The organism is Bradyrhizobium sp. 159, from assembly GCF_023073795.1.
In the GTDB taxonomy this organism is placed as follows: domain Bacteria; phylum Pseudomonadota; class Alphaproteobacteria; order Rhizobiales; family Xanthobacteraceae; genus Bradyrhizobium.
The window spans coordinates 110,134-222,490 of the sequence record NZ_JADPKE010000088.1 but is presented as its reverse complement, the minus strand read 5'-3'; the positions used below and the strand labels follow the sequence as shown (position 1 = coordinate 222,490).

The window sequence follows — 112,357 nt, the reverse complement described above, 5'->3', positions numbered from 1 at the left end:
CAGGGAGAAATGACCATGACCGCCAGCATCGTCGGATGGGCGCATACGCCGTTCGGCAAGTTCGATACCGAAACCGTTGAAAGCCTCGTCACCCGCGTCGCCAACGAGGCGCTGGCGGATGCCGGCATTTCGGCTGGCGATGTCGACGAGATCGTGCTCGGCCATTTCAACGCCGGCTTCTCGCCGCAGGATTTCACCGCCTCGCTGGTGCTCCAGGCCGACCCGAAGCTGCGCTTCAAGCCGGCGACCCGCGTCGAGAACGCCTGCGCAACCGGCTCGGCCGCCGTGCACCAGGGCCTGCGCGCGATTGCCGCAGGCGCCGCCAAGATCGTGCTGGTCGTCGGCGTCGAGCAGATGACGCGCACGCCGGGGCCCGAGATTGGCAAGAACCTGCTCAAGGCGTCTTACCTGCCCGAGGACGGCGACACGGTCGGCGGCTTCGCCGGCGTGTTCGGCAAGATCGCGAGCTCCTATTTCCAGAAATACGGCGACCAGTCGGATGCGCTGGCGCTGATCGCGGCCAAGAACCACAAGAACGGCGTCGCCAATCCCTTCGCCCAGATGCGCAAGGATTTTGGCTTCGACTTCTGCCGCGCCGAGAGCGAGAAGAACCCCTATGTCGCCGGTCCCCTGAAGCGCACAGACTGCTCGCTGGTCTCCGACGGCGCCGCGGCGCTGGTGCTGGCCGATGCCGAGACCGCCAAGAGCATGAGCAAGTCGATCGGCTTCCGCGCCACCGCTCACGCCCAGGACTTCCTGCCGATGAGCAAGCGCGACATCCTCCAGTTCGAGGGCTGCACCGTCGCCTGGCAGCGCGCGTTGGAAAAGGCGGGCGTGACGCTCTCCGATCTCTCCTTCGTCGAGACCCATGACTGTTTCACGGTCGCCGAGCTGATCGAGTACGAAGCGATGGGCCTGACGCCGAAGGGGCAGGGTGCTCGCGCGATCAAGGAGGGCTGGACGCTGAAGGACGGCAAGCTGCCGGTCAATCCGTCCGGCGGCCTGAAGGCCAAGGGCCATCCGATCGGGGCCACCGGCGTCTCCATGCATGTAATGACCGCGATGCAGCTCGCGGGACAGGCGCCCGAGGGCATGCAGCTCAAAAACGCAAAACTCGGCGGGATCTTCAACATGGGCGGTGCGGCGGTCGCCAATTACGTTTCCGTGCTGGAGCCGTTGAAGTAAGCTCAGTCCTGAAGGTGGGCAAAGGCGCCTACGCCCACCTGCTTTCTTGCGCTAGATGATGGTGGGCATGCTACGCTTTGCCCACCCTACGGCTCCTGATTGACTTTGCAGGAAATGCATCATGAGCAATGACTACGAAGACTCGCTGTCGATGGACGCACTGAACCATCGCATCGCGATCCTCGAGGACAATATCCGCCAGCTCATCGAGCAGGCCGCTGCCGCCTCGGGTGAGCAGAACGAGTCGCGGATCGCCGACCGCATCAATCAGCAGAACGACGAACTCGACCGTCTCATCAAGATCCGCGAATCCCGCCAGAAGAAATAGCGGGCGATATCGCCGCGGATGCATGCCGCCATACGCCGGTTGCCCTTGCGCGAGCGACGGCGCTGCCGTTAGCTGAACCGACATCGCAGGGCGTTTGAGCCCTGGGCAATGGGGAGCAAGCGATGGGGCCGCTGAAGGGCATCAAGGTCATCGACATGACCACCGTGCTGATGGGGCCTTATGCAACCCAGATGCTCGGCGACTACGGCGCCGACGTCGTCAAGGTGGAATCGCTCGACGGGGACGTCACCCGGCTGATCGGCCCGATGCGGCACGCCGGCATGGGCCCGGTGTTCCTCAACACCAACCGCAGCAAGCGCTCGATCTGCCTCGATCTGAAGAAGCCTGCGGGGCGCGATGCCGTGCTGCGGTTGCTTCGGGGCGCCGACGTTCTCGTCTACAATGTCCGGCCGCAGGCGATGGCGCGGCTTCAGCTCGGCTACGATGTCGTTTCCGAGATCAATCCACGTCTCGTCTATGCCGGCGTTTTCGGCTTCGGCCAGGACGGGCCCTATGCCGCAAAACCCGCCTATGACGATCTGATTCAGGGAGCGACCGGGCTGCCGGCGCTGATGGCGCAGACCGGCGACGGCGTCCCGCGCTACGTGCCCAACGCGCTGGTCGATCGCATCGTCGGCCTCACCGCGGTGGGCGCGATCTGCGCCAGCCTCGTGCATCGCGACCGCACCGGCAGCGGCCAGCGCGTTGACATCCCGATGTTTGAAACCATGGCCGGGTTCGTCATGGGCGATCACATGGGCGGGCTCACCTATGAGCCGCCGCTCGACAAGGGCGGCTACGCCCGCCATCTCTCGCGCGACCGTAGGCCTTACAAGACTTCAGACGGCTATCTCAGCGTCATCGTCTACAACGACAAGCAGTGGGAGAACTTCTTTGAGGCGACGGGGCGCGACGATCTACGCGCCGATCCCAAATTCGCAACCTTCGCCGGCCGCGCTGCCAATATCGACGTCGTCTATGCCGAGCTCGCGCGCATTTTTGAGACGCGCACCACGGCCGAATGGATCGACCTGTTGACCAAGGCCGACGTGCCGGTGATGCCGATGCACGACCTCGCATCGATCCTGCACGATCCACACCTGGAAGCGACGAATTTCTTCCCGGTCGTGAACCATCCGACCGAGGGGCCGATCCGCAGCATGAAGGTGACGGCCACCTGGTCGGAGACCGAGGCGGTGCCGGTTCGGCTCGCGCCGCGGCTCAACGAGCATGGCGCGGAAATTTTGCGCGAGATCGGTTATTCCGCCGACGAGATCGCTGCCATGATCCGCGATGGCGTCACCGGATCGGCGCCGGAGTAGGGAAACGACGATGACCACGGCTCTCTCATCCGTCATTCCGGGGCTCGCGAAGCGAGAACCCGGATCCTCGAGCTTCCGGGTTCGGCCCTTCGGACCGCCCCGGAATAACGAAGAGGATAAGTGAGACCCATGAGCTTCATCACCGGCGTCGGCCTCACACCTTACGGCAAGCACGAAGGTTCATCCTCGCTCGACTTGATGAGCAAGGCTGCGCAAGCTGCGCTCGACGATGCCGGGCTCAAGCGCGCCGAGATCGACGGCATCCTCTGCGGCTACTCCACCGTCTCGCCGCACATCATGCTAGCGACCGTCTTCGCCGAGCATTTTGGCATCCGCCCCGCTTACGCCCACGCCGTTCAGGTTGGCGGCGCCACGGGTCTCGCGATGACGATGCTCGCACATCACCTCGTCGAGGCAGGCCTCGCGCGCCACGTGCTCGTGGTCGCCGGCGAGAACCGCCTTACGGGCCAGAGCCGCGACGCCTCGATTCAGGCGCTGGCGCAGGTCGGCCATCCCGATTACGAGGTGCCGCTTGGCCCGACCATTCCCGCCTATTATGGGCTGGTCGCCACCCGCTATATGCACGAATACAGCGTGACCGAAGAGGATCTCGCCGAGTTCGCGGTGCTGATGCGTAAGCATGCGTGCACCCATCCTAGCGCGCAATTCCATGATCCCATCACGGTCGCCGACGTCATGGCCTCGAAACCGGTGGCGATGCCGCTGAAGCTGCTCGACTGCTGTCCGGTGTCCGACGGCGGCGCTGCATTCATCGTTAGCGGCGAGCGGACCGGGGAGGCGGGCGCGCGCATCCGTGGCTGCGCGCAGGCCCACACCCATCAGCATGTCACGGCCGCACCCGGCCTCAGCGAACTCGGCGCGGAAATATCGATCGCGCGCGCCAAGGAGGCGACGGGCATTGCGATCTCGGACGTGCGCTACGCCGCCATCTACGACAGCTTTACGATCACGCTCGCGATGCTGCTGGAGGACCTCGGCCTCGCCGGCCGCGGCGAGGCTGCAGCCCGTGTACGATCGGGCCATTTCAACCGCGACGGCGCGATGCCGCTGAACACCCATGGCGGCCTGCTCAGCTACGGCCATTGCGGCGTCGGCGGCGCCATGGCGCATCTGGTCGAGACGCATCTGCAGATGACGGGACGGGCGGCGAATCGGCAGGTGCGCGATGCCTCGATCGCGCTCTTGCACGGCGACGGCGGCGTGCTGTCGTCCCATGTGAGCATGTTCCTGGAGCGGGTGCGATGAGCGAGCGTCTGGGCGACTGGACCAGGGGCGAACAGGCTATCACCTATCAAACCTGCGCCGCCTGCGGCCATGTGCAGTATTTCCAACGCGCCTTCTGCGCCGCCTGCGGCGTGTCCAACGCGCACGAGGAGCGCGCCAGCGGCAAGGGCAGGGTCTATGCGACCTCGCTGGTCTGCCGCGCTGCGACGCCCGAGACGCGCGCGCACGTGCCCTACAACATCCTGCTGGTCGATTGCGATGAGGGTTTTCGCCTGATGGCGCATGGCGAGACCGGGCTTGCCATCGGCGATTCCGTCACTGCGAGCTTCAGGCTCTTTGCAGGCAAGCTCGTGCCGTTCTTCACCAAAGAGGTGTGAGAGAGTAGCGGGATTCGTCATTCGGGGGCGGTCCAAAGGACCGGGCCTGGAACGGGATTCTGGGCCTGGCGCTGTGCGAGGCGCCACCCCGGAATGACGAAAACTCTAAACCTCCGACTAAAGCGCGATGAGATTAGGATAAATCGTCATCGCGCTTTAGGTTATTGTTCGAGCATGATCTCCGCGCAAACGCGTTCCGCGTTTGTCGCGACGAAAAAGCGCTACACACTTTTCCGGATCATGCTCTAACGCCCGTAGAACAAGATGCTGGCGATGACGAGCATGGCCGTCACCGCCAGCATATGCGCGAGCGCTCCCGAGGCTGCCCCCTTGGTGGCTTCCTTCATGCCTTTTTCTCCCTAGACTTGGGCGTGACTCATCGTTGTGCGGCTAGCGCACCCGACGGCCAATTGTTTTACTCGGAACACCCCACTTACGAGTATCCGCCGCGATCTGTCCCCACGCGGCGAATATCGACTGTGTCAAGGTCGATCAGCAATGCGGCGGCAATTTGACTCGATGATGTTGCTCCTGCGTCAGCGCAAGAATAGAGTTTCGGGGAGCTCTCGCCGGCAACGACAAAAAGCATCAAAATCTCCGAGAAGACTTCAGGAAAATCATGGCCCGCATCAATTACAGCGACCCGTCCAAGGCCTCCGACCGCACCCGCGAAATCCTCGACAAGAATCGCAACGCCAACATTTTCCGCATGATGGCGCACTCGCCGAGCTATTTCGAGCAGTATTGCCGCTTGGGAGGCGCCATCCGCCACAAAGGTGAGCTCGATCCGGTGGTGCGCGAGCTTGCAATCACACGCACCGGCATTCTGTGCGAGGCGCCCTACGAGATCGTAGCGCACAAGCGCATCGGCAAGAATGTCGGGGTCACCGACGAGCAGAACGAGGCGCTTGAGAATTGGCAGGCCGCGAGTTGCTTCAACGAGGTGCAGCGCGCCGCGCTCGCGTTCACCGACGAGATCGTGAAATCGAACAAACCGACGGACGCGACCTTCAAGGCGATCGCGTCGAAGCTGACACCGGCCGCGCTGATCGAGCTCCAGCTCTCGGTCGGCTTCTACATCATGACATCAAAGTTTTTGGAAACCTTCGAGATCGATCTTCAGCCGGTCACGGAAGTGGTGGGCTGATCCTTAGGAGCGGCGAGGGATGCCGATGACGATCGATGAATATGCGGCCTGGGCCGCGCGCATTGGGAAAGTCGAAGAGCATCCGTCCAACGAGCGGCTGTCCTATCTCGGCCTCGGCCTTGCCGGCGAAGCCGGCGAGGTCGCCGATCACATCAAGAAGCTGCTCCGCGACGGCTGGCTGGATCAGGCGGGTCTCGTCGATGAACTCGGCGATGTCGTCTACTACTGGGCTTGCCTGTGTGCGGCCACAGGCCAGCAGCCATCCGACGTGCTCAAGGCGAGCGCAGCCAGGATCAACCGGCGCCTAAGCGAGGCCGCGAGCCGCTGAGCCGGTTCGGATCACCTCTCCCCGTCGCGGAGAGGTGAAGAACCGCGCCCAGCGCTACGTCGACGTCAAAATATCCACCTTCGCGTTCGCCACGATCAGGCGGTCGGCCAATAGCTGCGCCAGATTGCGCATGATGCGCTCGCTGGCGTGCGGGTGCTGCTCGCGGAAGCGCTCGAAATCCTTCAAGGCCACCTCGAACGCGGTCGCCGCCATGTCGGCGAATACGTCGGCGGACCGCGTTGGTTCCAGCAGCGCCATCTCGCCAAAGGCCATGCCTGCGGTGAGCGTTGCCAGCCTGACGCCATCGGGCAGCGTGACGTGGACCGCGCCGCTGCGGAGGAAGAACACGGCATCGGCGGGATCGCCGGTCGTGACGATTTTGGCGCCGGACGGATAAGTCCTGACGGTGCAGATTGCGGCGAGATCGCTCAGCTCGTCCTCGCTCAGCCCCGCGAGCAGCGGCTGCTCGGTAAGCTCGGTGGTCTCGTGGAAGTCGATCGAGCCGCCATAGCGGTAGACGATCTGGTCTTCGGCCCATTCGATCGCGGTGTCGAGCAGGTAGAAGTCGCGGACGTTCTTCAGCTCCGCCGTCCATTCCCGTAAGCTGTCCCATTCCTTGGAAGCGCGCCTGACGCCCGACAGCACCACGGTGACGTTGAGTGCGGCGAGCTCTTCGAACGCTTCGGCGATTAGCCGCGCTCCGGCGCGCGTGGTGGAGGTGACGCGGTGCAGATCGAAGACCACGAATTGCGGCCGCGGACGGCCTGCGAGCCGGCGCGAGACGTAGTCGACGGCCGACAGCGACAGTGTTCCGACCAGCTCGATGACCCGCACCTCCTGCTCATGCGCGGAAAGAATCTCGCGCTCCTGGGGCCGGCGCACGCGTCGCGACGGGCTCCTGCCGATGTCGTAATCGGCGATGACGGCGTTGCGCGCGTCGTCGCTGCGGTTGAGCATGTGCAGATCGTAATGCGAGGACAGCGCCTCGCAAACCTTGATGCCGCGCACGCTGTTGCCGTGCTTGTCGAGCTTGGGCGAATAGCTGCCGAGGCCGAGCCGGGCAGGGAGCGCGGCGAGGATGCCGCCGCCGACACCGCTTTTGGCGGGAATGCCGATCCGGTAGATCCATTCGCCGGCATAATCGTACATGCCCGAGGAGGTCATCACGGAGAGCGTGCGCGAGATCGCGTAGGGCGTCAGCACCTGCTCGCCGGTGACCGGATTGATGCCGCGATTGGCGAGCGTGGCCGCCATCACCGCGATATCGCGCGCCGTGACCAGCACGGCGCATTGCCGGAAATAGACGTCGAGCACGGCCGCGACGTTGTCGGAGATCACGGCGTTGGTCTTGAGGAGATAGCCGATGGCCCGGTTGCGGTCGCCGGTCTGGCTTTCCGAAGCATAGACGGCCTCATCGACAGCGAGATCGCGTCCGGCGAAACGGCTGAGCGCAAGGCGGATCTGCTCGAAAGCGCCCGCGCCCCTGCTGTCGTGGATCAGCCCTGTGCAGGCGATTGCGCCGGCATTGACCATCGGGTTGAACGGATGGTTCTCCGAATTGAGCCGGATCGAGTTGAAGGGATCGCCGGAGGGCTCGACGCCGATCGCGCTCTCGACCTTGCCTGCTCCCAAAAGATCCAGCGCCAGTGCGAACACGAACGGTTTGGACATCGACTGGATGGTGAAGGGCACCCGGCTGTTGCCGACTTCGTAGACATGCCCGTCCAGCGTCGCAAGGCTGATGCCGAAATGGGCAGGGTCGGCCTTGCTCAGCTCGGGGATGTAGTCGGCAACGCTGCCTGAGGTCTCGGCAGAGAATTCGTTGAGGCAATTGTTCAGAAACCGCAGCAGGGGCGGTTTCGAGCGGGTCCAGGCGGAGGCGGCGGGCGAGTGCGGCTTCATCGCCTCACTTGTGCAACGCAATCAGGGCGCGCGCAACCCGTCCGGCACGATGGTGTCCCGGCGAACCAGGAGAAGCGCGAGCAAAGTCGTGGGCACGAGGATCGCAAGGCCAAGCAGCGTCACCTGCATCTGCGACAGCGGCATGATCCCGCCGCCGGGCGTCGCGACCACGAAGCCGCCGATCACCAGCAGGACACGGATCGGCCATTCCAGCGCGCCGGCGCCGCGAAGGTCGCCGACGAAGGGCTGGTAGCCCTGGATGCCGCCGCAGATGAACAGCGTGCCGAACGCGGCAAGCCCCATCAGGCCGAGGCCGGCGAGGTATGGGCTTGGCCCTTGCAGCACCAGCGCCGGATTGAGCACGAAGAAGAAGGGGATGAAGTAAATGATGCTGCCGACCCACATCGATTCCCAGCCTGTCTTCATCGCCGGGGAGCCGGCGATGCCTGCGGCCGCGAACGAGGCGATGGCGACCGGCGGCGTGATCGACGACAGCATGCCCCAATAGAAGATGAACATGTGTACAGCCATGCGATTGAGCCCGAGCTTCTCCAGCGCGGGCGCGACCAGGATGGCGAGGAAAATGTAGCAGGCTGTCGTCGTCAGGCCGAGGCCGAGGATCAGGCTGGTCAGCGCGCACATGCCGAGCAGCAGGAAGGCATTGTCGCCGGCAATGTGCAGGAGGTCGTTGGCGAGGCTCGACACCACGCCGGTCATCGAGAACGCGCCGATCAGCAGGCCGCAGCCGGCGAGAATGCCGACCAACTCGACGAAGGTGCGGCCGTTGATCTCGAGGAATTTGCCGATGGTCGCAAACGTCCAGCGTGTGTCCTTCGAGAAGAATTGGTTGAGCACCAGCAGTAGCGCGGTGGCGTAAAACGGCGCGTGGCTCTCGCGCTTGAAGTAGAGCAGCATCACGATCAAAAGTGCGATGACGAAGACGTAGTACCAGCCCTCCCTGATCGTATCCATGATGCGGGGCAGCTCGGCGCGCGGAATCCCCTTCAGCCCGTGGCGCGCGGCGTAGGCGTCGACCTGCATGAACAGGCCGATGTAGTAGAGCGTCGCCGGAATGATCGCGGCGATCGCGACATCGGCGTAGCTGATATTAAGGAACTGCGCGATCACGAAGGCGGTCGCGCCCATTACCGGCGGCGCCAGCACCGCGCCGGTCGAGGCGCAGGCCTCGATCGCACCGGCATAGGACGCGCGAAAACCGCTCTTCTTCATGACAGGAATGGTCATGGTGCCGGCGGTGAGCACGTTGGAGATGATGGAGCCCGACATCATGCCGAGGAGGCCGCTGGCAAAGATGCAGACTTTCGCCGCCCCGCCGCGGAAGGTGCCGCACAGTGCGAAGGCGAGATTGATGAAGAACTTTCCGGCCCCCGTCATCATCAGCGCCGTGCCGAACACCAGGAAGCCGATCACGGTGTCGGCGAAAGCCTGAATGGGAATGCCGAGCAGGCTCTCGCCGGAGAGCACGTGGTAGGCGGTTGCTTGCTCGAGCGTCGATTGTGTGCCGCGGAACGGGCCGAGCCAGCCGGCCTCGGCGAACAGCGGATAGACGGTGAAGGGCAGGACGCTCAGCAGCAGGCTCCAGCCGCCGGTGCGGCGCAGCGCCTCCATCAGCATCACCCACATCACGAGGCCCGCCGCGATCACGCCGTTAGGCGCGCCGCCGAACTCCCAGCCGGCCTCAGCCGCCTTGCGTACGTTCGACATTAGCATCAGCGCCGCCGCGAAGGTCGCGACGAACAAGACGAGATCGTACCAGGGAATCCGGTCGAGCGGCGCGCGTTCAGTCCCAGGGAAGATCAAGAAGGTGAACGGCAGCATCAACGCTATCAGGAGATAGAAATATTCGGTGTTGAGCTGGGTGTAGCCGACGAAGAAGCGCAGCGAGAATTGCTGGTTGATGCAGAGCAGGATGGTTGCCGCCGTCGCGACCACCAACGTCCAGCGCCAGGCGCCGCGCAACGTGCGCACGCGCGTGACCTCCGCCTCCTGCATGTTGCCGGCGGCGCCGTGCGGATCGTCGAACACGATCCGCTTGGCCTCGTCCTGCGGGCCGGTGGAGACTGAGGTAGAAGACATGATCCTGTTCTAATCCTCGAAGCCGTTCGGCATGTCGGCCTTGGCGAGCGCAGCGGCGCGGGCCTTCATCCAGCCGTCGAGGAACGCCTTGTCATCCGATGGCGGATTGGATTTGCCGTACTCCGCCCACGCTGCGCCAAGTACCTCTTGCCGCTTGATCAGCTTGTTGTTGTGCGCTTCCTGCGCGTCGGTCCATTGTCCGGCTTCCTTCAGCGCCTTCACGGCGCCGGGATGCACCGGCACCACCCAGTTCTTGGTTTGCCGGTCGGCGGCAAGCCCGCCGGCGCCGGGCGCGGAATCCTTGTAGGCGTCGTAGTTCACGATCATCGCCTTCGTGATCGCATAGACCTGATCGGCCGGTTGCGAGGCATAGGCGACGAAGATCGGATAGGGATAGTTGCCGAGCTCGACCGGCTTGTCCGGCGAGATGCCGGCGCCGCAGGTCGCAAGCTGCGGGAAGAAGAACGAGCCGACCTTCTGCATCCGCGCCCAGCCCTCCTTGTCCTTGGCGGGGAGCGGCGGCCAGATCAGCCCGCGCGGCGAAGTCTCGGCTTCCTTGGCAGGACCGGTGATGGTGGTGCCGAAGGCAGCATCGACGTCGTTGTTGATCAGGCCTTTCCACATCGCGCCGTAGCTGGCGAACTCGACCACCTTGACATCCTTCTGCGTCAGCCCCGCGAAGGCGAGCACTGCGAGCGAGTTCTGGTTCAGCGCCGGCGAGCCGACGACGAAGCCGACACGCTTGCCCCTGAGATCTTTCAGCTCCTTCACGCCGGTGTCGGCGGCGACGGCGAGCGAGCCGCAATTGCAGTCGACGGTTGAGAGCAGGATCTGGAGCGGCTGCGGTCCCCATTCCTTCGATCCGAACTCGAATACGCCTTCCTGCGCGAAATAGGTGCCAGATCCCATCGCCGCGGAGGCCGCACGCTTGGCGCGGAGCGGCGCGAGGCGGGCGACGTCGTTGCCGGCGGGGAGCACGCGCACGTCGGTGCCGTATTTGTCCTTCATCATCTTGCCGACGCCGACTGCTATGTTGAAGCCGGCAGTGCCGGTGTCATAGGCGGTGAACGTCAATGTCGCCGGCAGCTTGATGTCCTCGGCGAACGCATAGCGTGTAGACGCAAAAGAAATGCCCGCCACCAAGGCAGGCGCGAGCACGAGCAGCCCACGAAGCATGTTTCCCTCCTTCATCCTCGCGTTTGCCGCGAAGAAACTTTTTGCTTGAATCGGATCATGTCACCGGGATCAGGCGATGGCAACGCCGTCTCGCGAATGCCGCAATGAGACTGACAGATTGTCGCGGAAGTGACGGATTATGCAGTCAGCTCGCGACAATCGCGATCGCCTGTCCCTCGGCAACGACGTCGTCGAGCTTCACCAGCAGCGATGTGATCGTGCCGCTCGCGGGCGATGGCACCGGTATCTCCATCTTCATGGCTTCGACCACCACAACGTCATCGCCATCCGCGACGGTTCCTCCAACTTGCACGGGAGTCGCGCAGACACGGCCCGCGACTTCGGTAACGATTTTAATTTCTGGCATGCCATCGCCTTTTTGTTGTCGTCGCAAAATGCCTGAGGTAGCGTCGTCTGCAAGTGGAATTTAATTCCGCAGAGCGGAACAAACGGTAGGGATCATGGGACGACGTTCGGAGCGGTTGAGTAGGCAAGGGGCGCTCGCCGGCGATGCCGGTGAGGGTGATGTCATCCAGGTGGTATCGCGCGCGTTCGACGTGCTGCGATGCTTCGAGGGCCACGATAGCAGGCTTGGCAATCTCGAAATTTCAAATCGCTGTGGCCTGCCGCGCTCGACGGTGTCGCGGCTCACGCACACGCTGACCCGCATGGGCCAGCTTGTGTATCTGCCGCGCGACCAGAAATATCGCATCGGCCCGAGCGCGGTGGCGATGAGCGCTTCGATGATGAAGGGCGCGCAGCTGCGCAGCATGATCCGCCAGCGGCTTCAGGAAGTCGCCGAGCAGGTTCCGGGCACGGTCGGCTTCGTCGTTCCCGATCGTTTCCATCTCGTCTATCTCCAGTTCGCGCGCTCAGCGACCGCACTCGGCCTGCACGAGGGCACCGGCAGCCGCATCTCGATGGCTTCGACCGCCGCGGGCGCGGCCTACACTGCGGCGCTGGCGCCCGAGATGGGCGACGCCTTCATTGCGGACATGGAGCGGGAAGCGCCCGAGGCTGCGAAGATTCTCAAACCCCGCATCGAGGCCAACCGGCAATCGCTGCGCGAGCGCGGCTATGTCGTGGCCTGCGGCCTCTGGAGCCCGCACATCAACGGACTCGCTGTGCCGATCTGGTCGCCGCAGTATCAGACCTTCGTGGTCGTCACGATCGGTCTTTTGGCCGCAATGTATGACGAGCAACGGCTGCATGACGAAGTCGCCCCGTTGATGCTCGCGCTCGGCCGCTCGCTCGGCAGCCTGATGGAAGGCGCGGAGGGCGATGCCTTCAACAACCGTATCTCGCGTAGACCGGTCGCCATAGCCGTGCATAACAAGAACAAGCCGATCAACTCGGAGGGAGTGAATGAACTGGAAGCCGGAACTCGACGAGCTAGCCCGGCGCGAAGCCTTCGCGCGGGAGATGGGCGGCGTTGACAAGGTCAAGCGACAGCATGACCAGGGCCGGCTGACTGTTCGGGAGCGAATCGGCGGACTGATCGACAAAGGCAGCTTTCACGAAATCGGTGCGGTCTCCGGCATCGGTGAGTACGATTCCAGCGGCGAGTTGCAGAAGCTGACGCCGGCGAACTGCGTGTTCGGTCGCGCACGCGTCGACGGCCGCACCGTGGTCGTGGTCGGCGACGATTTCACGGTGCGCGGCGGCTCGGCGGACGCGTCGATCTCGGCCAAGCCGCTGATGGCGGAGGAAATGGCGCACGACTTCCGGCTGCCCATTATCCGCATCATCGAAGGCTCCGGCGGCGGCGGCTCGGTCAAGACCATCGAGACCAAGGGCGCGGCCAATCTGCCGGGCGGCATCGGTGGCACGCGGTGGTATCGCTTCACGACGGAGAATTTGTCGCGCGTACCGGTCGTCGCGCTCGGCCTCGGGTCGGTCGCGGGGCTCGGTGCTGCGCGTCTCGCCGCCAGCCACTATTCCATCATGACCCGAAAGTCCGCGATGTTCGTTGCGGGCCCACCGGTGGTGAAGGCGCTGGGGCAGGACCTCTCGAAGGAAGAACTTGGCGGCGCCGACATCCAGACTCGCGCCGGTGCGGTCGATCATGCGGTCGAGACCGAGGAGGAGGCGTTTGCCTGCGCGCGGCGCTTCCTGTCCTATCTGCCGTCCTCGGTGTACGAGCTGCCGCCGACCTTGCCGTGCACCGACGATCCGGAACGCGCCGAGGAAGCGCTGCTGAACGCGGTGCCGCGCAACCGCAAGCAGGTCTATAAGATGCGCCCGATCATCGACGCCGTCGTCGACACGGGCTCGTTCTTCGAGGTCGCAAAGAACTTCGGTAAGCCTGTTATCGTCGGTCTTGCCCGGCTCGAGGGCAGGGCGGTGCTGCTGCTCGCCAGCGACAGTTTTCACTATGGCGGCTCCTGGACGGCGGATGCCTGCCAGAAGGTGGTGCGCTGGGTCGACTTCGCCGAGACCTTCCACCTGCCGATCGTCTATCTCATGGACTGCCCGGGCTTCATGATCGGCCTCGACGCCGAGAAGGCGGCCACCATCCGCCACGGCGTCCGCGCCATGGCCGCAGTCAACCAGACCACCGTGCCCTGGTGCACAATGATCCTGCGCAACGCCTTCGGCGTGGCCGGCGTCGTGCATCAGCCCGCCGATCGTTTCTCGATCCGCTACGCCTGGCCGTCCGCCTATTGGGGTTCGCTCCCGCTCGAGGGCGGCATCGAAGCCGCCTACCGCGCCGATATCGACGCGGCCGAGGACAAGGCCGCGAAGCTGAAAGCGATCGAGGAGCGCCTCAACAAACTGCGTTCGCCGTTCCGCTCTGCCGAAAAATTCTGGGTCGAGGAGATCATCGATCCCAGAAAGACGCGGTCGCTGCTGTGCGAGTTCGCGCGCCTCGCCGAGCCGCTGCGCAAGCCAGGGCCGCCGGAGAACTTTTCGATCAGGCCGTGAGTTTCAGCCATCGTCGCGACTGCGCGACAATCTTGTCGCGGCAGCCATGGCGTGACCTCAAAACAAGAACGCGCTACGCTTCCCCGGCAAAAACGAGAGGACGCGCCAATCGTGTATGACTTCATTATCGTGGGCGGCGGCTCGGCGGGGTCCGTGCTGGCCCACCGGCTCTCCGCAAGGAGCGCCAGCAAGGTCCTGCTGTGCGAAGCCGGACAGGACACACCACCCGGCAACGAGCCGGCCGAGATCAGGGACAGCTATCCGGGCACTGCCTATTTCGATCCGCGCTTCCACTGGACCGAACTCAAGGTCACGACGCAAGTTGTCAGCCACAACAATCCGAACGAGGAACGTCCTCCTTTACGCAAATACGAGCAGGCGCGCGTGCTCGGCGGCGGCTCGTCGATCAATGGTCAGATGGCCAATCGCGGCGCGCCGACCGATTACGACGAATGGCAGGCGCGGGGCGCCGAGGGCTGGAGCTGGAACGACGTGCTGCCCTTCTTCAAGAAAGTCGAGCGGGACCTCGATTTCGACGGACCGTACCACGGCAAGGACGGCAGGATCCCGGTCCGCCGTATCCCGAGGGAGCACTGGACGCGGCATTCACAGGCCTTCGCCGCGGCCTTCCAGCAGGCCGGCCATCAGTTCGTGCCGGACCAGAACGGCGAGTTCGTCGACGGCTATTTCCCGGTGACGCATTCGAACCAAACCGAGCAGCGCGTTTCGGCCGCGATGGGCTATCTCGATCGCGACACCCGTAAACGCGCCAACCTCACGATCTCCACCAACACGCAGGTTCGGGAGCTGCTGTTCGAGGGCACGCAATGCGTCGGCGTGAAAGCTGTGATCGATGGACGGGAGCAGGAATTTCGCGGTCGCGAGATCATTCTCTCCAGCGGCGCCATCCATTCGCCGGCGCATCTCTTGCGCGCCGGCATCGGCCCGGTCGGTCACCTCAAGGATCTGGGCATTCCCGTGCTGATGGGGCTGCAAGGCGTCGGCCAGCGCCTGATGGATCATCCCTCGATCTCGCTGTCGTCCTTCGTTCGCCGCGGCGCGCGCATGAACGAGCACACCAGGCGCCACATGCAGCTTGGGCTGCGATATTCCTCCGGGCTGCCGGGCGTGCCGAAAGGCGACATGTTCGTCGTCGTCATCAGCAAATCGGCCTGGCACGCGGTCGGCGCGCAGATCGGCTCGCTCCTAACCTTCGTCAACAAGACCTATTCCGAGACCGGGCAGGTCAAGCTTGCCTCGCGCGATCCCTCAGCGGAGCCGATCGTCGAGTTCAATTTGTTGTCCGACCGGCGCGACCTCGATCGCCTCATAAGCGGTTTCCGCAAGATGGCGGCGGTGCAGATGAGCGAAGTCGTCAGGAAGGTGACTGACAAGCCGTTCCCGGCCGCCTATACCGACCGCGTCCGCAAGATCGGCGTGGTCAATACCAAGAACAGGATTCTCACCACGATCGCCGCGGCTCTGATGGACGGCCCGGCGGCGCTGCGTCACTACATGATCGACAATTTCGTGGTCGAGGGTTTTACCTTCGATCAGGTGATGAACGACGACGAGGCGCTGGAAGCTTTCGTGCGCAAGGCGACCATCGGCGTGTGGCATGCCTCGTGCTCATGCCGCATGGGCCGGGACGACGATCCGATGGCAGTGGTCGACAATCAGGGCCGCGTCAAGGGCGTGCAGGGCCTGCGCGTCGTCGACGCGTCGATCTTCCCGGTGGTGCCATGCGCCAACACCAATTTTCCGGTATTAATGACCGCGGAGAAGATCGCGGCGGCGATGATGCAGTGAGCGGCAGGGTGCGCACCGGACGTTGGCCAATCAAGTGCCTCCGCAACGCTCCAGTTGCGGACGGGACTCGGTTGCATGCCGCAAGCTTGACTTGCTGGGCGGCATTCGTGCGCTGCGAGTTAATCATCTCAGCCGCTACGTGTAGGCGACAGCGATTGCAGGTTGTGTCGCGCGATCCCGCCATTTTTAGCCGCTCTTTAGGCCCATTTCAGCCAAACTGTTATTGGTTTCTCGTTGTCCGGGGCAGGGTCTCTCATTTGGAGTCCTGCAATGTTCAAGCGAGTATTTTCTGCGTGCGTCTTCGTTGTTCTAGGTTCTGTCGCTTCGGAAGCCCGGCCTTATCGCATTCATCAAGCCGCTGAATGCAATGTCACCATGCCCTGCGACTTCTCGTATTCGAGAACGCGAAACGAGCGGACTTCCAGGTCCTCACTGATTTCCAGATCTTCACTCAATTCCAGGTCTTCTCTACAAGCCTACCGCTCGACGCAACTGACAGTGACTGATGCAGGGGGAGCCGCCACGCCGGCGACCGTCTCCGGTGTATCCGGCGCGCGCGTTATCGGTGGCCGTCCGGCCGGTTGCCCTTCGTCCTTCTGCGGCTGCGGCGCGGCTCTGCGCGTGTTCGGCCGTATCGTGCCGGAATTGAATCTTGCGGCCAATTGGCTGCGCTTTCCGCGGACATCACCCGCACCAGGAATGGTTGCTGCACGACGAGGACACGTTTTCGTCCTGGAGCAGCACCTCGGGGGCGACGTCTGGATGGCCTATGACGCCAACTCGGGCGGGCGCGCGACGCGAATCCATGCGCGTTCATTGCGAGGGTATACGATCGTCAACCCGCGCGGCGGTTCGATGGCTTGAGGACGGCGGACACTATACTCTCGACAAGACCATGGACAGGTCGCGCCACCTTTGCGACCCGCCCATGCTGGACCATTGATTGGCGCCGGGCGCAGCGTCGATCACAGCCGCAGCACCTTGCCGGGATTCATGATGTTCTGCGGATCGAGCGCGCGCTTGATGGTGCGCATGATGTCGAGCTCGGTCTTCGAGCGATAGTGACTGAGCTCGTCGAGCTTGTCGATGCCTATGCCGTGCTCCGCCGAGATCGAGCCCCCCATGGAGGTGATGAGATCGTTCACGGCCCGCGTGATGACGCCCTTGTATTGGGTCAGCGTCTGCTGATCCATGCCGAGCGGCCCCATGAATGAAAAATGCAGATTGCCGTCGCCGATATGTCCGAGCGGATAGGGGCGGATGGTGGGGAGAATGCCGAGCACGGCCTTGAGTCCCAGATCGATGAACTCGGGAATCCTGGAGATCGCAACGGATACGTCGTAGCTCAGTCCCGGTCCCTCGGCCCGGGAGGCCTCGGCGACACCCTCGCGGATGCGCCACATTTTGCGCGACTGGCTGACCGTGTGTGCGATCGCTGCATCGCGCACGCGACCGGCCTCGAGCTGATCGGCGAGAAACTGCTCCATCTTCTCGGACATGCCCTCGGTGCCGTCCCGGCGTGGGCGTGCGGATGACCATTCGAGCAGGAGGTACCATGACGTATCTGCCTTGAGCGGATCCTGAGTGCCGGGGATATGGCGCAGCACCATGTCTATGGCGGAGCGGCTCATCAGCTCGCAGGAGCCGACATTGTCTTCGGAGGCGCTGTGGGCTTCGGACAGGATTTCCAGAGCCGCGCGCGGATCGCGCACCGCCAGCCAGGCGGTGCAGACGTCCTTCGGGGCAGGCCATAGCTTGAGAACGGCCTTGGTGATGATCCCCAGCGTGCCTTCGGCACCCATGAACAGGTGCTTGAGATCGTAGCCGGTGTTGTCCTTCTTGAGCGCGCGCAATCCGTCCCAGACCTCGCCATTGGGCAGCACGACTTCGAGCCCCAGCACGAGGTTGCGGGCATTGCCATAGCGCAGCACCTGGACGCCGCCGGCATTGGTCGAGAGGTTGCCGCCGATCATGCACGAGCCCTGGGCACCGAGGCTGAGCGGCAGGAACCTGTCGTGTGCGCTTGCTGTCTCCTGAAGCGTCTGCAGCACGCATCCGGCCTCGACCGTCATCGAATAGCCGACCGGATCGACCTCCAGAATGCGGTTCATGCGGCCGAGCGACAACACGATGCCGGTGTGCGCAGGCCAGGGCGTCGCCCCGCCCATCAGACCGGTGTTGCCGCCCTGCGGCACGATCGCGACGCCGTGCTCGTGGCAAAGCCGGACCACCCTGGAGACTTCCTCGGTGCTGCCGGGACGAACGATGGCACCGGCGCCGCCGACCAGCAATCCGCGCCAATCGGTCACGAACGGTTGCTTGCCGTGCTCGTCCTCGATGAGACCTTTTTGGCCCACGATCGCGCGCAACGCATCGCGCATTTCGGTGGTCAAAGGAGTGGCTGGAATGTCGGGTGGGGACGACGGGAAGGCAGCCGGCATGTGTTTCCTCTGGTGCATCTTTGGTGTGCACTGTGCACGTGACGTGCTGGGGTATTGTCCACGTTTGTGCCCGGGAGTCTAATGGGAATATAGCTCAAATTCCGCGGGAGCTCGGCGTCACCGCCAGCGCCGCGAAGCCGCGAGATCGCCTTTTACCGCGCGGCGTCTCGCCTCGGCAATGCCGCGGTGTTCGGCTTCATCACGATGAGGTATTAGGCCGTCGCCGCTTGCGGCTTCGGCTTGGGTTGCCGCGACAATGCCAGCACGATGAGCGAAGCGAACACACACAGCGCGCCAGCGACGAAGAAGGCGGGCAGGTAGCTCTCATAGACGGTGCGCGACAGGCCAGCGCCGAAGGCGGCGGTGCCGGCGCCGAGTTGATGGCCGGCAAAGATCCAGCCGAACACGAGGTTGGCGCGCTCGGGCCCGAACTTCTGCGCCGTGAGCCGTACGGTCGGCGGAACCGTGGCGATCCAGTCGAGCCCGTAGAACATCGCGAACATCGATAAGCCGTAGAACGAGAAATCGCTGAAGGGCAGGAAGATCAGCGACAGCCCGCGCAGGCCGTAATACCAGAACAAGAGCCAGCGATTGTCGTAGCGGTCCGACAGCCAGCCCGACATGATGGTGCCGAAGAAATCGAAGATGCCCATTGCCGCAAGCAGGCTTGCCGCCTGCACCTGCGGGATGCCGAAATCGAGGCACATCGGGATCAGGTGCACCTGGACGAGACCATTGGTTGAGGCGCCGCAGACGAAGAAGGTCGCAAACAGGATCCAGAACGCAGTCGACTTCGAGGCGTCGCGCAGCGTGCCGAGCGCAACGCCGGTGATCGAGCCGTGACTGGCCGGCGGAGCGGGCAGCGGCGCGGTCCCTGCGTCGCCGAATGGGCGCAGGCCGACATCGCTCGGCCGGTCCCGCATCGCGAGCAGGACTGCCAGCGCCGAGACACCGAGCATGGTGCAGACGAAGCCGAGTGCGAGGCGCCAGCCGAACCGTTCGGTGAGGCTTGCGAGCAGCGGCAGGAATACGAGTTGACCCGTGGCGACGCTCGCCGTCATGATGCCGACGACGAGGCCGCGTCTTGCTGCGAACCAGCGCGTGGCGATGGTGGCGCCCAAAACCAAGGCGGTCATGCCGGTGCCGATGCCGATCATCACGCCCCAGAGGGCGACGAGCTGCCAGACCTCGGTCATGCCGAGCGAGAGCACGAGCGCCGAGACGACGATCAGCTGGGCGGCGAGCGTGACGTTGCGCAGGCCGTAGCGGTTGAGCAGGGCAGCGGCGAATGGTGCCATCAGCCCGAACAGGATGAAGCGGATCGACAGCGCGGAGGAGATCTCGGCCGTGCTCCAACCGAACTCCTTTTGCAGGGGAAGGATGAAAACGCCGGGCGCACCGACCGTGCCGGCGCTGATCAGCGCGGCGAGGAAGGTTACGCCGACCATCACCCAGCCGTAGTGAATGTTGCGGCGGGAAAGTGCTGCCGCGAGCCAGTTCGAGATCATTGGGCCTCAATGTTGACGGGCGGTCGCAAGAGACCGGCGTCAGTTCGAGGATGGCACGGAAGCGTTCTGTCGCAAATGACAGAGTTCCCTCGTTTTCAGACTTTCTTGCGTCAGTGCCCCAGCCGCTCTACCGCAATCGCCGTGGCCTCGCCGCCGCCGATGCAGAGCGCCGCGACGCCACGCTTGAGGTTCTGCGCCTCCAGCGCATGAAGCAGCGTCACGATCAGCCGCGCGCCGGTCGCGCCGATGGGATGGCCAAGCGCGCAGGCGCCGCCATTGATGTTGAGCTTGTCGCGGGGAATGCCGAGATCGCGCTGCGCCGCCATCGCAACGACGGCGAAGGCCTCATTGATCTCGAACAGATCGACATCGCTTGCGCTCCAACCGACCTTGTCGAGCAGCTTGCGGATCGCCGGGATCGGCGCCGTGGTGAACCATTGCGGCTCCTGGCTGTGGGTGGCATGGCCCTTGATCTCGGCCAGAACCGGCAGGCCGCTCCGATCGGCGAGCGAGCGCTTGGTCAGCACGAGCGCGGCAGCGCCGTCGGCGTTCGCGGAGGAGGCCGCCGGCGTGATGGTGCCGTTGGCGCGGAACGCCGGCTTCAAGCCGGGGATTTTGGCGGGATCGACCTTCAGCGGATGCTCGTCGTTGGCGATGACGCGGGGACCCGCTTTCTCGGTGAGCGTGACCGGCGCGATCTCGGCCTTGAACGCGCCGCCTTCGACCGCCTTGCGCGCGCGGCTGAGTGTCTCCATCGCATAGGCGTCCTGGTCCTTGCGCGTGAACTGATAAGCTTCCGCAGTCGTCTCGCCGAAATCGCCCATGGAGCGGCCGGTCTCGTAGGCGTCCTCCAGCCCGTCCATCATCATGTGGTCGATGATGCGGTCATGGCCGGCGCGGTAGCCGCCGCGCGCCTTGGCCAAAAGATACGGCGCGTTGCTCATGCTCTCCATGCCGCCGGAGACGACGATCTCGGCCGAGCCGGCGCGGATGATGTCGTGCGCCAGCATGGTCGCCTTCATGCCGGAGCCGCAGACCTTGTTGACGGTGGTCGCACCCGTGGCGTCGGGGAGACCTGCTGCACGCGCGGCCTGGCGCGCCGGAGCCTGGCCCTGACCGGCTGGCAGCACGCAGCCCATGAACACCTCGTCGACCTTCTCAGGCGCGAGTTTTGCGCGCTCCAACGCCGCGCCGATTACGTGCGATCCGAGCTTGTGCGCGGGGAGCGGCGACAATTCGCCCATGAAGCGGCCGAGCGGGGTGCGGGCGGCGGAGACGATGACGACGGGATCGGCAGCTTCGGCCATGACGAACTCCTGCGGGGATAAGTAAGATTATGCTCATCATATGATGCGGCGCAAAAAATGCAACCGCGCCAGGGATGAGAAAATGTCGTCGTTCGGATGAGATTTAGTCGTTCGATTCGAGGAGGTGCTTCTTCGAGGCACATTGTCATCACCCGCGAAGGCGGGTGATCCAATATTCCAGAGGCCGTCGTGGGATACGGAGAAGCCGCGGCGTCCTGGATGCCCGGTCCCGGCTCCGCCAAGGCTACGCCGGGCCGTCAGGGTGCTCGGCCGCCGAAGCTTTAGCGAAGGCGGCAAGCCGGGGCATGACACGTTTGGCGTGGCGGCGACTTACTAATCAGAGACGATTGCGGCGACAGCCCTATCGCTTCCGGTTCACGAACGCCTGCATCAGCCGCGTCGGCTCGTCCGTCAGGAACGACTCGCCGAACACCTTGACACTGAGATTGACCGACTCCGTCAGCGGCAATTCCTCCCATTGCCGCAGCAGCGCCTTTTGCGATCGCAGCGCCTCGGGGCCGCATGCGAGCAACGCCTGCACGACGCGCTCGACCTCGGCATCCAGCCCGCCTTGCGGCGCAACCTTGTCGACCAATCCCCACGCGAGCGCCGTCGGCGCGTCGATGTTCTCCGCCGTCATCACCAGCCAGCGCGCGCGGGCCCAGCCGACCAGGCGCGGCAGCAGCGCGGCATGAATCACCGAGGGGATGCCGACGCGCACCTCCGGCATGCCGAAATGCGCATCATGGGCGGCGATGCGGAAGTCGCAGGCGGCGGCAACCTCGAGGCCGCCGCCGAGGCACCAGCCGGGCATGCGCGCGATCACGGGAGCCGGGAAGGCGCGCACCGCCTCGCAGAGATCGCGCAGGCGGCTGATGAAGGCTTCGGCCGATCTTTGGTCGAGTTTCGCCATCTCCTTGATGTCCGCGCCGCCGATCATGCTCTTTTCGCTCTCGCCGCGCAGCACCACGACGCGGATTGCGTGGTCGGTGGCAAGCCGCTGCAAGCCTTCGCGCATGGCGTCGGTCACGGGCGAGCCGAGGATGTTGAGCGGGCCGGCGTTGCAGATCGCGACATGGACGACGCCGCGCGCATCACGCGTCACGCCGCAATGGTGGTTGAGCATTTCCATGTGGCATCTCGAGGTTTGGTGGACAGGCGCAGGGCGCACCGGGTCGAGGTCACTTCCGGGCCGAAACGCCCGGCTTGTCAAGCGGGCGGTGGGCGGAGTTGCCAGGGCGAAGTCCGCCACATAGTATGATGTAAATCATACAAGAGGCGGTCATGACCCAATCCGACCATCTTGACCTGTTTTCGCCCGACCAGCGGCGCGAGCGCGTGGTGGATTGGCAGATGCCTGCACCGGTTGCGAAGGTGGCGATGGGTCTGTCGGGCATGGACGCCATGCTGGGCATTCGTGACGGCCGCCTGCCGCCGCCGCCCTTCGCAAAACTCATCGGCTTCACCATGGCCGTGGTTGAGCCGGGCCGGATCGTCATGGAACTGGAGCCGCGTGAAGATCTCGAAAATACTGTCGGCCTCTTGCACGGCGCAACCGCTGCGGCGCTGCTGGATACAGCCATGGGGTGCGCGATCTCGACCCGGCTGGAGGCCGGGCAGGGCTCCGTGACCCTCGATCTGAAGCTGACCTTCCTGCGTCCGCTCTCGGTCCGTTCAGGCCTGATCTCGGCCGAAGGCAAGGTGATCAAGCTGGGGCGCCAGACCAGCTACGCTGAAGGTTTCGTTCGTGACGGCAAGGGCGCGCTGGCGGTGCATGCAACCGCAACCTTTTCCATGATCGGCAACAATCTAACTGCGATTTAATGCGCCGTTCGCGACGTTCGCGTGTTATGAGATGATTTCCGACATTCAATGAGATCCGCATGCGCTATTCCCGGGAACACAAGCAGGAAACCCACGACCGCATCGTGAAGAAGGCCTCGGTGCGACTGCGCGAAAAAGGTGCCCACGGCATCGGCGTCGCCGATCTCATGAAGGAGGCAGGCCTGACCCACGGCGGCTTCTACGCGCATTTCGATTCCCGCGAGGCGCTGGTGATCGAGGCCTTCGCCTACGCCATGGATCGCTCGATGGAGCATTGGCGCAAGCTCACGAGCGAGGCTGCGCCGGAGAAGCGTTTGGCACTGATCGCGGATAGCTATCTCTGCGCGCTGCATCGCGACAATCCAGGCCATGGCTGCTCGATCCCCTCACTCGGCGCCGAGATCGCCCGCGAGAGCCCGAAGACGCGGAAGGCGTTTGCCGGCAAGCTCGACGAGATGATCGAGATGATGACCGATTATATCCCGAACATGCCGCGCAAGGCCGCACGAAAACAGGCGATTGCGACGCTCGCCACGATGGCCGGCACCATGCTGCTGGCGCGCATCGCCGGCTCGAGCGAATTGTCCGACGAGGTGCTGAAGGCGGGCCGGGACAGCGCGCTTGAGGGCGCGCGGCGTGAGCCGAAGGCCGCGGCCGCGAAGAAGGCGCGCGAGAAGCAGAACTAGTGCCAGCTACACCCCCTCGGGACCTCATCCTGAGGAGACCGCCAACCGGTCGTCTCGAAGGATGGCCGCGGGTGAGATACGGGCCTGCATGGTTCGAGACGGCACTTCGCGCCTCCTCACCATGAGGAGCTGGCAGTTGTGCTTCGGACCGGACTAATCGACGTTACCGCCCCGCAAACAGCGCTCGCTCGCGCTCCACGATCTCGCTGATGTAATCTGCGACGGCCCTGATCCGCGCGAGGTCCTTGCTGTCGGCGTGCATCAACATCCAGAACGTCCGCGTGATCGAGATTTCTTCGGGCAGTACGGCTTCGAGCTGCGGGTAGTCGCTTGCCATGAAGTGCGGCAGCACCGCGATTCCGAAGCCTGAGAGCGTTGCATTGAGCTGCGCGATCAGATTGGCGCTGCGGAAACGTGCGGAGATCTTCGGCGACACCTGCGGCAGATAGTCGAGTTCCGGCGTGAACAGCAGCTCTTCGATGTACCCGACGAAACGGTGCTGCGGCAGGTCCTGGCGCGATGTGATCTCTGGGAAACGTTCGAGATAGCCAGGCGCGGCATAGAGCCCGAGGCGGTAGTCGAGGAGCTTGCGGCCGACGATGCGGCCTTCCTTCGGCATGGTCAGGCTGATGGCGATGTCGGCCTCGCGTTTGGAGAGGCTGAACAGCCGAGCGGTGGCCACAAGTTGCAGGTCCAGATCGGGATAACGGTCCGCAAAGGGCGCCAGCCGCGGTGCCAGAAAGGCAGTGCCAAAACCATCGGGCGCGCCGATCCGCACGGTGCCGGTCAGCCGTGCGACCGAGCCGCCGACCTGCTCCTGATTGGCGACGATGGTCGATTCCATCGCTTCCGCACTGTCGGCGACGCGCTGGCCGGCCTCGGTGAGGAGATAGCCGGTCTTGCGCCGGTCAAACAATTTTGCCGAGAGATGCTTCTCCAGCCGGTCGACGCGGCGAATCACCGTGGCATGATCGACCCCGAGCTGTTTTGCCGCAGCCGACACCGAGCCGCCCCGCACGATGGCCAGCACGAAGCGAAAGTCGTCCCAATCGATAGCGCCTTGATCCAGCATTTTCGCACATCTATGGTGCAATATCTCAGACTTGAATCCTATAAAATGCAGGTCAATAGGATTTGTCAAAGTGATCAGGCTCGACTTCCAAGGAGATCATTCCATGCGTTCAATCGGACATTTCATCGGCGGCAAGGAGGTCAAGGGTACCTCGGGCCGCACCGCCGACGTTTTCGAGCCGATGACCGGTGACGTCCAGGCCAAGGTCGCGTTGGCGTCCAACGCCGAGGTTCGCGCCGCCGTCGAGAACGCGCGCGCCGCACAGCCGGAGTGGGCCGCGACAAATCCCCAGCGCCGCGGCCGCGTCATGATGAAATTCCTGGAGCTGATCCAGCGCGACTACGACAAGCTCGCCGAGCTGCTCGCGCGCGAGCACGGCAAGACCGTGCCCGACGCCAAGGGCGACATCCAGCGTGGCCTCGAGGTCGTCGAGTTCGCTTGCGGCATCCCGCATTTGATGAAGGGCGAATACACCGAAGGCGCCGGCCCCGGCATCGACATCTATTCGATGCGCCAGCCACTCGGTGTCGTCGCCGGCATCACCCCGTTCAACTTCCCGGCGATGATCCCGATGTGGAAGTTCGCCCCCGCGATCGCCTGCGGCAACGCCTTCATCCTCAAGCCTTCGGAGCGCGATCCCGGCGTGCCGATGAAGCTTGCCGAGTTGATGATCGAGGCCGGCCTGCCCGCTGGCATCCTCAACGTCGTCAACGGCGACAAGGAGGCGGTCGACGCCATCCTCGACGATCCCGACATCAAGGCCGTCGGCTTCGTCGGCTCGACGCCGATCGCGCAGTACATCTATGAGCGTGCCGCGCAAACCGGCAAGCGCTGCCAGTGCTTTGGCGGCGCCAAGAACCACGCGATCGTGATGCCGGATGCGGACATGGACCAGGCCGTCGACGCGCTGATCGGCGCCGGCTACGGTTCGGCCGGCGAGCGCTGCATGGCCGTCTCCGTCGCGGTCCCGGTCGGCAAGTCGACTGCTGACCGCCTGATGGAGAAGCTGATCCCGCGCGTCGAGAGCCTCAAGATCGGCACCTCGATCGATCCCTCGGCCGATTACGGTCCGCTGGTTACGCGCGAGGCGGTCGAGAAGGTCAAGAGCTACATCGACATCGGCATCAAGGAAGGTGCGACGCTCGCCGTCGACGGCCGCGGCTTCAAGATGCAGGGCTACGAGAACGGGTTCTATCTCGGTGGTTCGCTGTTCGACAACGTCACCAAGGAGATGCGGATCTACAAGGAAGAGATCTTCGGCCCCGTGCTCTCGGTCGTGCGCGCGCGCGATTACAAGGAAGCACTGGCGCTGCCGTCCGATCATGACTATGGCAACGGCGTTGCCATCTTCACCCGCGACGGCGACGCCGCGCGCGACTTCGCGGCCAAGGTCAATGTCGGCATGGTCGGCATCAACGTGCCGATCCCGGTGCCGATCGCCTATTACACCTTCGGCGGCTGGAAGAAGTCGGGCTTCGGCGATCTCAACCAGCACGGCCCGGATTCGGTCCGCTTCTACACCAAGACCAAGACGGTGACCTCGCGCTGGCCGTCCGGCGTCAAGGAAGGTGCGGAGTTCTCGATCCCGCTGATGAAGTAGGGCTGTAGCCCAGTCGTCATTACGAGGAGCGTAGCGACGAAGCAAATCCAGCGGAGACAGGCTGGATTGCTTTGCGGAGCCTGTCATCGGGCCGCGCTTCCCGCGGACCCGTTGGCTCGCAACGACGGTGGAGCAAAAGGGTAGACAACGTCATGCAGTTCGCTCTGAACGAGGATCAGATCGCAATTCGCGACATGGCGTTGGTGTTTGCGGCGGAGAAGATCGCGCCGCAGGCGCTGCGCTGGGACGAGGAGAAGCATTTCCCCGTCGACGTGATGCGCGAGGCCGCCACGCTCGGCATGGGCGGCATCTACATCCGTGACGATGTCGGCGGCTCCGCCATGACGCGGTTCGATGCGGCGCTGATCTTCGAGGCGCTGGCGACGGGCTGCCCGACCACCTCGGCCTTCATCTCGATCCACAACATGGCGTCCTGGATGATCGATGCCTATGGCAGCGACACCCAGCGCCACACATGGCTGCCAAAACTCTGCACCATGGAGCTCATCGCGAGCTATTGCCTGACCGAGCCGGGCGCCGGGTCGGACGCAGCGGCGCTGCGCACCCGTGCCGTGCGCGACGGCGACCACTACGTGCTCAACGGCCAGAAGCAGTTCATCTCCGGCGCCGGCGGCACCGACCTCCTGGTCGCGATGGTCAGGACCGGTGGCGATGGTCCCGGAGGCATCTCGACCCTCGTCATCGACGGCGAGACGCCGGGCGTCTCGTTCGGCGCCAATGAGCGCAAGATGGGCTGGAACGCGCAGCCGACCCGCGCGGTGATGTTCGAGAATGCCCGCGTGCCGGTCGCCAACCGCCTCAGCGAGGAGGGCGCCGGCTTCAAGATCGCGATGGCCGGCCTCGATGGTGGCCGCCTCAACATCACCGCGTGCTCGCTCGGTGGTGCGCAAGTAGCGCTCGAAAAGGCGCGCAGCTACATGAAGGAGCGCAAGGCCTTTGGAAAACGCCTCGACGAATTCCAGGCATTGCAATTCCGCCTCGCCGACATGGCGATCGAACTCGAGGCCGCCCGCACCTTTTTGTGGCGCGCAGCCGCGGCGCTGGATCGCAAGGATCCTGATGCCACCATGCTCTGCGCCATGGCAAAACGCTTCGGCACCGACGTCGGATTCGAGGTCGCCAACCATGCGCTCCAGCTTCACGGCGGCTATGGCTACTTAAGCGAATACGGCATCGAGAAGATCGTGCGCGATCTGCGCGTGCACCAGATCCTCGAAGGCACCAATGAAATCATGCGGCTCATCGTGGCGCGCAAGCTGATCGAGGGCGCACCATGAGTGGCGTGGAAGAGGGCGACCTGATCGCCCGTGTCGAGGGCGCAGTCGGCGTGATCCGCCTCAACCGCCCGAAGGCGCTCAATGCCGTGACGCTGGAGATGTTTCGCGACATCGACAAGGCGCTCGACCGCTTCGAGGCCGATGCGGCCGTCGCTGTGATCCTGCTGGAAGGCGCCGGCGAGCGTGGGCTGTGCGCCGGCGGCGACATCCGCACACTCTGGGAAAGCTCGAAGGTCAACGGTGACCTCGGCAAGATCCTGTGGCGCGAGGAGTACATCCTCAATGCCCGGATCAAGAAGTTCCCAAAGCCGTATGTCGCCTTCATGGACGGCATCGTGATGGGCGGCGGCGTCGGTTTGTCAGCCCATGCCAGCCATCGTGTCGTTACAGATCGCACGAAGCTGGCAATGCCGGAAGTCGGTCTCGGCTTCTTCCCCGATGTCGGCGGCACCTATCTGTTGTCGCATTCGCCGGGCGAGATCGGCACCTATTTCGGGCTGACCGGCCAGACCATGAACGGGCCGGACGCGATCCATGCGAAGTTCGCCGATTGGGTCGTGCCGGCGGTGAAGTTGCCGGAGCTGCGCAACGTCCTGACGAAGCTGCGCCCCGATGCGACTGCGGCCGAGGTCAGCATGATCATCAACAGCTTTGCGACCGGCGAGACAGCAGGACCAGTATCTGCGAAGGAGCCGATCATCGACCCGCTGTTCGGCTTCGACCGCATGGAAGATATTGTTGCGGCGCTCAAGCGCGACGGCTCAGAGTTTGCGCTCGCCACGTTGAAGACGCTCGGCGAAAAATCGCCACGCGGCATGGTGGTGACGCTGAAGCTCTTGCGGCTCGCACGCATGGCGTCCAGCCTGGAAGAGTGTCTCGTGCGCGAATATCGCGCCGCCCTGGAGGTATTTCGCAGCGACGATTTCCGCGAGGGCGTGCGCGCCGCCGTGATCGACAAGGACCGCAATCCGACCTGGTCGCCGCCGCGGATCGAGGATGTGACGCCGCAGATGCTGGCACCATATTTCGCCGAAATCGGCGCCGACGAGCTGAAGTTCAACTAGAATATTGAAGCGGAGGAAACGACAATGGCCACGGTCGCATTCATCGGTCTCGGCAATATGGGCGGCCCCATGGCCGCCAATCTGGTCAAGGCCGGCCATAAGGTGGTCGCGTTTGATCTCGTCGAGGCCTCGCGCAACCAGGCCAAGGCCGACGGCGCAGGTATTGCCGACAGCGCAGCGGGCGCGGTGAAAGGCGCGGACGTGGTCGTCACCATGTTGCCGGCCGGCAAGCACGTGCTCTCCGTCTGGAACGAGGTCGTTCCCGCGATGGCCAAGGGCACGCTGATCATCGATAGCTCGACCATCGACGTCGAGAGCGCAAGGCAGGCGCATGCGCTCGCCGCCAAGCACGGCGTGCTCTCCGTCGACGCGCCGGTCTCCGGCGGCACGGGCGGCGCCAAGGGTGCCACGCTGACCTTCATGTGCGGCGGTGAGGAGAGTGCGTTTGCGGCGGCCAAGCCCGTGCTGGAGAATATGGGCAAGAAGATCGTCCATTGCGGCGGCGCCGGCGCCGGCCAAGCCGCGAAGATCTGCAATAACATGATCCTCGGTATTTCCATGATTGCGGTGAGCGAGGCATTTGCACTGGCTGAGAAGCTCGGGCTCTCGCATCAGGCGCTGTTCGACGTCGCCTCGACCTCGTCGGGTCAGTGCTGGTCGCTGACGACCTATTGTCCGGTGCCGGGCCCGGTGCCGACCTCGCCAGCCAACAACGACTACAAGCCGGGCTTTGCCTCGGCGCTGATGGTGAAGGATCTGACGCTGGCGCAGGACGCGGCGAAGGCGGCAGGTGCGGTGACGCCGCTCGGCAAGCATGCGCAGGAGATCTATCAGTCCTTCGACGCCGCCGGGCAGGGCGGGGTGGATTTTTCCGGAATTATCAAGCACGTTAGGGCGCTGGCCGGGAACACTTGATGACGACATTTCAGGAAGCGCGCGCGTTTCTGCTCAAGCACCGCACGGATTTCGACGCAGCGGTCAAAGGCTTCCGCTGGCCCGATCCGGCTCCCTTCAACTGGGCGCTCGACTGGTTCGACGCCGAGCTGGCGGCGAATGCGGACAGCAAGGACCGTCCGGCGCTCTGGATCGTCGATGCCGCGCAGGATCGGCAGACCAAGCTCTCCTTCGCGGCGCTCTCAAAGCGTTCCAACCAGGTCGCGAACTTCCTTCGCGCGCAGGGCTTGAAGCGCGGCGACCACCTTTTGCTGCTGCTCGGCAATGTGGTTCCGCTCTGGGAGACGATGCTGGCGGCGATGAAGCTCGGCGTCGTCGTGATTCCCGCGACCACGTTGCTCACCGCCGACGAGCTGCGCGACCGGCTCGATCGCGGCAAGGCGAAGGCGGTGATTGCTGCCGAGGATCAGGTCGCGAAATTCGCAAGCCTCGGTGCCGAGAGTATCGTCCGCATCGTGGTCGGCGCGGCCTCCAGCGGCTGGCTGGCCTATGACGAGGCGGCGCACGCTTCGGAGAGTTTTGCGCCTGACGGTCCGACCAATGCCGACGACCCGATGCTGCTCTATTTCACCTCGGGCACGACCGCAAAACCAAAACTGGTGCGGCACAGTCAGCGCAGTTATCCGGTCGGCCATCTCTCGACTATGTATTGGATCGGGCTGCAGCCCGGCGACGTCCATCTCAACATCTCGTCGCCCGGCTGGGCCAAGCACGCCTGGAGCTGCTTTTTCGCGCCGTGGAATGCGGGCGCCACCGTGTTCATGGTCAACCAGCCGCGCTTCGACGCAAAAAGCCTGCTCGCCACCATTGGCCGCTGTGGCGTCACTACGTTATGCGCGCCGCCGACGGTATGGCGGCTGTTCATCCAGGAGAACCTTGCCTCCTTCAAGGTGTCGCTTCGCGAGGTCTGCGGCGCCGGCGAGCCGCTCAATCCTGAAGTGATCGACAAGGTGCAGGCGGCCTGGGGCCTCACCATCCGCGACGGCTACGGTCAGACTGAAACGACGGCACTCGCTGGCAATTCGCCGGGCCAGCCAATCAAGGTCGGATCGATGGGCCGTCCGCTGCCGGGCTATCGCGTGCAGATCAGCGATGCCGACGGCAACCCGGCGAAGGAGGGCGAGGTGACGCTGGTGCTCGGCGTGAACCGTCCCGCCGGATTGATGCAGGGCTATCAGAGTGATGACGGCAAGCTCTCCGGTGCGGAAGGCGAGCTCTATCGCAGCGGCGACGTCGTGTTCGCGGACGAGGACGGCTATCTCACCTTCGTCGGCCGCTCCGACGACGTGTTCAAATCGTCCGACTACCGCATCAGCCCGTTCGAACTGGAGAGCGTGCTCCTGGAGCACGAGCTCGTCGCCGAGGCCGCCGTGGTGCCGAGCCCCGATCCGATCCGGCTCGCGATTCCCAAGGCCTTCGTGTTGCTGACGTCGGGCGCCGAGCGCTCGCCGGAAACCGCGCTCTCGCTCTTCAAGCACCTGCACGCGCGCCTTGCGCCGTTCAAGCGCATCCGCCGTCTCGAAATCGTCACCGAGCTGCCGAAGACCATTTCTGGAAAAATCCGTCGCGTGCACCTACGGCAGCTGGAGCGCGATGACGACCGCAACGATCCCCTGCGTGGCCGCGAATTCCGCGAGGAGGATTTTCCGGAGCTGGCAAAAACACGGAGTGAGACCTAAGTGAACGAAGCCTGGAAGAAGCCGCCGATTACGCTGGACGCCTATCAGGCCATGGTCGGCAAAGAGATCGGCGTGTCGTCATGGCACCTGATCGACCAGCCCCGCATCGACGCCTATGCCGACGTGATCGAGGATCACCAGTTTATCCATGTCGACCCGGAGCGCGCCAAGAAGGAAACCGCGTTCGGCACCACCATCGCACACGGCTTCCTGACGATGTCGCTGATGTCGATCATGTCCTATGAGGTGATGCCTGTGATCGCGGGCACCACGATGGGCGTGAATTACGGGTTCGACAAGCTCCGCTTCATCTCGCCGGTGCGCTCGGGCAAGCGCGTCCGCGGTCGCTTCATGCTGACGGAGGCCAAGCTGCGCAAGGCAGGCGAATTGCAGTCTCGCACCAACGTGACCGTGGAGATCGAAGGCGAGGACAAGCCCGCGCTGGTCGCGGATTGGCTCGGGTTGATCTATTTCGCCTGACACCGCCCGTCGTTGCCTGGGCTTGACCCGGCAATCCATCGCTGCTCAAAAAGGCACCCCAGAGCGGGGTTTCACCCTCTCCCCTTGTGGGAGAGGGTGCCTCGCGAACGCGAGGCGGGTGAGGGGTCTCTCTCCGCGAGCGCATCTGCCGAGAGAGACCCCTCATCCGGCGCTTCGCGCCACCTTCTCCCACAAGGGGAGAAGGGAAGAAGAACAGAGACTCCTACTCATGGCAATCAGGTTCGACGGACGCGTCGCCATCGTCACCGGCGCGGGCAATGGTCTGGGGCGGGCGCATGCGCTGGGATTGGCCAGCCGCGGCGCCAAGATCGTCGTCAACGACTTCGGCGGCGCGCGCGACGGCACCGGCGGCTCGCTGTCGCCGGCCGAATCCGTGGTCGAGGAGATCCGCAAAGCGGGCGGCTCCGCGATGGCCGACGGCGCCGATGTCTCGAATTTCGAGCAGGTCACAGCCATGGTCGAGCGCGCCACCAGGGAGTGGGGCAGCGTCGATCTCCTGTGCGCCAATGCCGGCATCCTGCGCGACAAGTCGTTCGGCAAGATGGAGGCGGCCGATTTCCAGAAGGTGCTCGACGTGCATCTCGTCGGCACCTTCTATTGCTGCAAGGCGGTCTGGGCCGGCATGCGCGACCGCAACTACGGCCGCATCGTGCTGACGACGTCGTCCTCCGGCCTCTACGGCAATTTCGGACAGGCCAATTACGGCGCGGCGAAATCGGGCATGGTCGGACTGATGAACGTGCTCGCGGAAGAGGGCCGCAAGAACAACATCCGCGTCAACATTATCTCGCCGACGGCGGCAACCCGCATGACCGAAGAGCTGCTGCCGCCGCAGGCGCTGCAACTGATGAAGCCGAACGCGATCACGCCCGCGGTCGAGTACATGCTCAGCGAGGACGCGCCGACCCGCACCATCATGGGGGCCGGCGCCGGCTCCTTCGCCGTGATCAAGATCTTGGAGAGCGAAGGCATCAACCTGCCGGAATCCGAATGGACCCCGGACGCGGTCGCCGCGCATTTCGCCGAGATCAGCGATATGTCGAAGGCCAAGGCGCTAACGGGTGCGTTCGAGCAGACGCAGAAATACGTCGCGCAGGCCGCGGCGCGGGCTGGGGTAAAACTCTGACAGCGGTCGCCGTCATCGGCGGCGGTCCCGCCGGGCTGATGGCGGCGGAGGTGCTGGCACAAGGCGGCCTGCGCGTCACCGTCTACGATGCCATGCCGTCCGCTGGCCGAAAATTCCTCATGGCCGGCCGCGGCGGTCTCAATCTCACCCACAACGAGCCGCTGCCGCAGTTCATGGCGCGCTACCGCGCGGCGGCGCCGAAGCTGAAGGGTGCCATCGACGCGTTTCCCCCCGACGCGCTGCGCGCCTGGAGCGAGGCGCTGGGCGAGCCGACTTTCGTCGGTAGCAGCGGGCGGGTGTTTCCGAAGGCATTTAAGGCATCGCCCCTGCTGCGCGCCTGGTTGCGGCGCCTGGATGCGCGCGGTGTCCGCTTCGTCTTTCGCCATCGATGGACTGGCTGGGACGGCGGGGGACGGCTGCAATTCCAAACACCCAATGGAACGGCTGAAATCGTTGCCAAAGCGACGGTGCTGGCACTCGGCGGCGCAAGCTGGCCGCGGCTTGGCTCCGACGGCGGCTGGGCGACAATTCTGGCGGACAAAGGCATTGCGATATCGCCGCTGCGGCCTGCCAATTGCGGCTTCGCCGTCTCCTGGTCCGATGTGTTCCGCACGCGTTTTGAAGGCCAACCGCTCAAGGGAATTGCGCTCAACTTCGGTCCGCATGGCCTGCGCGGCGAGGCCATCATCACGTGGGCCGGCATCGAGGGTGGGGCGATCTACGCGTTGTCGGCCGAACTGCGCGAGGCGATCGCTGCGGACGGCGAGGCGGTGCTGCGCGTCGCCTTGCGCCCGGACGTTGATGAGGCCGAACTCGTCAAGCGCCTGTCTGCCCCGCGCGGCAAACAGTCGCTCTCCAACTTCCTGCGCAAGACCGCGCAGCTTTCGCCCGTATCCGCCGGGTTGCTGCAGGAGGTGGCAATCGGCACGGGCCAGTCGCTGTCGGCGATGCCGCCCGAGCGATTGGCGGAGCTCATCAACGCCGTGCCGATCAAGCTAACTGGCGTAGCGCCAATTGCGCGTGCCATTTCCAGCGCCGGGGGCATCTCATTCGATGAACTCACTGCGGATTACATGATCCGCAAGTTGCCCGGCGTATTTGCCGCCGGCGAGATGCTGGACTGGGAGGCGCCGACCGGCGGCTATCTGTTGCAGGCGTCGTTTGCGACCGGCGCCGCGGCGGGCAGGGGCGTGCTGAAACGGCTCGCCCAATTGTCGTCCTGATTTTCCCGATCATAACGTGCCGGTCCTAGAGACGAGATTCGTGAGGAGGCCCAACACGCCGAAGCTTGCTGCGACGGCGCAAACCAGGGTCCAGCCGCCATAGCTCCAGGCCAGGGAGGCCGCCGCGGCGCCGACGCCGCCACCGAAGAAGAACAGCGCGACAAACAGGCCGTTCAGTCGGCCGCGTGCTTCCGGTCGCAGCAGGTTGATGGCGCGGCGGCCGAGCGTCTGGTCGGTGGTGATGCCGACGTCGAGCAGGATCGTGCCAAGGCTCAATACCAGCAGTGCGGTGATGCGGGATTCCAGCATGCCCGCCCAGGCACACAGCGCGAGTGAGCCGATGATGAGCAGATGGGCCGCAAGGAACATCGGCCGCGCCCTGCCTTTGTCGCCCCAGCGGCCGGCGATCGGTGTTGCCGCCGCGCCAGCCACGCCAATCAGCGCGAACGCAGCAATTCCCTTGGCGTCGAGGCCGAATGGAGCATCGGGCAGCCGCAGTGCGACCGCCGACCAGAACGCGGTGAAGGAAGCCATGACAAGCGATGCGGTCCAGGCGCGCACCCGCAGCACGGGCTCTTCCCGCAGCAGCCTTGGAAAGGATAGGAGCAATTCGCCGTAGCTCGCGTGTGCTGTCGGTTGAAGCGTTGGAAGATAGCGGCCAAGTGCACCGGAAAGCAGCGCCATCAGCGCGGCCGAGACGACGTAATAGGCGCGCCAGCTCCAGAGATCCGCGATCAGGCTCGCCGCGGGCCGTGACAAGAGGATACCGACCATCAATCCACCCATCACTTCGCCGATGGCCTGACCGCGACGGTCCGGCGGCACCATGGATGCGACAAGCGGAACCATCATCTGGATCGCCGCGCAGGACGCGCCGAGGATGAAGGTGGCGAGCAGCAGGAGCGAGGGCGTCGGCGCAAGTGCCATTGCAAGCGCGGCGAGGATGGCGCAGCCGAGCGTCCGCAGGATGAGTCGCCGGTTCTCGACGAGATCGACCAGAGGCACGAGCAGCAGCAGGCCGAGCGCATAGCCGAGCAATGTCAGCGTGCTGATCAGGCCGGCCTGCCACGCAGTCATGGACAGTGACCGGCCAATCAGCCCGAGCAGGATCTGCGGCGCGAACAGATCGGTGACGACGACACCGGCGGTGACGGCGCCAAGCCAGATCAGGGGCCGCTCGGCGAGTTGGCTTCGAGACCCCGGCTTGGTGGCTTCGGAAATAGTCATGGATCCTCGCAGCTCTGGTGCGAGACCCTTTAAGCGGAAGCATCAATATGCTACAATTCAAATAAGACTATAAAGAATATGCGAGTTGCTCATGAACACCCATGACCTTGTCGCTTTCGTCGCGGTGGTCGAGACCGGATCGATCGTCGCGGCCTCGGCACGCCTCAATCTCACGCAGCCCGGCGTGACACGTCGCATCCAGAATCTCGAGGAGATGCTGGGGGCACAGCTCCTGGATCGGCTGTCGAAGCCGCTGAAACCGACGGCGGCGGGCCACGAGGCCTATGAGCGGGGCCGGCGCTTGCTCAGGATGCTGGACGACCTCAAGTCGGGCGTTGCCGATGACGGCATGGTGCGCGGCGAGTTCAGGCTCGGTCTGACGCCGTTCCTCTCGGAGGCAGGGTTGACCGGACCGCTCGATGCTGTGCGCGCCGAATTTCCCGCACTTGCCGTCCGTGTTGTCTCAGGTTGGTCGCCAAATCAGCTCGAACGTGTCTGTCGCAATGAACTCGATGCCGCCGCGATCTGTCTGCCTGACGGAGCCGTGCCGCCTGCCGATCTCGTTGCCGATGATCTCGGTGCGCAGCCGGTTGTATTTGTCGTCGCGCGCGACATGAAGATTCCGCGCATCGTGGACCTGGAACGACTGTCGCAGCTATCCTGGGTGATCAACCAGGACGGTTGCGGGTTTCGCGATACGCTGAAACGAAAGTTCGATGCCGCGCATCTTCCGTTCAATATCGCGGTAGAGGCGTTGGACAGCGAACTGCGCCTGTCGCTGGTGTCGCGCGGCCTCGGCATCGGGCTGGTCACTCCGATCGCACTGAAGCACAGCGCGTTTCGTGACAAGCTCAAGGCCGTCGCTGCGCGCGACTTCAAACCCGCCGTGCGCGCATGGATGATCCATCGCGCGCCCGCCGGGCGTCTGGAGCGGCCGATCAAGCTCTTCCGCGACGAGCTGGACAGAGAGCTCCAGGCCCTGATCGGGCGTTAGCGCAGCTTCCCCCGCGCCGCGACCGGCAGTGTGCCGATGATCTCCTCGCCGCGCACCATCACGACCTCATCCATCATGTTGACGACGACGCAGACATGGTTCGGCACGATGCGGACGACGTCGCCGACGTTCGGCCGCGTGTTGCTGCGGGAGAGGTCGAGGAAGCCGTGCTCCTCGGCAAAGCGCGCGATCTTCGCTTCGGGATGCTCCAGGATCAGGCCGTGACCGTCGAGGCCGCCGGTGTCCGTGGTCAGCGTCTTCGAACCGGCATCGAGAATGCCGCGCTCGGGCGCGGCGCGGCTCACCACTGTCGAATAGATGTGCAGTGCGCAGTCGTCCCAACTGGCGACGCCGGCGGCGACCTGCATGCGGTCGTTGTAGATATAGGTGCCGAAGCGGTGCTCGGTGCCGCCCTTGAGCTTGCCGAGGTTCTTCAGGTTCGGCGTGCCTCCGGTGGAGACGATCTTCGCGTCCAGCCCGTGCGCGCGCACGCCGGCTAGCGCCTCGTCGTAGAATTTTTGCGCGTCCGCCCAGCCGGTCTCGGTCGGATACATCAGAAAGCCGGCGAACTGCAGTCCTTTGGACGCGCCGATCTCCCGCGCCAAAGCGATTGCTTCGGCCGGAGTCTCGACACCGGCGCGCTTGCGGCCCGTGTCGCATTCGACCACGACCGAGAGCGGGCGGCCTGATGCGGCGGCTGCCTTGGGGAGCCCTGCGACGACGGTCGAATTGTCGGCGGCCACGGTCATGTTGGCCTTCGCCTGGAGCGCGCCGAGCCGCGCCATCTTCTCTTCGCCCAGGAGATTGTAGCTGATCAGGATATCGTCGATGCCCGCATTGGCCATGATCTCGGCTTCGCCGAGCTTCTGGCAGGTGATCCCCTTGGCACCGGCCGCAACCTGCATCTTTGCAATCGTCGGGTTCTTGTGTGTCTTGATGTGGGGACGATTGGCGATGCCGGCATCATCGCAGGCCTTCTGGATGCGCGCGATGTTGCGCTCGACCCTGTCCATGTCGATGACGGCGCAGGGCGTGCCGTATTCGCGGGCGATCTTTGCGGCGAGGGGGGTGGTCATGGAAGTCCTTTAGTTGGCGCGTATTCCAATCGCAAAACCGGTGCCCACTTTTGCGGAATACGCGCTATGCCTGTTCAATCTCTTCGCGGAGCATTTCGAGTTCGAGCCAGCGCTCTTCGGCAGCAGACAATTCTTCATGCGCCTTGGCGATGGCGGCGGAGGTGTCGTCGAACTTCTTACGATCCTTGGTGTAGAGGTTGGGATCGTCGAGCACGCGTTGCAGCTTGGCGATATCGGCCTGCAACGCTTCCATCTTCTTCGGCAGCGTTTCCAGCGCGTGCTTCTCGTTGAAGCTCAGGCGCCGCTTTGGCGCGGCAGCGGGAGCAGCTGGCCGCTCCTCTTTCTTCTCCGCCGAGGCTTGCGCCTTTGCCGTATCACGCTTCAAGTCCGCGCCGCGCTGCGCCAGCATGTCGCTGTAGCCGCCGGCATATTCGATCCATTTGCCGTTACCCTCGGGCGCGATCACGGAGGTGACGACGCGATCGAGGAAATCGCGGTCATGGCTGATCAGGATCACCGTGCCCTCGTAATCGCCGAGCATCTCCTCGAGCACGTCCAGAGTGTCGAGATCGAGATCGTTGGTCGGCTCGTCCAGCACCAGGAGGTTCGAGGGCTTTGCCAGCGCGCGGGCCAGCATCAGCCGGCCACGCTCGCCGCCGGAGAGCACCTCAAGGGGCGTGCCGCGCTGTTCCTGTGCGAACAGAAAGTCCTTCATGTAGCCGACGACATGCTTCGGCTTGCCGCCGACCATGATGTGATCGCCGCGGCCACCGGTCAGCGCTTCAGCCAGCGTCGACTTCGGATCGAGGCTTTCACGGTGCTGGTCAAGCGTTGCCATCTCGAGATTGGCCCCGAGCCGCACAATGCCGGAATCCGGCTGCATGCCGCCGGTGAGCAGATTGACCAGGGTGGTCTTGCCGGCGCCGTTCGGCCCGATGATACCGAGCCGATCGCCGCGCTGAATGCGGGTGGAGAAGTTTTCGACGATCTTCCGCTCGCCATAGGCCTTGGTGATGCCTTTGGCCTCGATCACCAGCTTGCCGGACTGCTCGGCCTCCGCGGCTGCCAGATTGGCGCTGCCGGCGCTGCCGCGATAATTGAGACGCTGGTCGCGCAGCGCATGCAGATTGGCGAGGCGCTTGACGTTGCGCTTGCGCCGGCCGGAGACGCCGTGGCGCAGCCAGTGCTCCTCGTCGATGATCTTGCGGTCGAGCTTGTGCTGGTCGCGCTCTTCCTCCGCCAGCACCTCGTCGCGCCAAGCCTCGAACGAGGCAAAGCCGCGGTCGATCTGCTTGATCTTGCCGCGGTCGAGCCAGGCGGTGGAGCGCGACAGGTTGGTGAGGAAGCGGCGGTCGTGGCTGATCAGCACCAGCGCACTGCGCCGGCTGTCCAGCTCCTTTTCCAGCCACTCGATGGTGGAGAGATCGAGATGGTTGGTCGGCTCGTCCAGCAGCAAGATGTCGGGCGAGGGCGCCAGCACGCGGGCGAGCGCGGCACGACGGGCCTCGCCGCCGGAGACGTTATGCGGGTTCTCCTCGCCGGTGAGCCCGAGCTGCTCCAAAAGATAACGCGCCTGGTGCAGGTCGTCGCCGGGCGCGAGGCCTGCCTCGACATAGCCGAGCGTGGTCTTGTGCTCGCCGAAGTCCGGCTCCTGCGGCAGATAGCGCACGGTAGCGCCAGGCTGCACGAAGCGCGTGCCGCCGTCGGGTTCGACCAGGCCGGCCGCGATCCTGAGTAGCGTCGACTTGCCGGAGCCGTTACGGCCGATCAGGCAGACGCGTTCGCTTGGCGCGACATTGAGCTCGACGCCGCTCAAAAGCGGGGTGCCGCCAAACGTCAGCCTGATGTCTTTCAGTTGGATCAGCGGCGGCGCCATGGTCAGCTCTGACTGGTTGCGGCCGCATCAGCGCGGCGGCGCTGAATCCGGCGCAGCGTCTGATCGAGCGCCGAGAGGAATGCGGAACGGTCGCGCGGCGCGAACGAGCGCGGGCCGCCGGTGACTTCGCCGGCCGAACGCAGATCCGTCATGAGGTTGCGCACCGCCAGCGTCATGCCGATCGATTCCTCCGTGAACGGCTTGCCGTTCGGTGCGATCACGTCGGCGCCCGCCTTGACGCAGCGGCTGGCCAGCGGAATGTCTGATGTCACGACAACATCGCCGGGCTTGGCGCGCTCCGCGATCCAGTCGTCGGCCGCGTCCATGCCCGGACCGGCGGCGATGCGCTCGATCAGGCGATCTTGGGGCACGCGGATGAAATTCCCGGCAACCACGCTCACGGGCACGCCGTGGCGGAGCGCGACGCGGTAGATCTCGTCCTTCACCGGACAGGCGTCGGCATCGACATAGATGCGGGTGGGGGTGTCAGTCATTGGCCCGCGTGGTACCCCATTCGGGCCGCAAAGGCGAGGGGATTGACCGGTGTTCCCTGGGCTCTACGATCAGCTCCGAAACAACAAGAACGGGGAACGCCAGCCATGCCGGACCGGCTCGAAACCTATCGCGTCGAAGCCTACAACACTGCAAAGCAGTCCGAGAACAAGATGCACGACGACACGGTGGCGCGCCGTTTCGGCTTTTCCGGCGGGCTGGTGCCGGGCGTCGATGTCTTCGCCTACATGATGCACGTGCCGATTGCCCGCTGGGGCCGCGATTTCCTCACCCGCGGACTGGTCGAGGCGCGCTTCATCAAGCCGGTCTATGACGGCGAGACCGCCGATGTCGATGCCACCGAGCACAACGGCCTACTGACGATCGAGGTGTTCAGTCGCACCGAGCTTTGTGCGACCGGCACGGCCACGTTGCCAGCGGCGGCGCCGGCGATTTCGCTGACCGATTATGTCGAGGTGCCTGTTGTTGCCGAGCGCGCGCCAGTCGGTCCGGCGACGTTCGAAACGGGGAAATGGCTGGGCACGATTCCGCGTCGCTGGGCTGGACAGGATGCGGCCGACTATCTCGCCGACATCAGGGAGACCGATCCGATCTTCGCATGCGAGGGGCTCGGCCATCCCGGCCTGATTCAGCGCGTCATGAACCGCGTGCTGGTCGACAACACCATTCTGGGTCCGTGGATTCACGTCGGTAGCCGTATGCAATTGCTGGCGGCCGCGCGCGCTGGCGACGAGATCACCGCGCGGGCAAGAGTCACCGCGAATTACGAGAAGAAGGGCCACCGCTTCGTCGAGCTCGACGCGCTGATTGTCGCCAACGGCACCACGCCGCTGGCGCACTGCCAGCACACCGCGATCTACCAGCCGCGCGAGCAGGCGGCGGCGTAATTACCGACACCGTCATTCCGGGGCGATGCGAAGCATCGAACCCGGAATCTCGAGATTCCGGGTTCGGTCCTGCGGACCGCCCCGGAATGACGAGGTGAGATTTAAGGACGGCGTCAAGCCCGGCCATGACGACCGAAGAAGCGCGGCCCTTACGCCGCCTTGGCCTTCGCCTCTTGGATCGCCCGCCACACCCGCTCCGGCGTGAGCGGCATGTCGATGTGCTTGATGCCGTACTCTGAAAGCGCGTCAAGCACCGCGTTCACCACCGTCGACAGGCTGCCGGCGCAGCCGGCTTCACCGCAGCCCTTGCTGCCGAGCGGATTGGTCGTGGCCGGCACCGGATGATCGCCGACCGTCATGTTCGGCACATCCTCGGCGCGCGGCAGCGCGTAGTCCATCAGCGAGCCCGTGATCGGCTGGCCGCTGTCGTCGTAGCGGATCTGCTCCATCAGCGCCTGACCGATGCCCTGGACGACGCCGCCATGGAGCTGGCCTGCGACCAGCATCGGATTGATCACCGTGCCGAAATCGTTGACCGCGCTGTAGCGCACGATCTGCACCACGCCGGTCTCCGGATCGATCTCGACCTCGGCGACGTGGCAACCGTTCGGGAAGGCCGACGGCACCGGCTCGCTGGTGTGGTCGACGTCGAGGCTGTCAGGCACGCCCTCCGGCACCTTGCCACCATGCAGGCGCTGCGCCAGCTCCATGATGTCGATGCTGCGATCGGTGCCAGCGATGGTGAAGCGGCCGCCTTCGAACTCGATGTCGGCCTCGGACGCCTCCAGCATGTGCGCGGCGGCGCGCTTGCCCTTTTCGATCACGAGCTTGGCGGCGCCCACGATCGCCATGCCGCTGGCGGTGATCGAGCGCGAACCGCCGGTGCCGTTGCCAGCGTGCACGATGTCGCTGTCGCCCTGGACGAGCTTGACGCGCTCGAAGGGCACCCCGAGCTGCTCGCTCAAGACTTGCGCAAACGGCGTCGCGTGGCCCTGGCCGTAATCGAGCGTGCCGGTGATGAGCTGCACGGTGCCGTCAGGGTCGAACACGATCTTGCCGAGCTCGGGGCTCGGCGGGGCCGTGACCTCCAGATAGGAGCCGACCGCGATGCCGCGCAGCTTGCCGGCCTTTTTGCTTTCCTTCTTGCGCTTCGCGAAATTCTCGTGGTCGGAGATTTCGAGTGCCTTGTTGAACACGGCCTGGAAGTCGCCGCTGTCATAGGTGACGCCGGAGGAGGCCGCGAACGGCATCTGGTCCGGCTTGATGAAGTTGCGCTTGCGCAAGGTCAGTCGGTTGATGCCCATCTCGTCGGCGGCGCGGTCGATCAGCCGCTCCATGTAATAGTTCGCCTCGGGCCGACCGGCGCCGCGATAGGCGCCCATCAGCGTGGTGTTGGTCAAAACCGTCTTGATGTCGACCGCCATGAGCGGCGTGCGATAGACGCTGGAAAAATTCTTGCCGGTGTTGAGCGAGAGCGGCCCCGGCGCAACGCCAGTGATGTAGGCGCCGAGATTGCCGTAGCCGGAGAGCTTGGCCGCGAGGAAATGCCCCTCGGCATCGAGCGCGAGCTCGGCATGGATCTTTTGTGCACGGCCGTGGCTGTCGGAGAGAAAGCTGGTGGAGCGCTCGTCCAGCCATTTCACCGGCCGCTCCAGCGCCTTCGCCGCGTACAGGATGCACATGTACTCGGGATAGTTGATGTTCTTCATGCCGAAGGAGCCGCCGACATTGGCGGTGAGGATGCGTACCTTCTCGTTCGGCACTTTCAGGTTCTTGGCGAGATTGGCCCTGTTGCCGGCGACACCCTGCGTCGGCACCTGAAGCGTGTAGCGCTCGGTCTTCTTATCGTAGGAGGCAAGCCCCACGCGCGGCTCCATCGAAACCACCGCGACGCGGGTATTCTCTATATCGAGCTTGGTGACATGGGCGGCGCTGGCAAACGCCGCGTTGACCTTCTCCATGTCGCCATAGTGGTAGTCGAGCGCGACGTTGTTCGGGATATGGTCGTAGAGCTGCGGCGCGCCGGGCTTGGCCGCCTCCTCGGGGTCCGTCACTGCCGGCAGCGGCTCGATGTCGACCTCGACGGCCTCGGCCGCATCGCGCGCCTGGGCCAGCGTCTCTGCCACCACGAAGGCGACGGGATCGCCGACGAAGCGGACCTTGTCGGTCGCCAGCGGCTGACGGTTGGTCTGAAGCAGGGGCGAGCCGTCGCGGCTCTTCAGCGGCAGGCCGCAGGTGAAGGGGCCGTAGCCGGCTGCATCGAGATCCGTGCCGGTCCATACCCCCAGCACGCCCGGCATCGCCTTGGCGGCATCAATGCCGATGCCGCGGATGATGCCATGGGGATGGGTGGAACGGACGACAACGGCATAGGCCTGGCCGGGCAGGTTGAAATCATCGGTATAGCGGCCTTTGCCGCGCACCAGCGTGTCGTCCTCCTTACGTCGGACGGGCTGCCCGACGCCATATTTTTGCAGTGCAATAGCGTTTTCGAGCGCGGACGATTTGGTGTGTTCTTGCATGGAGTTGACCTGAAAAGCCGGTATTTGCGCATTTTCGCGGCAGCGGGAGACCGGACCTCACTGAAATAACCCACGGCCCCGTTCACGACAACGCACGAATGGGCATGGTCCCATGTGATGCGATGTTGCGCAGACCTGCTGCGCTGCTAATGTTTCAGGCGAAAAGCAATTCCAGATCGGCCCGATGGGTCGCGGAAAGACAGTTTGTATGAATGACCACACGCGGCTCCGCGATGGCCTTGGGCTGCACGGTGAGCTGGATGGGTCGATGGCGGCGGTGGCGTTGGCCACTGTACCGGCCGTCGGCGCGCAGGCGCCGGGAACCGGCGTCTATGCCGCGCTGGACCTCGGCACCAACAATTGCCGGCTCCTGATCGCCTGTCCGACCCAGGACGGCTTTCGCGTAGTCGATTCCTTCTCGCGCATCATCCGGCTCGGCGAGGGCGTCTCGGCAACGGGATGCATCAGCGAGGCGGCGATCGAGCGCGCCATCGCGGCGCTCAGCATCTGCCGCGACAAGATCAATTTGCGCAAGGCGCGGCGGCTGCGCCTGATCGCGACCGAAGCCTGCCGCGCAGCCTCGAATGCGGAAGGTTTCCGCAGCCGTGTCGCGGCCGAGACCGGCATCGAGCTGGAGGTGATCGACCGCGAGACCGAGGCGGCGCTCGCCGTGCTCGGCTGTTCGCCGCTGGTGGATCCCAGGGGACGCGGCGCGATCCTGTTCGACATCGGCGGCGGCTCGACCGAACTGGTGCGGATCGAGCGCGATCCACAAAATCCCCAGCCGCGCATAAAAGCCTGGATGTCGATCCCGCTTGGCGTCGTCACGCTCGCCGAGCAGTTCGGCGGCCGCGACGTGACGTCGGAGATCTATGCCGCGATGGAGCACGAGGTTGCGAGCCACGTCGCGCCGTTTGCGGAAGAGCATGGCGGCGATCTCGCCGACATGCATCTGCTGGGCACCTCGGGCACGGTAACCACGCTCGCCGGCATCCATCTCAACCTCGCGCGCTACGACCGCCGTCGCATCGACAGCATCTGGATGAACGATTCCGACATCACCGCGACCATCAACAAGCTGCTCGGTATGAGTTACGAGGAGCGTGCCGGCAACAGCTGCATCAGCATCGAGCGTGCCGATCTCGTGCTCGCCGGCTGCGCCATCCTCGATGCTATCAGGCGCGCCTTTCCGCTGCCGCGTCTCCGCGTCGCCGATCGGGGCCTGCGCGAAGGCATGCTGGTCGAGATGATGCGCGAGGACGGCGCTCTCAGGAGCTGGTGAGATGGCCAAGGACACCACCGGCCGCTTGCACGTCCAAGTCAAGACCAAGGTCAAGACCGGCGGCAAGCGCAAGCTCTCGTCGAAGCTGTGGCTGGAGCGGCAGCTCAACGATCCCTATGTCGCGAAAGCCAAGGCGGCGGGCTATCGCTCGCGCGCGGCGTTCAAGCTCTTGGAGATCGACGACAAGTTCCGTCTACTCAAGCCAGGCCTGGCCGTGGTCGATCTCGGCGCCGCGCCCGGCGGCTGGAGCCAGATCGCGGCCAAGCGCGTCGGCTCCGCGGAAGGCAAGGGCAAGGTCGTCGCGATCGACCTGCTGGAGATGCCGGAGATCCCGGGCGTCGATTTCGCGCAGCTCGATTTCATGGACAATGACGCCCCCGAGAAGCTCACCGCGATGCTGGGCGGCGGCGCCGACGTCGTGATGTCCGACATGGCGGCCAACACCACCGGCCACCGCAAGACCGACCAGCTCCGCATTGTCGGCCTCGTCGAGACCGCGGCGGCCTTTGCCTGCGACGTGCTCAAGCCCGGCGGCAGTTTCCTGGCAAAGACCTTCCAGAGCGGTGCCGACGCTGATCTGCTCGCCCAGCTCAAGCGCGATTTCACCGCCGTGCGTCACGTCAAGCCGGCCGCGAGCCGCCAGGATTCCTCGGAACGCTACGTGCTGGCGACGGGGTTTCGGGGCGAGGCGAAGGCGTAACCACAAGCGCTGTCATTCCGGGGCGCCTCGAAGAGGCGAGCCGGGAATCCATTTCTCCTCGCGCTCCGCGGCACAATAGATTCCGGAGATTCCGGGCTCGATGCTGCGCATCGTCCCGGAATGACCGAAGGAACTCACCCCAGCCGCTGATCCCGCACGTCCTGGGTATCCTCGCTCGCTGCCTTGAGCGCTGCCTTCTCTGCGCCCTTGCCGGCACCTTTGCGGCTTGCGATCTCCGCCGCCTTGCGGCCGGAGATCTCGTGACCGGCGTCAGCGGGCATCTGCCAGAAGAACCAGCTCGAGGCCGCCGAGGTCAGCGCGACCACGACAAAGGCCGGCGCGAACACGGTGGCGTTGAGCTCGCTGACATGACTGAACCACATGGTCGTCTCGACGCAGGCGGCGCCGACGGCGACGCCGGCGGAGACCGCGAGCTGCTGGTTGACGCTGACCAGCGTGGTGGCCCGGCTCATCTGGGCGGTCTCGACATCGGCATAGGCGACCGTGTTGATGGCGGTGAACTCCAGCGAGCGGAAGAAGCCGCCGACCACCAGGATCACCATGATGATGAGCAGCGGCGTCGTCACCGTGAACAGCGCGCAGACGCCGAGGAAGAATGCGCTGATGATCGCGTTCACCGTCATCAGATTGCGGAAGCCAAAGGCGCGGATGATGCGCGCCGCCAGCGTCTTCATGCCCATGGCGCCGAGCGAGGAGGCGAAGGTGACGAGGCCGGAGTGGAACGGCGACAGGCCGAAGCCGATCTGCATCAGGAGCGGCAGCAGGAAGGGCAGCGCGCCGATGCCGAGCCGGAACATGAAGCCGCCGAGCACGGCCGCGCGTAGCGTCGGCAGCTTCAGCAGCGAAAAATCCAGCACCGGCGATCCCGTCCGCCTTGCGTGGATGACGTAGAGCGCCATCGAGATCGCGCCGCCCACCACCAGCGCGGCAACCGTGCTCCAGGGCAGCAGGTTGAGCCCGGCGACGGAGAGACCAAACGCGATGCCGGCCAGTCCGATGCCCGCCAGCATCATGCCGTAGAGGTCGAATGGTTCCTGAGTCTCGCTCTTGATGGGATCGATGAAGCGCAGCGCCATGAAGATGCCGAGCAGCCCGATCGGGATGTTGATCAGGAAGATCCAGTGCCAGGAAGCGTAGGTGGTGATGAAGCCGCCGAGCGGCGGGCCGATCACCGGGCCGATCAGGGCAGGGACCGTCACCCAGGCCATCGCGTTGACCAGCGCGCTCTTGTCGACCGAACGCAGCAGCACGAGACGCCCGACCGGCGTCATCATGGCCCCGCCCATTCCTTGCAGGATGCGCGCGAACACGAAATCGGTGACCGAGGTCGAGAGCGCGCAGCCGACCGAGCCGACCATGAACACGCCGACCGCGATCGCGAACACCATGCGCGCGCCGAAGCGGTCGGCGGTCCAACCGCTCGCCGGGATGAACACGGCCAGCGACAGCAGATAGGAGGTGATCGCGAGCTTCAGCGTCAGGGGACTGGTGCCGATATCGGCCGCGATCGCCGGCAGCGAGGTGGCGATCACGGTCGAGTCCATGTTCTCCATGAAGAGAGCAGTGGCCACGATCAGCGGAATGACGCGTTGCTTGTCGACCATGACGGATTGGTAATGAAAATCGGAAGGAAGAGTGGACTTGCGGCTTATCACCCCCGTCAGGCCGGGACCATTGCGCAACAACGCATAGCACCTAAATCCCGCGTAACGGTGTGACCCGCTTCAACGGTTGCACCCGGGGGAGTCGCGCTGCCTCGTCATTGCCGGGCCCCTTCTGGCGCCAGCCCGGAATGACGGTGGGTGGGGGCGCGCACAGGCTATCCCCGCTGAATCTGCCCAAAAAGCCTGTGCATGGCTGGCCGGCGGTCCGAATTGCTTTGATTCGTCACGCGGCCGTGCTATCGACCCGCGTCAACCCCACCGATGGGCTCCGATTCTCCGGCGATGCCGCAAGGCACGCCGAGGGCGGCGCTCATCCATAGCTATTTGCGGCAGGGCCGCAGGAAGGAGTTGGCAGATGGCCACGGTGCAACTTCAAGGCATTCGCGAAGCCTTCACGTTCGACGACGTGCTGTTGAAGCCGGGCCTGTCGGACGTCATGCCGGGCGAGGTCGACATCCGTTCCCGCGTCACCCGCGCCATTCCGCTCAACATCCCGATCATGGCCTCCGCCATGGACACCGTCACGGAGGCGCGGATGGCGATCGCCATGGCGCAGGCCGGCGGCCTCGGCGTCATCCATCGCAATTTCGATCCCGACGGGCAGGCTGCCCAGGTGCGGCAGGTCAAGCGCTACGAGTCGGGTATGGTGGTGAACCCGCTCACCATCAGCCCCGAGGCGACGCTCGACGACGCACTCAAGCTGATGAGCGATCACGGCATCTCCGGCATTCCCGTCGTCACCGGCGCCGGCAAGTCCACGCCGGGCAAGCTGGTCGGCATTCTCACCAACCGCGACGTGCGGTTTGCGACCAATCGGCAGCAGAAAATCTCCGAGCTGATGACGCACGAAAATCTCGTCACGGTGCGCGAGAATGTCAGCCAGGACGAGGCGCGACGGATGCTGCACCAGCATCGCATCGAGAAGCTGCTCGTGGTCGACGAGCAATATCGCTGCGTCGGCCTCATCACCGTAAAGGACATGGAAAAGGCGGTGGCCCATCCGCTCGCCTGCAAGGATGCGCAGGGCCGCCTGCGCGTTGCTGCTGCCACCACTGTCGGCGACACCGGCTTCGAGCGCACCGAGCGCCTGATCGACGCCGGCGTCGACCTCGTCGTCGTCGACACCGCGCACGGCCACTCTCGCCACGTGCTGCACGCCGTCAACCGCATCAAGCGTCTCTCCAATTCCGTGCAGGTCGTTGCCGGCAACGTTGCCACCACCGAAGGCGCGCAGGCACTGATCGACGCGGGTGCGGATTGCATCAAGGTCGGCATCGGCCCGGGCTCGATCTGCACCACGCGCATCGTCGCCGGCGTCGGCGTGCCGCAGCTCACCGCGATCATGGATGCGGTGGAAGCTGCGAAGAAGTCCGACATTCCGGTCATCGCCGACGGTGGCATCAAGTTCTCCGGCGATCTCGCCAAGGCGCTCGCCGCCGGCGCCGACATCGCCATGGTCGGCTCGCTGCTCGCCGGCACCGACGAGACGCCGGGCGAAGTGTTTTTATGGCAGGGCCGCTCCTACAAGGCCTATCGCGGCATGGGCTCGGTCGGCGCGATGGCGCGCGGCTCGGCCGATCGCTACTTCCAGCAGGACATCAAGGACGCGCTCAAGCTCGTGCCTGAGGGCATCGAGGGCCAGGTACCCTACAAAGGCCCGGTCGGTAACGTCATGCACCAGCTCGCCGGCGGCTTGCGCGCCGCGATGGGCTATGTCGGTGCGCGCGACATGAAGGAGCTGCACCAGAAGGCCCAGTTCGTCCGCATCACCGGCGCGGGCCTGCGCGAAAGCCACGTCCACGACGTCACCATTACGCGCGAAGCGCCGAACTATCCGGGCGGGGGCTAGTCGTTTTCGCTCTCGTGCCCCGGACGCAGCGCAGCGCTCTTTCAGCGGTGTGCTGCAGAGCCGGGGCCCAGTGTTCTTCCATACTGGGCAATCATCCGTGCTGCGTGGGTCCCAGCTCTGCGCAGCAGCGCAAGAGCGCTGCAGCGCGTCCGGGACACGAGAACGGCGCATGCCTCCCCGACCACCCCCTCCACTGCTTTTGTATTGACGCGCCTCGCTCCCTCCGCTTCGCTCGCAACGAAGAAACTCCGGAGGAAGCCATCATGTCCCAAGGCAAACGCATCGTTCTCGCCGCGCGTCCCGTCGGCGAACCCAAGCCATCTGATTTTCGCCTGGAGGAATTCGCGGTGCCGACGCCTGCGGCAGGCGAGGTCCTGCTGCGCACGATCTGGCTGTCGCTCGATCCCTATATGCGCGGGCGCATGAGCGAGGGGCCATCCTACGCCGCACCGGTGCCAATTGGCGGCGTGATGGAAGGCGAGGCGGTCAGCGAGGTCGCGGCGTCCAACAATCCGGATTTCGCGGTAGGCGATATCGTGCGCATCCGCTCCGGCTGGCAGACCCACGCAATCTCGAACGGCAAAGGATTGATCAAGGTCGATCCCAAGCTCGGCCCGATCTCGACCTCGATCGGCCTGCTCGGCATGCCCGGCATGACCGCCTATACGGGCCTGCTCGACATCGGCAAGCCGCAACCCGGCGAGACCGTCGTCGTCGCCGGCGCCTCAGGTGCGGTCGGCTCGGCCGTCGGCCAGATCGCGAAGATCAAGGGTGCGCGCGCGGTCGGCATCGCCGGCGGCAAGGACAAGTGTGATTACGTCGTCAAGGAGCTCGGCTTCGATGCCTGCATCGATCACCGCAGCCCCGATCTCGCGGCCAAGCTCAAGGACGCCTGCCCGAAGGGCATCGACGTCTATTTCGAGAATGTCGGCGGCGCGGTGTTCGAGGCGGTGTTCCCGCTGCTCAACCCCTTCGCGCGCGTGCCGGTCTGCGGCCTGATCGCGCATTACAACGACACCGAGGCCAAGCCGCCAAAATGGGCCGCATCCTTGATGCGCGCGACCCTGACCAAGCGCCTGACCTTCCGCGGCTTCATCGTCTCCGACTTCGCCGCGCGCCATGGCGATTTCCTGCGCGACATGTCGGCCTGGGTCCGCGAGGGCAAGGTGAAATACAAGGAGTTCGTCACCGAGGGCCTGGAGAGCGCGCCCGGCGCCTTCATGGGCCTCTTGAAGGGCGCCAATTTCGGCAAGCAGCTGGTGCGGGTCGGACCGGACAAGGTCTAGCTGCGCCGGGGCCACACGCCGGAGGGTATGGTTAAGAAAGAGTCACCAAATGGTCACACCTGGCGGCAAAAGCCGCAGGTGTGACCCGTGTTCATTGACCCCGAGGTGAAGGCATTGAATCATCGCGCATATTTTAGGTGCTGCGATGTTAGAGATTGGTATTTTCTGCGTAATCCTGCTGGCAGCCGGCTATTGGGCGACCATGTTCGTCATGGGCCGGCGCGACGACGTCATCCATGGCAAATTCGTGCATGTCGACGAGGAGGGCGATTTCATTCGTCCAGCGCTGCCGGCGCTGCCGCCGCCATTCCCGAAGCGTCCGGTCAAAGCCGCCCAGCCGGCCAGGGTCCAGCCTGCCAAGGATCCCACGGCCAAGCCGGTCAACAGCGAGGCGCTGCAATCCTTGCTGGCCGCGATCCAGCAGGACCTCAAGAGCGTCGCCTGAGCCGTCAAGCACGCATTAGTGCGCGTCGCCCATCTGGGCGAGGAGCTCTTCGATATCGACATCGACCTGGCCCGCGGCCCTGATGTGGCGGACCTCAAAACTGTCGGGCTGGAAACGATACTCGACGAGCCCGACTTCCTTGATCGCGATCCGGTCCTGGCGCGCATCGTTGATGACGAAGCCGGCCGACGGCGCCCAGACATGGCGGGTGTGACGATGGGTGAAGTCGCGCCGCTGGTGCACATGACCGCTGGCGATGAGGCGGAGATCGACGTGCTCGAACATCTCGATCAGTCGCGCCCGGGCCGGCTGCGGCACATAGCGGATCGAGGTGTCCGGCGTTTCGGGATCTTCCGGCAGGTTGAGAAACAGCGGCTTGTGCAGGAACAGCGCGACCGGCTTTGCAGTGGTGCGCGCGATCTCGCGGGCCAGCCAGTCGAATTGTTCGGCCTCGAAGGCGAGCCCTGAATTCATGACAAGTGAATCGAGGCCGATGAAGCACCAGCCGGCAGCCTCGAACGCCCAATGGTCCTCGCCGATGATGTCGCAGAATTGCCGGCGGTGCGCCTCGCTGACCGGCGGCTTCGGTGCCGGTCCAATCATGGTTGGATTGTCGCCGATGTCGTGATTGCCGGGGAGATAGCGGCAGGCGACGGGCAGGGCATCGTGCAGGCTTTTCGCGAATGCGACATCGTCCACGCCGGTCGGACCGTCGAACGAGACATCGCCGGTATTGATGACGAGATCGGACCTGATGGCGTCGATGTGCTCGCTGACGCGGTGGAAGTTGGCGATCAAGCCTGGAAAGCGCCGGCCGAGATGGGTGTCGGAAATCTGCGTGAGGCGAAATTCGGACATGCGTTCATCATACCGGTTCTCACGCGTCGGAACGATGACGGTGCGGGCATGCGTCGCACCGAACAAAGTTTAAAGCACGCGATAGCGGATCGTGTAGCCGTCCTGCGGGGCGACGGGGCCGGCGAGCGGCGAGGCGATGCGGTCGGCATGGCGGTCTCTCGCCTCGCGGCCCGCGGGGGCCGAAATCGCCTTAACGATCGACATTTGATCGCGAGAGCGGGAACACGGGTTCAAGTCGTTCATTGTCAGCGCCAAAAGTCGCGGCTAATGACGGTTAGCGGCATTTCGCCTCCCGGGAAAGTTCCGATGTCCGTTCAAATGGTCCTGCTGCCGGTCTTCGTGCAGGTCGCTCTCACCTTCGCGCTCTTGATTGGCATGGTCGTCGCGCGCCGCAAGACGCTAGTCTCGGGCGAGACCAAGATCCGCGACATTGCACTCGGCGAGCCGAACTGGCCGAAGGGCGCCACACAAATCGCCAATTGCTACCGCAACCAGTTCGAGCTGCCGGTGCTGTTCTACGTCCTGATCGCACTGGCGCTGCCGCTGCGCCGTGCCGATCTCTTCATCGTGCTGATGTCCTGGGTGTTCGTGGTGACGCGCTTTGCCCATGCTGGCGTTTTCGTCACCTCCAACGATCTCGGCCGGCGCTCCACGGTCTGGCTCGCCGGCGTGCTGGTGCTGTTGGCGATGTGGATCTATTTCGCGCTGAAGCTGCTCTTGCTGATCTAGGCGCCTGTGCGCCAATCTATTTGAAAGATTTGAAATGACGCCCGCTGCCCGGCTGTCCGCAGCCATCGAATTGATCGACACCATCGAGAAGGACCGCGTGCCTGCGGCCAAGGCGCTGAAGGAGTGGGGCACCGCGCACCGCTTCGCCGGTTCCGGCGACCGCGCCGCCATCGCCGGCCTGGTCTGGGACGTGCTGCGCCGTTACGCCTCGAGCGCGTACCTGATGGATGCCGATACTGCGCGGGCGCGGCTGATCGGCATGCTCCGCCTCGAGCGCAACATGGACACGGCCACCATGGCCGCGATGTTCGACGGCAGCCGGTTTGCGCCAGCGCCGCTGACGGAGGCCGAGCAGGCCGCGCTCGCCTCGCGTTCCCTGAAGGATGCGCCCGCCGCTGTGGCCGGCGACTATCCAGACTGGCTCGATGCCCACCTTGCAAGAGTATTCGGCGAGGACCGTGCCGCCGAGGCCGCGGCGATGGCGAGCCGGGCCCCGCTCGACCTGCGCGTCAACACGCTAAAATCCAATCGGGACAAGGTGCTGCGTGCACTTGCTCATCTTCATGCAAAACCGACGCCTTGGTCCGCAACCGGCCTTCGCATCGAGCTTTCGGCCGACGCGCGCAACCCGGGCATCCAGGCCGAGGAGGATTTCATCAAGGGCGCCATTGAGGTGCAGGATGAGGGATCGCAGCTTGCAGCCCAGTTCACTGCGGCAAAACCCGGCGAGCAGGTGATCGACCTCTGCGCCGGCGCCGGCGGCAAGACGCTGGCGCTCGCCGCCCTGATGCAGGGCAAGGGCCGGCTGATCGCCACCGACCGTGACAAGCGCCAGCTCGCCCCGATCCACGAGCGGCTATCGCGCGCCGGCGTCCACAATGCCGATGTCCGCACGCCCAAGGGCGACGCCGATCCGCTTGCCGACATCCGCAGCACCGCCGATCTCGTCGTCATCGACGCGCCCTGCACGGGAACTGGTACCTGGCGCCGCAACCCCGACGCCAAATGGCGCATGCGGCCGGGCGCCCTGGAAATCCGCCTGCGCGACCAGGCCGAGGTGCTGGAGCGCGCGGTTCCGCTGGTGAAGCCGGGGGGCCGCATCGCCTACATCACCTGCTCGGTGCTGCCGGAAGAGAACGGCGAGCAGGTCAGGGCGTTCACCGGCCGCCATCCCGAGTTCACGGTCGTCCCGCCCGAGCAGACCGCGAGCGTATGGGACGAGGCGGAGGCGTTTGGCGAGGCCGCACTGCAATCGGATGAAGGCTGGCTGATGACGCCGCGGCGGACCGGGACGGACGGGTTCTTCGTTTCGGTGCTGAGGAAATCGGGCTGACGGCGCCAGCGGCGCCCAAAATAAAAGCCCCGCGAACCGAATCCGGTCGCGGGGCCTGTATTCGCTAACCGCTTCTGACCGGTACGTCCGTGGTCAGAAGCGCCTTGCGCGGGCGTTAGCCGACGCGGAGATTGTCAGCCGAGGACTTGCCGCTGCGGCGGTCGGCGACGATGTCGAACGAGACCTTCTGACCCTCGTTGAGGGAGGAGAGGCCAGCGCGCTCGACGGCGCTGATGTGCACGAATACGTCCTTTTGGCCGTCGTCCGGCTGAATGAAACCATAACCCTTTTGGGTGTTGAACCACTTCACGGTGCCCATAGCCATGGGAATGTCCTTTAGTTAGTTAGAGAGGATACGCACGCAGACCGGTACGCAGCATTGCGCCCATAGTCCCTGATGAGTCGATGTTTGGAGAATTCATCTGAAGCGTGCGCGCCCGTCAGCAACGAAGCGAAGCGGCCCAGTCGTTCGGCCAAGTATCGATGATCACAATATAGCGAGAATTTGGGGCCAGTTCAAGGCACCACCCGTGGCTCGGCATGTCGTGCGCGTTTGCTATTTTGCGGTGCAAATTGGCCGGCTTCGCGCCTCTCAATCGACGATGAACAGCGTCGCACCCACCGCCGTCGAGGACCGGTGCGCGGCGTCGCCGAAATCCGAGACTTGGTAGCTCATCCCCGCCGTCAGCTTGAACTTGCGCCCGTCGCGCAGCTCCGAGTCGAGCTCGCCCTTCAGCACGTAGAGCACGTGACCGCGATCGCACCAATGATCGGCGAGATAGCCCGGCGAATACTCCACCATCCGCACCCGGAGTTCGCCGATATTGAGCGTCCGCCACTTGGCCTCGCCGGTCTCGCCGGGATGCGTGGTGGGTTCGACTTGGCTCCAGTCGGTCACGGTGAACGGGGATGCCGGGAGTTTCATGGCGGAGTCCTATCGGTGTCGGCAGTGTTGTTAGCGCACACCGCGGTCTCCGTCACCGCGTGTGGGAGTCACGAACCTTCCTCCTTCACACTGTCATCGCCAGCCTTGTGCGCACTTGCGCACTGGGGCGGGCGCTCCAGTATTCCAGGGGCGGCAACGATCGAGCCGAGAAGCCGCGGCGTACTGGATTGCCCGCTTTCGCGGGGAATGACAGCGAGCGTGGGGCGGCCTTCCGAAACCGCGGCCTATGCCACCAAATGGTTCGCCGACCCCTGCACGATCAGCCCTTCGGCGTTCACCCGCAGATATTCGCAGATCCGCTTGCCCCGCTCGTTCTCGTAGAACACGACCACGCTGTCCGGGCTGACGAACACATCGATCAGCGAGAAATGCAGGTTCGGCAAAAGCCCCAGCGCCTTGCCCCAATAGGCGCGAAGCGCGTCCTTGCCGCGCACGGTGCCGCTGGCATCGAACCCCATCACGGGGATGCGGTCTGACGTCATCACGGCCGCCTCGTCATAGAGCGTGAGCACGCGTTCGAGGTCGCGCGCATTCCAGGCCTCGATCCAGGTGCGGCCGAGTGCGGCGAGCGTTGATGGCTGATGATGCTGTGACATGGCGTTCTCCCTGTTCGGCCCCCTGTTTGGGAGGAGGGCATAATAGGTCAATATTGCTTACCTATGTGGCTTTGTCCATGTCCAAAGAAGGATGTGGGGGGCGCGCCCGCGCGGTTGCGGGCGGCTTCGGTGTCGCGTATCTGCTGGCCATGACAGCAGCACAAAACGACCGCTCCACGTCGACGCCCTCGGTGGCCTCGGCGCACGACAAGATTCTCATCGTCGACTTCGGCAGCCAGGTGACGCAGCTGATCGCGCGCCGCGTGCGCGAGGATGGCGTCTATTGTGAGATCGTCCCGTTCAATAAGGCCGAAGCCGCTTTCAACGAGATGAAGCCGAAGGCGGTGATCCTCTCCGGCGGGCCAGAGTCGGTGCATGAGGCCGGCTCGCCGCGCGCCCCGCAGGCGATCTTCGATTCCGGCGTGCCGGTGATGGGCATCTGCTACGGCCAGATGACCATGGCAGCCCAACTCGGCGGTGAGGTCGAGGGCGGCCATCACCGCGAATTCGGCCGCGCCGATGTCGAGGTGAAGGCGCCGAGCAAGCTGTTCGAGGACGTCTGGTCACCAGGCGGCAAGAACCAGGTCTGGATGAGCCATGGCGACCGCATCACCAGGATGCCGCCGGGCTTCTCGGTCGCCGGCACCTCGCCGAACGCGCCGTTCGCGATCATCCAGGACGAGACGCGCAAATATTACGGCCTGATGTTCCACCCGGAAGTGGTGCACACGCCCGACGGCGCCAAGCTGATCCGCAACTTCGTGCGCAAGATCGCAGGCCTTTCCGGCGACTGGACCATGCGCGCCTTCCGCGAGGAGGAGATCCAAAAAATCCGCCAGCAGGTCGGCAAAGGCAAGGTGATCTGCGGCCTTTCCGGCGGCGTCGATTCAGCGGTCGCCGCCGTGCTGATTCATGAGGCCATCGGCGACCAGCTCACCTGCGTGTTCGTCGATCACGGCCTCTTGCGCCTCGACGAAGCCAAGACCGTGGTCGACCTGTTCCGCCACCATTACAACATCCCGCTCGTGCACGTAGATGCCTCGAAACAGTTTTTGGGCGAGCTCGAAGGCGTCACCGATCCGGAAACCAAGCGCAAGACCATCGGCCGCCTCTTCATCGAGGTGTTCGAACAGGAGGCCAAGAAGATCGGCGGCGCCGACTTCCTCGCGCAAGGCACGCTCTACCCTGATGTGATCGAGAGCGTCTCCTTCACCGGCGGCCCCTCGGTGACGATCAAGTCGCACCACAATGTCGGTGGCCTGCCTGAGCGCATGAACATGAAGCTCGTCGAGCCGCTGCGCGAGCTGTTCAAGGATGAGGTGCGCAAGCTCGGGCGCGAGCTCGGCCTTCCCGAAATCTTCGTCGGCCGCCACCCGTTCCCGGGCCCGGGCCTCGCCATCCGCTGCCCCGGCGAGATCACCAAAGACAAGCTCGACATCCTGCGCAAAGCCGATGCCGTCTACATCGATCAGATCAGGAAGCACGGCCTCTACGACGAGATCTGGCAGGCTTTTGCCGTGCTGCTCCCGGTGAAGACCGTCGGCGTCATGGGCGACGGCCGCACCTACGACTACGTCGTCGGCCTGCGCGCCGTCACCTCCACCGACGGCATGACCGCGGACTTCTACCCGTTCGACATGAAGTTCTTGGGCGAGACCGCGACGCGCATCATCAACGAGGTGAAGGGCGTGAACCGGGTGGTGTATGATGTGACAAGCAAGCCACCGGGGACGATTGAGTGGGAGTAGGAGCGTGCGGCGTCGCCACGTATCGATCACTGGATTAGTCAGGCGACAACCGGAGTTATTGGAAGTGCGCCGTGGAACACCTGCGCTCCGGCGACCGCGTCAAGCCGCAATTCCCGTATCCACATGTCGATCGCGTCTGCTCGAAGACGGAATAGGCAATAAGTATTTCGCTCGCCGGGAGGCAGCCGTTCATTCTTTGCACCCGCGCTGCCGTTAGCGATAACGTGGATTGGCGTACCAGCTGAATCGCCATTGAGCGGAAGGCTTTGATACATGGCGATCTTCGGTTTGTGCTGATGTCCGTGAAGAGCCACGTTGACGCCCGCGCGCTGTGCTGCGGCTAATATTTCGGACGCGTCCAGCGTCAACGTGACGCCTTTTGATTTGGGGGCTTCCACGTTTGCCACGGGGAGCAAATGGTGGTGGATAGCGAGAAACCGGAACGTCGGGCGTTCCACCTTTTGCTTTGCCAGATCAGCTATGGCATCCAGGCCGTTGCGCCCGACATAGCCGTACTCTGTCCATTCAGTCGCAGCGATTGTGCATGAGTTCAGCACGCAGACGTCGAGATCAGCCGCGCCAAGATGCACTCTGCGGACGTAGTTTAGCGATGCCTTCCAATCCCGGCCGACTAACTCGTCGACGAAGGTTCTGAACATCGTTTCGTGCTCATAATTGGCCTGTTTCTCTACTGCGTTCTCGCGAACGGTGACTGTGGAAGCATCGGAATACCGCACAACGTCGTGATTGCCAGGTACTACGATGATCTGATCCTTCTGCAGCCCCAGCCGCTTACGCAATGCTTCAAACTCAGCAAGCGCCGCGCGACGTGGTGCAGCAGCCCAGTCACCGTGCGTCATAAAATCTCCGGTCACGATCACAGCGGCGACGTCGTTCGTCAGGCCAAGGCGATCGAGATCGGCGACTATACATGCCGTGAGCGTCTGGCGGCCGTCACCAATCCCGACGTCCTCGTCCTGGAGGCGGAAGCCGTAGTCTTTTCCGAAGTGCAGGTCAGATAGATGAAGGACACATGATCGACCCGGCGCCTCAGCGGCCGATGCTATGTGGCCAAGAGCAGGATCGGCCACTGCGCCGATCCACAGGAAGGTTTGCTCCCTGATCGCATCAGCCAGCGTCTGGTCGTATCTTTGGTCTTCTATGGACCGAAGGATGAATACGCCGGCTGTCTTGTCAAGATCGTGTCTGTAGTACGCAGGAACGATGCCCGTTTCTGCCGCCTTTGGTTCGACGAATCCCACGCAAGCGCACAGGTACGCGCGTTCGGCCGTCCGGTCGATAAGGACGACTCCGATCTCCTGCTGGTCGTTTAGAAGCGTTACGATCTTTTCCGTCTCGGCGGGTTCGAACGTCTTCTTCCACCAGCCCCATCCGACGCGACCTGTTTGAGCGATCAACTCGCGGTGCGCTGCAATGGTGTCAATTCCCGGCGTGGTGTCGCGGAATCGAAGGGCTATTGCCGGTGGTGCCATTGGATCACTCTCCGATATGGTGGGCGCGGGATGTGCCACGCGAGAAGGCCGGGCGCTTCGATCAGTGCCCGTTCGAAGTCGTTGTAATCCGAAGCGCGCAAGGCCGCCCGTAACGTGGTGATCATGCGCTCCGATGATCCTAGTGTCGCGACTTCGCCACTGGAGCTCCAGATATCGATTTGATCAATACCCGGCGCGCGAGCACTGACGTATGGCCAGTGCCATCCGTCCGCCGATGCAACACGCTGCATCCTAATTGGGCCATCGCCAGGTCGGCGCCTTATCGCCAGCTGGTAGTCATCGATCGTCAAACGCAACCACTCGGCTGCTGTTTCCCTTGGTGGACAAGCTGATGGGATAACGCGGACATCAAGTCGCACAAGTTCTCCGATCAGCGGTGATTTCGATAAATCGGTATCGCCTCCATATTTGCGCGCTACCGCCTCAAACAGAGGCGTCACATAGTGAAGTGCTGCTGCATTGCGGTTGACCTGAGCCCAGTGCGAAAATTGACTGAATAGGAGCGTCAGCTCTGCGGCCGCTGAAGGTCTCGTTGTGTCAGGCCATACTGAAACGAAGACCGTGCCGCCCGGGCCGACAGCCCTGGCAGCTGCCGCGGACCAGCTCGCGAGCTGAGCAGGATACCATGGTGGATCGACGAGCGCCGCACCGTAGCTACGGTCCGCGCCAAAATTGGCCGCGTCACACACAATCTGTCGGCGGACTGCCTGGAGAGGTTGACGATCCACCAGCGTTACGTCGCTACCGGCTGCTTCCAGGAGGCGAGCAACAGTTGGAGCTCCTATGGCGACTATAGGAGTGGTATTCCCTAGTAAGCTTACGAGCGCTTCCGCAGTGGCGTCGTCATAGCGCCAGTCGAAGTCGAGCGGATGAGGCGCAGGAGGAGTGACCGAAGATTGTCGGTCGTCCACTTGGGGCGGCAACAGATCAATGATCTGGTCATCTCTTTCCGGAGTAACGTCGCAGGACATGTCCCTGGGGCACAATACAGTTTTAACGCGCCGGAACGGAGCTGTTTTAAAAGTGAGAGAACTTGTCTTCTATATTACCAGAGGTTGTCAATGACAACGAAGGATTGATCTCACCGTCCGTTGGCAAGCCCTCGGCGCTCCGGCGAGGGCTTTATGTCCGCCGCTTTCGTCCATGATAGGAAACCCAAAATCAACGTCAGGAACTCGCCATAATGCCCACTGCGATCGCGCCCAGCCAACAGCCCACCTCCACCACCACCGACCCCGAGACCCTCGGCTGGATGCGCGGCTTCCCGCCGTCCCCCGACCGCATCATCACCTTCCAGGACGGCTCGTTCCGCAGCTTCCCCGAACTGCGCTGGGCCTGGAGCAACATCCGCCAGCTGGTGCCGACGGTGAACGTCTGGCGCGGGGCGGGGCCGGCGTCGGTGCTGCCGCGGGAGGACCATGACATCGGCGCGGTCGCCTCGATTACGATGGACGGCCGCCCGCTTACGTTCGCAAAAATGCTGGAGGAGACCTACACCGACGGCATCGCGGTGCTGCATCGGGGCAAGCTGATTTATGAGCGCTATTTCGGTGCCTTGAAGCCGCACAAACCGCATATCGCGATGTCGGTGACGAAGTCGTTCACCGGCGTGCTGGCGGGCATGCTGGTCGCCGAGGGCAAGATCGATCCGCAGGCGCCCGTCACGGATTATGTGCCGGAGCTGAAGGCAAGCGCGTTCGCCGACGCGCGCGTGCACGAGGTCATGGATATGACCACGGGGCTCGCATACACGGAGGTCTACACCGACAAGAATTCGGATGTGTGGGGATTGCGACGTGCGAACGGCATGGCGCCGATCCCGCCGGGTTATGACGGCGCGACCACGATCTTCGATTTCCTCATCGCGCAGAAGAAGCAGGGCGAGCACGGCAAGGCCTTTGCCTACAAGACGATCAACACCGACGTGCTGGCCTGGATTTGCCGCGTCAGCGGCATGACGCTGTCCGATCTTCTCTCCGAGCGCATCTGGCAGCCGATGGGTGCAGAGGAGGACGCGCATTATCACGTCGGCCGCATCGGCACCGAGAGCGGCGGTGGCGGTCTCTCCACGATACTGCGCGATCTCGCCCGCTTCGGCGAGACCATGCGCAATCACGGCCGCTTCAACGGCCGCCAGATCGTGCCTTCGTCTGTGGTCGAGGACATCGCGCGCGGCGGCGATCCCCAGAAATTCAAGCCGGCCGGCTACACCACGCTGCCGGGCGCCTCCTACCGCAATCAATGGTGGGTCAGCCACAATGCCCACGGCGCCTATATGGCGCGCGGCGTCCACGGCCAGGGCATCTACATCGATCCCAAAGCCGAAATGGTGATCGCCCGCTATGCCTCGCATCCCATGGCGGGCAACGCCGCCAACGATCCCGTGACACTGCCGGCCTACATGGCGCTGGCGAAGGAGCTGATGGCGGGCGGGTAGGGTGGCCGAGGCGCCCGTTCGCGCCACACGCTCGGTGTTATCGTCCGACTTGATTGGGTGATCCAGTATCCAGAGACGATCATGATTGAACCGAGAGGCCGCGGCGTACTGGGTCGCCCGGTCGAGCCGGGCGACGACAGTACAAACCGCAAGATCGGTCGAGCACGCCATGGCCGTCCGCAGCTAACTGGAGCCGCCACGGAGGAAGGACGATGAAGGCGGCGCTGCAAACCTATCAGGACCGGATGCGACGGGTGTTGGACCATATCGACCGGCATCTCGACCATGATCTGGACCTCGACACGTTGAGCGGTGTTGCGGCCTTCTCGAAATTTCATTTCCACCGGCAGTTTTCGGCGACCTTCGGGCTGTCCGTGCATCGCTATGTCCAGCTCGCCCGCATGAAGCGCGCTTCGCATCAGCTCGCCTACACGGACGCGCAGAGAGTCACGGACATCGCGATCGAGGCCGGCTACGACGCACCGGACGCCTTCGCCCGCGCCTTTCGGCAACGGTTCGGGCAATCGCCGTCGTCGTTCCGGAAATCTCCCGACTGGGAACCGTGGCTTGCGGCCTTCGGGCCTCTCGACAACGCGAGGAGCAAGCTCATGCAGACGACCTTTACCCGTGACGACGTGACGATCCGCGATGTGCCCACCACGAAGGTGGCGATCATGGAGCATCGAGGCGACCCGGCAACGCTACAAGCTACCCTCCAGCGCTTCATCGCGTGGCGCAAGGCAGCGGGCCTGCACCCCAGGACAAATCCGACCTTCAACGTCTGGCGCTCCGAACGGCGTCCTGCCTCGCCCGCCGACTACAGCGTGGACCTTTGCGTCGGTACCGACCGGGCGATCGTGGCCAATGGCGAAGGGATCAAGGCCGGCGAGATCCCCGGCGGCCGCTGCGCCGTGCTGCGCGTGGTCGGCTACACCAACAATCTGGAGCCCGCCGCGCTCTATCTTTATCGCGACTGGCTTCCGGCCAGCGGCGAGGAAGCGCGCGACTTCCCGATCTATTGCCAGCGGCTGAGCTTCTTCCCGGAGGTGCCGGAGCATGAGACGGTCGCGGAGCTCTTTCTGCCGCTGAAATAGGTCCTCGGCCTGTCCCAGCGGATCGCGAGCAACGGACAGGCCGTTATCCATGACCGCCGGGCCATAACTCTTCATGCGAATGAGCATCATCGCCGCCCCGGCGACGCCTCAACTTCGCGATATCTTCTCGAACCGTTTCACCAGTCGCTCCCGCTTCAGCCGCGACAGCCGCTGAATCCAGAACATCCCGTCGAGTTGGTCGATCTCGTGCTGGTGGCACACCGCGCGCAGGCCGTCCGATTCCTCGGTTCGTGTGTTGCCGTCGAGGTCCTGATAGCTGATCCGCACGCGCGCGTGGCGCTGGACCTCGTCGTTGACCCCGGGCATCGAGACGCTGCCTTCGCGATGCAGGATCATCTCGGGCGAGGCCCATTCAATGACCGGATTGACATAGGTGAGCGGGCCGTCCCCGGCGTTGAGCTCGAGCACCACGACGCGCAAGGGCACGCCGATATGCGGCGCGGTGATGCCGATGCCCGGCGCGGCGCGCATCGTGTCGAGCAAGTCGTGCGCAAGTTCGCGCAAGCCGTCGTCGAACGCGGTCACGGGCCACCCCGGCGTCGCGAGTCGGCGGTCGGGGTAGCGGAGGAGGGGGCGGATGGTCATGCAGGGCTTCTACCATTTGCCAATTATTGGAGCATCGCCCGTTGCGTCCGCTTCACGCGTCCGGATACGGCGTGCCGTCCTTGTGCAGGAAGCGGCCGTCGGATGCCGGGCTCATCATGTCGATGTCGGAGCAGGTGATGAGGTCGTCTTGCGAGCGCGAGCCGATTTCGAGATAGACCGCCGTCGCCTTCGATCTGTTGATCATGTGATGGCCGTTGCCGCTTGCCTTGGGGAAGGCGGCGCAATCGCCCGCGCGCAGCACGGTTTCGCCGTCGTTCTCGATCAGCGTCACTTCGCCTTCCAGCACATAGACGAATTCGTCCTCGTGCGAATGCCAGTGCCGCTGGCTCGACCAACCGCCCGGCGGCAGGCGCATCAGGTTGACGCCGAAATCCGACAGGCCTCCGGCATCACCGAGCCGCTGCCGGATGCGGTCGGCGCATGGGGTGCTGAAGGGCGCCGGATACCCGGAGCCCTTACGGGCCGGCACCGTGGCGAGGTCGATCTTCGGCATGGATGGGTTCCCTGCATTTCAGCGCGCCGATGGAGGAGACATCGCGACGCATCGTCGGACACAGCCGCACGCGGCGCGGCGAGCGTCTGGAGAGCGGACGGACGAATGGTCACGATCGCAATCGTGGACCAGGTCAGGATCAGCGGGATGATGCCATTGTGCAGCTGTTTTGCCCGACGTGTCAAATCGCGGTTCGCACATCGTGAGGTGCAAGCACCCTAAGTCGTTGATCTTGCAGCACCCGGCTACTGTGCATGGGGTTGTTTTCGCGACTTTTACTGGCAGATCACAAAACGTGCCGCAAAATTTTACGTCGGCTTGTCGACCCCGGCTGTTCCCATTCGTCTTCCACGCAAGACAGACCTGAACGGGAGACCCAAATGACCCAATCCCCCTATCGCTGGGTGATCGTCGCCGCCGGCGGCCTGCTCGGCTGCGTTGCGATCGGCGGCATGTTTTCGCTGCCGGTGTTCCTGCAGCCGATCGCGAAGGACACCGGCTGGTCGGTGACCGGCATCTCCAGCGCGATGACGATCGGCTTTCTGGCAATGGCCTTCACCAGCATGGCCTGGGGCACGCTGACGGATCGATTTGGGCCGCGGCCGGTGGTGCTGACGGGATCGACCGTGCTGGCGCTGAGCCTGTTCGCCGCGAGCCATGCGACCTCGCTGATCGTTTTCCAGTTCGTGTTCGGGCTCCTGGTCGGGGCGGCCTGCGCGGCGATCTTCGCGCCGATGATGGCGACCGTGACCGGCTGGTTCGAGACCCATCGCAGCCTCGCCGTGTCGCTGGTCTCCGCCGGCATGGGCATGGCGCCGATGACGATGGCGCCGTTCGCGGCCTGGCTCGTTTCCGGCCATGATTGGCGGACCTCGATGCAGATTGTCGCCCTGGTGGTCGGCGCCATCATGATCCCGGTCTCGTTGCTGGTGCGCCGTCCGCCGGCGCTCGCGCACGCGGCCGCCGCACCAGCGGGCGAGGGCGCCGGGCAAAGCGAGATGTCGATGGGCGAGGCATTGCGCTCGCCGCAATTTTTGATCCTGCTCGCCACCAACTTCTTCTGCTGCGCCACCCACTCCGGTCCGATCATCCACACCGTCAGCTATGCCGTGAGCTGCGGCATTCCGCTGGTCGCGGCAGTGACGATCTACAGCATCGAAGGTTTTGCCGGCCTGGGCGGCCGCATCGCCTTCGGCGTGCTCGGCGACCGCTTTGGCGCCAAGCGCGTGCTGGTCTCGGGCCTCCTGCTCCAGGCGTTCGGTGCGCTCGCCTACGTCTTCGCGCATCAGCTCACGACGTTCTACGCGGTCGGCGCCGTCTTCGGCTTCATCTATGCCGGCACCATGCCGCTCTACGCCGTCCTCATCCGCGAGAACTTTCCGCTCAAGATGATGGGCACGGTGATCGGCGGCACGGCGATGGCCGGCAGCCTCGGCATGGCAACCGGTCCGCTCGCCGGCGGCCTGATCTACGACGCGTTCTCGAGCTATGCCTGGCTCTATATCGCCTCCTGGGCGATGGGTCTCGGGGCGTTCCTGATGGCAATGACGTTCCGCCCGTTCGCAAAGCCGCAAGGCGAGGTGGCAGCGGCGCCGGCATAAGTTCATGATCGAGGCGCAGCATCAGAGCTGCGCCTCGATCGCCGCCTTGTCGATCACCGACCAGACCTGCCGGATCCTTCCATTGTGAAACGCGTAGAAGACGTGCTCGCAAAAGGACACGCGCCTGCCGTTCACCTCGAGCCCCAGGAATTGTCCGGCCGGCGTGCAGTCGAATGCCAGCCGGCAGGCGATGGTGGGCGGATCTGAGATGAGCAGCGCGATGTTGAAACGCAGATCCGGGATGTCGCGAAAGTCCTGCTCCAACATCGCACGATAGCCAGACAGGCCGAGCGGGCGGCCGTTGCGGACGACATCGTCATGCACGAACTGGCCGAGGCCCGGCCAGTCCTGCCGGTTCAGGCAGGCGATGTAATTGCGATAGCGGTCGGCGAGGTCGGCGCTGTTCATCGTGAAGCTCCCATGCTGCAAGGATAACGCAGCAGGAGGCGAATTCGCCTCGCGGCGTCACAGCCGCTTTTCGAAGAACAGATCGGGATAGGGATCGTCATTGAAGCGAGGAATCTCGCGCCAACCGGTGCTGCGGTAGAGCTGGCCGGCCTCGGGCAGCGCGCTGTTGGTGTCCAGCCGCAGCAGCCTGATGCCGAGCTCGCGCGCAGCATCCTCGGTCGCATCCATCAGGCGGCGGCCGAGCCGCAACCCGCGCGCGGCGGGCGCCACCCACAGCCGCTTGATCTCCGCATAGCCGTGATCGGTGCCCTTCAGCCTGACGCAGCCAATCGGCAGCGTGTCCGAGATCGCAACGATGAACGTGCCGCGCGGCCGGCGCATGTCCTTGGCATCGGGATCACGCGAGCGCGACACGTCGAAGCCCTGCTTGAAGCGGCGCCCGAGCTCGGCATAGTACTCGCCGAGGCAATAGCGGGCCTCCGCGCTTTGCGGGTCCATCTCGTCCAGTCTGACACGCTCGCGCGTCAGCGCGGAGGCGATCAGGTCCATCGCCGCCAGCAGCGCCTCGGCTTGCGAGTGTTGCGCGAGGATGCCGCCCGCCTGCGCGTTCGACAGCGCCTCATAGGCTGCGAACTCGCGCCGGCCCGCGCGCGTGAGCTTTGCCATGCGCCGGCGCGCATCGTCTTCGCGTGCATTGGTCTCGATCAGCCCTTCGTCCTCGAGGCTGCGAAGCAGCCGGCTCATCAGCCCGGAATCGAGACCGAGATGGTCGCGGATCTCCGCCACGTCCGAGCGGCCGTGGCCGATCGCGTTGAGCACCCGCGCCGCGCCAAGCGGCCGGCCGCGGCCCAGGAACGAGGTATCCAGCGCACCGACAGCGGAAGTGACGGCGCGGTTGAAGCGGCGGACGCGGGAGACGGGGTCGAGCATGATGTCTGACTTTAGTCAGGTATATCCTGCTGTCAATCGCTTTGGGCATGCCAGGAGGTCCTCGCATAGGCGCACAATTGATCGCAACCGCGCTTCCCTTGCGCCACCGACCGGAGATCGCCGCGGCGATGCCGCGCGAGCCGCCGGTCACGCGTGCCGCACCGCGGCCGGGACACGCGAGAGGTGGATGCTGTCGCTCCACACTCTCTCAGTGCGAGCGCAGCGAAGCAGTGCAGAAATGGATCCGGGAGCGACTCTGGATTGCTTCGCTGCGCGCAATGACGAGACTGGAGCTCTCGCGCGCCTCTTTGTGAGTTGTGCCCGTGCTGCGAGCCGCTACCATGCGGCCGCTCCCGGAGCGTGGGACGTACAGCAAGCGGAGACCACATGAGCGGACAGGACCACAAAGTCAAAGGATCGGACCTGTTTGTCGCCGCGCTGGAGAACGAGGGCGTCGACCGCATCTTCGGTGTCCCCGGTGAGGAGAATCTCGATCTCGTCGAATCGCTCCGCACCTCCAGGATCGAGCTGATCCTGACGCGCCACGAGCAGGCCGCAGCCTTCATGGCTGCCACGCATGGGCGGCTGACCGGCAGGCCCGGCGTGTGTCTATCGACGCTTGGACCCGGCGCACTCAATCTGTCCACCGGCGCGGCCTATGCACATCTCGGTGCGATGCCGATGATCCTGATCACCGGTCAGAAGCCGATCATGAGCAGCCGGCAGGCGCGCTTCCAGATCGTCGACGTGGTCGCGACCATGAAGCCGCTGACGAAGCTGTCGCGGCAGATCGTCAGCGCCTCCAGCATCCCGACCGTGGTGCGCGACGCCTTTCGCGTCGCGATGGAAGAACGGCCCGGGCCGGTTCATCTCGAATTGCCAGAAGATATCGCGGGCGACGAAGTATCCGCCGTCCCGGTGATCCCGGTCCATCCGATCGAAATTCCGGTCGCCCATCGTGCCGCGCTCGACCGTGCCGCCGAGATGATCCTGGCTGCAAAGCGTCCGCTGGTGATGATGGGCGCGGCGACCAGCCGGCCGCGGTCGACGCATGGCATCGCAAGCTTCGTGCGGCGGACCGGCATTCCCTTCTTCACCACGCAGATGGGCAAGGGCACCGTGCCCGGCGGCACCAACCTCTATATGGGGACCGCCGCGCTGTCCGAACGCGACTACGTTCATGACGCGATCGATGCCGCCGACCTGATCGTCGCGATCGGCCACGACCCCATCGAGAAGCCACCCTTCATCATGGGGCCGGCGGGGCCGAAGGTGATTCACGTGAGCTATACACCGGCGAGCGTGGAGCTGGTCTATTTTCCAGACGCCGAGGTCGTCGGCGACGTCGGCCCGAGCCTGGAGCTGCTCGCCGACCGGCTCGAAGGCAAGCTGCCGCAGGCGGCGGCGCTTTTGCCGCTACGCGAAGAGATTCTCAGGCACATCGCCGATCGCGCCACCGAGGCGCGCTGGCCGCCGACACCGCAGCGGATCGTGCACGACATCCGCCAGGTGATTCCGGAGAACGGCATCGTCGCGCTCGACAACGGTATGTACAAGATCTGGTTCGCGCGCAACTACCGCACTCGCGTTGCCAACACGCTGCTGCTCGACAATGCGCTGGCGACGATGGGTGCCGGCCTGCCGTCGGCAATGATGGCCGCGATGCTCCATCCGGACCGCCGTGTGCTCGCGGTTGCCGGCGATGGCGGCTTCATGATGAACAGCCAGGAGCTGGAGACTGCCGTCCGTCTCAAGCTCAATCTCGTCGTGCTGGTGCTCGAGGACAACGCCTACGGCATGATCCGCTGGAAGCAGGCGGTAGATCATTTTGCCGATTACGGCATGACCTTTGGAAACCCTGACTTTGTCGTCTATGCCAAGGCCTACGGCGCCAAGGGGCATCGCATCGTGAGCATCGACAGCTTCGGCCCGACGCTGGAGGCAGCCTTCAAGGAGGGCGGCGTGCACCTTGTCTCGATTCCGATCGATTATTCGGAGAACGTGCGGGTGCTGGTCGACGAGCTGCGGGCGCATGAAAAGTCAAAGGCGTAAGTGTGTTCGACACTTCGCCACACCCGTCATTGCGAGCGCAGCGAAGCAATCCAGAGCCGTTCCGCAGAGGCAGTCTGGATTGCTTCGTCGCTTCGCTCCTCGCAATGACGGGGTATGCCGACCAGCCCGAATGCGATAACAACTTGCGGCAACATCCAACCAACCACAGGAATATGAAATGACCCGGGTTCGTTGTGTCACCGAGATGGGCATGGGCGTCGACATCCACGGCAGGGATGCCACCAAGGCGGCGAAACGTGCGGTGTCGGACGCGATCAGGCATTCGAGCCTCGGCTTTTTCCGGATGATCGGGAAGACCGCGAACGACATGTTTGTCGACGTCACGATCGCCGTGCCCAATCCGGAAGCCGTCGACAAGGAAGCCGTCGCCAAGGAGCTGCCTTACGGCACAGTGACCGTCAACGCAGTCAAGGGCGGGCTGGAGATTCCCTCCGCCACGGAAGTGGCCAACGACCCCATCCTCATCGCCAATGCGGCCGTGATCGTGAGCTTCGACAAGGATTAGGCCGGTGTCCGACAGCGATATGGCGCTGCTGGATCGTCCGATCTGGAGCGCTCTGACAACGCGCCAGAAGCATCTGGCCGAAGGCGGCCCGCGGGCGCTGCGCTATCCCGTGGACATGACGCCGTTTGCCGACATGATCGACCTGTCCGCAGCAAGCTTTGCTGCGCTCGGTGATCTCATGACGGGATCGCAAGTAGCTGCGCTGTTTACGCCGGAGCCGGTGGACGTGCCCGCCGGCTTCAAGGTCGTGCTCGCCGAGACCGGCGAGCAGATGATCGGATCGCCCGCCGACAGCCCGCTCCGCGATGCCGAGATCGTCACGCTGGGACCCGCCGACGTGCCCGCCATGATGGCGCTGACAGAGCTGACCAAGCCGGGCCCGTTCGCGCTGCGCACGCACGAACTGGGGACGTTCTTCGGCATCCGTGCCGGCGGCGAGCTGGTTGCCATGGCCGGCGAGCGGATGAAGCCAGGCAATTTCACGGAAATGACGGCCGTGTGCGTGCATCCTGATCATCGCGGCCGCGGCTATGCGCAGGCGCTGCTCGCGGCGGTCGCGCGGCAGATCGAGGCGCGCGGCGAAATTCCTTTCCTGCACGTATTTTCGAACAACGCGTCCGCCATCGCGCTCTATCAGCGGCAGGGCATGCGGATTCGCCGTCGCCTGCACGTGACGGCGCTGATGAAGCAGGAATGAGCTGCGCCGCGGGCTTCATATCCGGCGAATTCGCGCTATATCGTTCCCAACCATAATTTGGGGAAACACATGGACGCCAGGACACCTGATTTTTCCGCCGCGCGGACGGCGATGCAGCGCTACGTCGATCAGGAGATCATCCCCGGTGCATCTTGGGCTGTGCTGCGGGGGCGCGATGTCGTCGACCAGCAATGCGTCGGCTTTGCCGACTGCGAGGCCAACACCGCGCTTCGGCCCGACCACATTTTTCGTGCATTTTCCAATACAAAGATCTTCGTCACCTGCGCCATCATGCTGCTGGTCGAGGAAGGCCGCGTCGGGCTCGATGATCCCGTCGAGAAATTTCTGCCGCAGCTCGGCCATCGCACGGTGTTGAAGCCGGGGGCTGCGAGCCTTGCCGATGTCGAGCCGGCGAGGGGCCCGATCACGATCCGACAGCTGCTGACCCACACGTCCGGGCTCAGCTACGGCATCTTCGATCCGGGCACGGTGCTGTTCAAAGGCTACAACGAGGCGCGCGTGCTCAATCCGCTGACGCCGCTCGCCGACATGATCGACCGGCTTGCCGATCTGCCCTTGTCCTATCATCCCGGCACCGGCTGGGAATATTCGGTGGCGACCGACGTGCTCGGCCACGTCGTCGAGGTCGTCTCCGGCCAGCGGCTCGACGCTTTCCTCAAAGCGCGCATCTTCGATCCGCTCGGCATGACCGATACAGGCTTCTATGTGCCGGAAGCGCAGCAGGGCAGGCTGGTCGCACTCTATAACGGCGCTGATGTGCTCGATCCCATGAAGCCCGGCCTCACGCGGGCCGACCATCTGCCTTATCCGCAGGCTTATCGGCGGCCGTTGCCGCGACTGTCCGGCGGCGGCGGTCTGGTCTCGACCTTGCCCGACATGCTGGCGCTGGTGCGCGCGTTGCTGCCCGGTTCTGATGCGCTGCTGAAGCCGGAGACGCTGCGGCAGATGATGACGAACCAGCTGCCCGTTGGCCAGACCATCCGCTTCGCCAATCTCGGGCCGATCCCCGGCAAGGGCTTTGGCCTCGGTGGCGCCGTCACCTTCGCGCCGACGCCGTTTGATCCTCCGAACTCGACTGGTGAATTCCAGTGGGGCGGGCTTGCAGGCACCCATTGGTGGATCTGCCCTGACGCCAACACCGCCGGCGTGCTGATGGCCCAGCGCTACATGGGGTTCTGGAATCCCTTCTTCTTCGAGTTCAAGCGCCTGGCATATCAGGCGGTCGGCGCGACATGACGAGAGTTCGGCCTGGCTCGTCGGCTGTGCCAGATACAAGGTGAGCTGGAGGCGTTGCCTCCCGCCCGTCCTCGTCAGTCCTTCCACGGATCGAACTCGCCTTCGCCGGCCATGGCGACGGCGAACGGCCGCAGCGTGTGCAGCACCCGCACGGTGCCGGCGTGCTGCGCCAGCACGTCCGGCAGGCGGCGATAGGCCATCGGGCTTTCATCGAGGTCGGCACCAACAAGGGTGACTCCGCGCTCGCTCAGCCATCGGTCCATCTCCGCGCGTGAGAAGCGCCGCTTCGCCTCCCTTCGTCCGAACAGGCGGCCGGCGCCGTGCACGGTCGAGTACAGCGAGGCCTTGGCTTCGGGGCTGTCGACGCCCTCGAGGATGACGGCGTCATCACCCATCGAGCCGCCGACGAATCCCTTCTGGCCGGGAAACGCCGGCGTCGCGCCCTTGCGCACCACCCACAAATCACGGCCGTCGTGGGTCTCGCGCCAGGCGTAGTTGTGGTGGTTGTGCACGCTCTCGGTCACGCTGCCGCCGATGATCCGGCGAACGCGCTCGACGACCCACTCGCGGCCCGCATAGGCGTAACGTCCGGCGAGCTGCATCGCCGCGATGTAGCGGCGGCCGAGCTCGGACTCCTCGTCGACCACGGCAGGCGGCACGTTCATGCCATCCTTGCCGCCGGCGGCCTTGAGATAGCGCGTCGCGGAGGTGTGCCCGAGGCCGCGGCTTCCGAAGTGGACACCGACCCAAACAAAGCCTTCCTCGTCGCGCATGAGGTCGACATAGTGGTTGCCCGATCCGACCGTGCCGAGCTGGCTCGCCGCCTTCTGACGATAGGCCTCCATGTCGCTCTCGCGCCAGGCATGGCCGTCGTCGAACAGCGCGTGCTCGGCCCGCTCGGCATTGGCGCGGCCGACACCGAACGAGATCGTCTTGGCGACGTCGCGGATGATCGTGGGCACGATGTCGACGATATCGTCGAAGCGCGTGTCGAGCTTTGCGGCCATGTTGCCGCAGCCGATGTCGAAGCCGACGCCGGAGATGCTGATCTGCTTCTCATAGGCGATGACGCCGCCGACCGGCTGGGCATAACCGAGATGGCCGTCGGCGCAGATCACGCCGGATACGACATTGCCGACCGCCATGCAGTTGCGCATCTGCGCCACGGTCGCCTCCTCATGCGGACCGAAGATCTTCAGCGGCGCATTCTGGAAGCGCGCCTCCTGCGGGCGCAGCTTCGCGATCTCGCTCGCGGCGGTGTTGGCTTCGCGGGCGAGATGCTCCTTGCGCGCGGCGTCGCGGTACGAGCACCAGGCCGGCTGGCCGCGTCCTTCGCCGACGCGCGAGTCGGGATCGATACCGGCGGCGAGGCAGAGCTCGCGGGCGCGTTCCATGTAGGGATCGGATCGTCGCATGGCCGTGATTCCTGCTTCACTTCCTGCGCGCACCACAGAGTGGACGCGCGGCTCCTGTCAGAGATTTCGCTGGTTCCAGGCGCAGTCCCGCGTCCGGATTCGTTGTCGTTTCGCATCAATTCAACGCCGTCTTCGAGGTAGTGATCCACGCAACCGAGGCTTCGGAGAAGCGCCGCGGGCAACAAAAAACCCTCCGGAGCGGCAGGCTCGGGAGGGTCCGTGAGAAGCGGACTGTCGATCTTGCGGTTAGGCAAGATCGCTCCGATGAGCCGGGCATGCGACATCGGATTGGCCGAAGGCCGTTCGACAGTCGCGCAAATCTTTCGTAGCGGTACAGCATCGCTCGGTTCATGTTGTCGGTCGCGAACGGAAGTGCTCGCGAGGCCGCGGGAGGCAACCCGCGGTTGTCAAGCAACGGCGCGTGTGAAATTGCAAGATATGGACGCAAGACATGGACGAATGAGTGCCAACCTATCTCGGTCTCGATGGATTTCGCTTCGGCTGGGTCGCTGCCTGGATCGATGAGCGCGGCGATCCTGACGCGCCTGCTCGCGTTGCCGCATGCGCGCGCGATGATCGACATGCCGATCGGCTTGAATCCGAGCGGCTATCGCGCTTGCGATCTGCGTGCGCGCGAATTGATCGGCCCTGCCGTGTTTCTCGGCGCGCGCCGCGACCTGTGGACGTTCCCGGATATGGCTGCGGCGAATCGCTATTACTGGGAGCAGGAGGGCAAGGGCAGGGGCGTATCGGCGCAGCTCTGGAACATCAGAGACAAGCTCAAGGAGGTCGACGATGCCATGGCGCCGGCGCGGCAACCGACGATCGGCGAGGCCCATCCTGAATTGATCTTCTGGAATCTGGCCGGACGAGTTCGGCTTGAGCCGAAGACGTCATCGCGTGGTCAAGCGCAGCGTATTGCTCTGCTGAGAGACCGGGGCTTCACCAAGATCGAGACATGGCTGACGCTTCGCTATCGCACCGGCATCGGCCGTGACGATCTGATCGATGCCTGCGCCTGCGCGGTCGCGGCGCGCGAGAGCACGCAACGTGTCGGCGACGACGAGATCGATCCGCGAGGCCTGAGAATGAAGATCAACTATTGAGCCCTCCTTAGCCCTCGCGATCGCTTCCGTCTCCCGTGTAGCGCCGGCGAGGATAACTCTGCTTCAGATGAACGCCATCGTCGTCCAGCCTTGCTGCTCTCTGTTCGTACTCCTCGGCCATGGACTGCAGCCGCCGGGCAGCTTCGCTATGTGCGAGATCGCCGGCGACGCGGCGGCACCGCTCAGCATGGTCCAGCAGGGCGCGCTTCTCGATGCTCATCCGGCGATAACGCTTGGAAGGCTTAATGGTCCCTGCGCGGGCGCTTGGAACAGCGCAAGGGGCTTTGTCTCGATGACCGGGAAAAAGTAGCAATATTTTCAAGCGGCCAAGGAACATGGTTCCTGAGCCGACGTTGAAGCCAAAGGCTGCTGAGGGACAAGATAACTATGTATGACACCTGCCAATTGGCGACCGCGATGCTCGCGGTTGCCTTTACGGCCCTGCTGTTGATCACGGGCCAACGGTTCATCGAGTACCGATTGCAACATGAAGCAATGATTCCGATCGTGGCGCTCGCAACGCTGCCGCCATAAGCGCGGGTTCGCCGGGACGAATCGTGACTTGCGCCGGACGGCGTCCTGCTTAGATTGTGCACGCCTCAGTCCATGCACCACAGGTCCGATGTCCGATCTATCCGCCTTTCCCATCACCAAGCGTTGGCCGGCGAAACATCCCGAACTGCTCCAGCTCTATTCCTTGCCGACGCCGAACGGCGTCAAGGTCTCGATCATGCTGGAGGAAATTGGATTGCCTTACGAAGTCCACCTCGTCGATTTCGGCAAGGACGACCAGAAGACGACCGAATTCCTCTCGCTCAATCCGAACGGCAAGATCCCGGCGATCCTCGATCCGAACGGCCCGGGCGGCAGGCCGCTGCCGCTGTTCGAATCCGGGGCGATCCTGCAATACCTCGCCGAGAAGACCGGCAAGCTTCTGCCGGAAGACGCCGCACGCCGCTATCGGACCATCCAATGGGTGCACTTCCAGATGGGCGGCATCGGGCCGATGTTCGGCCAGGTGGGATTTTTCCACAAATTTGCCGGCAAGGATTTCGAGGACAAGCGGCCACTCGAACGCTACGTGAGCGAGTCCAAGCGCTTGCTCGGCGTGATGGAGACGCAACTCGCCGGCCGTCACTGGTTCATGGATGACGATTACACCATCGCCGACATCTCGATGCTCGGCTGGGTGCGTAATCTCATCGGCTTCTACGGCGCAGGCGATCTCGTCGAGTTCAGCCAGTTCAAATCGGTCGGCGCTTGGCTTGAACGAGGTCTCGCGCGTCCGGCGGTGCAGCGCGGGCTGAATATTCCGAAACGGCCGTGAGGCTAGCCAGCGCCTTGTACGTCATGTAGAGCGCCATCAGCGCGACGAGGGCGATCATGGTCCGGCGCAGCACCGATTTGCTGACGCCATTGGCCATGCGTGCGCCGAGATCGGTGCCGATCCAGAGGCCGGCCAGAATGCCGATGATGGCCGGCCAGCTGACCATCAGTCCCTTGCTCCAGTAAATCCAGGCTGCCGGACTGTTGGTCGGGATCACCGAGAAGATGAGGCTGACGAGTTGTGCCTGATGCTGCGGTACGCGCAGGCCCGCGGCGAGGCCGACGGTGATCGCGAGGCCGCCGCCGATGCCCATGAAGCCGGACGAAAAGCCCGCGAGCACGCCGATAAGCAGCAGAGGGAGCCACTGCAATTCGGCGGGATCGCCGGCCTTGCTCTCGCCGTCCTTGCGGTCGCGGCGTAGCGCCAGCGCCGCGATCAGCGCGACGAGATAGATGACGTAGGTCCATTGCAGCACTGTGTCGGGCGTGGCGGCCGCAGCATAACTACCGCTGGCGCCGCCGATGAGAAATCCGATGCCGATCCAGACGATCCATTGCAGCGGGCTGCGGTTGCCGCTCTGCCAGTAGCGGCGTACGCCCGCAAGGCCCGTCGGCGGCACTTGTGCGATCAGAGATGTGCCCTGGGCGACGTGCTGCTCGGCGCCGAGCAACAGCACGGAGAAGATGACGAGGCCGCCGCCGGGGCTCCTGCCCGAGAAGCCCGATGCCAATCCGGCGACCAGACCGACGCCGGCGCCGGCGAGGAGTTCATATATCCAGGTCATCGTTCATGTCCTGGTTCGTCGCTTGACGTCCGCCTTGGTCGTGCGCAGGCCGTCGACCACGCTGTCAACGGCCATCATGCAGGCGTCGACGTCAAAATCCTCGCCCCAGCATTGTTGCAGCACAAAACCCTGGAAAATCGCGATCAGCACGCGCGCGATCGCCTCGGCGCCGAGGTCGCGCTTGATGAGTCCGTCATGCTGGCCGCGCTCGACCAGCGCCACGATCATCGCGCGCGGCATGTCGATGCCTTCGACGACGCTGCTGCGGACGCGGCGGTTGCGCAGCGCTTCGGCCCAGCCATGAATGCCGACACGGCGGCGGGGCTCGCCGGCGGGATCGGTAAGCCATTGCGCGTAGACGCGGACCAGCGCGTGCAGCCTTTCGATCGGATCGCCCGATCCTTGAGCGACCGAGTTGAGCACGGCCTCACGGCGATGCCGGTCGTCCGCGAGCGCTTCGATCAGATCGTCCTTGCTCTGGAAATAGAGATAGACCGCGCCATGGCTCAAGCCCGATCGCTTGACGATATCGGCCATGCCGGTCTGGTGAAAACCGTTCTCGGCAAAGCAGGCGAGGGCCGCTTCGAGGATCTGCTGCCGCCGGCCTTCGCGCTTCTTGTCGCTGATCTTGGGCATCGGCTCAGTCCATAAATAACTGACAGATTGATCACTTTGGAGGTTTGTCAGCGACGGACAAATTCTCGGTGATCTACATAAAAAACGATCGATCAGTCATTTTTAAAGCAGAGCGGCAGCGAGGTCAAGACCTGCCGGCGCCGGACCGGGAGACAAGCCGGTGAAGTGGCTGACGCGCCCTGCCAGCGGCGGCGGGGCGGCTCTTGGCTCGGGGTGCCGCTAGAACAGCCGTCCGCCGTTGGGCACGGGCTTGCTCGGCTGCACCAGCACGACCTTGCCGGCAGCATCGGGGAAACCGAGGGTCAACACCTCGGATACGACCGGGCCGATCTGGCGCGGCGGGAAATTGACGACGGCCGCGACCTGCAGCCCCACCAGCGTCTCGAGCGGATGATTTTCGGTGATCTGCGCCGAGCTCTTGCGGACGCCGATCGCAGGGCCGAAGTCGATCCATAGCCGAAAGGCCGGCTTGCGCGCCTCCGGAAACGGCTTGGCGTCGACGATGGTGCCGACGCGGATATCGACCGCGAGGAAGCTGTTGAAGTCGATGGCCGGCGAGGCGGCGGCCGCGGGGTCGTGAGTGACGTGCATAGTCCATCCGTTCGGCAAATGGCGTCGTTCGCAATATTGTCGCGCGAACCGGAGTTTCGTACAACGCTGCGGTCACCATGCGACGCATGCGCGAGGACGACTTGCCCAACATCATCTACGGCATCAAGAACTGCGACACCATGAAAAAGGCGCGCACCTGGCTCGACAGCCATGGCGTGCCTTACGAGTTTCACGACTACAAGACGGCGGGAGTCGAGAAGGACAAGCTCAAGCAATGGAGCGAAAAGGTCGGCTGGGAGACGTTGCTCAATCGCGCCGGCACGACTTTCAAAAAGCTCCCCGATTCCGACAAGGAAGGGCTCGGCGAGAAGAAGGCGCTGGCGTTGATGCTAGCGCAACCATCGATGATCAAGCGGCCGGTGCTGGAAATTGGCGGCAAGCTGCTGGTCGGATTCAAGCCCGATATCTATGCCAAGGAAGTCGGCGCCAAGAACGCTGAAGCCAAGGCGCGCTAATTCAGTTCGATGGTCTCGGCGGTGACGCTTGGGCCGGACTGGTCGGCGATCTCGACCACGTCGGCTGCTGCGATGCGACCAGGCGCGCGATGAAAGAGGTCGCGGTCGATCACGACGCGCAGTCTCGGACGCGGCGGCGCGTCATTTCCGCGCATCAGATTCTTGATCTCGAAGCCGCCGTCCTCGCAGAAGGTCTTCACCGACGCGATGATGTGGCTGACCTTGTCCTCGGTCAGGAACGGCAGCAACAGCCGTTCGTAGGCGACGATGCGACCGTAGATGTCGTCGATGTCGGCAACGCTGTAGATCGGAAGCCCGCGCGCAACGCATTCGTGATAGAGGGGCATCACGAAGGGCGCGAGCCGCGGTCCGACATAGTCGTGCAGCAGGGTGCCTTTGCCGCTGTGGCCATAGGCGCGCGAGATGCGCGTGCCTTCGCTCTGGATGATCAGGTGCGGCGTCGGCGTCGAATTGTCTACCGTGTAATAGATGAGATCGGACAGCTCTTCCTCGAGCCGCGCGGGCTGGTACTCCCAGATCGCCGGTGCGACCTGCTGGCGCGCATAAAGTCGCAGCCACGTGTTCAGGAGATCACGCTGCCTGATCGACTTGACGACGGAGGGCGCGGCGCTTGCGAAATCCAAAACAATATTCCCGGCATGTCAAAACCCGCACATGATCCATGCCGCGGGAAAATTTTCTATGAAGGCTGGCGCGGGAGACGAAAGACCGTTAACGACGGCTTGACGACCGGTGCCTTGCGAACCGGGAGGCCGGGCAGGCACGACATCAAAACATCTCCGACTAAGGGAGCATTTGTATCCCAGCCGGAGGCCTGATCTGCTCAGCTTTCCGCCTTGCCTAACCCCCGTCACCTCCGGCATATTCCGCGCCCGGAGGCGGCGTTCCGGAGGGGCTCCAAGGCCTCCGGAAAGCCGAAGCAACAAGGACAGCCACGCGCGGCCAGCGCGTCGCGCGGGCAGGGGGAAATCTGTTTGGCCGATGAGTTCATTCTCGAAACGGAAGGCTTGACCAAGGAGTTCGCGGGCTTCTTCGCCGTCCGCGACGTTGCGCTCAAGGTTCGCCGTGGGAGCATTCATGCGTTGATCGGTCCGAACGGGGCCGGCAAGACGACGTGCTTCAATCTTTTGACCAAGTTCCTCAAACCGTCTGCCGGAAAGATCCTGTACAAGGGACAGGACATTACTGCGATGGCGCCGGCCGACGTGGCGCGCATGGGCTTGGTTCGCTCGTTCCAGATTTCGGCGGTTTTTCCGCATCTCACCGCGCTGGAGAACGTCCGCGTCGCCCTTCAGCGCCAGCACGGCTCTTCGTTCGACTTCTGGCGCTCCAAATCCGTGCTCAACTGCTTCAACGATCGCGCGCGCGAGCTGTTGAACGATGTCGGCCTCAGCGAGTTTGCCAATACGCCGGCGGTCGAGATGCCCTACGGACGCAAGCGCGCACTGGAGATCGCAACCACGCTCGCGCTCGACCCCGAGATGATGCTGCTGGACGAGCCGATGGCCGGCATGGGTCACGAGGACATCGACAAGATCGCGGCGCTGATCAAGCGCATCTCCGCGAAATATACCATCCTGATGGTCGAGCATAATTTGAGCGTCGTGGCCAATCTCTCCGACATCATCACCGTGCTGACGCGCGGGCAGGTGCTCGCGCAGGGCCATTACTCCGAGCTCACCAAGGACGAGCGCGTCAAGGAAGCCTATCTGGGAGCCGGTCATGCCTGACACTGCGATCGCCGAGGCTCCGGCAAAGGCCGCGACCGGCGGAAACATCCTTCAAGTCCGCAACCTGGAAGCTTGGTACGGCGAGTCCCACATCCTGCACGGGATCAACTTCGACGTGAATGCGGGCGAGGTCGTCACCCTGCTCGGGCGCAACGGCGCCGGCAAGACGACCACGTTGAAATCGATCATGGGCATCATCGGCAAGCGAACCGGCTCGGTGAAGTTCAACAATCAGGACATCATCCGCGCGACCTCCGACAAGATCGCGCGGATGGGTATCGCCTTCTGCCCCGAGGAGCGGGGCATATTCTCCAGTCTCGACGTGCGGGAGAATTTGCTGCTGCCCCCGGTGGTCCGCGAAGGCGGGCTGCCGCTCGATCAGATCTTCGACCTGTTCCCGAACCTGAAGGAGCGGCTCAACAGCCAGGGCACCAAGCTTTCGGGCGGTGAGCAGCAGATGCTGGCGATCGCGCGCATCCTGCGCACTGGCGCGAGCTTCCTGATGCTGGACGAGCCGACGGAGGGCCTTGCGCCCGTCATCATCCAGCAGATCGGCCACACCATTGCGCGGCTCAAGAAGGAAGGCTTCACCATCCTTCTCGTCGAGCAGAACTTCCGTTTCGCATCCACTGTCGCCGACCGCTATTACGTGGTCGAGCACGGCAAGATCATCGACGGATTTTCCAATGCGGAGCTTGCCGCCAACATGGACAAGCTCCACACCTATTTGGGTGTCTAGAACTGCCAACGAAAAAATTCAAAAAGGAAAGTTGCATGAAGACCAGGTCGATTGCGTCATTGCTGCTGACCACCGCGCTCACCTTCGCAACAGGTGTCGCGTCCGCGCAGGACAAGACCGTCAAGATCGGCGCGCTATCCGATCAGTCCGGCCTCTACGCCGATCTCGGCGGGCCGGGCTCGACGCTTGCCGCGCAGATGGCCGTTGAGGATTCTGGCCTCGCGGCGAAGGGCTGGAAGATCGACATCATCTCGGGCGATCACCAGAACAAGCCCGACATCGGCACTGCGATCGCGCGGCAATGGTTCGACGTGGACAAGGTCGACGTCATCGTCGACGTGCCGAACTCGGGCGTCGCGCTCGCCGTCAACAACGTCATCAAGGAAAAGAACGGCGTCTATATCAATTCCGGTGCGGCGACCTCGGACCTCTCCAACGCGCAGTGCTCGCCCAATACCGTGCACTGGACCTACGACACTTACATGCTGGCCCACACCACCGGCCAGGCGCTGGTCAAGGCCGGCGGCGACACCTGGTTCTTCCTGACCGCGGATTACGCCTTCGGCGCGGCGCTCGAGCGCGACACCACGGCGGTCATCACCGCCAACGGCGGCAAGGTGGTCGGCGGCGTCAAGCATCCGCTGAACACGCCGGACTTCTCCTCGTTCCTGCTTCAGGCGCAGGCCTCCAAGGCCAAGATCATCGGCCTGGCCAATGCCGGCGGCGACACCACCAACACCATCAAGCAGGCGGCCGAGTTCGGCATCGTCAAGGGCGGTCAGAAGCTGGCGGCGCTGCTGCTCTTCCTCACCGACGTCAAGGCGATCGGCCTCGAGACGGCGCAGGGCCTCAACTTCACCGAGACGTTCTATTGGGACATGAACGACCAGACCCGGGCGTTCTCCAAGCGCTTCGCCGAGAAGATGAAGAACAATGCGCCGCCGACCATGGTGCAGGCCGGCGTCTATGCGGGCGTGCGGCACTATCTCAAGGCCCTCGAAGCGCTCGGCGGCAATCCGCATGACGGCGTCAAGGTGGTCGAGAAGATGAAGTCGATGCCGACCGAGGACGATCTGTTCGGCAAGGGCGAGATCCAGCCCAACGGCCGCACCATTCACAACGCCTATCTATTCGAGGTGAAGAAGCCCTCGGAGTCCAAGGGACCGTGGGACTTCTACAAGCTGGTCGGCACGGTGCCGGGCGATCAGGCCTTTACGCCGCTGTCCGAGAGCAAGTGCGCGCTCTTGAAGAAGTAAGATGACGGCCCGCAGGCCATCAGGCTTGCGGGCGACTTTTTAAGGGAACGCCGAAGGGACCGGGTGCGGGATCGATGCAGGCTCTTTACGCTCAGCTACTGGTGGGACTGATCAACGGCTCGTTCTACGCGCTGCTCAGTCTCGGGCTTGCCGTGATCTTCGGCATGCTCAACATCATCAATTTCGCCCACGGCGCGCTCTACATGATGGGCGCCTTCGTCGCCTATTTCCTGCTGAACCTCGGCGGCATCAATTATTGGTGGGCGTTGCTGCTGGCGCCCATCATCGTCGGCATTTTCGGCATGATCCTGGAGCGGACCATGCTGCAATGGCTGACCGGGCTCGACCACCTCTACGGCCTGCTCCTGACCTTCGGCATCGCGCTGATCGTGCAGGGCGTGTTCCAGAACTATTTCGGCTCCTCCGGCCTGCCTTACGCCATTCCGGACCAGCTCAAGGGCGGCATGAACCTCGGCTTCATGTTCCTGCCCGTCTATCGCGGCTGGGTGGTCGTGTTCTCCCTGGTGGTGTGCCTTGCGACCTGGTTCCTAATCGAGAAGACGCGGCTCGGCGCTTACCTGCGTGCCGCCACCGAGAACCCGACGCTGGTGCGCGCCTTCGGCGTCAACGTGCCGCGCATGATCACGCTGACCTATGGTCTCGGCGTCGGCCTTGCCGCGCTCGCCGGCGTGCTCTCGGCGCCGATCAACCAGGTGCGGCCGCTGATGGGCGCCGACCTCATCATCGTCGTGTTCGCGGTAGTCGTGATCGGCGGCATGGGATCGATCATGGGCTCGATCATCACCGGCTTTGCGCTCGGTGTGATCGAGGGCCTGACCAAATATTTCTACCCCGAGGCCTCCAACACCGTCGTGTTCGTGCTGATGGTGCTGGTGCTCTTGGTGAAGCCAACGGGATTGACGGGAAGGGCGGCCTGATATGACAGCCTTGACGGACGACACGCTGCCGGTAACCCCGCGCACGGTGCGCGACGAGATGATCGTGTTCGTAGTGATGGCGCTGCTCTTGGCGTCGGTGCCGTTCACAGGAGTCTATCCGTTCTTCGTGATGCAGGCGCTGTGCTTTGCGCTGCTCGCCTGCGCCTTCAATCTGCTGGTCGGCTATGGCGGCCTGCTGTCGTTCGGGCACGCGATGTTCCTGGGGACTGCCGGCTACTGCAGCGCACATGCGCTGAAGGTGTGGGCGCTTCCGCCCGAGCTCGGCATCCTCGTCGGCGTCGCCGCCGCGTTCGTCCTGTCGATCGTGACCGGCTACATCTCGATCCGTCGCCAGGGCATCTATTTCTCGATGATCACGCTGGCGCTGTCGCAGCTTCTTTATTTCATCTACCTGCAGGCGCCGTTCACCCATGGCGAGGATGGCATCCAGGGCATTCCACAAGGGTACATGTTCGGTGTGCTCGATCTGTCCAAGCCGACCGTGCTCTACTATGTCGTGCTGGTCGGCTTCCTCGCCGGCTTCCTCTTGATCTTCCGCATCATCAACTCGCCGTTCGGCGAGGTCCTGAAGGCGATCCGCGAGAATGAGCCGCGGGCGATCTCGCTCGGCTACCGTACCGACCAGTACAAGTTCCTGGCCTTCATCCTGTCGGGCACGCTGGCCGGCTTTGCCGGTGCGCTGAAAGTGTTCGTGGCGCAGAACGCCTCGCTCACCGACGTGCACTGGTCGATGTCGGGCGAGGTCGTCCTGATGACGCTGGTCGGCGGTCTCGGAACCATCTTCGGTCCCGTGATCGGCGCCTTCGTGATCATCGCCATGCAGCAATATCTGGCGGGCTTCGGCCAATGGGTGACGGTGATCCAAGGCGCGATCTTCGTGATCTGCGTGCTTACCTTCCGCCGCGGGGTCATCGGCGAAATCGCGCATTACTTCCGGCGATCGCTCTAAGTAGCTGATTTAAAATCGGTTTACCGGTCGCTCGAAAGCGGTGGATGATCCGGCGCCGCGGGCGTGAGATGACACGCGCGTGGATCGAAAATGGTCTATGACAGTTTCATGACGGCCCATTCGGGCCAGGCCATTTTTCCAACCGGTAGCCTATCCCCATGATGCGATGGTTTCGTGCTTTCCTGCCCAAGGAGGAACGGTTCTTCGACCTGTTCGACCGTCATGCCCAGACCGTGATCCAGGGCTCGATCGCGCTCCAGAGCATGCTCAACGGGGGCGAGGAAACGCCGGTCTATTGCCAGCGCGTCAACCAGTTCGAGAACGACGCCGACAACATCACCCGCGAAGTGCTGACGGCGGTGCGCCGCACCTTCATCACTCCGTTCGACCGCGGCGACATCAAGAACCTGATCACCTCGATGGACGACGCCATCGACCAGATGCAGCAGACGGCGAAAGCCGTGATGCTGTTCGAGGTCCGCGCCTTCGAGCCGCCGATGCGCGAGATCGGCGGGCTTCTGATCGAATGCGCCAATCTGGTCGGGCGCGCGCTGCCGCTGATGCAGTCGATCGGCCCGAACGTCGCCATGCTGACGGCGATCACCGAAGAGCTGGGCAAGCTGGAGGGCCGCGTCGACGACCTCCATGACATCGGGCTGAAGGAGCTGTTCCTCAAGCATCGCGCGGGCAACGCGATGGATTTCATCGTCGGCGCAGAGATCTACGACCATCTCGAGAAGGTGGCCGACCGTTTCGACGACGTCGCCAACGAGATCAACAGCATCGTGATCGAGCAAGTGTAACGCATGATCCGGAAAAATGTGCCGCGGTTTTCCTTCGCGACAAGCGCTGAACGCGTTTGCGCGGAGATCATGCGAAAAAATTGAGGCAGGGCCGCTGTGGATGCTGCGTTGGCTCTTCCCGTCCTGGTCGGCTTGATCGCCGTCGCGCTGCTGTTCGATTTCTTGAACGGGCTCCATGACGCCGCCAATTCGATCGCGACCATCGTCTCGACCCGCGTGCTGCGGCCACAATTTGCGGTATTCTGGGCCGCGTTCTTCAATTTCGTCGCCTTCATGGTGTTCGGGTTGCACGTCGCCCAGACCATCGGTACCGGCATCATCGATCCCTCCATCGTCGACGCCCAAGTGATCTTTGCGGCCTTGGTCGGGGCCATCGTCTGGAACCTCGTGACCTGGGCGCTCGGCATCCCGTCATCGTCCTCGCATGCGCTGATCGGCGGGCTCGTCGGCGGCGGCATGGCCAAGGCGGGCATTTCGGCGGCAGTGTGGAGCGGATTGTCGAAGACGGTGCTGGCAATCGTGCTGTCGCCCCTGGTCGGCTTCCTGCTCGCAATGATGCTGGTGGCGATCGTGTCCTGGGCCTCGGTGCGCTCGACGCCCTTCGCCGTCGATCGCGCCTTCCGCATCCTGCAATTCGCCTCCGCCTCGCTCTATTCGCTCGGCCATGGCGGCAACGACGCCCAGAAGACGATGGGCATCATCGCGGTGCTGCTCTATTCGCAGGGTCATCTCGGCAGCGAATTCTCGGTGCCGTTCTGGGTCGTGCTGTCCTGCCAGGCCGCGATGGCGCTGGGCACGCTGATGGGCGGCTGGCGCATCGTCCGCACAATGGGCCTGCGCATCACCAAATTGACGCCCATGCAGGGCTTTTGCGCCGAGACCGGGGGCGCTGCGACCCTGTTCATGGCGACCTTCCTCGGCGTTCCCGTCTCGACCACCCACACCATCACCGGCGCCATCGTCGGCGTCGGCGCCGCCCGCCGCGTCTCGGCGGTGCGCTGGAACGTTGCGAGCTCGATCGTCTATGCCTGGGTGATCACGATCCCGGCCTCGGCCATCGTCGCCGCGCTGACCTGGTGGGTGGTCAAGATCTTCGTCAAGTAACGAACTTTAGGCCGGCAATTCCGGCGACGATGAGCCCGATGCTGGCGAGGCGGAACGCCGTGGCCGGCTCGCCGAACAGGATGATGCCGAGCGTCGCGGTGCCGACCGCGCCGATTCCGGTCCAGACAGCGTAGGCGGTTCCGACGGGCAGTGATTTGAGAGCGAGTCCGAGCAAGATGACGCTGCCGGCCATGGCCGCGAGCGTGACGACGGACGGAACAGGCCTGGTAAAGCCCTCGGTGTATTTCAGGCCGATCGCCCAGGTGATCTCGAGAAGCCCGGCGATCAACAGGATACTCCAGGCCATGACGACCCTCCATTCTAGGCAGGGTCGTCCCCGCGACTGAGGTGCTGAGAACGGGAAGGCCGTCCTTCCCAAATGCCGATATGGGGCTGGCCGGAAGGCCACGCAATCACCAAATGAGGCTTGATCAGGCCCAGTTTCCCTGCCAAACGCTCCCGCCATGTCCGACATCGTCGCCACCGCAGCCGAATCGCCGGCCCGTTCCCCGCTTGCCGCTGAAGTGGCGCGGCGGCGGACCTTTGCGATCATCTCCCACCCCGACGCCGGCAAGACCACGCTGACCGAGAAGCTGCTGCTGTTCGGTGGCGCCATCAACCTCGCCGGCCAGGTCAAGGCCAAGGGCGAGCGCCGCAACACGCGTTCCGACTGGATGAAGATCGAGCGCGAGCGCGGCATCTCGGTCGTGACCTCGGTGATGACCTTCGAGTTCGAAGGCCTCGTCTTCAACCTGCTGGATACTCCGGGCCACGAGGACTTTTCGGAAGACACCTACCGGACGCTCACGGCGGTCGATTCCGCCGTGATGGTGATCGACGCCGCCAAGGGCATCGAGGCGCGCACCCGAAAGCTGTTCGAGGTATGTCGTCTCCGGGATATCCCGATCATCACCTTCATCAACAAGATGGACCGCGAGAGCCGCGACGTCTTCGAGCTGCTGGACGAGATCGAGAAGACGCTGGCGCTCGACACCACGCCGATGACCTGGCCGGTCGGCCGCGGCCGTGACTTCCTCGGCACTTATGACGTCGTCAATGGCGGCGTGCGCCTGCTCGAAGGCGGCGGCGCAAAGACCGGCGCGGCGCAGCAGATCGAGATCGAAGAGCTCGCCAAGCTCAATGCCAATCTGGACGTGTCCGCGGTGAAGGACGAGCTCGATCTCGTCACCGAAGCGTCAAAACCGTTCGAGCTCGAAGCGTTCCGCGAGGGCCATCTGACGCCGGTTTATTTCGGCAGCGCGCTGCGCAATTTCGGCGTCGGCGACCTCCTGGAGGGCCTCGGCAAGTTCGCGCCCGAGCCGCGCGCGCAGGACAGCGACCAGCGCAAGGTCGAGGCCACCGATCCGCGCATGAGCGCCTTTGTATTCAAGATCCAGGCCAACATGGATCCGAACCATCGTGACCGCATCGCGTTTGCGCGGCTCTGCTCGGGCAAGCTCAGCCGCGGCATGAAGGCCAAGCTGGTGCGCACCGGCAAGAGCATGCCGCTGTCGAGCCCGCAATTCTTCTTCGCGCAGGATCGTTCGGTTGCGGATGAGGCCTTTGCCGGCGACGTCGTCGGCATTCCCAACCACGGCACGCTGCGAATCGGCGATACGCTGACCGAGGGCGAGGATTTCAACTTCGTCGGCGTGCCGAGCTTTGCGCCGGAAATCGTCCGCCGCGTCCGTCTCACCGACGCGATGAAGGCGAAGAAGCTGAAGGAAGCGCTACAGCAGATGTCGGAGGAGGGCGTGGTGCAGGTGTTCCGCCCGCGCGACGGCGCGCCCGCGCTGGTTGGCGTCGTCGGCGCGCTCCAGCTCGATGTGCTCAAAGCGCGGCTGGAGGCGGAATATTCACTTCCGGTCGAGTTCGAGGTCAGCGAGTTCCAGCTGGCACGCTGGGTCTCCTCAGAGGACCGCAAGAAGCTCGACACCTTCATTGCCGCCAACACCTCGAGCATCGCCGACGATGTCGACGGCGATCCCGTATATCTGGCGCGGAACGAGTTCTATCTCGGCTACACCCGCGAGCGCGCCGAGGGCATCGAGTTCACCAACGTCAAGGACGTCAAGAAGAAGGCGTAGGGCGGCTACCCCTCCGCTGTGCAGCCACCCCTCAGCTGTCATGCCCGCGAAGGTGGAGCATCCAGCGCGCCTCTCGGCTCAACAACCATCCCCTGGAATAGTGAGCGGGTTCGGCCCGGCGACGAAACCGCGTTTGAACGCGCGCATGTGAACACGAGATGGGCTTGAAGCCGCTGCAAGATCTCCCAAGATGATGGTGGTCGCTCATCGCGGTGCTTCTCAATGCTGCGCGCAATCCTAGTTCTGCTGCTGACCTTCTTGGCCGTGAGTGTCGCCGCCGCGCGGCCCCGGCAGATCAATCCCATCCCGTTCTCGCACGAGCCCTGCAGCGTGCTCGATGGCGGGCCCTGCACGCCGTCCTATTGCAGCGTACTCGAAGAGGGTCCCTGCATTCCCGAGATCGACTATCCTTACGGGCAGAACCTCCAGCTTACGATCGAGAGCGTGCCGTCCGAGGCCGATCGTGCCAAATATCAGAGGCCGGATCACGATCTCGACACGATCGGCGACCTCTTCGCCGCGCTGCGCAGCTGCTGGTCGCCGCCGTCGGACAATTCGCGCGCCGGCATGCAGATGTCGGTGCGCTTCAGCTTCAACAAGTCGGGTGGTCTGATCGGCCCGCCGCGCCTGACATACGCGACCGCGGGCGTGCCGGCCGACACTCGCACGACCTATCTCAATGCCATCAACGCATCGCTGAATGCATGCCTGCCGCTGAAATTCACCAGCGGCCTTGGCGGCGCGCTGGCGGGCAGGCCGATCGCGATCCGCTATGTCGACAATCGCGAGCTTGCCAAATAGCGCAGCTCTATCTCCTCATCCTGCAGGATGAGGCTAGTTGGCATCGGGCCCGTTGAAACTGCTACCACACCTGCGCCCTCATCCCGGGAATGAGGCTAATCGGCATCGGAGTCGGGGCTAGAGCGCTGCCGCGAACTCCGCTCCTCATCCTCAGGGCCCGCCGCAGGCGGGCGTCTCGAAGGATGATGTGTTCCGCGCTTCGCCAACTCATGGAGCCCGCCGAAATCGCCGCGCATGAAGGCTTCTTTCTTGGCGCGGCTCCATTTCTTGAGCTTGCGTTCGCATTCGATCGCGTCGGTGATGCGATCGAACCATTGTGAGAAGACCGAGGTCACGGGTCGACGCGCCTTTGTATAGCCTTCGAACGTGCCGGCGTTGTGCTGCGCGACCCTGATGTCGAGCGCGGTGCGCGTTGTGCCGATGTAGTAACTGCCATCGGCGCATCTGAGAATGTAGAGGTACGCTCCTTCGGTCATCGTGAACGCCTCGTCCTTCGAGACGCGCGCAAGGGCGCGCTCCTCAGGATGAGGCTAACGGGCATCTGCAGTTTGGTGCAAGGGCTCCGTATGGATTGGCGGCCGCGTAGTCCGACCTCATCCTGAGAGCCCGCCGCAGGCGGCGTCTCGAACGATCGAGGCTCAACTGCAACAGCACGGGCCTTTCATGGTTCGAGACAGCGCTTTCGCGCCTCCTCACCATGAGCGGTGAGAGTTGCGAGCGGCGGCCAATCGATGATACTTCAGATGCGGGGCTGCTTGAGGGGGAGGATGTCGTGGGTCTGCTGGTCATGATCCTGGGGCTGGTGCTGTTTTTCGCGGCCCATATTTTCACGACGAAACGAAAGGCGCGCGCAGAGGCGATCGCGAGGCTGGGCGAGGGGACCTACAAGATTGTCTATTCGCTCGTTTCGCTCGCGGGGCTCGCGCTGATCATCTGGGGCTTTGCCCATTATCGCAGCTCCGGCTGGATCGACGTCTGGTACCCGCCGAAGGTGCTGAAGCACATCACGCTCGCCTTGATGCTGCCGGCCGTCATCTTGGTGGCGGCCTCGTACCTGCGCGGCCGCATCTATGCGACACTGAAGCATCCGATGCTGACCGGCATCAAGCTGTGGGCGGCCGCGCATCTGCTCGCCAATGGCGATCTCGGCTCCATCATTCTGTTCGGCTCGTTCCTGGGCTGGGCGGTGTATGATCGTATCACGCTCAAGCACCGCACCGATGCCGGCGGTCCGCCGATCCCGGTGGGCGGTGTCACCAACGATTTGATCGCGGTCGCGGTCGGAATTGTCGCTTATCTCGCGCTGGCCTTCGCGTTCCATCCGGTCGTAATCGGTATTCCCGTCATCGGCGTCTAGCCGGTCAGCACAAGACGAAGCCTGGACGTCCATGGGCGATAGTTGGCAAGAGCAATAAGCCGAGGGCACTTCGATGGATTGGTCGCGATCTCAGATTCCGCCGATGCGGTTCGAGGCGCGCTTTGGCGATCGGGTGGTGCCGGCATTTTGCGATCGGCCGTCGAGCCTGTGGGCCATGATCGCGGAAGCCTGCGCGCGCAACGGTGATGGCGAGGCGCTGATTTGCGGCGACGTCCGCCTGAGCTGGCGACAAGCCGTCGAGCAGTCCGCGCGGATCGCGGCCGGCTTTCGCCAGCTCGGCCTGCAACGCGGCGACCGCGTCGCCATCCTGCTCGGCAACCGCATCGAATTTCCGCTCCTGCTGTTCGCCGCCGCGCATGAGGGACTGGTCACGGTGCTGCTCAGCACGCGCCAGCAGAAGCCGGAGATCGCCTATGTGCTCACGGATTGCGGCGCGAAGGTCCTGATCCACGAGGCGGCGCTCGCCGAGCGGCTGCCCGATGCGCAGGATGTGCCCGATGTGATCCACCGCATCGCCATTGACGACGATCCGGCCCGGTCGCGCTTCTCCGCTCTCGCTGACAATGCGTCGGCGCCTGCCCCGGTCGAGGTGAATGAGGAGGACACCGCGATGATCCTCTACACCTCGGGCACGACGGGCAAGCCGAAGGGCGCGATGCTGGCCCATTGCAACATCATCCATTCCTCGATGGTGTTCGTGTCCTGCCTGCAATTGACGGCGGCGGATCGCTCGATCGCCGCGGTGCCGCTCGGCCACGTCACCGGCGTTGTTGCCAACGTCACGACCATGATCCGCTGCGCAGGCGCGCTGATCATCATGCCGGAGTTCAAGGCGGCCGACTATCTCAAGCTCGCTGCGCGCGAGCGCGTCACCTACACGGTGATGGTGCCGGCGATGTATAATCTTTGCCTGCTGCAACCAGATTTCGACAACTACGATCTGTCGAGCTGGCGCATCGGCGGCTTTGGCGGCGCGCCGATGCCGGTCGCGACCATTGAGAAGCTCAAGGCGAAGATCCCCGGCCTGAAGCTGATGAATTGTTACGGCGCGACCGAGACGACCTCGCCCTCGACCATCATGCCGGGCAAGCTGACGCAGAGCCATATCGACAGCGTCGGCCTGCCGTGCCCGGGCGCGCGCATCGTCGCGATGGACACCGGTGGGCGCGAACTGCCGCCTGGGGAGATCGGCGAGCTCTGGATCCAGAGTGCCTCCGTCATCAAGGGCTATTGGAACAACCCGAAGGCCACGGCCGAAAGCTTCACAGGCGGCTTCTGGCACTCCGGCGATCTCGGCTCCGTCGACGCGGAAGGGTTTGTCCGCGTGTTCGACCGGCAGAAGGACATGATCAATCGCGGCGGCCTGAAGATCTATTCGGCCGAGGTCGAATCCGTGCTCGCCGGCCATCCCGCGGTGGTCGAGAGCGCGATCATCGCCAGGGCCTGCCCGGTGCTGGGCGAACGCGTCCATGCGGTAGTGGTGACGCGCAGCCCGGTTGCCAGCGAGGCCCTGCGGGCCTGGTGCGCGGAGCGGCTGTCCGACTACAAGGTCCCCGAGACCGTGGCGATCACCGCCGAGCCATTGCCGCGGAATGCCAATGGCAAGGTGCTGAAGCGGCAGTTGCGGGAGCTGCTCGGAAGCTGAGCCAGACAGGCGGCTCCGGGCTGTCCCGGAGTGGTTAACGCCTTGATCGAGCTGGCTTTGCCTTGCCACCGCCATATCGTTAGGGTACCTCGCCGCCACACGGGGACGGGATTCCTGACGCGAATGCTTTGGCGCGCGCACCCGGACGGGCATGGGATTAGCATAAGTGTCTGAATTATTTGACGAAGTCGACGAGGAAGTCCGTCGCGAACAGCTCAAGAAGCTGTGGGACAAGTATTCGATCTACTTCATCGCTCTGATGGTGCTGATCGTGGCCGCCGTCGCTAGCTGGCGTGGCTACCAATATCTGGAGGCCAAGAAGGCCGCCGAGGCCGGCGCCGCCTTCGAGGAGGCCGTCGAGCTGTCCGAGCAGGACAAGCACGGCGACGCCGAGAAGGCCTTCACCGAGCTCGCCGCCAAGGCCCCGTCCGGCTATCGCACCCTGGCGCGGCTGCGCGCTGCGGCAGAGGCCGCTGCCCGCGATCCCAAGGCCGCCGCGAAGATGTATGACGACATTGCCGCCGACCGCGGCGTCGGCGGCGAGTGGCAGGATCTGGCCAAGATCCGCGCGGCCGGCTTGCTCCTCGACAGCGCCAGCTACGCCGACATGCAGCAACGGCTGGACGCCTCCGCCGCGCCCAAATCGACCTTCCGCCACAGTGCCCGCGAGATGCTGGCGTTGTCGGCCTGGCGCAACAACGACATGACCGCGGCCCGCAAATGGCTCGACGCGATTGCCGAGGACGGCGAAACACCGCCCGGCCTGCGCTCGCGCGCCGAGGCGCTCCAGGCTCTGCTGCCGCCCGTCGCCAAGAGCTGACGACGGCCCTCTGACGCAAACGAGACACAAGATGCGCCGCACGCCACGCTTGATCGCAGCCGCCGTCCTGATCGCCTTCACGGGCGTCCTGGGCGGCTGCTCCAGCTTCGATCCAAGCGACATGCTCGACTTCCTCGACACCAAGAAGAAGCTGCCAGGCGACCGCAAGCCGGTCTTCCCGGAGGGGGTGCCGGGCCTCGAGCAGGGCGTGCCGAAGGAGATGTACAAGGGTGCGCAGCAGCAGCCCGATCCGAACGCGCCTGCCGTCGCGGCTCTGCCCGCGGAGCCGCCGCCCGAGCCGGCCAAGCCTGCGAAGGGGGCAAAGGCGACGAAGTCCAGGCAGCCAGCCGCTACGGCCACCGCGCCCGCTGGCGCCGAGGTCGATGGCGAGGCCCAGCCGGAGGCTGCGCCGCCTACCGCCGCTCCGTCGCCCAAGCATAAGATCGTCCGCAAGCGCACCACCGCGCCGCCGCCGGATCAGCCGGTCCAGCAGGCGCAACCGACCCAGACCACGCAGCAGCAATCGCAGGGCGCTTTCCCGGCGCCGCTGCCGAGTGGCAGCTTCTCGCGCTAGAGCATGATCCGGAAAAGTGTGAAGCGGTTTTCCGAAAAGATCATGCTCAAACAATTACTTTCACTGCATTGACAGACGCGGCTCCGGCAGCGCACGAATGACTGATGCCCTTCACGATCGCCATCATCGGCCGGCCCAATGTCGGCAAATCGACGCTGTTCAACCGCCTGGTCGGACAGAAGCTGGCGCTCGTCGATGACCTCCCGGGCGTCACCCGCGACCGCCGCGAGGGCGAGGCGAGACTCGGCGATCTCGAATTCACCATCATCGATACCGCCGGTCTCGACGAGGGCGCCAAGGGCTCGCTGACGGCGCGCATGCAGGAGCAGACCGAGACCGCGATCGCGCAGGCCGACGCGCTGTTCTTCGTGATCGATGCCCGCATCGGCCTGACGCCCACCGATCGCGCTTTCGCGGATTTCGCCCGCAAGGCCAATAAGCCGGTGCTGCTGGTCGCCAACAAGAGCGAAGGCAAGCATGGTGATGCAGGGGCAATGGAGGCCTTTGCTCTCGGCCTCGGCGATCCCATCCAGATCTCGGCCGAGCATGGCGAGGGCATGGGCGAGCTTTACGATGCCTTGGCTAAGCTGATGCCCGCGCCCGTTGACGACGACGAAGACGAGGACGACGAACAGCTTTCCGAAGAAGAGGCAGCGACGCGCCCGATCCGGGTCGCTATCGTCGGCCGGCCCAATGCCGGCAAGTCGACGCTGATCAACCATCTGCTCGGCGAGGAGCGCCTGCTGACCAGCCCGGAAGCCGGCACCACACGCGATTCTATTGCAGTGGAGATCAACTGGAAGGGCCGCGATTTCCGCGTGTTCGACACCGCAGGCCTGCGCCGTCGCTCGCGCATCGAGCAGAAGCTGGAAAAGCTCTCGGTGGCCGACGCGCTGCGCGCGGTGCGCTTTGCCGAAGTCGTCGTGCTGATGATGGACACGCAGAACCGCTTCGAGGAGCAGGATCTTCGCATCGCCGATCTGGTCGAGCGTGAGGGAAGGGCGGTCGTGCTCGCCGTCAACAAATGGGACCTGATGGAGACCAAGGGCGGCGGCGCGATCTCGGGCCTGCGCCGTGATGCCGACCATTGGCTGCCACAGCTCAAGGGGGTGCCAATCGTCGCCATATCAGGCCTGATGGGCGAGGGCATCGACCGCCTGATGCACGCGATCCAGGACGCCTACGCGATCTGGAACCGTCGGGTGCCGACGGCCGCGCTCAATCGCTGGTTCGAGCAGGCGATCCAGGCCAATCCGCCGCCCGCGGTGTCCGGCCGCAGGCTGAAGCTGAACTACATCACCCAGACGAAAGCGCGCCCGCCGAGCTTCGTGCTGTTCTGCTCGCGTGCCGATGCGGTGCCGCAGTCCTACTTGCGCTACCTCACCAATTCCATGCGCGAGACTTTCGAGCTGCCGGGTACTCCGGTGCGCATCACCCTGCGCGAGAAGGCCAATCCCTTCGCGCATAAGCGCAAGCGGCCGTCGTGAGCGGGGAGAGGGGCGAGGCGATGGCGCAGAGCGCCGCGCCGGTCCGGCGTGGTGCCGTCGCCTTCATCTTCGTCACCATCCTGCTCGACATGCTGGCACTCGGCGTGATCATGCCGATCCTGCCGAAGTTGATCGAGAGCTTCGTCGACAACGACACCGCGCACGCGGCCCGCATCTTCGGCCTGTTCGGCACCGCCTGGGCGCTGATGCAGTTCGTGTTCTCGCCACTGCTCGGCGCGCTGTCGGATCGCTTCGGGCGGCGGCCCGTGGTGCTGCTGTCGAATTTCGGGCTTGCGGCCGACTACGTGCTGATGGCGCTGGCGCCGTCGCTGGTCTGGCTGTTCATCGGCCGCGTGATCTCTGGCATCACCTCGGCGAGCATCTCGACCGCCTTCGCCTATATCTCGGACATCACGCCGCCGGAGCGGCGCGCGGCGGTCTTCGGCAGGATCGGCGCGGCCTTCGGTGCCGGCTTCATCCTGGGCCCGGCGCTCGGCGGCCTGCTTGGCGACATCGATCCACGCCTGCCGTTCTGGGCCTCGGCGGCCTTGAGCTTCGCCAATGCGCTCTACGGGCTTTTCGTCCTGCCGGAATCGCTTTCGCCCGACAGGCGTGCGCCGTTCCGCTGGAGGAGTGCCAATCCGGTCGGCGCGCTGCACCTGCTGCGGTCCAACGCGGTGCTTGCCGCCTTGTCGGTCGTCAATTTCATTGCGCAGGTCGCGCATGTCGTGTTGCCCTCGACCTTCGTGCTCTATGCGACATATCGCTACGGCTGGGATTCCAAGACCGTGGGGCTGACGCTCGCCATGGTCGGCATCTGTGCCATGGTGGTGCAGGGACTCGCCATCGGCCCGATTGTGCGCGCGCTCGGCGAGCGGAACGCGCTGCTGCTGGGCCTGTGTTGTGGCGCGATCGGCTTTGTGGTCTTGGGCGCTGCGCCGACCGGACCGCTATCCTGGCTCGGCATTCCCGTTTTGGCGCTATGGGGGATCTCCGGCGCCGCCTCGCAATCGCTGATGACGCGGCTGGTTGCACCCGATCAGCAGGGCCAGTTGCAGGGCGCGACCGCGAGCGTGCAGAGCGTGTCGCAGCTCGTCGGCCCGTTCCTGTTCACGTTGACATTTTCCTATTTCATCGGGGCCAGCGCGCCGCTGCATCTGCCCGGCGCGCCGTTCCTGCTTGCGGCGGTGCTGATGGTGGTCTGCGTGGCGATCGCGGTGCGGTCGCTGGGTGCGACGAAGACAGTCTCGTAGGGTGGCAAAGCGGCTTGTCCGCCGTAGCTCGAAGAGCCAAGGCGGAAGCGTGCCCACCGCTGCTTCGTCAATTCGCGGAGAGAAGGTGGGCACGGCGCTTACGCGCCTTTGCCCACCCTACGGCAGCGTTGCCTCGCCTACTTCTTCACCAGCGGGCAATCGCTGTCCTTGAGCGGCTTGGCCGCGTCTTCCGCCGCGATCGTGGCGATCTGCTTGTAATAGTCCCACGGCCCCTTCGATTCCTCGGGCTTCTTCACCTCGAACAGGTAGGCGGGGATCAGGCGGCGCCCGTCCTCGCGCAGCGGGCCCTTGCCAAACAGCGGGTCGTCGGTCGGCAGCTCCTTCATCTTGGCGACGACCTTGGCGCCGTCATGCGGATTGCCGCCAAGCGCTTCCATCGCCTTGAGATAGTGCAGCACCATGGCGTAATTGCCGGCCTGGGTCATCGAAGGCATCGCGTTCTTGTTGGCCTGCGCCGAGAAGCGCTTCGACCAGGCGCGGGTCTGATCGTTCAGGTCCCAATAGAAGGATTCGGTGAAGGTCAGTCCCTGCGCCGTCTTCAGACCGAGCGAGTGCACGTCGTTGATGAAGAGCAGCAGCGCGGCGAGCTTCTGGCCGCCCTGAACGATCCCGAACTCGGCGGCCTGCTTGATCGCGTTGGTGGTGTCGCCGCCGGCATTGGCGAGCCCAATCACCTTGGCCTTGGAGGATTGCGCCTGCAACAGGAAGGACGAAAAGTCGGCCGTGTTCAGCGGATGCTTGACCCCACCGAGCACCTTGCCCCCATTGGCGGTGACGACCGCGCTGGTGTCGCGCTCGAGCGCATGACCAAATGCATAATCGGCGGTCAGGAAGAACCAGGTATCACCGCCCGCTTTCGTGAGCGCCTTGCCGGTGCCGTTGGCGAGCATGTAGGTGTCGTAAGTGAACGAGATCGTGTTCGGCGTGCAAGCCTTGCCCGTCAGGTCAGCAGTGGCCGCGCCCGAATTGAGCAGCACCGTGTTCTTCTCCTTGACGACATTGCTGACCGCGAGCGCCACACCGGAATTCGGCGTGTCGGCGATGGCGTCGACCTTCTCGGTATCGATCCATTGTCGGGCGATGTTGACCCCGACGTCAGGCTTGTTCTGATGGTCGCCGCTGACGACGTCGATTTTCCAGCCCTTCTTGAGCAGGCCGGAATCCTCGACAGCCATCTTGATTGCGACCACGGAGTTCGGGCCGCCGATGTCGGCATAGAGGCTCGACATGTCGTTGAGCACGCCGATCTTGACGGTCTTGTCCTGGGCGTAGGCGGATGTGGCAAAACCGAAAGCGGCACAGGCCAGAAGCGCCGCCGACCGGCGCGCGAATGTCGTGGTCATGAAAGGTTCCCTCCATTGTCAAATATGCGGACGGCTCTCTTGCGGAGCCTTGTTTCCGGCTGTTGGCTCTAGCCTGTCCCATGGCCGGCGGCAATGCGCCTAAAGCCGGATGACGCTGCGTCGTAGCGTCATCCATCGGTTAACTTTTGGGCAAAATGCGTCAAGTCGCTATTTGAGCGCGTCCGATGTCAGCCTGAACTTCTGGATGCGCTTTCCGGTGTCAACCTCGGCGGTATACACGTTACCCTTGCCGTCGATCGCCATGGCGTGCACCCAGTGGAATTGGCCGGCGTTGCGGCCGTTGTGCCCGAAGCTGCCGACCACGCTGCCGTCCTCGCGCTTGATCACCCTGATCTCGTTGTTCTCGCCATCGGCAGTGAGCAAATAGGTCTGCTTCGGATCAGGCCAGATCGCGACGTCCCAGACGGCGCCGTTGCCGAGCGTGTTCTTCTCGTAGAAGAACTCCTTCACGAAGCTGCCGTCCTTCCGGAACACCTGGATACGGTTGTTGATGCGATCGCAGACGTAAACCAGTCCGTCATTGGCGAGCTTCACGCAATGGACCGGGTTGCCGAATTGCTGAGCCGCCGGCGCCTTGGGATCGTAGGGTGCCTGCTTGGCGTCATCAGGCTTGTTGCCATAGGCGCCCCAGTGCCGCTTGTAGGCGAGCGTCGTCGCGTCGAACACGATGACGCGGCGGTTGCCGTAGCCGTCGGCGACGTAGATCTCGTTTGCCTCTTTGTCGATCGCAGTCTCAGCGGGTTTGCCGAGCTGCGTCGTGTCGTTGCTGCCGAGGCTCGGCGCGAATTTGCCGATCTGGGCGACGAACTTGCCATCGAGCGTGAACTTCAGGATCGCGTTGTCGTTGTCGGCATTGCCGCCGACCCAGACGAAGCCGCGCTCGTCGACCTCGATCCCGTGCTCGCGGCCGACCCATTCATAATCCTGGCCCGGACCGCCCCAGGACCGCAGCAGATTGCCATCGCTGTCGAATTCGAGCACGGGCGGTGCCGACACGCAGCATTTCGAGCGCGGCGGATTAAGGCTCGCGCCTTTCTCGTCGTCGGTCAGCGAGCGCGGGCGATGGATTACCCAGATGTGGCCCTGCCAATCGACGGTGATGCCGCCGACCTGGCCGAGGATCCAGTTGTTCGGCAACTGCTTTGGCCAGGAGGCATCGACCGCGAAGGTCGGGACCTCGCCGGCGGTTGCGGCAACGGGAAGCGCGAAGGCGCTGGCTGCGATCAGAACGAAGAAAGCTCGAGAGACATTTGCGAGCGCACGCGCAGAGCCTGCGCGATCATGCCATGGCGCCATGGCAACCTCCCTTTTTTGGCTTTGCGGCTTGCTGCCGTTTGAGCGGCGGCAGTCAATCGCGGGGAGGCATCCGAGTCAATCAGGCCGGCGCGCGGAAGCTCATCAGGCTGCGCGTCTTGTAATCGTAGAACTTGCCGGTCTCGGTCCAGTCGGGCGTGCACATCGGCACGATGAATTCGGCCACCTGCTCGGGCGTGTCGAGCGTCGCCGGATCCTCACCCGGCATCAGGGTGGCGCGCATGCGGGTGCGGACCGGGCCGGGGTTGAACAGGTTGACGCGCAGTTTCGTGTTCGCGGTCTCCTGCGCCCAGGCGCGGGCCAGCGTTTCCAGTGCGGCCTTGGACGCCGCGTAGGGGCTGACATAGGCGGTAGCCTTGTTGGCGGCACCCGAGGTGATGAACACGGCGCGGCCGGCATCGGACTGCTTCAGCAGCGGCTCCATGCAGCGGATCAGCTGGAAGTTCGCGGAGACGTTCACCGCCATCACGTCGTTGAAGGCCTTCAGCTCGATATGGCCGACCGGCGAGGACGGGCCAAGCACGCCGGCATTGCCCACCAGGATGTCGAGCTTGCCGTAGCGCTCGTGCAGGCCGGCGCCCAGCCGCGCGATGCCGTCGGAATCGGTGAGGTTGAGCGGCACCAAAGTGGCGCTGCCGCCGTCTTTCCGGATCTCGTCGTCGAGCTCCTCCAGCCCGCCCTGCGTGCGCGCCACCGCCACGATATGCGCGCCGGCTTTAGCGAGGGCCTTGGCCGTGGCATAGCCGATGCCGCGCGAGGCGCCGGTGACGAGAGCGATGCGGTTGGCGAGGGGTTTTGTCATGGCGGGGTTTTACAGGCGTGGACGGCCGGGACAAGCCCCCATGGTCTCGTCATTCCGGGGCGGTCCGCAGGACCGACCCCGGAATCCAGAGCTTACGACACGATCTCGAGATTCCGGGTTCGCGCTGCGCGCGCCCCGGAATGACAGTGGTCAGCTCGCCTCGGCCAGCAGCGAGAGCTGCCGCGGCTGCGGCTCGGTCTGGGTCTGGTCGGTGAGATGGGTCGGATACGCACCGGTGAAGCAGTGGTCCGAGAATTTCGGATTGGCGGGATCGCGGCCCGGTTCGCCCATGGCGCGGTACATGCCATCGATCGACAGGAAGGCGAGCGAGTCGGCGCCGATGATCTCGCGCATCTCCTCCAGCGAATGCGTCGCCGCGAGCAGGCCGCCGCGGTCGGGCAGGTCGATGCCGTAATAATCGGGATAGAGGATCGGCGGCGAAGCGAGGCGGAAGTGCACTTCGGTCGCACCCGCATCGCGCATCATGCGCACGATCTTCTTCGAGGTGGTGCCGCGCACCAGGGAGTCGTCGATCAGGATGATGCGCTTGCCTTCGATCGCAGCGCGGTTGGCCGAGTGCTTCATGCGCACGCCGGATTCGCGGATCGCCTGCGTCGGCTGGATGAAGGTACGGCCGACATAATGGTTGCGGATGATGCCGAGCTCGAACGGCACGCCGGAGAACTGGCTGTAGCCGACCGCCGCGGGCACGCCGGAATCCGGCACCGGCACCACGACGTCGACCGGCACGTGGCTCTCGCGCGCGAGCTGCGCGCCGAAGTTCTTGCGCACCTCGTAGACCGAACGGCCGTGGACGATGGAATCCGGACGGGAGAAGTAGATATATTCGAAGATGCAGGGGCGGGGCGCCATCGGCGGGAACGGCTTGTGGATGTCCTGGCCGTTCTCGTCGAACACGATGACTTCGCCGGGCTCGATGTCGCGCACGAAGCGCGCGCCGATGATGTCGAGGGCGCAGGTCTCCGAGGTCAGGATCGGACAGCCGTCGAGCTCGCCGAGCACGAGCGGACGAATGCCGCGCGGATCGCGCGCGCCGACCAGCTTCTTGTTGGTCAGCGAGACCAGCGCATAGGCACCTTCGATCTCGCGCAGCGCGTCGACATAGCGCTCGATGAAACGGCTGCGCTTGGAGCGCGCAACCAAATGCAGGATCACCTCGGTGTCGGTGGTCGACTGCATCATCGCGCCGTTCTTCACGAGCTCGCGGCGCAGTGTCAGGCCGTTGGTGAGGTTGCCGTTATGCGCGACGGCAAGACCGCCGGCGTTGAGCTCGGCGAACAGCGGCTGCACGTTGCGCAGGATGGTGGCGCCGGTGGTGGAGTAACGGACATGGCCGACCGCGACATTGCCGGGCAGGCGGTCGATCACCTCGCGGCGGGAGAAGGTGTCGCCGACGAGGCCGAGGCGGCGTTCCGAGTGAAAGCGGCTGCCGTCGTAGGAGACGATGCCGGCGGCTTCCTGGCCGCGGTGCTGAAGAGCGTGAAGACCGAGCGCGGTGATGGCGGCGGCATCGGGGTGGCCGTAGATGCCGAACACGCCGCATTCCTCTCGCAGCGTATCCCCCTCCAGATCGTCCTGGACCTCCAGAGCGGCCGGGCCCAAACCGGCCCTTGGATCGAGATCAAGCTGGGCGTCCTGGTCAGGGTGTCGCATCTCGTCCGCGCCTTTCTTTAGGGCCAATCAACGCGCCGCAGGTTTCTCGATCAGCTTTTTCAGGCTGTCACGAGCCGGTTTACTGTATCCGTCGCCACTGCCCGAAGGCTGCTGCTCGGATTCAGCTTGATCATCATCTGGTTTGTTTTTCTTGAATCTCTTCAAGATGGTGTTCTCGGGGTCGTCGGGCAAGAGGGCCATCAGCCAATCCCCGGTTCCCTGGAGCACCACGCGGGATTTCGCCCCTGTAACCCAGTCCGGACGCTGCTTGTCTGGAACCAGCCAGGTGAAGAACAGGAAGGCGACCACGACGATCAAAAGCCCGCGAGCCAGGCCAAACAGGAAGCCGAGCGTGCGGTCCAGCGCGCCGATGCGCGAATCCAGGATCATGTCCGAGATTCGGACCGTGATCACGGAGACCACGACCAGGGTGCCCACGAATACGCCGGCGACCACGACCACGCTCGCCACAGTGTCGTTGTTGAAATAGGTCTTGGCGGTCGGCAGCAGCTTCGAGAAGGAGTACAGCGTGACGATCGCGGCAGCGCCCCAGGCTGCGATCGACAGGATTTCGCGCATGAAGCCGCGGACCATGGCGAGCAGGCCCGAAATCAGCATCACACCGAGCAGGATCAGGTCGAGGAGTGTTACTGGCATCGGCTGGTCTGGTCCGCTCGTACTCTCAAAGGTGCTCTAGCGAATCGGTGTTTGGCCGCTGCCCTAAAAGACGGGCAGACGGCGTTCCCGGCAAGGCCGCAACCACGCAATCCCATGCTGCTTTTGTGACGGCTGTATAGCGGCGGGGGCCTCCGACGTCACCTCTGGCTAACCATCTCCACGGCGGAATCTTGCCGGTGTGGCATTTTTCTCTGCCGGCCCGTTCGATTCGCCCCGGCGCGAGCCGCGGGCGGCGATTTCGGCCACCAATGTCGTCAGGCTGTTGACCGCGTTCAGCGACAACCCGGCATCGGCGCTGGTCTCACCCCGGGCCGATTCGGGCAGCACGGCGCGCTGGAAGCCGAGTTTTGCCGCTTCCTTCAGCCGGGCTGGGGTCTGCGCGACGGGGCGAACCACGCCGGACAGCGAGATCTCACCGAAATAGACGGCATCGGTCGGTAACTGCGCATTAACCAGCGACGACACCAGTGCCGCCGCAGCGGCCAGATCCGCCGCCGGCTCGTTGATGCGCAGGCCGCCGGCGACGTTGAGATAGACGTCGTGGCCGGACAGCTTGACCCCGCAATGGGCTTCGAGCACCGCCAGCACCATCGAGAGCCGGCTCGGGTCCCAGCCGACCACGGCCCGGCGCGGGGTGCCGAGCGAGGTCGGGGCCACGAGTGCCTGCAATTCGACCAGGACGGGCCTTGTGCCCTCGATTCCTGCGAACACGGCGGTGCCGGGCGTGCCGAGATCGCGCTCGGACAGGAACAGCTCGGAGGGGTTGGTGACCTCGCGCAGGCCGAGGCCCGTCATCTCGAACACGCCGATCTCGTCGGTCGGCCCGAACCGGTTCTTCACGGCACGGAGGATGCGGAATTGCTGCGAGCCTTCGCCCTCGAACGACATCACGGCATCGACCATGTGCTCGACCACGCGGGGGCCGGCGATCTGGCCGTCCTTGGTGACATGGCCGACCAGGATGATGGCAGCACCGGTCTTCTTGGCAAAGCGGATCAGCGCCTGCGCCGAGGCACGGACCTGGGTCACGGTGCCGGGCGCGGATTCCACCGTATCGGTCCACATCGTCTGGATCGAGTCGATCACGATCAGCCGAGGGACCGCGCCCTCCGACAGCGTCGACACGATGTCCTCCACCGAAGTCTCGGCGGCGAGCTGCACGGGCGCATCCGACAGCCCAAGCCGCTCTGCGCGCAGGCGCACCTGCGCGACCGCCTCTTCACCGGAGATGTAGACGACGCGGTGGCCGGCGCGCGCCAGCAGGCTGGTCGCCTGCGTCAGCAGGGTGGATTTGCCGATGCCGGGATCGCCGCCGACCAGCAGCACCGAGCCGCGGACGAACCCGCCGCCGGTGACGCGGTCGAGCTCGGTCATCCCTGACGACAAACGCGGCGCATCCGGGCTTCTTCCGGCAAGGCTCTCCAGCGCAAACGTCCGTCCCTTGCGTTTGGAACGGATCGACACCGGCACGCTGCCGCTGGTGTCCTCCTCGGCCAGCGTGTTCCACTCGCCGCAGGACTCGCACTTGCCCTGCCAGCGATTATAGGCCGCGCCGCAGTTCTGGCAGACGAAGGAGAGGGTGCTCTTGGCCATGGAACGAAATGAGTCGCTACTTTGGGTGCGGCGTGCTTAGCACGATCAGACCCGAAGGTGCGAACCGTCTCCCGCTATCGCACTTTTGGCAACTCGTCCTTGCGCTTGCACAGCACGTATGGCCTCCCGTCGATCTTGATCGCGCCGTTTGCGCCCGGGGCCAACTTGATCGTGACCTTGCTGCCGTTCACGCCCTTGGTGAAGTCGTCCGAGAATTCGAAGCAGGTGGCGGACAGCACAAGGCCGTCGCCGGCCGGCACTGTGCGGTCGACGCGGCAGTGGTTTTCTTACCGATCGATCAGCGGGGCCGGCTTGCCCTTGATGGCGTTGTCGAGATCGATCATCGTCTTGCTGTCCGGGGCGTTCTTGTCGCGGCAATCCTGCTTGGTTAGAGCCCATAAACCGTCGAACGGCTGCGCGGCGAAAGTCGGCTGTGGTGCGGAAAGGACGATGCCGGCGGCAGCGACAATCAGGGGCACTGTGTGCATGCATTGGTCCTTCTCGGCGATATGTCTCGAAGGGAGCGCAGTCAGAACGCGTTGAACAGCATCGTCAAGCCCGCCGCCAGCATGATGCCGTCCATCAGCAGGCGAAACATCTCCGGCTTCAGGTGCAGCACGAAACGCTTTGCGACGAAGGCGCCCGACATCAGCGAGGCGCCCGCGATCAGGCCCTTGACGAAGACCTCGCCGGTCAGGGCGCCGAAGCGCTCGAAGGTCACGGATTTCGCGAAGTAGAGGCCAAGCGAGGAGGCAGCTTCAGTCGCGAGGAAGGCGCCCTTGCTGAGCCCGTAAAACAGAAACAAGGGCACGCTGAGCGGGCCAGTCGAGACCACGATGCCGGTGAGATAGCCGATGACGGCGCCGCCGATCGCGAGATGCCAGAGATTGGCCTTCAGGTCGTGCCGCGCCAACCAGTGTCGCACCGGAACCATCGCGATCAGGAAGATGCCGATGGTGAGATCGACCGCGTGCGCGGGCAGCGCCAGCAGCGTCCGTGCGCCGAGCGCTGCGGCCGGAATGCCCGTCACCGAATAGGCCGCGCAAGCCCGCCAGTCGACCTCGCGCCACCACGCCAAAATCCGCGAAAAGTTCGCCATTACGGAGGCCACCGCCATGATCGGCACGGCTTCCTTCGGCCCATAGGCATAGACCAGCACCGGCATCAGCATGATCGACGAGCCGGTGCCGACGATGCCGGAGATGGTGCCGGCGATGAGGCCGACGCTGAGCACGAAGAGAAAGGCCAAAATGGGCTCCCCGAATCGGGAGAGTTTAGCCGCGCCCAGCGATATGGGCGATCCGTGAGGCGAGGGAACCGATCGCGCGACGCATCGGCATGCCGGTCTGGCCGGCTTTGAGACATTTCAATGCCGCGGCTTTGCAGCTTACCACGAGCGCGCTGCAGCGACACGCTTTCCCTGAGCATGGCTGCGAATGCGCCGACAAAGGTATCGCCGGCCCCATCGTATCGGCCGGCGAGCCGAACACCAGGGTCATGGAGAGGCGGTCAGCCTTGCTCGTCCATGACGCGCAGCTTCTCCACGCGGCGGCGGAAATCCTCGTCGGTCGAGAATTCGGCCGAGAGGTAGGAGGACACGAGATCCACAGCGAGCCAGGCGCCGACGATCTGCGCGCCGATGCACATGACGTTGACGTCGTCGTGCTCGACGCTCTGATGGGCGGAATGGACGTCATGGCAGACCGCGGCGCGGATGCCCTTCATTTTGTTGGCCGCGATCGAGGCGCCGACGCCGGTGCCGCACACCATGATGCCGCGTGCGGCTTCGCCCGACGTCACCTTCTGCGCCACCGCGCGCGCGATGTCGGGGAAGTCCACCGGCTTGTCGTCATAGGAGCCGACGTCGATAACGTCGTGGCCGAGCTTGCGGATGTGATCGATGACGGTCTGCTTGAGCGGCCAGCCGGCGTGGTCGGATCCGATGACGAGACGCATGTAATATCCTTCTTGAGCTTGCATTGATCGTGACAGCCGTATGCGGCTGTCACGATTGTCCGTTTGATTCAGCTGCGCATGTCGGGCGGCAGTTCGACGCCGTGGAATTTCTTGTAGATCGCGTTGAGCTTGCCGTTCTTGACGTTCTCGGTGATCCAGGCGTTGAGCTTGTCCATCAGGCGCTGCTCGCCCTTCTTCAGGCCGATGGCGAGGTCGAAGGTCGCCAGCGGAATCCTGGACTCGAACACCCGCGAGGGGTTCTTCACCCCAATCTGGTTGATGATCGTCGCGGACGAGGCGACGCAGTCGACCTGGCCGGAGACGGCCGCCGTCACCATCGTGGCATCATCGTCGTAGCGGGCGATCTTGAGGTCCTTGTCCTTCATGTTGGACAGCGTCGTGTCCTGCGTGGTGCCGCGCGAGACGCCGATCGGCTTGTCCTTCAGGTCGGGCCAGTCCTTGACGGCCGACGATTTCAGGCAGCCGACATCGGATTGCAGCGTCGCATAGCGCTTGGTGAAGTCGATCACTTTGGCGCGGTCCGGCGTCACCGACAGGGTCGAGATGATGATGTCCGCCTTGCCGGTCAGGACGTTGGGGATCCGGGTCGCGCCGGTGGTCTGGATGAATTCCAGCTCGAGCCCCCAATCCTTGGCGAGCAGCTGGGCGACTTCGACGTCGGAGCCGGTCGGCTTCATCGTGGAATCCATCATGCCCGAGGGCGGAATGGCAAGGTCCGTCGAGATGCGGATTTTCTTCGCCTTCGTGATGTCGTCGAGCAGATCGGCAGATGCCGGCGTGGCTGATATCATGACGAGGCAGCACAGCGCGGCCGCCCCCAGCAATGTCTTGTTTGTCATCCTTGGTTCTCCTCTCCTATTATGATTTCAGGTTTCCCGTGCCCACGAATTGCATGAGCTCGGGCGTTACCGGCGACGTCAGGATCGAGGCGGGCCCAGTCTCGTGGACCTTGCCGCGATGCATGAAGACGATTCGGTCGGCGATGCCTTTGGCAAAGCCCATCTCGTGGGTGACCATCACCATGGTCATGCCATCAGCCGCGAGTTGCTCGATCACCTTCAGCACTTCGCCGGTGAGCTCCGGATCGAGCGCGGAAGTGACCTCGTCGAACAGCATCACCTTCGGCTGCATGGCAAGCGAGCGGGCGATCGCGGCGCGCTGCTGCTGGCCGCCCGAGAGCTGTTCGGGATAGGCATGCAGTTTCTCCTCGAGCCCGACCTGTGCGAGCACTTTTCGCGCGAGGTCCTTGGCTTGCGAAGCGGTCAGGCCCTTCACGGCACACGGCGCGAGCGTGATGTTCTGCTCGATCGTGAGGTGCGGAAACAGATTGTAGCTCTGGAACACGATGCCGACGTCCTGGCGCAGCGCACGCAGATCGACGTCCGGTCGGTCGACCCGGTGTCCGCAGACGACGATCTCGCCGCCGTCGACCTTCTCGAAGCGGTCGATGCAGCGCAGCGCCGTGCTCTTGCCGGAGCCGGAGCGTCCGATCAGCGCCAGCACCTCGCCGCGTTCGACGGCAAAGGAGACGCCGTCGAGCACCCGCAGCGGGCCAAAGCTTTTCTGCACGTCGCGAAGTGACACGATGGGCTCGGAGGAGAGGGCGTTTTGTTGCATGTCAGGCCGGCGCGAGGTTGGACCTGCCATACCCCATCCGCCGTTCCAGCCTCTGGCTGAACAGCGACAGGGGATAGCACATGGCGAAGTAGGTGGCGGCGATGATGGCGTAGATGGCGAACGGCTCGAACAGCGAGTTGTTGACGATCTGGCCCGAGCGCATCAGCTCGACGAAGCCAACGACGGAGGCGAGCGAGGTGTTCTTGATGATCTGCACCATGAAGCCGACGGTCGGAGGCGTCGCGATGCGGATCGCCTGCGGCAGGATCACCTTCATCATGCGCTGGGTCCGGCTCAGCGCCAGGCCTTCGGCAGCCTCCCATTGCGGCTTCGGCACGGACTCGATGCAGCCGCGCCAGATCTCGCCGAGATAGGCGGCAACATAGAGCGTCAGCGAGGCGCCGGCCGCCGCGAGCGGCGAGACCTTCAGGCCGATGGCGGCCAAGCCGAAATAGCCGAGGAACAGAATGACGAGCAGCGGCGTGCCCTGGACGAGCTGGACATAGACGGCACTGGCGATCCGCACCGATTTGAGCGGCGAGATACGCGCCAGCGCAATCACGAAGCCGACGATGCCGCCGCCGATCAGCGCGATCATGGACAATCCGATCGTCCACAGCGCGCCCTGGCCGAGGAACATCAGATGATTGATGTTGAGATGTCCGCCCATGGTCATCTCACAACGGCGTGCCGAGCCGGCGTCGGCGCGGAAACAGCACGAGGCCGAGGCCCCAGAAGCCCGCGCGCATCACCAACGACAGGATGACGTAGAGAACGGCCACGATGATGTAGGTCTCGAAGGCGCGATACGTGTCCGACTGGATGTAGTTCGCGACCGCGGTGAGCTCCTCGGCCGAGATCTGCGAGCAGACCGAGGAGGCCAGCATCAGCAGCACGAATTGGCTGGTCAGCGCCGGATAAACCTTCTCGATCGCCGGCAGCAGGATGATGTGCCAGTAGATCTGGAGACGCGACAGTGCCAGCCCTTCGGCGGCCTCGATCTGTCCGCGCGGGATCGCCTCGAAGCCGGCCCGCATGATCTCGGCGGTATAGGCGCCGACATTGATGGTCAGCGCGGCCACCGCCACGGTGAAGGCGGAGTACTTTAGGCCAAGGCTGGCGAGGCCGAAATAAACCAGGAAGATCTGCACGAGCAGTGGGGTGTTGCGGATGGTCTCGACATAGACCTTGCAGGCGCCCGCGATCAGCGCGTTATGCGTGCCGCGCCCGACCGCCGCAAGCGTTCCGAGCAGGGCGCCGAGCACGGTCGCGAAGAATGCCAACTCCAACGTGAGCGCGGCACCGGCCAGAAAACTTGGCCAGCGCTCCAGCACTGCGGGAAAGTCGAGTTGGAGGGTCATCGTATCGGGTTCAGCCCGTCACCTGGTTGGTCATGCGGTCATAGACGCGGAACAGCGCCTGGTTGCCGTTGCTGCCTTCGCCATGCGCGCGCGCATCGACATATTGACTGGTGACGAGCGCAGTGCCGGGCAGCGGCACGTTCAGCGCCTGCGCGTGCTCCTGCACCAGGCGCAGATCTTTCAGCATCAGGTCGATGCGGAAGCCGGCGCCGACGTCGCCCTCGATCATGGACGGGCCGAGCTTGTCGAGCATCCACGAGGCAGCCGAGCCGCCGAGCAGCACCCGACGCAGCAGGTTGAGATCGACCCCCGAGGCGCGCCCGAGCGCAAGCGCCTCGCAAATGGCCTGGATGTTGATGCCGCAGATCAGCTGGTTGCAGAGTTTGACGGTCTGGCCAGCGCCGGAGGCTCCGACATGCGTGATGGTCGTGCCCATCGCACGGAAGAACGGCTCGGCTTTGGCAAAGGCTTCGGCATCGCCACCGGCCATGATCGACAGCGCAGCGTTCTTGGCGCCCACAGGCCCGCCCGAGACCGGCGCGTCGATGAAGCCGACACCGGCTTTTTGCAGCTCGGCATGGATACGACGGACGGCGACCGGCGAGATCGTGCTCATGTCGACGATCAGCTTGCCGGGAGGAGGGGACTTCAGGAGCCCATGGTCGCCGTAAATGGTCGCCTCGACATGGGGCGTGTCGGGCAGCATGGTGATGACGATCTCGGCGCCTTGCGCGGCGTCGGCGGGGCTGTTGGTGCGGGTCGCACCTTCCTTGACGCTTTCCGCCAGCGCGACTTCGTTCAGATCGAAGACGCGAACCGCGTGTCCGGCCGCCAGAAGGTTGCGCACCATCTCGCGTCCCATCGTGCCGATGCCTATGAAGCCGACATTGCCCTTGTCGTTCCGTCCCATGGTGTCAGTCCGTTTCTTGCTTGATTGGTTTCTTGCTTGATTGGCCTGCCGCGATCAACCTGAGGCGCTGGTCTTGTCGATGTCGCCGGCAACGGCGCGCCGCCGGTATTCGTCGCCGATGGCAAAATGCTTGCGCAGCGTCGCATCTGCGCGCTCCGGATCACGTGCAATGACCGCTTCGAAGATGCGCCGGTGATCATCGATCAGATACGTCTTCATCGACGGGAAAGCCTGGACCAGCTCGCGGCGGCTGCGATGCGAATGCGTCAACAGGCCTCCCATCGAACTGTGTAGAACCGTCAACGTCTCCGAATGCGAGGCGACGACGATAGCGCGATGGAAGTCGAAGTCGGCCATGCCGCCGGCATCCGCCTCGTCGATCGTTTCCCCGATTTTTGCCAGCGCGCGTTGGAGACGTTCGAAATCGGCTATGTTGGCGCGTTCGCAGGCCAGCCTGATCGCCTGGCATTCAATCGCCACGCGGGCCTGCATGACGTCATCGAGCATGTCCGCCTGTTGGGCCAGCGCGAAGGTGAAGAAGTCATTCAGCACGGAGACGTCCGGCCGCGTCACCACGGTGCCGATGCGGTGGCGGATCTCGACGATGCCGAGGACGGTCAGGGCCCGCAGCGCTTCGCGGACAATCGGCCGGCTGACGCCGAGCAGGGTCGCCAGCTCGCGTTCGGAAATCAGCCGGTCGCCGGGCTTGAGCGAGCCCGCCAGCAGGCGCTCGCGCAAGAAGGCGAACACCTTCTCGAACCCTTTTTCGCCTTCGACCGCCCGCTTGAGCTCCATCCCACGTCTCTTGGTCTGATCCTGGTCAGACCAGTATGATAACCAGCACCGCTGAGGTCAAGAGGCTCAACATTGAATGGGTCGGAAAATGCGCGAACTGCTTCCAGACGGCCGGCTTGGAGGCCGACGAGTCAAATGGAATCGGAATACGCGTAACCCATTGAGCGGATAGGGGTGGGCTACTGTGCATGGGGTTGTTTTCCATGTTCTGTTGGAGCGACCGGATGACCGCCATCCGCGTGGGTTTTGAAACCCAATGGCGAGGCTGCTGACAGCATGTTGGCAGCAGCGGCCGGCTACGACCATGTCCTGACTAAACGGAGAGAGGATCATGCCGATCGAGGCAAGCTGTCATTGCGGTGAGACGGTGTTCGAGGTGACGGAGGCGCCGTCGAGCGTGACGCGCTGCACCTGCACGCTCTGCACCAAGCGCGGCGCGCTATGGGCCTATTACACGCCGGCGCAGTTCCGCCTGCTGTCGCCCCCCGACAACGTCGCGACCTATCTTTGGGGCAGCCGCTCCGTCAAGCATCACTTCTGTGCGAATTGCGGCTGCGGCACCTATTCGGAATCGCCGGACTGGTCGACGGGCAAGCCCGATTTCGACAATCCCAAGGTCGCCGTGAATGCGCGCCTGTTCGACGATTTCGATTTGGACGCGGTACCGGTGAACGTGATCGACGGCAGGAATCTGTGGTGAGGAGTCACCGCAACACGATCCACGCCGGCGCGTGATCGCTCGCGCCATCCTCGCCGCGGATCTTCTTGTCGACGCCGGCTTTGACCAGGCGCGGGGCGAGGGCAGGGCTGAGCAATAGATGATCAAGCCGCAGGCCCGCATCGCGCGGCCAGCGGTTTCGCTTGTAGTCCCAGAACGTGTAGATGCGCTCTTCGGGATGCAGTTCGCGGATCGCGTCGCACCAGCCTTGTTCGACCAGTGAGGCAAACGCCGCCCGGCTCTTCGGCTGGATCAGCGCATCCTTGTCCCATGAGCGCGTCGGATAGATGTCGATCGCCGTCGGCGCGACGTTGTAGTCGCCGGCGAGCACCACCGGCAGATCCTGCTTGACGAAGCTCTTGGCGTGGCGCCTCAGCCGTGCGAACCAGGCCAGCTTGTAGTCGAATTTCGGCCCCGGCTGCGGGTTGCCGTTCGGCAGATAGATGCTGGTGACGATGACGCCGCCCACGGCCGCTTCGATGTAGCGGGCTTCGAGATCGTCGGTCGTCCCCGGCAAGCGATCGCGGGTGAGCACGGGCTCGGCGTTGCGGGCGAGGATGGCGACGCCATTCCAGGTCTTTTGTCCACGCCAGACTGCGCCATAGCCGGCTTTTTCGATGGCCGCCGCCGGAAATTCGCCATCACTTGCCTTCAACTCCTGAAGCGCGACGACATCGGGCTTCGCGATCCGCAGCCATGCCAAGAGATTGGGCAGGCGGCGATTGATGTTGTTGATGTTGAATGTCGCAATCTTCATGTAGGGCTGACGCTTCTGCCTTCCGATCCCGGAGACACAATGTCCAAGTTGAGCTTTGTTGCCATCGCACTCGTCATCGCGTTCTGCGGAGGCGCATCGGCACAATCGTCCGATCCGCGCGGTGCGTGCAAGGCGGACTATGACAAATTCTGCGCCGGCATCGCGCCCGGCGGCGGCATCGTCGCCTGTCTCAACGGCAAGCGCGATCAGCTCAGCGCGACCTGCAAGGCGGCGCTGGACAACCGGAAAAAGAAGTAAGCGAGGAGCAGTTCAGCTCCGCAGCGGCGGCGGGCTTGCCGGCTGCTCGACCGACGGCGGGGAGGGCGGCTGCTCAACAGCCTGTGCGGCAGCTGGCTTTGTCACCGGCTCCACGATATTGCCGCCCTTGTAGAGGCGGGCATAGCGGCGGCCGAGGCTGGTCAGCACCTCATAGCCGATCGTGCCGAAATGATGCGCGAGCTCGTCGACGGTAATGCCCTCGCCGAGCAGCGTCACCATGTGGCCGCGCCGCGCCGCATTCGGCGGCAGGTCGGTGATATCGATTGCGATCAGGTCCATCGAGATGCGGCCCGCGACCGGGCAGCGTTTTCCGGCCACGATGACTTCGGCGCCGCGGGTGCCGTCATTGGAGCTGGCGGCGCGGAAATAGCCGTCGGCATAGCCGACCGCGATGATCGCGAGCTTGGTCGGCCGCCGTGCGGTCCAGGTGCCGCCATAGCCGACGGTCTCGCCGCGCTCGATGGTGCGGATCTGCACGATGCGCGCCTTGAGATCCACGACTTGCTGCATCGGATTATCGGCCTCCGGCGTCGGATTGACGCCGTAGAGTGCGGCCCCAGGCCGCACCATGTCGAACTGGAAGGGCGCGCCCAGGAAGATGCCGGAGGAATTGGCGAGCGCCGCCGGCACGCCCGAGAACTCGCTGGCGATGCCGCGGAAGGCTGCGAGTTGTCTTGCATTCACCGGGCTGTTGAGCTGCTCGGCCGAGACCAGATGGCTCATCACCAGCGTGATGCCGTGATCGCCGGCATTGATGCGGGGGATGATGGCCTGCGCTTCCGCAAGCGTCAGGCCGAGCCGGTTCATGCCGGTGTCGATGTGAACAGCGGCGCCTCCGGTCCAGCCGGTGCGGCGGCAGAACACGTCCCATTCGGCGAGCTCGTTGAGGTCGCCGATCACCGGCCGGCAGTTGATCTTCGCATAGTGCTCGCCGGTGTTCTGGAAATAGCCGCTGAGCACGTAGATCGTGGGCTCCGGCACGGCCGCGCGCACCTTGCGCGCTTCCTCTATGGTGGCGACGAAGAAGGTCTTGCAGCCGGCCTTGCTCAGGGCACGCGCGACTTCGGCGGCGCCGCAGCCATAGGCGTCGGCCTTGATAACCGCCGAGCACTCGGCCGGTACCGCCGTCTTCTCGAGTTTGCGCCAATTGGCGATGATGGCGTCGAGATCGACGGTGAGTACGCCGCCATAGGCGGCGAGCGCGGCAGCCTGACTGGCCTCCGCGGAGAGAAGACCGGATTGCGGGATCGTTTTCGGGTCGGACGCCATTGTCATGGCGCCGTTTTACGCAAGAGGCCCGAAGGGTTCAACCCGGGGAACAGTTTCTAATAGTCGCTGCGATCCGGCAATTGGCCGTCATGGGCGAGGTCGCCGAAGCGGGTGACGGAGGCGTCGAAGTGCAGCTCGACCGTGCCGGTCGGGCCATGGCGCTGCTTGCCGATGATGACTTCGGCCCGGCCGACCGTGCGTTCCATGTCGGCCTGCCATTTGGCGTGCTCCTCAGTGCCGGGACGCGGCTCCTTCATGGCGAGGTAATATTCCTCGCGGAACACGAACAGCACGACGTCGGCGTCCTGCTCGATCGAGCCGGATTCGCGCAGGTCCGAGAGCTGCGGCCGCTTGTCGTCACGCGACTCCACCTGACGCGAAAGCTGAGACAGCGCGATCACGGGGACGTTGAGCTCCTTCGCCAGCGCCTTCAGGCTGGTCGTGATCTCCGTGATTTCCTGCACGCGGCTGTCGCTGGCGCGCTTGCCCGAGCCGGACAACAGCTGGATGTAGTCGATCACCAGGAGATCGAGGCCCTTCTGGCGCTTGAGTCGGCGGGCGCGCGCCATTAGCTGCGCGATCGACAGGCCGCCGGTGGCGTCGACATAGAACGGCAGCGATTGCAGCTCGATCGAGACCTGGCGGATCTTCTCGAAATCGGCTTCCGTGATGCCGCCGCGACGGATGTGCGAGGAGGGGATGCCGGTGCGCTCGGCCACGATACGCGTGGCGAGCTGGTCGGCCGACATTTCGCAGGAGAAAAAGCCGATCACGCCGCCATTGGCGGCCTTCATGGTGCCGTCCGCCTGGAGTTCCGGAACATAGGCTCGCGCGACGTTGTAGGCGATGTTGGTCGCCAGCGAGGTCTTGCCCATACCGGGACGTCCCGCCACGATGATGAGGTCGGAATGCTGCAAGCCGCCCATCTTGGTGTCGAGATCGCGCAGGCCCGTCGAGATGCCCGACAGCTTTCCG

The 112,357-nt window shown here is 64.3% G+C and carries 107 protein-coding genes and 3 pseudogenes (1 of these 110 cut by a window edge); 59 read left to right on the top strand and 51 right to left on the bottom strand.

Going from position 1 to position 112,357, the window contains the following annotated elements; all coding sequences use genetic code 11:
- Positions 1 to 15 precede the first annotated feature (15 nt).
- From IVA96_RS26250 to IVA96_RS26220, 7 genes are all read left to right on the top strand, one after another.
- On the top strand, positions 16 to 1,185 hold the full coding sequence (locus tag IVA96_RS26250; RefSeq protein ID WP_247304470.1) for an acetyl-CoA acetyltransferase: 1,170 nt from the start codon (positions 16 to 18) through the stop codon (positions 1,183 to 1,185).
- A 121-nt stretch (positions 1,186 to 1,306) separates the two neighbouring features.
- A complete protein-coding gene (locus IVA96_RS26245) occupies positions 1,307 to 1,513 on the top strand; it encodes a hypothetical protein (protein WP_247276922.1) in 207 nt (68 codons plus the stop codon).
- A gap of 122 nt (positions 1,514 to 1,635) precedes the next feature.
- Positions 1,636 to 2,835, top strand: a complete 1,200-nt coding sequence (locus IVA96_RS26240) for a CoA transferase (protein WP_247420182.1) — start codon at positions 1,636 to 1,638, stop codon at positions 2,833 to 2,835.
- Positions 2,836 to 2,964: 129 nt separating this feature from the next.
- On the top strand, positions 2,965 to 4,101 hold the full coding sequence (locus IVA96_RS26235; protein ID WP_247420181.1) for a thiolase family protein: 1,137 nt from the start codon (positions 2,965 to 2,967) through the stop codon (positions 4,099 to 4,101).
- Positions 4,098 to 4,457, top strand: coding sequence for an OB-fold domain-containing protein (locus IVA96_RS26230; RefSeq protein WP_247420179.1), 360 nt, complete (start codon positions 4,098 to 4,100; stop codon positions 4,455 to 4,457). The genes IVA96_RS26235 and IVA96_RS26230 overlap by 4 nt, the downstream gene beginning before the upstream one ends.
- 619 nt (positions 4,458 to 5,076) lie before the next feature.
- The gene (locus IVA96_RS26225) at positions 5,077 to 5,604 is read left to right on the top strand and encodes a carboxymuconolactone decarboxylase family protein (protein WP_247276926.1); all 528 of its coding nucleotides are present in this window, start codon (positions 5,077 to 5,079) and stop codon (positions 5,602 to 5,604) included.
- Positions 5,605 to 5,629: 25 nt separating this feature from the next.
- A complete protein-coding gene (locus IVA96_RS26220; RefSeq protein ID WP_247276979.1) occupies positions 5,630 to 5,932 on the top strand; it encodes a nucleoside triphosphate pyrophosphohydrolase family protein in 303 nt (100 codons plus the stop codon).
- A gap of 54 nt (positions 5,933 to 5,986) precedes the next feature.
- On the opposite strand, the gene glsA is transcribed toward IVA96_RS26220, so the two are convergent.
- From glsA to IVA96_RS26200, 4 genes are all read right to left on the bottom strand, one after another.
- Entirely contained in the window at positions 5,987 to 7,834 is a 1,848-nt protein-coding gene (gene glsA / locus IVA96_RS26215; protein WP_247420176.1) for a glutaminase A, read from the bottom strand.
- A gap of 21 nt (positions 7,835 to 7,855) precedes the next feature.
- Positions 7,856 to 9,931 (bottom strand): TRAP transporter permease, encoded by a 2,076-nt coding sequence (locus tag IVA96_RS26210; protein WP_247420174.1) that lies wholly within the window; start codon positions 9,929 to 9,931, stop codon positions 7,856 to 7,858.
- Positions 9,932 to 9,940: 9 nt separating this feature from the next.
- Positions 9,941 to 11,107, bottom strand: coding sequence for a TAXI family TRAP transporter solute-binding subunit (locus IVA96_RS26205; protein WP_247420171.1), 1,167 nt, complete (start codon positions 11,105 to 11,107; stop codon positions 9,941 to 9,943).
- Between the two features lie 145 nt (positions 11,108 to 11,252).
- Positions 11,253 to 11,474 carry a biotin/lipoyl-containing protein gene (locus IVA96_RS26200; RefSeq protein ID WP_247276930.1) on the bottom strand — a complete coding sequence of 74 codons (222 nt, stop codon included), beginning with the start codon at positions 11,472 to 11,474 and terminating at the stop codon, positions 11,253 to 11,255.
- Positions 11,475 to 11,568: 94 nt separating this feature from the next.
- Between IVA96_RS26200 and IVA96_RS26195 the strand changes: the two genes are divergently transcribed.
- From IVA96_RS26195 to IVA96_RS26180, 4 genes are all read left to right on the top strand, one after another.
- Positions 11,569 to 12,543, top strand: a complete 975-nt coding sequence (locus tag IVA96_RS26195; protein ID WP_247420168.1) for a helix-turn-helix domain-containing protein — start codon at positions 11,569 to 11,571, stop codon at positions 12,541 to 12,543.
- The gene (locus IVA96_RS26190) at positions 12,473 to 14,032 is read left to right on the top strand and encodes a carboxyl transferase domain-containing protein (RefSeq protein WP_247420166.1); all 1,560 of its coding nucleotides are present in this window, start codon (positions 12,473 to 12,475) and stop codon (positions 14,030 to 14,032) included. Before IVA96_RS26195 ends, IVA96_RS26190 begins: the two co-directional genes overlap by 71 nt.
- A gap of 111 nt (positions 14,033 to 14,143) precedes the next feature.
- Positions 14,144 to 15,841 carry a GMC oxidoreductase gene (locus tag IVA96_RS26185; protein WP_247420162.1) on the top strand — a complete coding sequence of 566 codons (1,698 nt, stop codon included), beginning with the start codon at positions 14,144 to 14,146 and terminating at the stop codon, positions 15,839 to 15,841.
- Positions 15,842 to 16,111: 270 nt separating this feature from the next.
- The gene (locus tag IVA96_RS26180) at positions 16,112 to 16,705 is read left to right on the top strand and encodes a hypothetical protein (RefSeq protein ID WP_247420159.1); all 594 of its coding nucleotides are present in this window, start codon (positions 16,112 to 16,114) and stop codon (positions 16,703 to 16,705) included.
- Between the two features lie 101 nt (positions 16,706 to 16,806).
- Here the strand turns inward: IVA96_RS26180 and IVA96_RS26175 are convergent, their stop codons facing one another.
- From IVA96_RS26175 to IVA96_RS26160, 4 genes are all read right to left on the bottom strand, one after another.
- Positions 16,807 to 18,282: an FAD-binding oxidoreductase gene (locus IVA96_RS26175; protein WP_247276935.1), complete on the bottom strand. Its 1,476-nt coding sequence runs from the start codon at positions 18,280 to 18,282 to the stop codon at positions 16,807 to 16,809.
- Positions 18,283 to 18,494: 212 nt separating this feature from the next.
- A complete protein-coding gene (locus IVA96_RS26170; RefSeq protein ID WP_247420157.1) occupies positions 18,495 to 19,790 on the bottom strand; it encodes an MFS transporter in 1,296 nt (431 codons plus the stop codon).
- Positions 19,791 to 19,900: 110 nt separating this feature from the next.
- The gene (locus IVA96_RS26165) at positions 19,901 to 21,097 is read right to left on the bottom strand and encodes an acetyl-CoA C-acyltransferase (protein WP_247420152.1); all 1,197 of its coding nucleotides are present in this window, start codon (positions 21,095 to 21,097) and stop codon (positions 19,901 to 19,903) included.
- 361 nt (positions 21,098 to 21,458) lie between these two features.
- Entirely contained in the window at positions 21,459 to 22,229 is a 771-nt protein-coding gene (locus IVA96_RS26160; protein ID WP_247276938.1) for an enoyl-CoA hydratase, read from the bottom strand.
- A gap of 152 nt (positions 22,230 to 22,381) precedes the next feature.
- On the opposite strand from IVA96_RS26160, the gene IVA96_RS26155 reads away from it, so the two are divergent.
- Both IVA96_RS26155 and IVA96_RS26150 read left to right on the top strand, forming a co-directional pair.
- Positions 22,382 to 22,921: a PaaI family thioesterase gene (locus IVA96_RS26155; RefSeq protein ID WP_247420149.1), complete on the top strand. Its 540-nt coding sequence runs from the start codon at positions 22,382 to 22,384 to the stop codon at positions 22,919 to 22,921.
- Positions 22,922 to 22,980: 59 nt separating this feature from the next.
- A complete protein-coding gene (locus IVA96_RS26150; RefSeq protein WP_247420147.1) occupies positions 22,981 to 23,607 on the top strand; it encodes a TetR/AcrR family transcriptional regulator in 627 nt (208 codons plus the stop codon).
- Between the two features lie 163 nt (positions 23,608 to 23,770).
- Here the strand turns inward: IVA96_RS26150 and IVA96_RS26145 are convergent, their stop codons facing one another.
- A complete protein-coding gene (locus IVA96_RS26145; protein ID WP_247276941.1) occupies positions 23,771 to 24,679 on the bottom strand; it encodes a LysR family transcriptional regulator in 909 nt (302 codons plus the stop codon).
- Positions 24,680 to 24,782: 103 nt separating this feature from the next.
- Between IVA96_RS26145 and IVA96_RS26140 the strand changes: the two genes are divergently transcribed.
- The 8 genes from IVA96_RS26140 (at position 24,783) to IVA96_RS26105 (ending at position 34,124) form a co-directional block, all read left to right on the top strand.
- Positions 24,783 to 26,279, top strand: a complete 1,497-nt coding sequence (locus IVA96_RS26140; protein WP_247420144.1) for a CoA-acylating methylmalonate-semialdehyde dehydrogenase — start codon at positions 24,783 to 24,785, stop codon at positions 26,277 to 26,279.
- Positions 26,280 to 26,431: 152 nt separating this feature from the next.
- Entirely contained in the window at positions 26,432 to 27,577 is a 1,146-nt protein-coding gene (locus tag IVA96_RS26135; protein ID WP_247420143.1) for an isobutyryl-CoA dehydrogenase, read from the top strand.
- Positions 27,574 to 28,641 (top strand): enoyl-CoA hydratase/isomerase family protein, encoded by a 1,068-nt coding sequence (locus IVA96_RS26130; protein WP_247276944.1) that lies wholly within the window; start codon positions 27,574 to 27,576, stop codon positions 28,639 to 28,641. The genes IVA96_RS26135 and IVA96_RS26130 overlap by 4 nt, the downstream gene beginning before the upstream one ends.
- Before the next feature lie 24 nt (positions 28,642 to 28,665).
- Positions 28,666 to 29,556: a 3-hydroxyisobutyrate dehydrogenase gene (gene mmsB, locus IVA96_RS26125; RefSeq protein ID WP_247276945.1), complete on the top strand. Its 891-nt coding sequence runs from the start codon at positions 28,666 to 28,668 to the stop codon at positions 29,554 to 29,556.
- Positions 29,556 to 31,274: an AMP-binding protein gene (locus IVA96_RS26120; protein ID WP_247420142.1), complete on the top strand. Its 1,719-nt coding sequence runs from the start codon at positions 29,556 to 29,558 to the stop codon at positions 31,272 to 31,274. Before mmsB ends, IVA96_RS26120 begins: the two co-directional genes overlap by 1 nt.
- Complete coding sequence (locus IVA96_RS26115) at positions 31,275 to 31,754, top strand: MaoC family dehydratase (RefSeq protein WP_247420141.1); 480 nt, start codon at positions 31,275 to 31,277, stop codon at positions 31,752 to 31,754.
- Positions 31,755 to 31,983: 229 nt separating this feature from the next.
- Positions 31,984 to 32,901 (top strand): SDR family NAD(P)-dependent oxidoreductase, encoded by a 918-nt coding sequence (locus tag IVA96_RS26110; RefSeq protein ID WP_247420140.1) that lies wholly within the window; start codon positions 31,984 to 31,986, stop codon positions 32,899 to 32,901.
- Complete coding sequence (locus IVA96_RS26105; protein ID WP_256465494.1) at positions 32,898 to 34,124, top strand: TIGR03862 family flavoprotein; 1,227 nt, start codon at positions 32,898 to 32,900, stop codon at positions 34,122 to 34,124. The genes IVA96_RS26110 and IVA96_RS26105 overlap by 4 nt, the downstream gene beginning before the upstream one ends.
- A gap of 9 nt (positions 34,125 to 34,133) precedes the next feature.
- Here the strand turns inward: IVA96_RS26105 and IVA96_RS26100 are convergent, their stop codons facing one another.
- The gene (locus tag IVA96_RS26100; RefSeq protein ID WP_247420139.1) at positions 34,134 to 35,351 is read right to left on the bottom strand and encodes an MFS transporter; all 1,218 of its coding nucleotides are present in this window, start codon (positions 35,349 to 35,351) and stop codon (positions 34,134 to 34,136) included.
- Between the two features lie 91 nt (positions 35,352 to 35,442).
- On the opposite strand from IVA96_RS26100, the gene IVA96_RS26095 reads away from it, so the two are divergent.
- Entirely contained in the window at positions 35,443 to 36,345 is a 903-nt protein-coding gene (locus IVA96_RS26095) for a LysR family transcriptional regulator (RefSeq protein ID WP_247420138.1), read from the top strand.
- On the opposite strand, the gene IVA96_RS26090 is transcribed toward IVA96_RS26095, so the two are convergent.
- The 3 genes from IVA96_RS26090 to IVA96_RS26080 form a co-directional block, all read right to left on the bottom strand.
- Positions 36,342 to 37,421, bottom strand: a complete 1,080-nt coding sequence (locus IVA96_RS26090; RefSeq protein ID WP_247420137.1) for a D-TA family PLP-dependent enzyme — start codon at positions 37,419 to 37,421, stop codon at positions 36,342 to 36,344. The two genes, IVA96_RS26095 and IVA96_RS26090, sit on opposite strands and share 4 nt — an antisense overlap.
- Positions 37,422 to 37,485: 64 nt before the next feature.
- Positions 37,486 to 39,297: an ATP-binding cassette domain-containing protein gene (locus IVA96_RS26085; protein ID WP_247420134.1), complete on the bottom strand. Its 1,812-nt coding sequence runs from the start codon at positions 39,295 to 39,297 to the stop codon at positions 37,486 to 37,488.
- Between the two features lie 2 nt (positions 39,298 to 39,299).
- Complete coding sequence (locus IVA96_RS26080) at positions 39,300 to 39,791, bottom strand: YaiI/YqxD family protein (RefSeq protein ID WP_247420132.1); 492 nt, start codon at positions 39,789 to 39,791, stop codon at positions 39,300 to 39,302.
- A gap of 105 nt (positions 39,792 to 39,896) precedes the next feature.
- Here IVA96_RS26080 and IVA96_RS26075 point away from each other — a divergent pair, with 105 nt between their 5' ends.
- Positions 39,897 to 40,697: a hypothetical protein gene (locus IVA96_RS26075; RefSeq protein WP_247420131.1), complete on the top strand. Its 801-nt coding sequence runs from the start codon at positions 39,897 to 39,899 to the stop codon at positions 40,695 to 40,697.
- Between the two features lie 149 nt (positions 40,698 to 40,846).
- Here the strand turns inward: IVA96_RS26075 and IVA96_RS26070 are convergent, their stop codons facing one another.
- Positions 40,847 to 43,219 carry a xanthine dehydrogenase family protein molybdopterin-binding subunit gene (locus tag IVA96_RS26070; RefSeq protein WP_247420130.1) on the bottom strand — a complete coding sequence of 791 codons (2,373 nt, stop codon included), beginning with the start codon at positions 43,217 to 43,219 and terminating at the stop codon, positions 40,847 to 40,849.
- A 208-nt stretch (positions 43,220 to 43,427) separates the two neighbouring features.
- On the opposite strand from IVA96_RS26070, the gene IVA96_RS26065 reads away from it, so the two are divergent.
- Entirely contained in the window at positions 43,428 to 44,501 is a 1,074-nt protein-coding gene (locus IVA96_RS26065) for a Ppx/GppA phosphatase family protein (RefSeq protein ID WP_247420129.1), read from the top strand.
- Between the two features lies 1 nt (position 44,502).
- A complete protein-coding gene (locus tag IVA96_RS26060; RefSeq protein WP_247276958.1) occupies positions 44,503 to 45,201 on the top strand; it encodes an RlmE family RNA methyltransferase in 699 nt (232 codons plus the stop codon).
- Positions 45,202 to 45,335: 134 nt separating this feature from the next.
- Here the strand turns inward: IVA96_RS26060 and IVA96_RS26055 are convergent, their stop codons facing one another.
- Positions 45,336 to 46,826 (bottom strand): MFS transporter, encoded by a 1,491-nt coding sequence (locus IVA96_RS26055; protein WP_247276959.1) that lies wholly within the window; start codon positions 46,824 to 46,826, stop codon positions 45,336 to 45,338.
- Positions 46,827 to 47,241: 415 nt separating this feature from the next.
- Between IVA96_RS26055 and guaB the strand changes: the two genes are divergently transcribed.
- From guaB to IVA96_RS26040, 3 genes are all read left to right on the top strand, one after another.
- A complete protein-coding gene (gene guaB, locus IVA96_RS26050) occupies positions 47,242 to 48,735 on the top strand; it encodes an IMP dehydrogenase (RefSeq protein WP_247276960.1) in 1,494 nt (497 codons plus the stop codon).
- 263 nt (positions 48,736 to 48,998) lie between these two features.
- Complete coding sequence (locus IVA96_RS26045) at positions 48,999 to 50,021, top strand: NADP-dependent oxidoreductase (RefSeq protein ID WP_247420128.1); 1,023 nt, start codon at positions 48,999 to 49,001, stop codon at positions 50,019 to 50,021.
- Positions 50,022 to 50,166: 145 nt separating this feature from the next.
- Complete coding sequence (locus IVA96_RS26040) at positions 50,167 to 50,466, top strand: hypothetical protein (RefSeq protein ID WP_247420127.1); 300 nt, start codon at positions 50,167 to 50,169, stop codon at positions 50,464 to 50,466.
- Positions 50,467 to 50,481: 15 nt separating this feature from the next.
- Here the strand turns inward: IVA96_RS26040 and IVA96_RS26035 are convergent, their stop codons facing one another.
- Together IVA96_RS26035 and IVA96_RS35910 are read right to left on the bottom strand one after the other, a co-directional pair.
- A complete protein-coding gene (locus IVA96_RS26035; protein WP_247420126.1) occupies positions 50,482 to 51,324 on the bottom strand; it encodes a metallophosphoesterase in 843 nt (280 codons plus the stop codon).
- 69 nt (positions 51,325 to 51,393) lie between these two features.
- A pseudogene (locus tag IVA96_RS35910) lies at positions 51,394 to 51,474 on the bottom strand (acriflavin resistance protein); the annotation flags it as partial.
- A 156-nt stretch (positions 51,475 to 51,630) separates the two neighbouring features.
- On the opposite strand from IVA96_RS35910, the gene IVA96_RS26030 reads away from it, so the two are divergent.
- A complete protein-coding gene (locus IVA96_RS26030; protein WP_247420123.1) occupies positions 51,631 to 52,053 on the top strand; it encodes an MAPEG family protein in 423 nt (140 codons plus the stop codon).
- A 34-nt stretch (positions 52,054 to 52,087) separates the two neighbouring features.
- Positions 52,088 to 53,386, top strand: a complete 1,299-nt coding sequence (locus IVA96_RS26025) for an RsmB/NOP family class I SAM-dependent RNA methyltransferase (RefSeq protein ID WP_247420119.1) — start codon at positions 52,088 to 52,090, stop codon at positions 53,384 to 53,386.
- Between the two features lie 115 nt (positions 53,387 to 53,501).
- On the opposite strand, the gene IVA96_RS26020 is transcribed toward IVA96_RS26025, so the two are convergent.
- The 3 genes from IVA96_RS26020 to IVA96_RS26010 form a co-directional block, all read right to left on the bottom strand.
- Positions 53,502 to 53,711 carry a cold-shock protein gene (locus IVA96_RS26020; protein ID WP_008141931.1) on the bottom strand — a complete coding sequence of 70 codons (210 nt, stop codon included), beginning with the start codon at positions 53,709 to 53,711 and terminating at the stop codon, positions 53,502 to 53,504.
- 267 nt (positions 53,712 to 53,978) lie between these two features.
- Positions 53,979 to 54,311: a DHCW motif cupin fold protein gene (locus IVA96_RS26015; protein ID WP_247304397.1), complete on the bottom strand. Its 333-nt coding sequence runs from the start codon at positions 54,309 to 54,311 to the stop codon at positions 53,979 to 53,981.
- 245 nt (positions 54,312 to 54,556) lie between these two features.
- Entirely contained in the window at positions 54,557 to 54,928 is a 372-nt protein-coding gene (locus IVA96_RS26010; RefSeq protein ID WP_247420117.1) for a nuclear transport factor 2 family protein, read from the bottom strand.
- 149 nt (positions 54,929 to 55,077) lie between these two features.
- On the opposite strand from IVA96_RS26010, the gene guaA reads away from it, so the two are divergent.
- On the top strand, positions 55,078 to 56,676 hold the full coding sequence (guaA, locus tag IVA96_RS26005; protein ID WP_247420116.1) for a glutamine-hydrolyzing GMP synthase: 1,599 nt from the start codon (positions 55,078 to 55,080) through the stop codon (positions 56,674 to 56,676).
- Positions 56,677 to 56,714: 38 nt separating this feature from the next.
- On the opposite strand, the gene IVA96_RS26000 is transcribed toward guaA, so the two are convergent.
- Entirely contained in the window at positions 56,715 to 58,169 is a 1,455-nt protein-coding gene (locus IVA96_RS26000) for a metallophosphoesterase (RefSeq protein ID WP_247420114.1), read from the bottom strand.
- A 1,204-nt stretch (positions 58,170 to 59,373) separates the two neighbouring features.
- Here IVA96_RS26000 and IVA96_RS25995 point away from each other — a divergent pair.
- A complete protein-coding gene (locus IVA96_RS25995; RefSeq protein WP_247420113.1) occupies positions 59,374 to 60,627 on the top strand; it encodes a serine hydrolase in 1,254 nt (417 codons plus the stop codon).
- Between the two features lie 212 nt (positions 60,628 to 60,839).
- On the top strand, positions 60,840 to 61,721 hold the full coding sequence (locus IVA96_RS25990; RefSeq protein ID WP_247281678.1) for an AraC family transcriptional regulator: 882 nt from the start codon (positions 60,840 to 60,842) through the stop codon (positions 61,719 to 61,721).
- Positions 61,722 to 61,829: 108 nt separating this feature from the next.
- Here the strand turns inward: IVA96_RS25990 and IVA96_RS25985 are convergent, their stop codons facing one another.
- Positions 61,830 to 62,327: a peptide deformylase gene (locus IVA96_RS25985; RefSeq protein WP_247420112.1), complete on the bottom strand. Its 498-nt coding sequence runs from the start codon at positions 62,325 to 62,327 to the stop codon at positions 61,830 to 61,832.
- A 52-nt stretch (positions 62,328 to 62,379) separates the two neighbouring features.
- Positions 62,380 to 62,841: a cupin domain-containing protein gene (locus IVA96_RS25980; RefSeq protein ID WP_247420111.1), complete on the bottom strand. Its 462-nt coding sequence runs from the start codon at positions 62,839 to 62,841 to the stop codon at positions 62,380 to 62,382.
- Between the two features lie 380 nt (positions 62,842 to 63,221).
- Here IVA96_RS25980 and IVA96_RS25975 point away from each other — a divergent pair, with 380 nt between their 5' ends.
- The gene (locus IVA96_RS25975; RefSeq protein ID WP_247420110.1) at positions 63,222 to 64,442 is read left to right on the top strand and encodes an MFS transporter; all 1,221 of its coding nucleotides are present in this window, start codon (positions 63,222 to 63,224) and stop codon (positions 64,440 to 64,442) included.
- 21 nt (positions 64,443 to 64,463) lie between these two features.
- Here the strand turns inward: IVA96_RS25975 and IVA96_RS25970 are convergent, their stop codons facing one another.
- Both IVA96_RS25970 and IVA96_RS25965 read right to left on the bottom strand, forming a co-directional pair.
- Positions 64,464 to 64,850, bottom strand: coding sequence for an ester cyclase (locus tag IVA96_RS25970; protein ID WP_247420109.1), 387 nt, complete (start codon positions 64,848 to 64,850; stop codon positions 64,464 to 64,466).
- Between the two features lie 57 nt (positions 64,851 to 64,907).
- The gene (locus IVA96_RS25965) at positions 64,908 to 65,780 is read right to left on the bottom strand and encodes a bifunctional helix-turn-helix transcriptional regulator/GNAT family N-acetyltransferase (RefSeq protein WP_247420107.1); all 873 of its coding nucleotides are present in this window, start codon (positions 65,778 to 65,780) and stop codon (positions 64,908 to 64,910) included.
- Positions 65,781 to 66,167: 387 nt separating this feature from the next.
- On the opposite strand from IVA96_RS25965, the gene IVA96_RS25960 reads away from it, so the two are divergent.
- From IVA96_RS25960 to IVA96_RS25945, 4 genes are all read left to right on the top strand, one after another.
- Positions 66,168 to 67,832 carry an acetolactate synthase large subunit gene (locus IVA96_RS25960; RefSeq protein WP_247420105.1) on the top strand — a complete coding sequence of 555 codons (1,665 nt, stop codon included), beginning with the start codon at positions 66,168 to 66,170 and terminating at the stop codon, positions 67,830 to 67,832.
- 178 nt (positions 67,833 to 68,010) lie between these two features.
- Positions 68,011 to 68,358 carry a Lin0512 family protein gene (locus tag IVA96_RS25955; protein WP_247420102.1) on the top strand — a complete coding sequence of 116 codons (348 nt, stop codon included), beginning with the start codon at positions 68,011 to 68,013 and terminating at the stop codon, positions 68,356 to 68,358.
- 4 nt (positions 68,359 to 68,362) lie between these two features.
- Positions 68,363 to 69,055: a GNAT family N-acetyltransferase gene (locus IVA96_RS25950; protein ID WP_247281671.1), complete on the top strand. Its 693-nt coding sequence runs from the start codon at positions 68,363 to 68,365 to the stop codon at positions 69,053 to 69,055.
- A gap of 69 nt (positions 69,056 to 69,124) precedes the next feature.
- Complete coding sequence (locus IVA96_RS25945) at positions 69,125 to 70,312, top strand: serine hydrolase domain-containing protein (RefSeq protein WP_247420098.1); 1,188 nt, start codon at positions 69,125 to 69,127, stop codon at positions 70,310 to 70,312.
- A gap of 74 nt (positions 70,313 to 70,386) precedes the next feature.
- Here the strand turns inward: IVA96_RS25945 and IVA96_RS25940 are convergent, their stop codons facing one another.
- On the bottom strand, positions 70,387 to 71,727 hold the full coding sequence (locus tag IVA96_RS25940; protein ID WP_247420095.1) for an RtcB family protein: 1,341 nt from the start codon (positions 71,725 to 71,727) through the stop codon (positions 70,387 to 70,389).
- Between the two features lie 463 nt (positions 71,728 to 72,190).
- Between IVA96_RS25940 and IVA96_RS25935 the strand changes: the two are divergent.
- From IVA96_RS25935 to IVA96_RS25925, 3 genes and pseudogenes are all read left to right on the top strand, one after another.
- Positions 72,191 to 72,833: pseudogene (locus IVA96_RS25935) on the top strand (DUF429 domain-containing protein).
- Positions 72,834 to 72,900: 67 nt separating this feature from the next.
- Positions 72,901 to 73,143 carry a hypothetical protein gene (locus IVA96_RS25930; RefSeq protein ID WP_247420092.1) on the top strand — a complete coding sequence of 81 codons (243 nt, stop codon included), beginning with the start codon at positions 72,901 to 72,903 and terminating at the stop codon, positions 73,141 to 73,143.
- Positions 73,144 to 73,455: 312 nt separating this feature from the next.
- On the top strand, positions 73,456 to 74,160 hold the full coding sequence (locus IVA96_RS25925) for a glutathione S-transferase N-terminal domain-containing protein (RefSeq protein ID WP_247420090.1): 705 nt from the start codon (positions 73,456 to 73,458) through the stop codon (positions 74,158 to 74,160).
- Here IVA96_RS25925 and IVA96_RS25920 read toward each other — a convergent pair.
- The 3 genes from IVA96_RS25920 to IVA96_RS25910 all read right to left on the bottom strand — a co-directional run bounded on the left by IVA96_RS25920 (position 74,078) and on the right by IVA96_RS25910 (position 76,171).
- On the bottom strand, positions 74,078 to 74,944 hold the full coding sequence (locus IVA96_RS25920) for a sulfite exporter TauE/SafE family protein (RefSeq protein ID WP_247420088.1): 867 nt from the start codon (positions 74,942 to 74,944) through the stop codon (positions 74,078 to 74,080). The two genes, IVA96_RS25925 and IVA96_RS25920, sit on opposite strands and share 83 nt — an antisense overlap.
- A gap of 3 nt (positions 74,945 to 74,947) precedes the next feature.
- Positions 74,948 to 75,580 carry a TetR/AcrR family transcriptional regulator gene (locus IVA96_RS25915; RefSeq protein ID WP_247420086.1) on the bottom strand — a complete coding sequence of 211 codons (633 nt, stop codon included), beginning with the start codon at positions 75,578 to 75,580 and terminating at the stop codon, positions 74,948 to 74,950.
- 219 nt (positions 75,581 to 75,799) lie between these two features.
- The gene (locus IVA96_RS25910) at positions 75,800 to 76,171 is read right to left on the bottom strand and encodes a tRNA-binding protein (RefSeq protein ID WP_247281662.1); all 372 of its coding nucleotides are present in this window, start codon (positions 76,169 to 76,171) and stop codon (positions 75,800 to 75,802) included.
- Between the two features lie 101 nt (positions 76,172 to 76,272).
- Between IVA96_RS25910 and IVA96_RS25905 the strand changes: the two genes are divergently transcribed.
- Positions 76,273 to 76,647, top strand: coding sequence for an ArsC family reductase (locus tag IVA96_RS25905; protein ID WP_247281689.1), 375 nt, complete (start codon positions 76,273 to 76,275; stop codon positions 76,645 to 76,647).
- Here the strand turns inward: IVA96_RS25905 and IVA96_RS25900 are convergent.
- Positions 76,644 to 77,291 (bottom strand): hypothetical protein, encoded by a 648-nt coding sequence (locus IVA96_RS25900; RefSeq protein WP_247420084.1) that lies wholly within the window; start codon positions 77,289 to 77,291, stop codon positions 76,644 to 76,646. The genes IVA96_RS25905 and IVA96_RS25900 overlap by 4 nt on opposite strands.
- A 351-nt stretch (positions 77,292 to 77,642) precedes the next feature.
- On the opposite strand from IVA96_RS25900, the gene IVA96_RS25895 reads away from it, so the two are divergent.
- The 7 genes from IVA96_RS25895 (at position 77,643) to IVA96_RS25865 (ending at position 84,208) form a co-directional block, all read left to right on the top strand.
- On the top strand, positions 77,643 to 78,398 hold the full coding sequence (locus tag IVA96_RS25895) for an ABC transporter ATP-binding protein (RefSeq protein ID WP_247420082.1): 756 nt from the start codon (positions 77,643 to 77,645) through the stop codon (positions 78,396 to 78,398).
- Complete coding sequence (locus IVA96_RS25890) at positions 78,391 to 79,137, top strand: ABC transporter ATP-binding protein (RefSeq protein WP_247281660.1); 747 nt, start codon at positions 78,391 to 78,393, stop codon at positions 79,135 to 79,137. Before IVA96_RS25895 ends, IVA96_RS25890 begins: the two co-directional genes overlap by 8 nt.
- Before the next feature lie 35 nt (positions 79,138 to 79,172).
- Positions 79,173 to 80,393, top strand: coding sequence for an ABC transporter substrate-binding protein (locus IVA96_RS25885; protein ID WP_247420080.1), 1,221 nt, complete (start codon positions 79,173 to 79,175; stop codon positions 80,391 to 80,393).
- A gap of 74 nt (positions 80,394 to 80,467) precedes the next feature.
- Positions 80,468 to 81,331 (top strand): branched-chain amino acid ABC transporter permease, encoded by an 864-nt coding sequence (locus IVA96_RS25880; protein WP_247281658.1) that lies wholly within the window; start codon positions 80,468 to 80,470, stop codon positions 81,329 to 81,331.
- Position 81,332: 1 nt separating this feature from the next.
- On the top strand, positions 81,333 to 82,301 hold the full coding sequence (locus IVA96_RS25875; protein ID WP_247420078.1) for a branched-chain amino acid ABC transporter permease: 969 nt from the start codon (positions 81,333 to 81,335) through the stop codon (positions 82,299 to 82,301).
- Between the two features lie 158 nt (positions 82,302 to 82,459).
- Positions 82,460 to 83,104, top strand: coding sequence for a DUF47 domain-containing protein (locus IVA96_RS25870; RefSeq protein WP_247281656.1), 645 nt, complete (start codon positions 82,460 to 82,462; stop codon positions 83,102 to 83,104).
- Between the two features lie 96 nt (positions 83,105 to 83,200).
- Positions 83,201 to 84,208, top strand: coding sequence for an inorganic phosphate transporter (locus IVA96_RS25865; RefSeq protein WP_247281655.1), 1,008 nt, complete (start codon positions 83,201 to 83,203; stop codon positions 84,206 to 84,208).
- Here the strand turns inward: IVA96_RS25865 and sugE are convergent.
- Positions 84,201 to 84,515, bottom strand: a complete 315-nt coding sequence (sugE, locus tag IVA96_RS25860; protein WP_247304340.1) for a quaternary ammonium compound efflux SMR transporter SugE — start codon at positions 84,513 to 84,515, stop codon at positions 84,201 to 84,203. The two genes, IVA96_RS25865 and sugE, sit on opposite strands and share 8 nt — an antisense overlap.
- Before the next feature lie 157 nt (positions 84,516 to 84,672).
- Here sugE and IVA96_RS25855 point away from each other — a divergent pair, with 157 nt between their 5' ends.
- Together IVA96_RS25855 and IVA96_RS25850 are read left to right on the top strand one after the other, a co-directional pair.
- The gene (locus IVA96_RS25855) at positions 84,673 to 86,295 is read left to right on the top strand and encodes a peptide chain release factor 3 (protein ID WP_247281653.1); all 1,623 of its coding nucleotides are present in this window, start codon (positions 84,673 to 84,675) and stop codon (positions 86,293 to 86,295) included.
- A 222-nt stretch (positions 86,296 to 86,517) separates the two neighbouring features.
- Entirely contained in the window at positions 86,518 to 87,096 is a 579-nt protein-coding gene (locus IVA96_RS25850) for a hypothetical protein (protein WP_247420076.1), read from the top strand.
- Positions 87,097 to 87,191: 95 nt separating this feature from the next.
- On the opposite strand, the gene IVA96_RS25845 is transcribed toward IVA96_RS25850, so the two are convergent.
- Positions 87,192 to 87,572, bottom strand: coding sequence for a GIY-YIG nuclease family protein (locus tag IVA96_RS25845; protein WP_247420072.1), 381 nt, complete (start codon positions 87,570 to 87,572; stop codon positions 87,192 to 87,194).
- Positions 87,573 to 87,868: 296 nt separating this feature from the next.
- Between IVA96_RS25845 and IVA96_RS25840 the strand changes: the two genes are divergently transcribed.
- From IVA96_RS25840 to IVA96_RS25815, 6 genes are all read left to right on the top strand, one after another.
- Entirely contained in the window at positions 87,869 to 88,453 is a 585-nt protein-coding gene (locus IVA96_RS25840; RefSeq protein WP_247420070.1) for an NnrU family protein, read from the top strand.
- Between the two features lie 73 nt (positions 88,454 to 88,526).
- A complete protein-coding gene (locus IVA96_RS25835; protein ID WP_247420067.1) occupies positions 88,527 to 90,119 on the top strand; it encodes a class I adenylate-forming enzyme family protein in 1,593 nt (530 codons plus the stop codon).
- A gap of 166 nt (positions 90,120 to 90,285) precedes the next feature.
- Positions 90,286 to 90,939 carry a tetratricopeptide repeat protein gene (locus IVA96_RS25830; RefSeq protein ID WP_247420063.1) on the top strand — a complete coding sequence of 218 codons (654 nt, stop codon included), beginning with the start codon at positions 90,286 to 90,288 and terminating at the stop codon, positions 90,937 to 90,939.
- A gap of 31 nt (positions 90,940 to 90,970) precedes the next feature.
- Complete coding sequence (locus IVA96_RS25825) at positions 90,971 to 91,513, top strand: hypothetical protein (protein WP_247420060.1); 543 nt, start codon at positions 90,971 to 90,973, stop codon at positions 91,511 to 91,513.
- Positions 91,514 to 91,617: 104 nt separating this feature from the next.
- On the top strand, positions 91,618 to 93,000 hold the full coding sequence (gene der / locus IVA96_RS25820) for a ribosome biogenesis GTPase Der (RefSeq protein WP_247420057.1): 1,383 nt from the start codon (positions 91,618 to 91,620) through the stop codon (positions 92,998 to 93,000).
- Complete coding sequence (locus IVA96_RS25815) at positions 92,997 to 94,253, top strand: TCR/Tet family MFS transporter (protein WP_247420056.1); 1,257 nt, start codon at positions 92,997 to 92,999, stop codon at positions 94,251 to 94,253. The genes der and IVA96_RS25815 overlap by 4 nt, the downstream gene beginning before the upstream one ends.
- Before the next feature lie 137 nt (positions 94,254 to 94,390).
- Here the strand turns inward: IVA96_RS25815 and IVA96_RS25810 are convergent, their stop codons facing one another.
- From IVA96_RS25810 to IVA96_RS25735, 16 genes and pseudogenes are all read right to left on the bottom strand, one after another.
- Positions 94,391 to 95,617: an ABC transporter substrate-binding protein gene (locus IVA96_RS25810; protein WP_247420053.1), complete on the bottom strand. Its 1,227-nt coding sequence runs from the start codon at positions 95,615 to 95,617 to the stop codon at positions 94,391 to 94,393.
- 168 nt (positions 95,618 to 95,785) lie between these two features.
- Positions 95,786 to 96,934 (bottom strand): hypothetical protein, encoded by a 1,149-nt coding sequence (locus IVA96_RS25805; protein WP_247420051.1) that lies wholly within the window; start codon positions 96,932 to 96,934, stop codon positions 95,786 to 95,788.
- A 79-nt stretch (positions 96,935 to 97,013) separates the two neighbouring features.
- Positions 97,014 to 97,754, bottom strand: a complete 741-nt coding sequence (locus IVA96_RS25800; protein WP_247420050.1) for an SDR family NAD(P)-dependent oxidoreductase — start codon at positions 97,752 to 97,754, stop codon at positions 97,014 to 97,016.
- A gap of 150 nt (positions 97,755 to 97,904) precedes the next feature.
- The gene (gene purF / locus IVA96_RS25795; protein ID WP_247281643.1) at positions 97,905 to 99,428 is read right to left on the bottom strand and encodes an amidophosphoribosyltransferase; all 1,524 of its coding nucleotides are present in this window, start codon (positions 99,426 to 99,428) and stop codon (positions 97,905 to 97,907) included.
- A gap of 27 nt (positions 99,429 to 99,455) precedes the next feature.
- The gene (locus tag IVA96_RS25790; protein ID WP_018317599.1) at positions 99,456 to 100,085 is read right to left on the bottom strand and encodes a CvpA family protein; all 630 of its coding nucleotides are present in this window, start codon (positions 100,083 to 100,085) and stop codon (positions 99,456 to 99,458) included.
- A 168-nt stretch (positions 100,086 to 100,253) separates the two neighbouring features.
- The gene (radA, locus tag IVA96_RS25785) at positions 100,254 to 101,699 is read right to left on the bottom strand and encodes a DNA repair protein RadA (RefSeq protein ID WP_247281642.1); all 1,446 of its coding nucleotides are present in this window, start codon (positions 101,697 to 101,699) and stop codon (positions 100,254 to 100,256) included.
- Positions 101,700 to 101,773: 74 nt separating this feature from the next.
- Positions 101,774 to 101,959 carry a hypothetical protein gene (locus IVA96_RS25780; RefSeq protein WP_247420047.1) on the bottom strand — a complete coding sequence of 62 codons (186 nt, stop codon included), beginning with the start codon at positions 101,957 to 101,959 and terminating at the stop codon, positions 101,774 to 101,776.
- Between the two features lie 27 nt (positions 101,960 to 101,986).
- Positions 101,987 to 102,187 (bottom strand): hypothetical protein, encoded by a 201-nt coding sequence (locus IVA96_RS25775; protein ID WP_247281640.1) that lies wholly within the window; start codon positions 102,185 to 102,187, stop codon positions 101,987 to 101,989.
- 41 nt (positions 102,188 to 102,228) lie between these two features.
- The gene (locus tag IVA96_RS25770; RefSeq protein WP_247420045.1) at positions 102,229 to 102,948 is read right to left on the bottom strand and encodes a sulfite exporter TauE/SafE family protein; all 720 of its coding nucleotides are present in this window, start codon (positions 102,946 to 102,948) and stop codon (positions 102,229 to 102,231) included.
- A gap of 260 nt (positions 102,949 to 103,208) precedes the next feature.
- A complete protein-coding gene (gene rpiB, locus IVA96_RS25765) occupies positions 103,209 to 103,655 on the bottom strand; it encodes a ribose 5-phosphate isomerase B (RefSeq protein WP_212433903.1) in 447 nt (148 codons plus the stop codon).
- Positions 103,656 to 103,723: 68 nt separating this feature from the next.
- On the bottom strand, positions 103,724 to 104,515 hold the full coding sequence (locus IVA96_RS25760; protein WP_247281638.1) for a transporter substrate-binding domain-containing protein: 792 nt from the start codon (positions 104,513 to 104,515) through the stop codon (positions 103,724 to 103,726).
- Between the two features lie 19 nt (positions 104,516 to 104,534).
- Complete coding sequence (locus tag IVA96_RS25755) at positions 104,535 to 105,293, bottom strand: amino acid ABC transporter ATP-binding protein (protein WP_247281637.1); 759 nt, start codon at positions 105,291 to 105,293, stop codon at positions 104,535 to 104,537.
- Position 105,294: 1 nt separating this feature from the next.
- Positions 105,295 to 105,963, bottom strand: coding sequence for an amino acid ABC transporter permease (locus IVA96_RS25750; RefSeq protein ID WP_247281636.1), 669 nt, complete (start codon positions 105,961 to 105,963; stop codon positions 105,295 to 105,297).
- A 7-nt stretch (positions 105,964 to 105,970) separates the two neighbouring features.
- Positions 105,971 to 106,654, bottom strand: a complete 684-nt coding sequence (locus IVA96_RS25745) for an amino acid ABC transporter permease (RefSeq protein WP_247281635.1) — start codon at positions 106,652 to 106,654, stop codon at positions 105,971 to 105,973.
- Between the two features lie 10 nt (positions 106,655 to 106,664).
- Positions 106,665 to 107,591 (bottom strand): annotated as a pseudogene (locus IVA96_RS25740) (NAD(P)-dependent oxidoreductase); the annotation flags it as partial.
- 27 nt (positions 107,592 to 107,618) lie between these two features.
- A complete protein-coding gene (locus IVA96_RS25735; RefSeq protein WP_247281633.1) occupies positions 107,619 to 108,359 on the bottom strand; it encodes a FadR/GntR family transcriptional regulator in 741 nt (246 codons plus the stop codon).
- A gap of 331 nt (positions 108,360 to 108,690) precedes the next feature.
- On the opposite strand from IVA96_RS25735, the gene IVA96_RS25730 reads away from it, so the two are divergent.
- Complete coding sequence (locus IVA96_RS25730; RefSeq protein WP_247420039.1) at positions 108,691 to 109,059, top strand: GFA family protein; 369 nt, start codon at positions 108,691 to 108,693, stop codon at positions 109,057 to 109,059.
- Between the two features lie 4 nt (positions 109,060 to 109,063).
- Here the strand turns inward: IVA96_RS25730 and IVA96_RS25725 are convergent, their stop codons facing one another.
- Positions 109,064 to 109,834: an exodeoxyribonuclease III gene (locus IVA96_RS25725; RefSeq protein ID WP_247420036.1), complete on the bottom strand. Its 771-nt coding sequence runs from the start codon at positions 109,832 to 109,834 to the stop codon at positions 109,064 to 109,066.
- 39 nt (positions 109,835 to 109,873) lie between these two features.
- Here IVA96_RS25725 and IVA96_RS25720 point away from each other — a divergent pair, with 39 nt between their 5' ends.
- Positions 109,874 to 110,092 (top strand): cysteine rich repeat-containing protein, encoded by a 219-nt coding sequence (locus IVA96_RS25720; protein ID WP_247420034.1) that lies wholly within the window; start codon positions 109,874 to 109,876, stop codon positions 110,090 to 110,092.
- Between the two features lie 12 nt (positions 110,093 to 110,104).
- On the opposite strand, the gene alr is transcribed toward IVA96_RS25720, so the two are convergent.
- Positions 110,105 to 111,382 (bottom strand): alanine racemase, encoded by a 1,278-nt coding sequence (gene alr / locus IVA96_RS25715; protein ID WP_247420237.1) that lies wholly within the window; start codon positions 111,380 to 111,382, stop codon positions 110,105 to 110,107.
- A 56-nt stretch (positions 111,383 to 111,438) separates the two neighbouring features.
- Positions 111,439 to 112,357 carry the 3' portion of a replicative DNA helicase gene (locus IVA96_RS25710; RefSeq protein WP_247420031.1) on the bottom strand. Its footprint extends 587 nt past the window's final position, so the window shows 919 of its 1,506 coding nt (coding positions 588–1,506); its start codon lies beyond the right edge, outside the window — the gene reads right to left on this strand; the stop codon is at positions 111,439 to 111,441.

Excerpts from the sequence above, each read along its gene's own strand:
- IVA96_RS26250 (WP_247304470.1), top strand. The coding sequence starts at position 16 with ATGACCGCCAGCATCGTCGGATGGGCGCATACGCCGTTCGGCAAGTTC.
- IVA96_RS26245 (WP_247276922.1), top strand. The coding sequence starts at position 1,307 with ATGAGCAATGACTACGAAGACTCGCTGTCGATGGACGCACTGAACCAT.
- IVA96_RS26240 (WP_247420182.1), top strand. The coding sequence starts at position 1,636 with ATGGGGCCGCTGAAGGGCATCAAGGTCATCGACATGACCACCGTGCTG.
- IVA96_RS26235 (WP_247420181.1), top strand. The coding sequence starts at position 2,965 with ATGAGCTTCATCACCGGCGTCGGCCTCACACCTTACGGCAAGCACGAA.
- IVA96_RS26230 (WP_247420179.1), top strand. The coding sequence starts at position 4,098 with ATGAGCGAGCGTCTGGGCGACTGGACCAGGGGCGAACAGGCTATCACC.
- IVA96_RS26225 (WP_247276926.1), top strand. The coding sequence starts at position 5,077 with ATGGCCCGCATCAATTACAGCGACCCGTCCAAGGCCTCCGACCGCACC.
- IVA96_RS26220 (WP_247276979.1), top strand. The coding sequence starts at position 5,630 with ATGACGATCGATGAATATGCGGCCTGGGCCGCGCGCATTGGGAAAGTC.
- glsA (WP_247420176.1), bottom strand. The coding sequence starts at position 7,834 with ATGAAGCCGCACTCGCCCGCCGCCTCCGCCTGGACCCGCTCGAAACCG.
- IVA96_RS26210 (WP_247420174.1), bottom strand. The coding sequence starts at position 9,931 with ATGTCTTCTACCTCAGTCTCCACCGGCCCGCAGGACGAGGCCAAGCGG.
- IVA96_RS26205 (WP_247420171.1), bottom strand. The coding sequence starts at position 11,107 with ATGCTTCGTGGGCTGCTCGTGCTCGCGCCTGCCTTGGTGGCGGGCATT.
- IVA96_RS26200 (WP_247276930.1), bottom strand. The coding sequence starts at position 11,474 with ATGCCAGAAATTAAAATCGTTACCGAAGTCGCGGGCCGTGTCTGCGCG.
- IVA96_RS26195 (WP_247420168.1), top strand. The coding sequence starts at position 11,569 with ATGGGACGACGTTCGGAGCGGTTGAGTAGGCAAGGGGCGCTCGCCGGC.
- IVA96_RS26190 (WP_247420166.1), top strand. The coding sequence starts at position 12,473 with ATGAACTGGAAGCCGGAACTCGACGAGCTAGCCCGGCGCGAAGCCTTC.
- IVA96_RS26180 (WP_247420159.1), top strand. The coding sequence starts at position 16,112 with ATGTTCAAGCGAGTATTTTCTGCGTGCGTCTTCGTTGTTCTAGGTTCT.
- IVA96_RS26175 (WP_247276935.1), bottom strand. The coding sequence starts at position 18,282 with ATGCCGGCTGCCTTCCCGTCGTCCCCACCCGACATTCCAGCCACTCCT.
- IVA96_RS26170 (WP_247420157.1), bottom strand. The coding sequence starts at position 19,790 with ATGATCTCGAACTGGCTCGCGGCAGCACTTTCCCGCCGCAACATTCAC.
- IVA96_RS26165 (WP_247420152.1), bottom strand. The coding sequence starts at position 21,097 with ATGGCCGAAGCTGCCGATCCCGTCGTCATCGTCTCCGCCGCCCGCACC.
- IVA96_RS26160 (WP_247276938.1), bottom strand. The coding sequence starts at position 22,229 with ATGGAAATGCTCAACCACCATTGCGGCGTGACGCGTGATGCGCGCGGC.
- IVA96_RS26155 (WP_247420149.1), top strand. The coding sequence starts at position 22,382 with ATGACCCAATCCGACCATCTTGACCTGTTTTCGCCCGACCAGCGGCGC.
- IVA96_RS26150 (WP_247420147.1), top strand. The coding sequence starts at position 22,981 with ATGCGCTATTCCCGGGAACACAAGCAGGAAACCCACGACCGCATCGTG.
- IVA96_RS26145 (WP_247276941.1), bottom strand. The coding sequence starts at position 24,679 with ATGCTGGATCAAGGCGCTATCGATTGGGACGACTTTCGCTTCGTGCTG.
- IVA96_RS26140 (WP_247420144.1), top strand. The coding sequence starts at position 24,783 with ATGCGTTCAATCGGACATTTCATCGGCGGCAAGGAGGTCAAGGGTACC.
- IVA96_RS26135 (WP_247420143.1), top strand. The coding sequence starts at position 26,432 with ATGCAGTTCGCTCTGAACGAGGATCAGATCGCAATTCGCGACATGGCG.
- IVA96_RS26130 (WP_247276944.1), top strand. The coding sequence starts at position 27,574 with ATGAGTGGCGTGGAAGAGGGCGACCTGATCGCCCGTGTCGAGGGCGCA.
- mmsB (WP_247276945.1), top strand. The coding sequence starts at position 28,666 with ATGGCCACGGTCGCATTCATCGGTCTCGGCAATATGGGCGGCCCCATG.
- IVA96_RS26120 (WP_247420142.1), top strand. The coding sequence starts at position 29,556 with ATGACGACATTTCAGGAAGCGCGCGCGTTTCTGCTCAAGCACCGCACG.
- IVA96_RS26110 (WP_247420140.1), top strand. The coding sequence starts at position 31,984 with ATGGCAATCAGGTTCGACGGACGCGTCGCCATCGTCACCGGCGCGGGC.
- IVA96_RS26100 (WP_247420139.1), bottom strand. The coding sequence starts at position 35,351 with ATGACTATTTCCGAAGCCACCAAGCCGGGGTCTCGAAGCCAACTCGCC.
- IVA96_RS26095 (WP_247420138.1), top strand. The coding sequence starts at position 35,443 with ATGAACACCCATGACCTTGTCGCTTTCGTCGCGGTGGTCGAGACCGGA.
- IVA96_RS26090 (WP_247420137.1), bottom strand. The coding sequence starts at position 37,421 with ATGACCACCCCCCTCGCCGCAAAGATCGCCCGCGAATACGGCACGCCC.
- IVA96_RS26085 (WP_247420134.1), bottom strand. The coding sequence starts at position 39,297 with ATGGCGCCGCCGCTGATCCAACTGAAAGACATCAGGCTGACGTTTGGC.
- IVA96_RS26080 (WP_247420132.1), bottom strand. The coding sequence starts at position 39,791 with ATGACTGACACCCCCACCCGCATCTATGTCGATGCCGACGCCTGTCCG.
- IVA96_RS26075 (WP_247420131.1), top strand. The coding sequence starts at position 39,897 with ATGCCGGACCGGCTCGAAACCTATCGCGTCGAAGCCTACAACACTGCA.
- IVA96_RS26070 (WP_247420130.1), bottom strand. The coding sequence starts at position 43,219 with ATGCAAGAACACACCAAATCGTCCGCGCTCGAAAACGCTATTGCACTG.
- IVA96_RS26065 (WP_247420129.1), top strand. The coding sequence starts at position 43,428 with ATGAATGACCACACGCGGCTCCGCGATGGCCTTGGGCTGCACGGTGAG.
- IVA96_RS26060 (WP_247276958.1), top strand. The coding sequence starts at position 44,503 with ATGGCCAAGGACACCACCGGCCGCTTGCACGTCCAAGTCAAGACCAAG.
- IVA96_RS26055 (WP_247276959.1), bottom strand. The coding sequence starts at position 46,826 with ATGGTCGACAAGCAACGCGTCATTCCGCTGATCGTGGCCACTGCTCTC.
- guaB (WP_247276960.1), top strand. The coding sequence starts at position 47,242 with ATGGCCACGGTGCAACTTCAAGGCATTCGCGAAGCCTTCACGTTCGAC.
- IVA96_RS26045 (WP_247420128.1), top strand. The coding sequence starts at position 48,999 with ATGTCCCAAGGCAAACGCATCGTTCTCGCCGCGCGTCCCGTCGGCGAA.
- IVA96_RS26040 (WP_247420127.1), top strand. The coding sequence starts at position 50,167 with ATGTTAGAGATTGGTATTTTCTGCGTAATCCTGCTGGCAGCCGGCTAT.
- IVA96_RS26035 (WP_247420126.1), bottom strand. The coding sequence starts at position 51,324 with ATGTCCGAATTTCGCCTCACGCAGATTTCCGACACCCATCTCGGCCGG.
- IVA96_RS26030 (WP_247420123.1), top strand. The coding sequence starts at position 51,631 with ATGTCCGTTCAAATGGTCCTGCTGCCGGTCTTCGTGCAGGTCGCTCTC.
- IVA96_RS26025 (WP_247420119.1), top strand. The coding sequence starts at position 52,088 with ATGACGCCCGCTGCCCGGCTGTCCGCAGCCATCGAATTGATCGACACC.
- IVA96_RS26020 (WP_008141931.1), bottom strand. The coding sequence starts at position 53,711 with ATGGCTATGGGCACCGTGAAGTGGTTCAACACCCAAAAGGGTTATGGT.
- IVA96_RS26015 (WP_247304397.1), bottom strand. The coding sequence starts at position 54,311 with ATGAAACTCCCGGCATCCCCGTTCACCGTGACCGACTGGAGCCAAGTC.
- IVA96_RS26010 (WP_247420117.1), bottom strand. The coding sequence starts at position 54,928 with ATGTCACAGCATCATCAGCCATCAACGCTCGCCGCACTCGGCCGCACC.
- guaA (WP_247420116.1), top strand. The coding sequence starts at position 55,078 with ATGACAGCAGCACAAAACGACCGCTCCACGTCGACGCCCTCGGTGGCC.
- IVA96_RS26000 (WP_247420114.1), bottom strand. The coding sequence starts at position 58,169 with ATGGCACCACCGGCAATAGCCCTTCGATTCCGCGACACCACGCCGGGA.
- IVA96_RS25995 (WP_247420113.1), top strand. The coding sequence starts at position 59,374 with ATGCCCACTGCGATCGCGCCCAGCCAACAGCCCACCTCCACCACCACC.
- IVA96_RS25990 (WP_247281678.1), top strand. The coding sequence starts at position 60,840 with ATGAAGGCGGCGCTGCAAACCTATCAGGACCGGATGCGACGGGTGTTG.
- IVA96_RS25985 (WP_247420112.1), bottom strand. The coding sequence starts at position 62,327 with ATGACCATCCGCCCCCTCCTCCGCTACCCCGACCGCCGACTCGCGACG.
- IVA96_RS25980 (WP_247420111.1), bottom strand. The coding sequence starts at position 62,841 with ATGCCGAAGATCGACCTCGCCACGGTGCCGGCCCGTAAGGGCTCCGGG.
- IVA96_RS25975 (WP_247420110.1), top strand. The coding sequence starts at position 63,222 with ATGACCCAATCCCCCTATCGCTGGGTGATCGTCGCCGCCGGCGGCCTG.
- IVA96_RS25970 (WP_247420109.1), bottom strand. The coding sequence starts at position 64,850 with ATGAACAGCGCCGACCTCGCCGACCGCTATCGCAATTACATCGCCTGC.
- IVA96_RS25965 (WP_247420107.1), bottom strand. The coding sequence starts at position 65,780 with ATGCTCGACCCCGTCTCCCGCGTCCGCCGCTTCAACCGCGCCGTCACT.
- IVA96_RS25960 (WP_247420105.1), top strand. The coding sequence starts at position 66,168 with ATGAGCGGACAGGACCACAAAGTCAAAGGATCGGACCTGTTTGTCGCC.
- IVA96_RS25955 (WP_247420102.1), top strand. The coding sequence starts at position 68,011 with ATGACCCGGGTTCGTTGTGTCACCGAGATGGGCATGGGCGTCGACATC.
- IVA96_RS25945 (WP_247420098.1), top strand. The coding sequence starts at position 69,125 with ATGGACGCCAGGACACCTGATTTTTCCGCCGCGCGGACGGCGATGCAG.
- IVA96_RS25940 (WP_247420095.1), bottom strand. The coding sequence starts at position 71,727 with ATGCGACGATCCGATCCCTACATGGAACGCGCCCGCGAGCTCTGCCTC.
- IVA96_RS25930 (WP_247420092.1), top strand. The coding sequence starts at position 72,901 with ATGAACGCCATCGTCGTCCAGCCTTGCTGCTCTCTGTTCGTACTCCTC.
- IVA96_RS25925 (WP_247420090.1), top strand. The coding sequence starts at position 73,456 with ATGTCCGATCTATCCGCCTTTCCCATCACCAAGCGTTGGCCGGCGAAA.
- IVA96_RS25920 (WP_247420088.1), bottom strand. The coding sequence starts at position 74,944 with ATGACCTGGATATATGAACTCCTCGCCGGCGCCGGCGTCGGTCTGGTC.
- IVA96_RS25915 (WP_247420086.1), bottom strand. The coding sequence starts at position 75,580 with ATGCCCAAGATCAGCGACAAGAAGCGCGAAGGCCGGCGGCAGCAGATC.
- IVA96_RS25910 (WP_247281662.1), bottom strand. The coding sequence starts at position 76,171 with ATGCACGTCACTCACGACCCCGCGGCCGCCGCCTCGCCGGCCATCGAC.
- IVA96_RS25890 (WP_247281660.1), top strand. The coding sequence starts at position 78,391 with ATGCCTGACACTGCGATCGCCGAGGCTCCGGCAAAGGCCGCGACCGGC.
- IVA96_RS25885 (WP_247420080.1), top strand. The coding sequence starts at position 79,173 with ATGAAGACCAGGTCGATTGCGTCATTGCTGCTGACCACCGCGCTCACC.
- IVA96_RS25880 (WP_247281658.1), top strand. The coding sequence starts at position 80,468 with ATGCAGGCTCTTTACGCTCAGCTACTGGTGGGACTGATCAACGGCTCG.
- IVA96_RS25875 (WP_247420078.1), top strand. The coding sequence starts at position 81,333 with ATGACAGCCTTGACGGACGACACGCTGCCGGTAACCCCGCGCACGGTG.
- IVA96_RS25870 (WP_247281656.1), top strand. The coding sequence starts at position 82,460 with ATGATGCGATGGTTTCGTGCTTTCCTGCCCAAGGAGGAACGGTTCTTC.
- sugE (WP_247304340.1), bottom strand. The coding sequence starts at position 84,515 with ATGGCCTGGAGTATCCTGTTGATCGCCGGGCTTCTCGAGATCACCTGG.
- IVA96_RS25855 (WP_247281653.1), top strand. The coding sequence starts at position 84,673 with ATGTCCGACATCGTCGCCACCGCAGCCGAATCGCCGGCCCGTTCCCCG.
- IVA96_RS25850 (WP_247420076.1), top strand. The coding sequence starts at position 86,518 with ATGCTGCGCGCAATCCTAGTTCTGCTGCTGACCTTCTTGGCCGTGAGT.
- IVA96_RS25845 (WP_247420072.1), bottom strand. The coding sequence starts at position 87,572 with ATGACCGAAGGAGCGTACCTCTACATTCTCAGATGCGCCGATGGCAGT.
- IVA96_RS25835 (WP_247420067.1), top strand. The coding sequence starts at position 88,527 with ATGGATTGGTCGCGATCTCAGATTCCGCCGATGCGGTTCGAGGCGCGC.
- IVA96_RS25825 (WP_247420060.1), top strand. The coding sequence starts at position 90,971 with ATGCGCCGCACGCCACGCTTGATCGCAGCCGCCGTCCTGATCGCCTTC.
- der (WP_247420057.1), top strand. The coding sequence starts at position 91,618 with ATGCCCTTCACGATCGCCATCATCGGCCGGCCCAATGTCGGCAAATCG.
- IVA96_RS25810 (WP_247420053.1), bottom strand. The coding sequence starts at position 95,617 with ATGACCACGACATTCGCGCGCCGGTCGGCGGCGCTTCTGGCCTGTGCC.
- IVA96_RS25805 (WP_247420051.1), bottom strand. The coding sequence starts at position 96,934 with ATGGCGCCATGGCATGATCGCGCAGGCTCTGCGCGTGCGCTCGCAAAT.
- IVA96_RS25800 (WP_247420050.1), bottom strand. The coding sequence starts at position 97,754 with ATGACAAAACCCCTCGCCAACCGCATCGCTCTCGTCACCGGCGCCTCG.
- purF (WP_247281643.1), bottom strand. The coding sequence starts at position 99,428 with ATGCGACACCCTGACCAGGACGCCCAGCTTGATCTCGATCCAAGGGCC.
- IVA96_RS25790 (WP_018317599.1), bottom strand. The coding sequence starts at position 100,085 with ATGCCAGTAACACTCCTCGACCTGATCCTGCTCGGTGTGATGCTGATT.
- radA (WP_247281642.1), bottom strand. The coding sequence starts at position 101,699 with ATGGCCAAGAGCACCCTCTCCTTCGTCTGCCAGAACTGCGGCGCGGCC.
- IVA96_RS25775 (WP_247281640.1), bottom strand. The coding sequence starts at position 102,187 with ATGCACACAGTGCCCCTGATTGTCGCTGCCGCCGGCATCGTCCTTTCC.
- rpiB (WP_212433903.1), bottom strand. The coding sequence starts at position 103,655 with ATGCGTCTCGTCATCGGATCCGACCACGCCGGCTGGCCGCTCAAGCAG.
- IVA96_RS25760 (WP_247281638.1), bottom strand. The coding sequence starts at position 104,515 with ATGACAAACAAGACATTGCTGGGGGCGGCCGCGCTGTGCTGCCTCGTC.
- IVA96_RS25755 (WP_247281637.1), bottom strand. The coding sequence starts at position 105,293 with ATGCAACAAAACGCCCTCTCCTCCGAGCCCATCGTGTCACTTCGCGAC.
- IVA96_RS25750 (WP_247281636.1), bottom strand. The coding sequence starts at position 105,963 with ATGGGCGGACATCTCAACATCAATCATCTGATGTTCCTCGGCCAGGGC.
- IVA96_RS25745 (WP_247281635.1), bottom strand. The coding sequence starts at position 106,654 with ATGACCCTCCAACTCGACTTTCCCGCAGTGCTGGAGCGCTGGCCAAGT.
- IVA96_RS25735 (WP_247281633.1), bottom strand. The coding sequence starts at position 108,359 with ATGGAGCTCAAGCGGGCGGTCGAAGGCGAAAAAGGGTTCGAGAAGGTG.
- IVA96_RS25730 (WP_247420039.1), top strand. The coding sequence starts at position 108,691 with ATGCCGATCGAGGCAAGCTGTCATTGCGGTGAGACGGTGTTCGAGGTG.
- IVA96_RS25725 (WP_247420036.1), bottom strand. The coding sequence starts at position 109,834 with ATGAAGATTGCGACATTCAACATCAACAACATCAATCGCCGCCTGCCC.
- IVA96_RS25720 (WP_247420034.1), top strand. The coding sequence starts at position 109,874 with ATGTCCAAGTTGAGCTTTGTTGCCATCGCACTCGTCATCGCGTTCTGC.
- alr (WP_247420237.1), bottom strand. The coding sequence starts at position 111,382 with ATGGCGTCCGACCCGAAAACGATCCCGCAATCCGGTCTTCTCTCCGCG.